83 protein-coding genes and 1 pseudogene are annotated in these 83,136 nt (G+C 61.9%); 50 read left to right on the forward strand and 34 right to left on the reverse strand.

What is annotated here, in order from left to right:
• From ACFX4T_RS21540 to ACFX4T_RS21565, 6 genes are all read right to left on the reverse strand, one after another.
• Positions 1-398: aldehyde dehydrogenase family protein (locus ACFX4T_RS21540; protein WP_377654030.1), on the reverse strand; the 398-nt coding region annotated here is incomplete at its 3' end.
• A gap of 45 nt (positions 399-443) precedes the next feature.
• Positions 444-1,427: a D-2-hydroxyacid dehydrogenase gene (locus tag ACFX4T_RS21545; protein WP_377654032.1), complete on the reverse strand. Its 984-nt coding sequence runs from the start codon at positions 1,425-1,427 to the stop codon at positions 444-446.
• Entirely contained in the window at positions 1,424-2,542 is a 1,119-nt protein-coding gene (locus ACFX4T_RS21550; RefSeq protein WP_223947647.1) for a tartrate dehydrogenase, read from the reverse strand. Before ACFX4T_RS21550 ends, ACFX4T_RS21545 begins: the two co-directional genes overlap by 4 nt.
• Positions 2,539-4,089: an aldehyde dehydrogenase family protein gene (locus ACFX4T_RS21555; RefSeq protein ID WP_377654034.1), complete on the reverse strand. Its 1,551-nt coding sequence runs from the start codon at positions 4,087-4,089 to the stop codon at positions 2,539-2,541. Before ACFX4T_RS21555 ends, ACFX4T_RS21550 begins: the two co-directional genes overlap by 4 nt.
• A 33-nt stretch (positions 4,090-4,122) precedes the next feature.
• Positions 4,123-5,400, reverse strand: a complete 1,278-nt coding sequence (locus ACFX4T_RS21560; protein ID WP_223947645.1) for an FAD-binding oxidoreductase — start codon at positions 5,398-5,400, stop codon at positions 4,123-4,125.
• A 27-nt stretch (positions 5,401-5,427) separates the two neighbouring features.
• Entirely contained in the window at positions 5,428-6,102 is a 675-nt protein-coding gene (locus ACFX4T_RS21565) for a haloacid dehalogenase type II (protein WP_377654036.1), read from the reverse strand.
• A 337-nt stretch (positions 6,103-6,439) separates the two neighbouring features.
• Here ACFX4T_RS21565 and ACFX4T_RS21570 point away from each other — a divergent pair, with 337 nt between their 5' ends.
• From ACFX4T_RS21570 to ACFX4T_RS21600, 7 genes are all read left to right on the forward strand, one after another.
• Positions 6,440-7,366 carry an ABC transporter substrate-binding protein gene (locus ACFX4T_RS21570; protein ID WP_223947643.1) on the forward strand — a complete coding sequence of 309 codons (927 nt, stop codon included), beginning with the start codon at positions 6,440-6,442 and terminating at the stop codon, positions 7,364-7,366.
• Between the two features lie 13 nt (positions 7,367-7,379).
• Positions 7,380-8,312: an amino acid ABC transporter permease gene (locus ACFX4T_RS21575; protein ID WP_377654039.1), complete on the forward strand. Its 933-nt coding sequence runs from the start codon at positions 7,380-7,382 to the stop codon at positions 8,310-8,312.
• Positions 8,309-9,076 (forward strand): amino acid ABC transporter ATP-binding protein, encoded by a 768-nt coding sequence (locus ACFX4T_RS21580; RefSeq protein WP_216922438.1) that lies wholly within the window; start codon positions 8,309-8,311, stop codon positions 9,074-9,076. Before ACFX4T_RS21575 ends, ACFX4T_RS21580 begins: the two co-directional genes overlap by 4 nt.
• Before the next feature lie 3 nt (positions 9,077-9,079).
• Positions 9,080-10,210: an FAD-dependent oxidoreductase gene (locus ACFX4T_RS21585; protein WP_377654041.1), complete on the forward strand. Its 1,131-nt coding sequence runs from the start codon at positions 9,080-9,082 to the stop codon at positions 10,208-10,210.
• A 79-nt stretch (positions 10,211-10,289) separates the two neighbouring features.
• On the forward strand, positions 10,290-11,543 hold the full coding sequence (locus ACFX4T_RS21590; protein ID WP_223947640.1) for an aspartate aminotransferase family protein: 1,254 nt from the start codon (positions 10,290-10,292) through the stop codon (positions 11,541-11,543).
• Between the two features lie 42 nt (positions 11,544-11,585).
• Entirely contained in the window at positions 11,586-13,040 is a 1,455-nt protein-coding gene (locus tag ACFX4T_RS21595) for an NAD-dependent succinate-semialdehyde dehydrogenase (RefSeq protein WP_377654043.1), read from the forward strand.
• Positions 13,041-13,079: 39 nt separating this feature from the next.
• Positions 13,080-13,772: a GntR family transcriptional regulator gene (locus tag ACFX4T_RS21600; protein WP_223947638.1), complete on the forward strand. Its 693-nt coding sequence runs from the start codon at positions 13,080-13,082 to the stop codon at positions 13,770-13,772.
• A gap of 88 nt (positions 13,773-13,860) precedes the next feature.
• Here ACFX4T_RS21600 and ACFX4T_RS21605 read toward each other — a convergent pair whose 3' ends face one another.
• Positions 13,861-14,217 carry a cupin domain-containing protein gene (locus ACFX4T_RS21605; protein ID WP_223947637.1) on the reverse strand — a complete coding sequence of 119 codons (357 nt, stop codon included), beginning with the start codon at positions 14,215-14,217 and terminating at the stop codon, positions 13,861-13,863.
• Positions 14,218-14,382: 165 nt separating this feature from the next.
• Between ACFX4T_RS21605 and ACFX4T_RS21610 the strand changes: the two genes are divergently transcribed.
• On the forward strand, positions 14,383-14,640 hold the full coding sequence (locus ACFX4T_RS21610) for a hypothetical protein (RefSeq protein ID WP_223947636.1): 258 nt from the start codon (positions 14,383-14,385) through the stop codon (positions 14,638-14,640).
• Between the two features lie 188 nt (positions 14,641-14,828).
• Positions 14,829-16,985 carry a glycogen debranching N-terminal domain-containing protein gene (locus ACFX4T_RS21615; protein WP_216922450.1) on the forward strand — a complete coding sequence of 719 codons (2,157 nt, stop codon included), beginning with the start codon at positions 14,829-14,831 and terminating at the stop codon, positions 16,983-16,985.
• 3 nt (positions 16,986-16,988) lie between these two features.
• Here ACFX4T_RS21615 and ACFX4T_RS21620 read toward each other — a convergent pair whose 3' ends face one another.
• Positions 16,989-17,234, reverse strand: a complete 246-nt coding sequence (locus tag ACFX4T_RS21620) for a hypothetical protein (protein ID WP_216922452.1) — start codon at positions 17,232-17,234, stop codon at positions 16,989-16,991.
• A 116-nt stretch (positions 17,235-17,350) separates the two neighbouring features.
• Between ACFX4T_RS21620 and ACFX4T_RS21625 the strand changes: the two genes are divergently transcribed.
• Positions 17,351-19,165 carry a thiamine pyrophosphate-requiring protein gene (locus ACFX4T_RS21625; RefSeq protein WP_223947635.1) on the forward strand — a complete coding sequence of 605 codons (1,815 nt, stop codon included), beginning with the start codon at positions 17,351-17,353 and terminating at the stop codon, positions 19,163-19,165.
• Between the two features lie 7 nt (positions 19,166-19,172).
• On the opposite strand, the gene ilvD is transcribed toward ACFX4T_RS21625, so the two are convergent.
• Entirely contained in the window at positions 19,173-21,035 is a 1,863-nt protein-coding gene (ilvD, locus tag ACFX4T_RS21630) for a dihydroxy-acid dehydratase (RefSeq protein WP_223947634.1), read from the reverse strand.
• An 86-nt stretch (positions 21,036-21,121) separates the two neighbouring features.
• Here ilvD and ACFX4T_RS21635 point away from each other — a divergent pair, with 86 nt between their 5' ends.
• On the forward strand, positions 21,122-21,952 hold the full coding sequence (locus ACFX4T_RS21635) for a helix-turn-helix transcriptional regulator (protein WP_216922457.1): 831 nt from the start codon (positions 21,122-21,124) through the stop codon (positions 21,950-21,952).
• Here ACFX4T_RS21635 and ACFX4T_RS21640 read toward each other — a convergent pair.
• On the reverse strand, positions 21,949-22,902 hold the full coding sequence (locus ACFX4T_RS21640) for a cation diffusion facilitator family transporter (protein WP_216922459.1): 954 nt from the start codon (positions 22,900-22,902) through the stop codon (positions 21,949-21,951). The genes ACFX4T_RS21635 and ACFX4T_RS21640 overlap by 4 nt on opposite strands.
• A gap of 116 nt (positions 22,903-23,018) precedes the next feature.
• Here ACFX4T_RS21640 and ACFX4T_RS21645 point away from each other — a divergent pair, with 116 nt between their 5' ends.
• Positions 23,019-23,726 (forward strand): FadR/GntR family transcriptional regulator, encoded by a 708-nt coding sequence (locus tag ACFX4T_RS21645; protein WP_216922849.1) that lies wholly within the window; start codon positions 23,019-23,021, stop codon positions 23,724-23,726.
• Positions 23,727-23,862: 136 nt separating this feature from the next.
• Positions 23,863-24,324, forward strand: a complete 462-nt coding sequence (locus tag ACFX4T_RS21650; protein WP_216922461.1) for a hypothetical protein — start codon at positions 23,863-23,865, stop codon at positions 24,322-24,324.
• Positions 24,325-24,420: 96 nt separating this feature from the next.
• Here ACFX4T_RS21650 and ACFX4T_RS21655 read toward each other — a convergent pair whose 3' ends face one another.
• A complete protein-coding gene (locus tag ACFX4T_RS21655) occupies positions 24,421-25,176 on the reverse strand; it encodes a ZIP family metal transporter (RefSeq protein WP_216922463.1) in 756 nt (251 codons plus the stop codon).
• A gap of 108 nt (positions 25,177-25,284) precedes the next feature.
• Between ACFX4T_RS21655 and ACFX4T_RS21660 the strand changes: the two genes are divergently transcribed.
• Positions 25,285-26,193 carry an SGNH/GDSL hydrolase family protein gene (locus ACFX4T_RS21660; protein ID WP_223947633.1) on the forward strand — a complete coding sequence of 303 codons (909 nt, stop codon included), beginning with the start codon at positions 25,285-25,287 and terminating at the stop codon, positions 26,191-26,193.
• A gap of 5 nt (positions 26,194-26,198) precedes the next feature.
• Here the strand turns inward: ACFX4T_RS21660 and ACFX4T_RS21665 are convergent, their stop codons facing one another.
• Positions 26,199-27,305 (reverse strand): EAL domain-containing protein, encoded by a 1,107-nt coding sequence (locus ACFX4T_RS21665; RefSeq protein WP_216922466.1) that lies wholly within the window; start codon positions 27,303-27,305, stop codon positions 26,199-26,201.
• A gap of 170 nt (positions 27,306-27,475) precedes the next feature.
• On the opposite strand from ACFX4T_RS21665, the gene ACFX4T_RS21670 reads away from it, so the two are divergent.
• The gene (locus ACFX4T_RS21670) at positions 27,476-28,291 is read left to right on the forward strand and encodes a CPBP family intramembrane glutamic endopeptidase (RefSeq protein WP_377654049.1); all 816 of its coding nucleotides are present in this window, start codon (positions 27,476-27,478) and stop codon (positions 28,289-28,291) included.
• A 185-nt stretch (positions 28,292-28,476) separates the two neighbouring features.
• On the opposite strand, the gene ACFX4T_RS21675 is transcribed toward ACFX4T_RS21670, so the two are convergent.
• A complete protein-coding gene (locus ACFX4T_RS21675; RefSeq protein WP_377654051.1) occupies positions 28,477-29,400 on the reverse strand; it encodes a LysR family transcriptional regulator in 924 nt (307 codons plus the stop codon).
• Positions 29,401-29,582: 182 nt separating this feature from the next.
• Between ACFX4T_RS21675 and ACFX4T_RS21680 the strand changes: the two genes are divergently transcribed.
• Entirely contained in the window at positions 29,583-29,924 is a 342-nt protein-coding gene (locus ACFX4T_RS21680; protein WP_216922472.1) for a YgjV family protein, read from the forward strand.
• A gap of 843 nt (positions 29,925-30,767) precedes the next feature.
• A complete protein-coding gene (locus ACFX4T_RS21685; protein ID WP_223947629.1) occupies positions 30,768-32,018 on the forward strand; it encodes an Nramp family divalent metal transporter in 1,251 nt (416 codons plus the stop codon).
• Between the two features lie 16 nt (positions 32,019-32,034).
• Here the strand turns inward: ACFX4T_RS21685 and ACFX4T_RS21690 are convergent, their stop codons facing one another.
• On the reverse strand, positions 32,035-32,583 hold the full coding sequence (locus ACFX4T_RS21690) for a MarR family winged helix-turn-helix transcriptional regulator (RefSeq protein ID WP_377654054.1): 549 nt from the start codon (positions 32,581-32,583) through the stop codon (positions 32,035-32,037).
• A gap of 105 nt (positions 32,584-32,688) precedes the next feature.
• On the opposite strand from ACFX4T_RS21690, the gene idi reads away from it, so the two are divergent.
• From idi to ACFX4T_RS21720, 6 genes are read left to right on the forward strand one after another with little or no spacing between them, the layout of a single operon-like run.
• Positions 32,689-33,237 carry an isopentenyl-diphosphate Delta-isomerase gene (gene idi, locus ACFX4T_RS21695; protein ID WP_216922476.1) on the forward strand — a complete coding sequence of 183 codons (549 nt, stop codon included), beginning with the start codon at positions 32,689-32,691 and terminating at the stop codon, positions 33,235-33,237.
• Positions 33,234-34,367, forward strand: coding sequence for a polyprenyl synthetase family protein (locus ACFX4T_RS21700; RefSeq protein WP_377654056.1), 1,134 nt, complete (start codon positions 33,234-33,236; stop codon positions 34,365-34,367). The genes idi and ACFX4T_RS21700 overlap by 4 nt, the downstream gene beginning before the upstream one ends.
• A complete protein-coding gene (locus tag ACFX4T_RS21705) occupies positions 34,364-35,266 on the forward strand; it encodes a phytoene/squalene synthase family protein (protein ID WP_377654058.1) in 903 nt (300 codons plus the stop codon). Before ACFX4T_RS21700 ends, ACFX4T_RS21705 begins: the two co-directional genes overlap by 4 nt.
• A gap of 14 nt (positions 35,267-35,280) precedes the next feature.
• Complete coding sequence (crtI, locus tag ACFX4T_RS21710) at positions 35,281-36,948, forward strand: phytoene desaturase family protein (protein WP_377654113.1); 1,668 nt, start codon at positions 35,281-35,283, stop codon at positions 36,946-36,948.
• Positions 36,948-37,355 (forward strand): lycopene cyclase domain-containing protein, encoded by a 408-nt coding sequence (locus tag ACFX4T_RS21715; RefSeq protein ID WP_377654060.1) that lies wholly within the window; start codon positions 36,948-36,950, stop codon positions 37,353-37,355. The genes crtI and ACFX4T_RS21715 overlap by 1 nt, the downstream gene beginning before the upstream one ends.
• Complete coding sequence (locus ACFX4T_RS21720) at positions 37,352-38,551, forward strand: prenyltransferase (protein ID WP_377654062.1); 1,200 nt, start codon at positions 37,352-37,354, stop codon at positions 38,549-38,551. The genes ACFX4T_RS21715 and ACFX4T_RS21720 overlap by 4 nt, the downstream gene beginning before the upstream one ends.
• Here ACFX4T_RS21720 and ACFX4T_RS21725 read toward each other — a convergent pair.
• The gene (locus ACFX4T_RS21725; RefSeq protein ID WP_377654064.1) at positions 38,546-39,088 is read right to left on the reverse strand and encodes a MarR family winged helix-turn-helix transcriptional regulator; all 543 of its coding nucleotides are present in this window, start codon (positions 39,086-39,088) and stop codon (positions 38,546-38,548) included. The two genes, ACFX4T_RS21720 and ACFX4T_RS21725, sit on opposite strands and share 6 nt — an antisense overlap.
• 148 nt (positions 39,089-39,236) lie before the next feature.
• Between ACFX4T_RS21725 and ACFX4T_RS21730 the strand changes: the two genes are divergently transcribed.
• From ACFX4T_RS21730 to ACFX4T_RS21740, 3 genes are all read left to right on the forward strand, one after another.
• Entirely contained in the window at positions 39,237-40,646 is a 1,410-nt protein-coding gene (locus ACFX4T_RS21730; RefSeq protein ID WP_377654066.1) for a DUF222 domain-containing protein, read from the forward strand.
• Between the two features lie 78 nt (positions 40,647-40,724).
• Positions 40,725-41,081, forward strand: a complete 357-nt coding sequence (locus ACFX4T_RS21735) for a hypothetical protein (RefSeq protein ID WP_377654068.1) — start codon at positions 40,725-40,727, stop codon at positions 41,079-41,081.
• The gene (locus tag ACFX4T_RS21740; protein ID WP_377654070.1) at positions 41,081-41,281 is read left to right on the forward strand and encodes a YegP family protein; all 201 of its coding nucleotides are present in this window, start codon (positions 41,081-41,083) and stop codon (positions 41,279-41,281) included. The genes ACFX4T_RS21735 and ACFX4T_RS21740 overlap by 1 nt, the downstream gene beginning before the upstream one ends.
• A 74-nt stretch (positions 41,282-41,355) precedes the next feature.
• On the opposite strand, the gene ACFX4T_RS21745 is transcribed toward ACFX4T_RS21740, so the two are convergent.
• The 4 genes from ACFX4T_RS21745 to ACFX4T_RS21760 all read right to left on the reverse strand — a co-directional run bounded on the left by ACFX4T_RS21745 (position 41,356) and on the right by ACFX4T_RS21760 (position 46,352).
• On the reverse strand, positions 41,356-43,716 hold the full coding sequence (locus tag ACFX4T_RS21745) for a glycoside hydrolase family 65 protein (protein WP_377654072.1): 2,361 nt from the start codon (positions 43,714-43,716) through the stop codon (positions 41,356-41,358).
• Between the two features lie 29 nt (positions 43,717-43,745).
• Positions 43,746-44,477: an HAD family hydrolase gene (locus tag ACFX4T_RS21750; protein ID WP_377654074.1), complete on the reverse strand. Its 732-nt coding sequence runs from the start codon at positions 44,475-44,477 to the stop codon at positions 43,746-43,748.
• An 8-nt stretch (positions 44,478-44,485) separates the two neighbouring features.
• Entirely contained in the window at positions 44,486-45,487 is a 1,002-nt protein-coding gene (locus ACFX4T_RS21755; protein WP_308169275.1) for a LacI family DNA-binding transcriptional regulator, read from the reverse strand.
• 241 nt (positions 45,488-45,728) lie between these two features.
• Positions 45,729-46,352: an alpha/beta hydrolase gene (locus tag ACFX4T_RS21760; protein WP_377654076.1), complete on the reverse strand. Its 624-nt coding sequence runs from the start codon at positions 46,350-46,352 to the stop codon at positions 45,729-45,731.
• A gap of 25 nt (positions 46,353-46,377) precedes the next feature.
• Between ACFX4T_RS21760 and ACFX4T_RS21765 the strand changes: the two genes are divergently transcribed.
• Entirely contained in the window at positions 46,378-46,827 is a 450-nt protein-coding gene (locus ACFX4T_RS21765; protein ID WP_216922496.1) for a helix-turn-helix transcriptional regulator, read from the forward strand.
• A 10-nt stretch (positions 46,828-46,837) separates the two neighbouring features.
• Positions 46,838-47,239: a VOC family protein gene (locus tag ACFX4T_RS21770; protein WP_216922497.1), complete on the forward strand. Its 402-nt coding sequence runs from the start codon at positions 46,838-46,840 to the stop codon at positions 47,237-47,239.
• A gap of 96 nt (positions 47,240-47,335) precedes the next feature.
• Here ACFX4T_RS21770 and ACFX4T_RS21775 read toward each other — a convergent pair whose 3' ends face one another.
• The 3 genes from ACFX4T_RS21775 to ACFX4T_RS21785 form a co-directional block, all read right to left on the reverse strand.
• On the reverse strand, positions 47,336-48,481 hold the full coding sequence (locus ACFX4T_RS21775; protein WP_223947615.1) for a glutamate--cysteine ligase: 1,146 nt from the start codon (positions 48,479-48,481) through the stop codon (positions 47,336-47,338).
• A 39-nt stretch (positions 48,482-48,520) separates the two neighbouring features.
• On the reverse strand, positions 48,521-48,979 hold the full coding sequence (locus tag ACFX4T_RS21780) for a hypothetical protein (protein WP_377654079.1): 459 nt from the start codon (positions 48,977-48,979) through the stop codon (positions 48,521-48,523).
• A 268-nt stretch (positions 48,980-49,247) separates the two neighbouring features.
• Entirely contained in the window at positions 49,248-50,042 is a 795-nt protein-coding gene (locus tag ACFX4T_RS21785; RefSeq protein WP_216922502.1) for a GAF and ANTAR domain-containing protein, read from the reverse strand.
• 270 nt (positions 50,043-50,312) lie between these two features.
• On the opposite strand from ACFX4T_RS21785, the gene ACFX4T_RS21790 reads away from it, so the two are divergent.
• From ACFX4T_RS21790 to ACFX4T_RS21825, 8 genes are all read left to right on the forward strand, one after another.
• Positions 50,313-50,645, forward strand: coding sequence for a hypothetical protein (locus tag ACFX4T_RS21790; protein WP_223947614.1), 333 nt, complete (start codon positions 50,313-50,315; stop codon positions 50,643-50,645).
• Between the two features lie 729 nt (positions 50,646-51,374).
• On the forward strand, positions 51,375-52,166 hold the full coding sequence (locus ACFX4T_RS21795) for a DeoR/GlpR family DNA-binding transcription regulator (protein ID WP_216922506.1): 792 nt from the start codon (positions 51,375-51,377) through the stop codon (positions 52,164-52,166).
• Positions 52,163-53,149, forward strand: coding sequence for a 1-phosphofructokinase family hexose kinase (locus ACFX4T_RS21800; protein ID WP_377654081.1), 987 nt, complete (start codon positions 52,163-52,165; stop codon positions 53,147-53,149). Before ACFX4T_RS21795 ends, ACFX4T_RS21800 begins: the two co-directional genes overlap by 4 nt.
• Before the next feature lie 2 nt (positions 53,150-53,151).
• Positions 53,152-55,206, forward strand: a complete 2,055-nt coding sequence (locus ACFX4T_RS21805; protein WP_377654083.1) for a fructose-specific PTS transporter subunit EIIC — start codon at positions 53,152-53,154, stop codon at positions 55,204-55,206.
• Positions 55,207-55,281: 75 nt separating this feature from the next.
• Positions 55,282-56,994, forward strand: coding sequence for a phosphoenolpyruvate--protein phosphotransferase (ptsP, locus tag ACFX4T_RS21810; protein WP_223947611.1), 1,713 nt, complete (start codon positions 55,282-55,284; stop codon positions 56,992-56,994).
• 35 nt (positions 56,995-57,029) lie between these two features.
• Positions 57,030-57,308 carry an HPr family phosphocarrier protein gene (locus ACFX4T_RS21815; protein WP_223935423.1) on the forward strand — a complete coding sequence of 93 codons (279 nt, stop codon included), beginning with the start codon at positions 57,030-57,032 and terminating at the stop codon, positions 57,306-57,308.
• 126 nt (positions 57,309-57,434) lie between these two features.
• Entirely contained in the window at positions 57,435-58,124 is a 690-nt protein-coding gene (locus ACFX4T_RS21820; RefSeq protein ID WP_377654085.1) for a helix-turn-helix domain-containing protein, read from the forward strand.
• Positions 58,117-58,932 (forward strand): hypothetical protein, encoded by an 816-nt coding sequence (locus ACFX4T_RS21825; protein ID WP_377654087.1) that lies wholly within the window; start codon positions 58,117-58,119, stop codon positions 58,930-58,932. The genes ACFX4T_RS21820 and ACFX4T_RS21825 overlap by 8 nt, the downstream gene beginning before the upstream one ends.
• A 163-nt stretch (positions 58,933-59,095) precedes the next feature.
• On the opposite strand, the gene ACFX4T_RS21830 is transcribed toward ACFX4T_RS21825, so the two are convergent.
• Both ACFX4T_RS21830 and ACFX4T_RS21835 read right to left on the reverse strand, forming a co-directional pair.
• Positions 59,096-60,052, reverse strand: coding sequence for a DNA topoisomerase IB (locus ACFX4T_RS21830; RefSeq protein ID WP_223947607.1), 957 nt, complete (start codon positions 60,050-60,052; stop codon positions 59,096-59,098).
• Between the two features lie 21 nt (positions 60,053-60,073).
• Positions 60,074-60,553: a Dps family protein gene (locus ACFX4T_RS21835; RefSeq protein ID WP_216922520.1), complete on the reverse strand. Its 480-nt coding sequence runs from the start codon at positions 60,551-60,553 to the stop codon at positions 60,074-60,076.
• A gap of 303 nt (positions 60,554-60,856) precedes the next feature.
• Between ACFX4T_RS21835 and ACFX4T_RS21840 the strand changes: the two genes are divergently transcribed.
• Positions 60,857-61,027 (forward strand): hypothetical protein, encoded by a 171-nt coding sequence (locus tag ACFX4T_RS21840; protein WP_018778938.1) that lies wholly within the window; start codon positions 60,857-60,859, stop codon positions 61,025-61,027.
• Between the two features lie 179 nt (positions 61,028-61,206).
• Here the strand turns inward: ACFX4T_RS21840 and ACFX4T_RS21845 are convergent, their stop codons facing one another.
• Positions 61,207-61,473, reverse strand: a complete 267-nt coding sequence (locus ACFX4T_RS21845; protein WP_377654090.1) for a hypothetical protein — start codon at positions 61,471-61,473, stop codon at positions 61,207-61,209.
• A gap of 115 nt (positions 61,474-61,588) precedes the next feature.
• Between ACFX4T_RS21845 and ACFX4T_RS21850 the strand changes: the two genes are divergently transcribed.
• Positions 61,589-62,107, forward strand: coding sequence for a DUF6328 family protein (locus ACFX4T_RS21850; RefSeq protein ID WP_223947605.1), 519 nt, complete (start codon positions 61,589-61,591; stop codon positions 62,105-62,107).
• A 36-nt stretch (positions 62,108-62,143) separates the two neighbouring features.
• Positions 62,144-62,410 carry a Rho termination factor N-terminal domain-containing protein gene (locus ACFX4T_RS21855; RefSeq protein ID WP_223947604.1) on the forward strand — a complete coding sequence of 89 codons (267 nt, stop codon included), beginning with the start codon at positions 62,144-62,146 and terminating at the stop codon, positions 62,408-62,410.
• A gap of 76 nt (positions 62,411-62,486) precedes the next feature.
• On the opposite strand, the gene ACFX4T_RS21860 is transcribed toward ACFX4T_RS21855, so the two are convergent.
• Positions 62,487-63,179: a FadR/GntR family transcriptional regulator gene (locus tag ACFX4T_RS21860; protein ID WP_223947603.1), complete on the reverse strand. Its 693-nt coding sequence runs from the start codon at positions 63,177-63,179 to the stop codon at positions 62,487-62,489.
• Positions 63,180-63,423: 244 nt separating this feature from the next.
• Between ACFX4T_RS21860 and ACFX4T_RS21865 the strand changes: the two genes are divergently transcribed.
• The 4 genes from ACFX4T_RS21865 (at position 63,424) to ACFX4T_RS21880 (ending at position 67,817) form a co-directional block, all read left to right on the forward strand.
• Complete coding sequence (locus ACFX4T_RS21865; RefSeq protein ID WP_377654093.1) at positions 63,424-64,641, forward strand: aminotransferase class V-fold PLP-dependent enzyme; 1,218 nt, start codon at positions 63,424-63,426, stop codon at positions 64,639-64,641.
• Between the two features lie 69 nt (positions 64,642-64,710).
• Positions 64,711-66,006 carry an ABC transporter substrate-binding protein gene (locus ACFX4T_RS21870; protein WP_377654095.1) on the forward strand — a complete coding sequence of 432 codons (1,296 nt, stop codon included), beginning with the start codon at positions 64,711-64,713 and terminating at the stop codon, positions 66,004-66,006.
• Between the two features lie 6 nt (positions 66,007-66,012).
• Positions 66,013-66,984, forward strand: a complete 972-nt coding sequence (locus ACFX4T_RS21875) for a carbohydrate ABC transporter permease (RefSeq protein ID WP_377654097.1) — start codon at positions 66,013-66,015, stop codon at positions 66,982-66,984.
• On the forward strand, positions 66,981-67,817 hold the full coding sequence (locus ACFX4T_RS21880; RefSeq protein WP_223947599.1) for a carbohydrate ABC transporter permease: 837 nt from the start codon (positions 66,981-66,983) through the stop codon (positions 67,815-67,817). The genes ACFX4T_RS21875 and ACFX4T_RS21880 overlap by 4 nt, the downstream gene beginning before the upstream one ends.
• A gap of 90 nt (positions 67,818-67,907) precedes the next feature.
• On the opposite strand, the gene ACFX4T_RS21885 is transcribed toward ACFX4T_RS21880, so the two are convergent.
• Positions 67,908-68,774: a Ku protein gene (locus ACFX4T_RS21885; protein WP_223947598.1), complete on the reverse strand. Its 867-nt coding sequence runs from the start codon at positions 68,772-68,774 to the stop codon at positions 67,908-67,910.
• 38 nt (positions 68,775-68,812) lie between these two features.
• Between ACFX4T_RS21885 and ACFX4T_RS21890 the strand changes: the two genes are divergently transcribed.
• Positions 68,813-71,365 (forward strand): ATP-dependent DNA ligase, encoded by a 2,553-nt coding sequence (locus ACFX4T_RS21890; RefSeq protein ID WP_377654100.1) that lies wholly within the window; start codon positions 68,813-68,815, stop codon positions 71,363-71,365.
• Between the two features lie 79 nt (positions 71,366-71,444).
• Here the strand turns inward: ACFX4T_RS21890 and ACFX4T_RS21895 are convergent, their stop codons facing one another.
• Positions 71,445-71,705, reverse strand: coding sequence for a hypothetical protein (locus ACFX4T_RS21895; protein ID WP_223947596.1), 261 nt, complete (start codon positions 71,703-71,705; stop codon positions 71,445-71,447).
• Between the two features lie 88 nt (positions 71,706-71,793).
• Entirely contained in the window at positions 71,794-72,021 is a 228-nt protein-coding gene (locus tag ACFX4T_RS21900; RefSeq protein ID WP_223947595.1) for a hypothetical protein, read from the reverse strand.
• A 240-nt stretch (positions 72,022-72,261) separates the two neighbouring features.
• Between ACFX4T_RS21900 and ACFX4T_RS21905 the strand changes: the two genes are divergently transcribed.
• From ACFX4T_RS21905 to ACFX4T_RS21915, 3 genes and pseudogenes are all read left to right on the forward strand, one after another.
• Positions 72,262-73,047, forward strand: coding sequence for a putative protein N(5)-glutamine methyltransferase (locus ACFX4T_RS21905; RefSeq protein ID WP_377654115.1), 786 nt, complete (start codon positions 72,262-72,264; stop codon positions 73,045-73,047).
• Positions 73,048-73,355: 308 nt separating this feature from the next.
• A pseudogene (locus ACFX4T_RS21910) lies at positions 73,356-73,511 on the forward strand (type I restriction enzyme endonuclease domain-containing protein); the annotation flags it as partial.
• 812 nt (positions 73,512-74,323) lie between these two features.
• On the forward strand, positions 74,324-75,943 hold the full coding sequence (locus ACFX4T_RS21915) for an MFS transporter (RefSeq protein WP_377654102.1): 1,620 nt from the start codon (positions 74,324-74,326) through the stop codon (positions 75,941-75,943).
• A 209-nt stretch (positions 75,944-76,152) separates the two neighbouring features.
• On the opposite strand, the gene ACFX4T_RS21920 is transcribed toward ACFX4T_RS21915, so the two are convergent.
• Positions 76,153-77,568 carry a PLP-dependent aminotransferase family protein gene (locus ACFX4T_RS21920; protein WP_377654104.1) on the reverse strand — a complete coding sequence of 472 codons (1,416 nt, stop codon included), beginning with the start codon at positions 77,566-77,568 and terminating at the stop codon, positions 76,153-76,155.
• Between ACFX4T_RS21920 and ACFX4T_RS21925 the strand changes: the two genes are divergently transcribed.
• Complete coding sequence (locus ACFX4T_RS21925; protein WP_377654106.1) at positions 77,567-78,499, forward strand: DMT family transporter; 933 nt, start codon at positions 77,567-77,569, stop codon at positions 78,497-78,499. The genes ACFX4T_RS21920 and ACFX4T_RS21925 overlap by 2 nt on opposite strands.
• Positions 78,500-78,538: 39 nt before the next feature.
• Entirely contained in the window at positions 78,539-78,940 is a 402-nt protein-coding gene (locus ACFX4T_RS21930; RefSeq protein ID WP_216922561.1) for a VOC family protein, read from the forward strand.
• 3 nt (positions 78,941-78,943) lie between these two features.
• Here ACFX4T_RS21930 and ACFX4T_RS21935 read toward each other — a convergent pair whose 3' ends face one another.
• Both ACFX4T_RS21935 and ACFX4T_RS21940 read right to left on the reverse strand, forming a co-directional pair.
• Positions 78,944-79,375 (reverse strand): GNAT family N-acetyltransferase, encoded by a 432-nt coding sequence (locus ACFX4T_RS21935; protein ID WP_377654108.1) that lies wholly within the window; start codon positions 79,373-79,375, stop codon positions 78,944-78,946.
• 80 nt (positions 79,376-79,455) lie between these two features.
• Positions 79,456-79,923 carry an SRPBCC family protein gene (locus ACFX4T_RS21940; protein WP_216922564.1) on the reverse strand — a complete coding sequence of 156 codons (468 nt, stop codon included), beginning with the start codon at positions 79,921-79,923 and terminating at the stop codon, positions 79,456-79,458.
• A gap of 200 nt (positions 79,924-80,123) precedes the next feature.
• Between ACFX4T_RS21940 and ACFX4T_RS21945 the strand changes: the two genes are divergently transcribed.
• On the forward strand, positions 80,124-81,200 hold the full coding sequence (locus tag ACFX4T_RS21945; RefSeq protein ID WP_377654117.1) for an FUSC family protein: 1,077 nt from the start codon (positions 80,124-80,126) through the stop codon (positions 81,198-81,200).
• On the opposite strand, the gene ACFX4T_RS21950 is transcribed toward ACFX4T_RS21945, so the two are convergent.
• Both ACFX4T_RS21950 and ACFX4T_RS21955 read right to left on the reverse strand, forming a co-directional pair.
• On the reverse strand, positions 81,163-81,942 hold the full coding sequence (locus ACFX4T_RS21950; RefSeq protein ID WP_377654110.1) for an SDR family NAD(P)-dependent oxidoreductase: 780 nt from the start codon (positions 81,940-81,942) through the stop codon (positions 81,163-81,165). The genes ACFX4T_RS21945 and ACFX4T_RS21950 overlap by 38 nt on opposite strands.
• A gap of 9 nt (positions 81,943-81,951) precedes the next feature.
• Positions 81,952-82,899 carry a class C sortase gene (locus ACFX4T_RS21955; protein ID WP_223947587.1) on the reverse strand — a complete coding sequence of 316 codons (948 nt, stop codon included), beginning with the start codon at positions 82,897-82,899 and terminating at the stop codon, positions 81,952-81,954.
• Positions 82,900-83,136: the final 237 nt, after the last annotated feature.

Below are 83,136 nucleotides of genomic sequence, written 5' to 3' on the forward strand. Positions count from 1 at the left end.
TGGTCCGAGTAGTCACCCTTGAGCAGGGACGGGATGCCGCAGGCGAACTCGATCACTTCCAGACCACGGCCGATCTCGCCCTTCGCGTCGGAGAGGACCTTGCCGTGCTCGGCCGTGATCAGCTCGGCCAGCTCGTCCACGTGCGCGGCGACCAGTTCACGGAACTTGAACAACACGCCCGTGCGCTTGGCCAGGGAAATATCACCCCAGGACTGCGCGGCCTTCTTCGCCGCAGCCACCGCCGTGTTCAGGTCAGCCTCGTTCGCCAGGCGCAACTCCGCCGTGACCTGCCCAGTAGCCGGGTTGTACACGGGCCGGGTCTGTTCCCCCACCCCCGTGGACTCGGCTCCATTGATGAAGTGGTTGATCCGGGTGAGCGTCGTCGTTGAGGTGCTCATGGCAAAGTTCCTTAGGTAAAGAAGGCTGGGAAACGCGAAACAGGATCAGGAGACCGGGACGAACCCAAGGTTCTTGTCCACGATGTTCTGCAGGGGTTTGCCCTGGCTGAAGCGTCGCAGGTTGTCAACGAACAATTGCCCAAGATCGTCGAGGTAGTCCTCGGTGTCCCCGCTCATGTGGGGTGTGATGATGACGTTGTCCATGCTCCATAAAGGATGCCCGGCGGGAAGCGGTTCGGGATGGACTACGTCCAGTGCTGCACCGGCAATGGATCCGGAGGACAGGGCTTCCACCAGCGCGTCCGTCCGAACCAGTTCCCCGCGGCCCACGTTGATGAGGTGTGCGGTGGATTTCATGGCGGAAAGGACGTCAGCATCCACGAGTCCCTTAGTGTCCTCGGTCAGTGGCGCTGCCAGGATGAGGTAGTCGACGTCGCCCACGATCCCGGCCAGGTCCCGGGAGGAATGGATATGATCAAACAGTTCATCTCCCGGACGGCTGCTTCGCCCGGCACCACTGACCTGCAGGCCTACCGCACGGAACAGGGACGCAATTTCCCGCCCGATGGAACCGGTGCCCACCACCAGGGCGCGTTGACCTTGGATCTTCCGGGTGACCCTATGCTGCCAGCGCTGCTGCTGCTGAAGCTTGAACGAGCCCTGCGAGTCTTTGGCGAAGTCCAGGACGAAGCCCAGCGTGAATTCGGCTATTGCACGGCTCAGGACTCCGCGGGAGTTCGTGTAGACCACATCGCTGTGGATGAGTTCGTCGAACAGGAGCTGGCTGACGCCCGCAGCTGTTACGTGGACCCACTTCAGCGATGACGCGGCGTCCCAGTTCTCGCGCAGGGCGGGGGAAAACGAATGCCACTGGTACAGGACATCTGCACCGTCCATCGCTTCAGCCAGTCCCTCCGCCTTGGTCAGCCGGACATCGGCCAGGGCTTCGATCTCCTCCAACCGGGGCGGCAAGGCCTCCCGGTACAACGCCGCGACAACAGGCCTCCTGCCTTCAGGGGTAACCGTCATGACGACGCCGGTGCTCCCGCAGGCTTGGTTGCCGTGCCGGCCTCGATCGAGCCAACCACGCCAATGACATCGATGGCGGCCAAAACAGCGGCTGTGAATTCCGACGTCGACGACGGGCCTCCCACATCGCGGGTTCCGAGGCCCTCGCGCAACACTGCCTCGAACGCCAGCTGGAGGTGTTCAGCAGCTTCCGGGTGGCCCAGGTGCTGCAGCATCATCGCGCCGGACCACATCTGGCCCACCGGGTTTGCCAGTCCCTTCCCTGCGATGTCCGGGGCAGATCCGTGCACCGGCTCAAAGAGGGATGGAAAATCACCGTCGGGATTCAGGTTCGCACTGGGAGCCACACCGATGGAACCGGTGACGGAACTGCCCAGGTCCGAGAGGATGTCGCCCAGAAGGTTCGAGGCGACAATTACGTCAAAAGTCCAGGGTTTGAGGACCAGGTGCGCAGCCAAGGCATCCACCAGTTCGCTGGTGAGCGTTACGTCAGGGTAGAGGCGGGTGGTTTCTTCCACCACTTCGTCCCAGAAGGGCATGGTGTGGATGATGCCGTTGCTCTTGGTGGCCGAGGTCAGGTGGCCCCTGCGGGAGGACGCGAGCGACGCGGCGTAGTGCGCGGCCCGCGACACTCCCAAGCGGGTGAAGATGGTTTCCTGGACAGCGGTTTCGTGCGGCAGTCCGCGGTACATGCGTCCACCGACCTCCGAGTATTCCCCTTCGTTGTTTTCACGCACGATGAGGATATCGATCGGTTCCTTGTTCGCCAGGGGCGACTTCACGCCGTCGAGCGTTTTTACCGGCCGCAGGTTGATGTACTGCTGGAATTCGCGGCGGATGGGGATCAACAACCCCCACAGCGATTCAGCATCGGAGACCTCCGGGGAGCCCACTGCACCCAGGAAAATGGCGTCATGCTGCGCCAACTGCTCCAGGCCGTCCACGGGCATCATGCGGCCGTGCTCCGCGTAGTAGTCAGATCCCCAGTCGAAGTGCGTGAACTTCAGATCGATGGAGTGGATCTCAGCGATCCGCTCAAGGGTCTGGATGGCCGCAGGGACCACTTCCTTGCCGATACCGTCGCCGGCGATGACCGCGATTTTGTGGGTAGTCATGATGCATTCCGTTCTGAGGTGCCCGTCAGCTGCTGCCAGCGGGTGGCGGGCTCCGCCAGTTTGATAATGGTGCTCTTGGGCTCGGTCATTTCGCGGACTGCGTGCTTGACGCCTTCACGGCCGACGCCGGACTTCTTGAACCCGCCAAACGGCATGGAATCGATCCGGACGTCGCTTGTCTCGTTGATGACCACCGCCCCCACGTGCAGCTTGTCGGCAATTGCCAGGGCCAGGTCGATGGACTCGGTGAAGACACCGGCCTGGAGCCCGTATTCGGAGGCGTTGGCCGCATGGATGGCGTCAGAGATCTGGATAAAGGGCATGATGCTGACCACCGGGCCAAACACTTCCTCGACGATGACGCGGGCGTCTGCCGGCACATCGGCGAGTACGGTTGGCTCGTAGAAAGCGCCGTGGCGCTGACCGCCCACACGGACAGTGGCGCCGGCCGCCTTGGCTTCCTCCACCCAGGCCTCCACCCGCCGGGCTTCCGCTTCGCTGATGAGCGGACCGATATCGGTGGTTCGGTCCATCTTCGCCCCGACGCGAAGTGCACGGGTCCCCGCGACGACCTTTTCAAGGACTTCCTCGAACAGCGAAATGTGAACGTAAACCCGCTGGACCGACAGGCAATTCTGGCCGGCCACACCGAATGCCCCGGCGACGATCGCCTCAGCAGCAGTTGCCGCTTCAGCGTCGGCGCAGACGATCGTAGCGTTGTTGCCGCCCAGTTCCGAAAGGATCTTCTTCGCTCCTGCGGCGGCAGCAATGCGATCGGCCGTCGCTGGCCCGCCGGTGAAGGAGATCAGGTCCACCTGGGGGTCGGTCACGATCGCTTCGGACACCCCGGGTCCCGACACGATCGCGGCAATGCGGCCTGTCGGAACGCCGGCCTCAAGCAACAGGTGAACGAAAGCCAGCCCGGTCAGCGGGGTGCGGCCTGAGGGTTTAAGTACGACGCCGTTGCCTCCGATAAGCGCCGGGCCCAGCTTGTGTGCCACGAGGTTCAGCGGATCGTTGAAAGGCGTAATAGCGGCGATAATGCCAACAGGCTTCCGGCTGTACCAGCCGATCTTGTTGGCTCCTGCCATGCTGTCCTCAAAGCCGAGAGTTTCCCCCACGAGTTCGCTCGACGCTGCCGCCGAAAGCCGCAACGTCTCGATGCACCGGCGTACTTCACGCTCAGCCTCGTTGATGGTCTTGCTGCTCTCGGCGGCAATGATCTCCGAAAACCGTACCGACTGCTCAGCCAGGAGCACTGCAGCCCGTTCCAAAGCCTCGCGGCGTTCCCGGAGAGGCCATTCATCGTCCAAGAGGTGGCGGTGAATGTGGGCAACCGCACGGCGGACATCCTGAGGGGTTGAAGAACACACAGTGCCCAACAGCACGCCGTCTTCAGGGTCACGTACTTCCAGGGTCCTGTCGGCGGTCTCCCAAAGGCCTTCGAGGAACGCGCCACCGGGAAGCGCCGCAACGCTTGCCCGTCTGTAGGCCGTTTCCCCAGCTGTTTTTAGGCGCGCTCCAGCGACGGTTGTTGATGAACTCATGGGAACCTTTACCTTGCCTGGCTAGCGGAATGTCTACTTGATACGGTCGATGATCTTCGCGGCTCCGCCAATGAACGGCAGGAACCATGGCGGGCCGAAGTGGCCGGGAACCGGCGGGTTCTTCAGGTCTTCCCACACGTTTGCCGACTTGTCGCCGGCCATGTAGTGGGCCATCCGCTTACCCATGTGGGCTGCCATTTGAACACCATGGCCGCTGTAGCACAGGGAGTAGAAGAGGCCGTCATGCTGGCCGGCATGGACCATCTGGTCCATGGAGAGGTCCACCAGACCGCCCCAGATGTAGTCCACCCTGGCTTTGGAGAGGTACGGGAAGAGTTCAGTCATGGCCTTGTGCAGGATTTCGGCGCTCTTGACGTCCGAATCCGGGCTGGACAAAGCGAATCGGGCCCGGCCACCAAACAGCAGCCTGTTGTCCGGCGTGATCCTGAAGTAGTACGTCAGCATCTTGCTGTCAGAGGCCTGGCGCCTGTTCGGCAGGATGCGGTTCACCACCTCTTCGGACAGAGGCTCCGTGCAGATGATGAAACTACCCACGGGGATCACGCGACGCTGCAGCCACGGGGTGACGTTGCCGGTGTAACCGCTGGTGGCTACCAGGACCTGCTTGGCCCGGGTAATTCCACGGGTGGTGTGCACATCGTGCACTGTCCCCGAGACCTTGTTCAGCTCGGTCACGGCGGCGTTCTCACAGATGGCTGCGCCGTTGTCGGCTGCCACCTTTGCCAGACCGTGCACGAACTTCCCTACGTGGAGACCCGCACCCAGCGGATCCATCATGGCACCCTGGTAGAAGTCCGTGCCGATTTCGCTGTGGATCTCTGACTTGGGGATGACCTTTACGTGGTGATCGACCAGGTTTGCGAGCAGCTCCTGGGACTTCAGGAAGCCGTCGTAGTGGGACTTGTGGAACGCGAGGGAGAGCTTGCCGAAACGCTTGAAGTCGCAGTCGATGCCGTTGTCGTGCACCAGCTTCTCGATGGTTTCGATGGCATCGTTGTATTCGCGGAACATCTCCACTGCACGGGGAGCCCCGTAGCGCTTGACTGCCGTGCTGAAGCCAATGGCCAAACCGGTCGTAGCCATTCCCCCGTTACGGCCCGAAGCACCCCAGCCAACAGTGTGGCGTTCGAAAACGGCTACAGTGGCGCCCTGCTTGGCGAATTCAAGGGCTGCTGACAGCCCGGTAAAACCGGCACCGATAATCGCAACATCAACGTTCTCCGGGACCGGAGTGCGGCGGTAATCGCCGGAAGGCTCTGCAGTATCGAGCCAGTAGGGAACAAGTTTCACGGTATGGCCTTTCGCCTTGAAGTCGGTTTAGAGACCGAGGTGCTTGTTGAGCTCGTCCAAGGACTTAACAGTATTGAGGTCGTAGCCCTCGCCAATAGGGTCATAGCCACGGTCCAGCATCCAGAGGTTACGGAAGCCCATGTCATGCATCGGGTGCATGTCGTACCGGGTGTGCGAGGAGACGTGCAGGAAGTCCTCCGGCTTGGCGTTCAGGGTATCGAGCATGTACTCAAAGGCCTGGTAGCGCGGCTTGTAAGCCTGTGCCTGTTCGGCCGTCAGCACGGCGTGGAAATCAGCACCCAGCTTCGGAATGCTGATATCCAGGAAACTGTCGTCCGCGTTGGACAACGCCACCAGCTGGTAGTTGTCGCCCATGAGCTTCAGCGGGGCCGGCACGTCCTCGTGGGCAACCCAACCGCGGACAGCGTCAGCGAACGCAGCGCCGGCACCTTCGATCGGTCCGATGCCCCAGCGCTTGCACACCCGGTCAAAGGAATCCTGCAGGATCGCCTCATACGGCTTGTAGTCGCCCAGGACTTCGTCGAAGCGGTAGCCACGGAACTGCTTTTTGAACGTAGGCCACTGCTCTTCGGAGATGCGTCCATCAAGCAGCCGCCGGGTGGTGGGATCGATGTCGAAGTTGATCAGTGTGCCGTAGACATCGAAGGAGATGTACTTCGGCCGGAAGTTGGTCTCTGCCATGGGGTTTCCGTTCTTTTCGGGAGATGGAAGGGGGCTGGCCCCGAGTATGTGGAGGTATCGAAAGAGGCGAACTGAACCGCGAAATCGTGCCTGGCGGGCTGGAAATTTCTAGCCCGATGATTCGACTCTAGGGCGCTAAATTGTAAATTGTCAACAGTTTCTGTAGGCGTAATTAGAACGGTTCTCATATAGGGAGTGCATGAAAAAAGTTTCTGTCAATTGTTGACAATCTACTGTTGAGGGGGTTGCATTGCATTAGATGACGGAGAGATCCGGATCACATTGCAACCTAGAACTTCTCCCTCCCCAGTGACCGACTCCCTCGAAGGGAAGCACCATGAAGATTCGTAACAAGGCCCAGACTGCAGCCGCAGGACTTGCCGTACTACTCGCCCTGAGCGCTTGCGGTGGAACCGCCAACAGCAGCGATTCGCCGGACAGCAGCAAGACCAACAACACCACGGACATCTCCGAGGGCGTGCAGCCTGACACAAAGGCTGTGAGCCTCCTGCCGGCATCCTATAAGGACAAGGGCGAACTGACAGTCGCGATGGACCTGCACTACCCGCCGACGACGTTCCTCGCCGAGGACAACTCGACCGCGATCGGCCTGAACCCGGACATCGCCCGCCTGGTAGCAAAGAAGCTCGGCCTGAAGCTGAAGTTCCAGGACACAAAGTTTGACACGATCGTCCCCGGCCTCGATGGCGGCCGCTACGACTTCACCGCCACCACCATGTCCAAGACCGATGAGCGGCTCAAGGTCCTGGACATGATCGACTACTTCAAGGCCGGCAACTCAGTGGCCGTGGCCGCGGGTAACCCCATGAAGCTCACCAACGAGACACTGTGCGGTAAGAACATTGCCGTTACCCAGGGCTCGACGGGCCAGCTCAAGCGCCTCCCGGCCCTTTCGGAGCAGACCTGCACCTCCAAGGGACAGCCCGCGATCAACGCCGTGACCCTGCCCAACGTCCAGGAGGCCCTGACACAGCTGGCATCCAAGCGCATCGATGGCATCCTCTATGACACAACCTCCCTCGCCTGGGCCGAGAAGCAGCAGCCCAAATCGTTCACCATCCTGACCCCTCAGATCAACGTTGGATCCAGCGACCTCACCGCTATCGGCGTCAAAAAGGGATCTGCACTGACTCCCGCCCTCCAGGCCGCCGTCCAGTCGGTCCTGAACAGCCCGGAATACAAGAAGTCCCTCTCCACCTGGGGCCTCGACTCCGGAGCCATCACGGATGCGAAACTCAACTAGGAGAGGTGCTCCCATGGTGCAAACCATCAGTAACGGAAGCAAACCGACAATGAACGGAATTGATCCGGCACTCAAGCCCCGCCTTCGCCGCAGAAGCACTTTTGAATACGTCGCCTGGGTGGTTTCCATCCTGTTTGGCGCAGGCATCCTCTTCTCGGTCTCCACCAACCCCAACTTCAAGTGGGACGTGGTGGCGAAGTACTTCACCCACGAATCCATCCTCCGCGGGCTGATGCTCACCATCTTCCTTACGGTGGCAAGCATGGTCCTGGGCACCCTCCTGGGCCTGGTCATTGCGATTATGAGGTCCTCGAGCATCAAGCCGATCGCGGCCACGGCAGGCGCGTTCATCACCCTGTTCCGCGGTACCCCGGTCCTGGTCCAGTTGATCTTCTGGTTCAACATCTCGGCCTTGTACCCGAACTTGACCATCGGGATCCCGTTTACCGACATCGGCACCGCAATCGACACGAATGCACTCATGGGTCCGATCACCGCAGCTTTGGTCGGCTTGACGTTGAATGAAGCCGCATACATGGCAGAAATCATCCGCGGAGGGTTCTCCTCGGTGGGCAAGGGCCAGATCGAAGCTGCGGACTCCCTGGGAATGAGCGCCGCTACGAAGATGCGCAAGATCATCATTCCCCAAGCCATGCCCTCCATCATTCCGGCCACCGGCAACCAGGTCATCGGGATGTTCAAGGAAACGTCCTTGGTCAGCGTCCTGGGTGTTGCGGAACTTCTCCAGAGCGCCCAGCTCATCTACGCACGTACCTACGAGACCATCCCGCTGCTGATCGTGGCGAGCCTGTGGTACCTCGTGATGACGCTGGTGCTCAGCTACCCGCAGTCCAAGCTCGAACAGAAATACTCCCATACCTCCGCGCGGGTCCCCCGCAAGTCCAGGAAGGTTGTATTGACCGCACCGGAAGGCATCGCACGATGAGCAACGACGGCACGATCCTCGCCCGCCGAATCCGTAAGTCCTTTGGGCACAAGACCGTTCTCCACGATATCGACCTCGACATCGCCAGCGGTGAAATCTGCTGCATCATTGGACCCAGCGGCTCCGGAAAGTCCACACTGCTGCGCTGCATCAACGGCCTGGAGACCGTGGACTCCGGAATCCTGAAAGTCAACGGTGACGATTTCGGGTACTACGAGACCGACAACGCCTACCACGCGCTGCCCCCCAAGAAGCTTGCCCAGCAACGTACACGGGTAGGCATGGTCTTCCAGCAGTTCAATCTGTTCCCGAACATGACCGCCCGCGAGAACGTCATGTCCGGCCCGGTGCTCGTCAAGGGTGCCGACAAGAAGGAATCCTCCAAGCGCGCCCAGGAACTGCTCACCAGCGTGGGCCTCGGCGCCTTCGGCGACCGCTACCCGGCCGAGCTTTCCGGCGGCCAGCAGCAGCGCGTTGCCATCGCCCGGTCTTTGGCCATGGATCCGGAAATCATCCTGTTCGACGAACCCACCAGCGCCCTCGACCCCGAAAAGGTAGGGGAAGTCCTCGGCGTCATGCAGGACCTCGCCAAGAAGGGCATGACCATGGTGGTAGTCACCCACGAAATGGGCTTCGCCCGCGAAGTGTCCGATTCCCTGATCTTCATGGATGAGGGCTACGTGGTGGAACGTGGAGATGCCCGGGAGATCCTGAAGAACCCCAAGGAAGCACGCACCCAGGCATTCCTGAAGCAGGTGCTGTAGTCGATGGATGGAAAACTGGCCGTCATCGGCCTGGGCAGCATTGGCAGCATGGCATTGTGGCAGGCCTCGCGACTGTCCGATTCCGTGGTCGGCTTCGAAGCACACGCCCCGGGCCATGGCAGAAGTGCCGTGGGTGGCGACACCCGGCTTTTCCGGATGCTTTACAGGGGAAGGCCGGACTACTACCCCATCCTGGAACGCTCACGGGATCTCTGGGCCGAGCTCGAAGCAGAAACGGGACAGGACATCCTCACCCGCTGTGGCGGACTCTCCATCGGCACTGCTGATGGACCGTACATTCCCAAACTGCTGGAAACTACCCGGATCAATGGGGCTGCCCACCAGATCCTCAGCCGCGAGGAGATGGCCGAACGCTACCCGCAGCACAATCTCCGGGCTGACGATGTCGCCGTTTACGATCCCTTCGGAGGCGCACTCCGCACGGACCGGGCAGTTACCGCGGCGGTTGCAGCGGCACAGGCCAACGGGGCAACGGTCCTTGGCAATACTCCGGTCAGCAGCATCACCGAAACCAACGACGGCGTTGTCGTCACCTCGGGCGAACAGTCCTGGACCTTCGAACGGGTAATCATCGCCTCCGGTGGATGGTCCCAACAGCTCATGCCCGATTACCTGAAGGCGCACTCGGAAACCCGCAGGATTTTCCTGAGCTGGTTCGTCGCCCGTGACGCAACCCAGTTCACCCCGGAAAAGTTCCCCATCTTCATCAGGATTTCCGGCGATCGCTCCATGTATGGGGCACCCGCGGTGGACAGCGTCACTGTGAAAGCCACCCTCGATGGCCGCGGGGCACCAACCCCCGCCGCAGACTCGGTGCCCAGGGAGCTGACCGAAGCGGAGATTGCGGAAACCACTGAGACGGTGACCGAATTCTTCCCCGGCCTGGTTCCCAGCATCGTCCGCTCAGATGCCTTCCCGGACCTGTTCACCTCGGACTCGCAGCCCCTCCTGGGTTTCTTTACTGAGTCAGGCAGGATCTACTCCGCCACCGGCTTCTCCGGCGCCGGCTTCAAGATGGCTTCCGGCTACGGCCAGATTGCTGCCAACGAAGCACTTGGCAAGGGTGGCTTTGACGGTCTGGACTTCGTCCGTCCACAGAGGTTCAAGAACTAGGCACAACACGATTCGCGGGCTAAAGGCCCGCGAATCGTGTATTGTTGACAATCTACACTTACTAAGAAAGTATGAAGCCATGGCAACACTTAGCCCCATCCTGAAGCAAGCCACTCCAGTGGTCGTGGACTATGCGTCCGGTAGTTGGATCCACGCCACAGACGGCAAGAAGTACCTGGATTTCACCACCGGAATCGGCGTCACCAGCACCGGACACTGCCACCCCGACGTGGTGGCCGCAGCCCGCGAGCAGGTGGGCAAGATTGTCCATGCCCAGTACACCACCGTGATGCACAAGCCCCTTTTGGAACTCACGGAACTCCTGGGCGGCGTCCTGCCCCAGGGCTTGGACAGCGTCTTCTACGCAACCTCCGGCTCCGAAGCAGTGGAGGCCTCCATCCGATTGGCCCGCATGGCAACGGGACGGCCCAACATCATCTCCTTCCAGGGTGGTTTCCACGGGCGCACCGTAGCGGCCGCCTCCTTGACCACCGCGGGAACCAAATTCCGCTCAGGGTTCTCCCCCATCATGGGCGGCGTGCATGTTGCCCCGTTCCCGCACTGGTACCGCTACGGCTGGGACGAAGCCACCGCCGTCGACTTTGCCTTGAAGGAACTCGACCACCTTCTGATGACCATCAGCGCCCCCAGCGATACCGCCGGCTTCATCATCGAACCGGTTCTGGGTGATGGCGGGTACATCCCCACCCCCGTCGCATTCCTCCAAGGCCTGCGTGAGCGCGCCGACAAGCACGGCATCGTCCTGATCCTGGACGAGGTCCAGGCTGGAGTCGGCCGCACCGGCAAGTTCTGGGGACACGATTGGGCCGGAATCAGCCCCGACGTCGTGATCACCGCCAAGGGACTAGCCAGTGGCTTCCCCATCTCCGCAATCGCCGCTTCCGCAGATTTGATGGGCAAGGCGTGGCCAGGTTCCCAGGGCGGAACCTATGGCGGAAACGCAGTCGCGGCAGCAGCCGGCGTCGCAACTTTGGGTGTGATCCGGCGGGAGAACCTCGTGGAGAACGCCTTGCTGCGCGGTGACGAACTGCGGGCAGGACTGGACAATCTGCAAACGGAATTCGCGGGAATCGGCAATGTGCGTGGCCGTGGCCTGATGCAGGGCGTCGAGTTCACCGCTGCCGACAACACCCCGGACGCGGCAACTGCCCTCGCCGTCCAACAGGCCGCCATCAAGGAAGAGCTCCTGCTCCTCACATGCGGTCCGCACGGCAACGTCATTCGCCTCATCCCCGCCCTGAATGTCAGCAGCGATGAAATTCAGCAAGGCCTGTCCAAGTTCACGCAAGCGCTCAAGACGGCCACCTCCTAGTCACCCCGATCATTACTCCCCCTGATCACCGAAAGAGCGACCATGACCACCTCCTTTGATCCCACCACCATCCCAACGGACCTGTTCATTGACGGAACATGGCAGAAGGCAGCCAGTGGTGCCACCTTCGCCGTTGAGAACCCTGCTACGAACGAAGTGATTGCCCACGTTGCCGACGGCGGTCCTGAAGACGCCGCCTTGGCCATCCAGGCAGCGGGTCGCGCTCAGGGGGAGTGGAGCAAATCCACCGCCCGCGAACGAAGTGACATTCTCCGACGCGCCTTTGATCTGGTGATCGCCAACACGGACAGGCTCGCAGCCATCATGACGGCGGAGATGGGCAAGCCACTGGCAGAGGCAAGGGGCGAGGTGGCCTACGGCGCCGAAATGCTCCGTTGGTTCTCGGAAGAAGCAGTCCGCATTGGCGGTGACAGTGCCTCCTCCGTTGATGGAAACACCCGTATCCTCATCACCAAGGAACCGGTGGGCCCTTCAGTCCTGGTCACTCCGTGGAACTTCCCGCTTGCCATGGGTGCCCGCAAGATCGCGCCCGCCGTCGCTGCAGGCTGCACCATGGTGTTCAAGCCTGCCGAGCTGACACCGTTGACGTCACTGGCCTTGGTGGCCCTGTTCAAGGAAGCCGGTCTTCCCGACGGCGTGCTGAACGTTGTGACAACCTCCACCGCCTCCACGGTGGTCCGGGCCTGGACTGACAGTGGCATCGCGCGCAAGATCAGCTTCACCGGTTCAACCGAAGTGGGCAAGGTCCTGCTGAAGCAGGCGGCCGACAACGTGATGCGCTCCTCCATGGAACTCGGCGGTAACGCCCCGTTCATCGTCCTGGCCGATGCAGACATCGAAAAGGCCGTGGACGGTGCCATGAAGGCCAAGATGCGGAACATGGGCGAGGCTTGCACGGCAGCAAACCGCTTCTTCGTCCACCGCTCGGTCGTAGAGGAATTTGGCGAGAAGTTCTCCAAAAAGATGTCAGAATTACAGGTAGGCGACGGCGCTGTTGCTGGCACCGACGTCGGGCCCCTCATTGAACAGAAGGGCCTGGAAAAGGTCGAAAGCCTCGTTGCGGATGCGGTCTCCAAGGGAGCACGTGTGCTCACCGGTGGAAGCCGTCCCGAAGGTCCCGGCTACTTCTACACCCCCACCGTCCTGGTGGACGTGCCCAAGGACGCCGCACTGATGAGCACGGAAATCTTCGGCCCGGTCGCAGCGATCACCGCGTTCGATAGTGAGGACGAAGTCCTCCGCCTGGCCAACGATACTGAGTGGGGCCTGGTGGGGTACGTGTTCACAGAGAGCATGGACAAGGCCCTGCGGTTCTCCGCGGAACTGGAAGTGGGAATGGTCGGCCTGAACACCGGCCTGGTTTCCAACCCCGCAGCACCGTTCGGCGGCGTCAAGCAATCCGGGCTCGGACGCGAGGGCGGAAAAATTGGAATCGACGAATTCCTGGAGTACAAGTACACAGCAATAGCGGTCTAACAGTTTCAAATTGCCGAAGCATGGAATGAGGGGATGTCAATGGCGGCACCAGAGGGAATGTTCGTATTGGAAGGCCGGCCCACGGCACAGCTGATCGCTGATCAGCTGCGTGAGCTTATTGTCCAAGGGGCCTTCAGCCCTGGACAGCAGGTCAACGAATCCGCCTTGGCCAGCCAGCTGAGCACTTCACGGGGTCCGCTCCGCGAGGCTCTCCAGCGGCTGTGCCAGGAGGGGATCCTGGTGAGCAAGCGCAACCGCGGCGTCTTCGTACTGGAACTTTCCACGCAGGATGTCAAGGAGATCTACGCCGTTCGTGAAGCCGTGGAACTGGCCGCGGCAAACACGCTATTGGACTCGGACTCGGAGCAGGTGGCAGACACCTGCCGCGAGCTCAAGGGCATCATTCGGAACATGGCCAAGCAGGTTGCGGCCTCGGACTGGCAGGCCATTGCCCGTCTCGACATGCAATTCCACACCGCCTTCGTTTCAGGCACTGGAAACACGCGGCTGATACGGATCTATGAGACTCTCGCAGCCGAATCCAGGATGTGTATTTTGAGCCTGGAGGTGGCATACCCCCGCATTGATGTTCTTGTGCAGGAGCACCAGCAGATCCTGGAGTTCCTTGAAGCCCGGGACCGCAGCGGACTTCAGCAGGCCATCAAACGCCATATGCAGAAGGCAGTGGAGGACCTCACCGCCAGCCCCGAAGCAACGGGAATTACTGCTTAGGAAAGTCTCCATACAGGAAGGGCCCGGTTCAATTGAACCGGGCCCTTCCTGCAGTTAGCTTGCCTGTGCAGCTACTTTGCTTGTGCAGTTAGTTCGTGGGAACGTCCGTGACAACCCACATCTTCCGCAGTGTCTCGTGGATGGTCCAGGTGCCCGTCCATCCTGCCGGAGTAACGAACAACGTTCCGGGACCGATGTCGAAGCTGGTTCCGTCTTCTTCAGTGATGGTCCCCTTGCCACTGAGGATCTGGCAGATCTCGTCGTAACCCGGGCGGGTGCTCTTGAAGACACCGGGCGTGACCTCCCAGATGCCTGTCTTGTGGTTGTCGCGGGCCCACAGACGGAACGAGACCTCAGTCTGGCCCGGCGTGCTGGTGGTTGCTTTGGGGATGTGCTCCCCCGGGTCCTGCGTTGTTGCGTCGCTCATGACAGTGGCCTTGATCATGGATTCTCCTTCTGGGACTGCGCCCTTTTGAACGTGCCTGCCGTCTTTGGAAAGCACAGTCTCCATCCTAGCAATTGTCAACAATCGACGATAGACTTGAGGAGAAAATATTCGCGGGACGCCTTGGCACCGATGCCAGCCCCGTCACCAAGGAGAACATTTCCCATGAAACTCATCTGGAAAAGCAGCCTGGAAAGTACCCCTGCCGCGTGCAGCGCGCAAAGCCGGAGGACATCGCTCTGGAACTCCCTGGAAGCTGGAGACGTAGTTTCGCTCAGCCTGCGCGGCTACGAATACCACAGGGGCACCGTGGACGACCGGACTGCGGACGGACAAACGATCTGGGTAATAGACCGCATCGGCGAACGGCGGCTTTTCCACATCGATGATGACTACGATCTGCTGGTCGCCTCCCAAGGCTGACAGCCCCCTCCGGACTCACAGCGCCCCGGACCCACAGCCCTCCGGACTGACAGCGCAAGGCAAGCAACAGCTACCAAGGCTCTAGCCCCGGCCGGCCGGCAAGAGTACGGTCGAGGTGACGATGTAGCAGGACAGCCGGGAGCCCGGGACAGGGACTGGCCGTCCTTGGTTCTTAGAGGAGCCTCACAGTGGCTGGATGGAATGCAGATACAGCAGCCGGACCTCTCGGCGCCGGGACTGTCACCTTGGTGGAAGGCACGTCCTTCTGCATCTCCCTGCCTAATGGGGACATTCACCCTGATCATCCCCACGGCATGTTTTTCCAGGACACACGGGTCCTGTCCTATTGGGTCCTCACCATCAACGGCCAGCCGCTTGAGCCACTGACCGCCCAGACAAAAGAGCCCTACAGGGCAGCCTTCGCCGGCCGCATCACACGGTCTGACGGATATGCGGATACGCCGCTCATCGTGGAGCGCTTACGGGAAGTAGGCGTGGGAATGGTGGAGCATGTCACCGTCAGCAACCATTCGATGGAACCCGTGGAATGTTTGGTCGAATTCGCAGTGGGCTCGGACTTCGCGGACGTTTTCGAAGTCAAGGAAGCACGGGTCCAGAGGCAGTGGGAGGAATCCCGCGAGTACCACCACAACACGCTGACCATCCGCTCCCGCTGGCAGGATGTCCGGAAGTCCGTCGTCGTAAGTTCCGATGTTGCCGAGGCGACCCGCGAGGGCCTCAGATACCGGACCACCATCCCTCCACGGGGGCATTGGAGCACCGTGGTCACCATTACTCCCGGAACCGAGGGAGGGGCGCCGGTGGCTCCTGTGGTGCGTCCCGCCGTCGGCGAGTTGTCCCGCAGCGATCTGCGTCGCCAGGAATGGGTGGCCAAAATTCCCGTGCTGCACATGGGCAACCACTCCATCGAGAGGACGCTGCGGCGCAGCTATGACGATCTTGGCGCCCTCCGCATTGAAGACCCCACACACCCGGACAGGGTGGTTGTGGCGGCCGGAGCGCCATGGTTCATGACGCTTTTCGGCCGCGACTCCCTCTGGGCTTCGGAGATGGCGATGCCCGTTGATCCGTCCCTCGCGCTGGGCACCCTGCAAACGCTTGCTGACCGGCAGGGCAAGGTGGTGGATCCCATCAGTGAGGAAGAGCCCGGGAAGATCCTGCATGAGGTCAGGCTGGATGTCTCCAGCGGCCTGTCGCTCGGCGGGAAATCCGTTTACTACGGCAGCATCGATGCCACTCCGCTGTTCGTGGTGTTACTGGGTTCGGTCAGCCGGTGGGGGTTCGCCAAAGACACCATTGCGGCCCTGCTGCCCAACGCGGACCGTGCCCTGGACTGGATCCGGGACTATGGCGACAGGGACGGCGATGGATTCGTCGAGTATCAGCGGCTCAATGACCGCGGACTGATCAACCAGGGCTGGAAGGACTCGTGGGACGGCATCAATTTTGCCGACGGGCGCCTCGCGGAGCCGCCTATCGCCCTCTGCGAAGTTCAGGCGTACGTGTATGACGCGTACATGGCACGGGCGTGGATAGCGTACGACGCCGGAGACGCACCTTTGGCGCGGGAACTCGCCGATCGGGCAGCGGAGCTAAAAGTCCGGTTCAACGAGCAATTCTGGATGCCGGACCGCGGCTATTACGCCATCGCCTTGGACGGCAGGAAACGGCAGGTTGACGCGTGCGCCTCCAACATGGGGCACTGCCTGTGGGTGGGGTTGGTGGACGAGGACAAGGCGCCGCTGGTGGCCGAACGGCTGATGTCTCCCGAAATGTTCAGCGGGTGGGGGGTGCGTACCCTCGGAACCGATATGGGCGCCTACAACCCGGCCAGTTACCACAACGGTTCGGTGTGGCCGCACGATAATGCCGTGATTGCCGCCGGCCTGATGCGCTACGGATTCGTGGAGGAGGCCCAGCGCATTTCGACAGCCCTGCTCGAGGCTGCCGATTACTCCGAGGGTCGCCTCCCGGAGCTGTTCTGTGGCTTCAGCAGGGAGCAATACAGCGAGCCCGTTCCGTATCCCACCGCGTGCTCACCACAAGCATGGGCAGCCACCTCGCCCATCCAACTGGTCACCAGCCTGATGAGATACGACACCCATGTGTCCCGTGGGGGGTTCTGGATGGATCCCCAGCTGCCGGCGTCCTACGGGGACCTGCATATCACCAATGCGCCCATGGGTGGAGGCCGGGTAACCATCGATATCGCGGATTCCGTTCCCACCGTGCAGGGGCTTCCGGAAGGGATGGTCTTCCATAAAGGACACCGGCCCTGGTTGACCGAACTTGTGCAGCAGGCCGGCCTCCGGAAGGAGGTCTGACAGTTATGAGGTTGTCAGCAAATCGGCTGCGGGACGGGCGGCTGTTTCGCCCACGATACCGGCGGCTTCGCGCATGATCCAGAGAGCTGGCGTGCCGTGCAGGGCGGGCATCACCTCACCCTTCGTGATGAGACGCGTGGCCCGTGGATCTCCCGCGACAGACCACCATCCGGTCTTGGGGCAGTGGTGCCCGGTGCGCGATGTTTCAACGAGCTCTGGAGTCGGGGTAGCGGGGCGTCGCTTCTTCATGGCAGGTCCTTCACGCAAGGGGCTTTTGGCGGATGCAAAGCCCGGTTTGAGGTAATGAATCCAGCGTAGCAATTGTCAACAATTGACGATAGTACCTAGCGAAGGGAATTTCGGGCGTGGCCCAGCGAACGGTTTCGGATCTCATCGTCGAACGCCTTCAAGCGTGGGGCGTGGACAGGGTGTTCGGATACAGCGGGGACGGCATCAACGGTTTCATGGGCGCGCTCCGTAGAGCTCAGGATGCGGTGGAATTCGTGCAGGCAAGGCACGAAGAAGCAGCCGCCTTCATGGCCGTAGGGCACGGAAAATACACTGGCGGCGTCGGGGTGGTGACTTCGACGCAAGGTCCGGGAGCTATCCACCTGCTCAACGGACTCTACGACGCCAAAATGGACGGCGTTCCAGTGGTGGCGATCATTGGCCAGCAAAGCACCACCGTCCTGGGCTCCGGGTACATGCAGGAAATCGACCTGTTGACAGTGTTCAAGGACGTTGCGGCACAATTTGCACAGCTCGCCAGTTCCCCGGAACAGGTCCCCATGCTCCTGGATCGCGCGTTCCGTACAGCGCTGGAGACGAAGTCCCCGTGCGTCGTGATCATCCCCCACGACATCCAGTCGGCCGAGGCACCCGAACTCGAACATGAGCACGGAATCGTTGTCACCGCCCCTGTATGGCACCCCGCACGGGTGATGCCGCGTGAGGAAGACCTGGATGCCGCCGTCGAGATCCTTTCCAAAGGTGAGCGAGTCGCGTTCCTGGTGGGTCAGGGAGCGCGGGGTGCCCGGACCGAGGCCCAAGCGCTGGCCGAAAAGCTGCGGGCCGGCATCACCACCAGCCTGCTGGGAAAGCCCTACGTCGACGAGACGCTGGCCTTCGCTTCCGGCACCATGGGCCACCTCGGCACTTCTGCCAGCACCTACGTCCTGAACAACTGCGACACACTGCTGATTATCGGCTCCAACGATCCCTGGACGGAGTTCTACCCGAAACCTGGAACTGCCAAAGCTGTCCAGATCGACATTGATGGCCGGAAGGTTGCCAACCGTTACCCCGTGGAGGTTGGAGTGGTGGGTGATGCGGCCGCGTCGCTGGCCGAACTCACCCGGCGGCTCGATCAGCAGCCCAACCAGCCGGAAAGCGCACGTTCCCAGTGGCGTTCCGACGTCGAAAGCCAGGTCCGCGCCTGGCGTCATCTTTCAGAGGAACGCGCCAACATCCCCGCAGATCCCGTGAACCCGGAACTCGTGGTCCGCGAACTCAACGGCAGGCTTCCGGACAACGCACAGTTGAGCATCGACGTCGGCAGTTGCGTTTACTGGTACGCCCGCCAACTGACCCTTCCGCCCGGCGTCCCGGCCCATCTGAGCGGCACGCTCGCCAGCATGGGCTGCGCGATTCCCTATGGCCTGGCTGCCAAGCTTGCTTACCCGGACCGGCCCCTGGTGGCTCTTGCAGGCGATGGCGGGATGCAGATGCTGGGCATTGCGGAGCTGATCACCGTGGCGCATCGGTGGCGCAACTGGGCCGATCCCCGGTTCGTGGTGTGCGTTTTCAACAACCGCGACCTTGCCGAGGTCTCCTGGGAGCAGCGCGAAAACGAGGCCGAACCGCGGTTCAATGCCAGCCAGGAGATCCCGGACTTTCCTTATGCCGCCTATGCGGAGCTGCTGGGCCTGGCCGGAATACGCGTGGAGGACCCGGCCAAGCTCGGCGACGCGTGGGATTACGCTTTCTCGCTGGACCGCCCTGCAGTCCTGGAGGTCCTGACAGACCCGGACATCCCACTGCTTCCGCCCTTCCCTGCCGGAGAAAGGAAGCTGGAAGACATGCGGTCCGCGCTGGCCGATGAAGGCGGCGACGGCGAGCGCGCCCGGAAGCTGCTGGATAGCTATGCGGAGGCCGAGTCCCGTCTCCGGGACCCGGCCTGAACGTAGCCTAGAGGTTCTCCACCAAAGAAACGTCGCGCACGGCTCCCTTGTCCGCCGAGAGCGCCATGGCGGCGTAGGCACGGAGCGCGGGAGACACGTGGCGTTCGCGGTCCTTCGGCTTGTACCCCCCGTTGACTTCCAGTTTTTCGCGGCGTTCGGCGAGGATCTCGTCGGAAACCTGCAACTGGAGGGAGCGCTGGGTGATATCGATGCTGATGATGTCGCCGTTCTCCACCAAGGCAATCGCGCCACCCGAGGCAGCTTCCGGGGAGATGTGCCCGATCGAGAGGCCTGAGGTACCGCCGGAGAAACGGCCGTCCGTGATAAGCGCGCACTTCTTGCCCAGGCCGCGGCCCTTGAGGAACGAGGTGGGGTAGAGCATTTCCTGCATGCCTGGTCCACCTCGGGGGCCTTCGTAGCGGATGACCACCACGTCGCCTTCCTTGATGGTCTTGTTCAGGATCTTCTCCACGGCTTCGTCCTGTGACTCGCACACAACAGCGGGTCCTTCGAAGATCCAGATGGACTCGTCCACGCCGGCCGTCTTCACAACCGCACCGTCCACGGCGACGTTGCCCCGCAGCACAGCCAGGCCGCCGTCCTTGGAGTAGGCGTGCTCCACGGAGCGGATGCAGCCACCCTCCGCGTCGGTGTCCAGGGAGGTCCACTCGTTCGACTGCGAGAACGCAGTGGAGGAGCGGACGCCACCGGGAGCCGCGTGCCACAGCGCCTCGGCTTCTTCGGTGGCCTTGCCGCCGCGGATGTCCCAGTCGTCCAGCCACCCGTCCAAATCGTTGGAGTGCACGGAGTGGACGTTCTTGTGCAGGAGGCCGCCGCGGTTCAGTTCACCCAGCAGGGCGGGGATGCCACCGGCGCGGTGCACGTCTTCCATGTAATAGGTCTTGTCTCCGGCCACGTTCGGGGCCACCTTGGCCAGGCAGGGCACCTGACGGGACTTGGCGTCCATTTCGGCCAGGCCGTAATCCACGCCCGCTTCCTGGGCCGCGGCGAGCAGGTGCAGGATCGTGTTGGTGGAGCCGCCCATGGAAATATCCAGGGCCATGGCGTTGTCAAAAGCCTCGGCAGTGGCGATGTTGCGAGGCAGGACCGAGTCGTCGTCGCCGTCGTAATAGCGCTTCACGAGTTCGACGATCGTGGCGCCCGCCTTCTCGTACAGCGCCTTGCGGGCGGTGTGGGTCGCAAGCACGGAGCCGTTGCCGGGCAGGGCCAGGCCAATGGCCTCGGCGAGGCAGTTCATGGAGTTGGCGGTGAACATGCCCGAGCAGGAACCGCATGTCGGGCAGGCGTTCTCTTCGATGAGGTTGATGTCTTCATCGGAGATGGACTCGTCCACGGCGTCGGCAATTGCGTTCACCAGGTCCAGGGAGCGCACGGACCCGTCTGTCAGGGTCACGCGGCCGGCCTCCATGGGACCGCCGGAAACGAATACAACAGGGATGTTCAGGCGCAGGGCCGCCATGAGCATACCGGGGGTGATCTTGTCGCAGTTGGAGATACAGACCAATGCGTCGGCGCAGTGGGCGTTGACCATGTACTCAACGGAGTCCGCGATCAGGTCGCGGGACGGCAAGGAGTAGAGCATGCCCGAGTGGCCCATGGCGATGCCGTCGTCCACTGCGATGGTGTTGAATTCGCGCGGCACTGCACCGGCGGCGAGGATCGCATCGGAGACGATCCGGCCCACGGGAGCAAGGTGGGTGTGGCCGGGTACGAACTCGGTGAAACTGTTGGCGACAGCGATGATCGGCTTACCGATGTCCGTGTTGGCGACGCCGGAGGCGCGCAGCAGTGCGCGGGCGCCGGCCATGTTGCGGCCGTGGGTGACTGTTCTAGAGCGAAGTGCAGGCATGTATACCATCCTGCTGGTGTTCCGCGTCGCGTGGAAGACGGCCCTGCTACTAGTAGTGAAAGTAACAGAGTAATAGTGTTGACTCCGTGAACGATGAGAGACGCAAAGAACTGGGACTATTCCTCAGGACCCGCCGTACCCAGGCCCTGCGTTCCGACTACGGTCTTCCTCCAGTAGGGCGCAGCCGGGAGCGGGGCCTCCGTCGGGAAGAGATCGCGTTCCTGTCCGGAGTCAGCGTCACCTGGTACACCTGGCTTGAGCAAGGCCGGGATATCAGCCCTTCCCGGCAGGTGCTCGAAGCCGTAGCCCGCACGCTGCATCTATCCGACACCGGGCTCAGCTACGTCCTGTCGTTAGGCGGATATTCGTCCGCCATGCCAAAGGGGCCCGTTGCAGCTGATGCTCCCCCACACGTGCAACGGCTGCTCGACGCCTTGGACCCCAACCCGGCCTACGCACTCTCGCCGGACTGGGGCGTCGCAGGCTGGAACCAGGCCTACCAAGCCCTGTACCCGAACATCGCGACCTTCGACGCCTCGGACAGGAACCTGTTATGGCTGGTGTTCACCGATCCTTATGTCCGTGACCTGCTCCCGGATTGGGACGTCACCAGCAAGCGGTTCCTTGCCGAGTTCAGGGCCGAAACGGGTCAGAGACTTGGCGATCCCGATGTTGAGTTCCAGGTTGAACGGCTCAAGCAAGCCAGCCCGGAGTTCCAGGAAAGCTGGGACCGCTACGACATCCTGGGCTTCGAGTCCCGGGAACGGCTTTTCCATCACCCCGCGGTGGGCGTGCTGCAGCTGGAGCACCACCAGGTCTCGCCGTCGGACAGGCCCGATCTCCACATTGTGGTCTACACACCGGCGCCCGGGAGCGACGCAGCCGAGCAGATGCAGCGGCTGATGGGCAGTAGCTAACGCCCTGGCCAGGCAGTTTCATCCGGAGTAGCCAGCGTGAGCACAGCCTCCTCCACGGTCTCATGGTCCTCAAGCTCACGCTCGATCCGGCGCAAGGCAACTGCTACTTGGTGTTCCGGGTGGTCACCCTGGAGGTCGACGGCGGCCACGACGTACAGTTTGCGCGGACCGACGAACTCCACATGGAGGTAGGTGAGCCGGGCAATGTCCCTATGTTCGAGCACACGGCGGGCGATGGAACGTTCAATGTCCGGCGTGACGCCCTGGCCTACCAGGAAGCGCCGGTTCCGGTCGATCAGCACCACGGCAACAACCGCCAGCAGAACACCGACGATGATCGAGCCGACGGCGTCCAGCACGGCCGAACCCGTGACTTGGTGCAGGAACACACCGGCAAACGCGACCACCAGGCCGATCAGTGCAGCAGCATCCTCTGCGAATACGGCCCGCAAGGTGGGATCCGAGCTGATAAGGACCTGCTTCAGGGTGTTCCGTTCCAGCTGTTGCGCCATCTTCCTGGTCTGGCGGAAGGCCTGGACAAACGAAACTCCTTCCAGGACAAAGGCCACGGCCAGGACCACGTACGCCACCAGGAAGTCCGAGGCGGGCTCCGGCGTGATGATCTGCTGGATGCCGTGCATTATGGACACCACTGCGCCCGCGGTGAACAGCCCGAAAGCGGCAAACATGGACCAGACGTATGCTTCCCTGCCATAACCCATGGGATGGCTGTCATCCCGAGGGCGCCGGGAGCGTCGTTCCGCCACGAAGAGGAATACCTGGTTACCGGTGTCCGCCCAGGAATGCGCGGCTTCGGCGGTCATGGAAGCAGATCCGGTGATGACGGCAGCCACCGATTTGGCCGCCGCAACGAGGGCGTTAGCCGCAAAGGCAATGGCAACGGTCAACAGCGTGGAGCTGGGCTTATCACGCTTCTCGGATGCCGCCATGGAGATACCGTACCCAACCGGAGGCCCGTCAAGCAGCAGTGGAGGTCGGGATAGCAGCGCAACTCCCTGCGTAACAAGTTGCCCCACTCTGTGAGCCATGCCATATTCATTCCATGATCAGCCTGTTGGACAGCTGGACTGCTGGACAAACCAAAGTCGTAAGGGTCGGTGCCGCCGAGGCAGTGCTTGCCACCCTGAGGGCTGCCATTGAAGACGGCAGCCTTCCAGTAGGTTCGCGCCTGGATTCGGAAGCCACGTTGGCGCAGCAGTTCGGCGTCAGCAGGACCATGGTGCGCGAGGCCCTGAAGTCTTCAAACGCCTTGGGCCTGACCGTAACCCGGACGGGCAAGGGCACTTTCGTCATCGCCGACAAAGTTGGCCAGGACCTGAAACTGGGCAAATACTCGGCGCGCGAACTCCTGCAGGCACGGCCTCACATTGAAGTGCCGGCCGCCAGCTTGGCCGCGGAACACCGCAGCCAGCAGGATGTGGAATCACTCCGGGAAATCCTGCGGGCCATGGATGAAGAAGATGATCTGGAACAGTGGGTCATCCTCAACTCCGAGTTCCACGCGATCATCGCCCGCAGCAGTGGCAATGGCGTCTTCGCGTCGATGCTTTCAGACATCGAGGAGGCCATGGCCAACCAGTCCAGCACCTTGAACCAGGTTGTGGACCGGAGGAAGGAATCCGGACTCGAGCACGCGGCCATTTTTGAAGCCATCGAAAATGGCTCGGCTCAAGATGCCGGGATCGCCATGATGCGGCACCTTCATGGCGTAGAAGGATCGCTTGGGGCTGTCCTACCGGTCTCGGCGCCCTAAAGCCCTGGATCGAACAACGCAGCCCACCACACCATTCGGACGGGTTCAACGACGAATCCGCCCCGTCTCATTGCGCCCCGCGGGGTGCCTGACCATAGGAAATGATGACAAAAAAGTCGACCGCTTGGACACGGCCATGACAACGACTTCCATCAAAGCCCCCACCCGAACCACGAGCCAGACCCGAACCCAACTCACCAGAAGCCAAATCCTCAACTACCTTGCTCGCAATGGCGCAAGCAAAGTATCAGATATCACCCACGGCGTCACAGCCTGCAAAGATACCGTCAAGGCCCGCCTCTCCGAACTGGAGGAAGAAGGATCCATCCGGGCAAACGTTCCCGCCGATATCCGCGGAAGAACCACGCCCTACTACTCGCTCACCACAGCTGACCTTCCGCCGGAGCCACCGAAAACAATCATCACTGTGCACATCAAGCACGCTGCTGACGGCCGGCTGACGTTGGCATTCGACGACTACCCGGGGCTCACAACTACAGCCCGGAGCTTCGTCGACATACCGGCGGCTGCCCGCAACGCCGCGTCCCGTTACACCGGCCACCCCGAGGCCAGCTTCGCAGTCCACATCCGCTTTTGAAACAACGACGGCGGTACGCGCCATAGGTGCGTACCGCCGTCGTTCTTCTGCACCCCGGATTTTTTGACCCAGGCCCGTCAACCCCCCGGCATTTCCTCAACCCCCAGTGCGATGGATCGTGAATGCGGTGAGGAAGCCTACGGCTGCAGTCAACCCGGTCAGGTTGTGGTGTTCTTCGAAGGCCTCAGGAATCATCGTGTCCGCGAGCATGGCCAGTATGCCGCCTGCGGCAATGGCGGTAATGAAGGCGATAAGGGCCTCGGGTGCATTTTCCAGGGCCGTGTATCCCAGCAGGGAGGCAAGCCCACTGAAGACGGCTATCCCGGTCCACGTTCCAAAAACGTAGGCCCGGCTGCGTCCCGCCTTCTTCATCCCCGCTGTGCTGGACAGCCCCTCAGGCACATTGGAAATGAAAACTGCAGCGAGCATGGCAGGACTGACGGTGCCTGAAGCGAGAAGCCCAAGCCCGAGGACCACCGATTCGGGCACGCCATCGATGAGTGCACCCACCGCGATGGCTGTGCCGCTGCCGGGCGACTCCTTCTCGGAGGGCTGCCGTCCGCCGGAACGCTTCCGGTGCTTGGCGCCTGCCCGGTTCAGGAGAACGTTCGAACCGACAAAGATCACAGCCCCCGCAAGGAATCCGCCGATCGTCGGCAACAGGCCACCGCCCTCCACCGCTTCGTCGACGAGCTCGAATGCGAGTGCCGAGATCAGCACGCCTGCGCCGAAGGCCATGATGGTTGATACGACTTTTGGCGGGACTTTCCATAGCCAGGCAATTCCGGATCCAAGGACCAACGCCCCCCCGGCAACGGTTCCCCACATCAGCGCCTGCAGCCACATCGGCATGATTCCTTGCCCTTCCACGCAACCGGCTCGAACCTGCATGGTAAGCACACTTACTACTAATCCGCACAACCCATGGCGTTGCTCCGCGGGAGAGCGCAATATGGGGGAATGAACGCGCCCAGCGCCGACGGTCGTGGCGGGAATGGAAGTCCGGCGCCGGGTCCCACCGGATCCGGGAACCGCCTGCACCCGTGGAGCCGCTATGTGGCGATGGGCGATTCCTTTACCGAGGGGGTGGGCGATCCGGAGCCCGGCAGCCCCGGCGGACTCAGGGGCTGGGCTGACAGGGTCGCGGAAGAACTGAGCGCCGGCCACGAGGACTTCGCGTACGCCAACCTTGCAGTGCGCGGACGGCTGCTCCACCAGATCCTGGAGGAGCAGGTGGCCCCGGCCCTAGAGCTGCAGCCGGATCTCATTACGCTCAACGCCGGTGGAAATGACCTGCTGTTCCATAGGAGCGATCCCGACAAACTCGCCCTCGAACTTGATTCAGGTGTGACAGTCCTGGCGGCCACCGGCGCAACAATCCTGCTGTTCGCCGGCCCCGACTGGGGTGCAACCCCGGTACTCGGACACACCCGTGGCAAGGTAGCCATCTTCAACGAAAACATGCGCATCATCGCGGCCCGCCACGACGCCGTGATCGCCGACCTCTGGGCGTTGCGTCAGCTCACCAACCCGCAAATGTGGGATCCGGATCGGCTGCATTTCTCCCCGCTAGGCCAGCACACCATCGCCTCGATGGTGCTGGATACGCTCAATGTCCCGCACACTTTGGAGCCGATGGTTCCCAAGGCCCTGCCTCCACGTACGTGGCGGGAGGCGAGGGCGGACGACATCGTCTGGGCACGGGAACACCTGGTTCCCTGGGTTCTTCAACGCCTCACGCAAAGGCTCGCCGACGACAACCGACACCCCAAGCGGCCGGATCCCGGGCCCGTTTTTGGCGCCGGGATGCCGCCGGGGACGTACGTGGGAACGGATCCGCACAACGTGCACAGTGAGCGGGAACCCTGAAGAAACTAGCCCGTCGGCTGGGCCTCAGCTTGCGCGCGAATGCTCCAGGCGGACCAATCCAGGGGGTGAACCGAGGGACGTCCGAGCAAATATCCTTGGGCGGCAGTCACCTTTAATGCCGTGACTTCCTTGAGTTCGGCCGGAGTTTCGATGCCCTCCGCGACCACCGCAGCTCCAACTTCCCGGGCGAGCTCCACCACTGCCCTGGCCCGGATCCGTTGTCCCTCGCTGCCTTCGATGCCTTCAATGAGATGGCGGTCGAGTTTAATGATGTCCGGGCTCAGCTCGCTCAACAGGTCCATGGAAACGAAACCGGCCCCGGAAGCGCTGACAGCAACACGCAAGCCGAGCGAGCGCAACTGGCCGAGTCCGTCGTCGCGCGTTTGGCCTTCCAAGGCTTCCAGGCTGCCGGTTAGTTCAACGATGATCCGGTCCGGGGCCAGCGAGGCAGCAGCAAGCAGGTTCCGCACCCTCGGGTCACGGGACGTCGCCGGAGTGAGGTTCAAGGCAACATACATGTCGTGGGGGACGTCCTTGGCCGCAGTCAGCGCGCAGTGAAGGGCTGCGATCTCCAATTCAGTCCCCAGGCCTGCTTCCGCAGCCTCGCGGAACCAGACATCCGCGCCCGCGCCGTCCGCACCGACGAACCGGGTCAACGCTTCGACGCCCACTACGTTTCCGTCAGGCAGCGCGTGGACCGGCTGGAAGGCCGTCAACAAAAGCTTGTCCGCAAGTATTGTCTGGATGTCTTCCCGAACCTCCTGGCTGACGGGAACGGTCACCGTGCGCGCTGCATCGGAGGACTCAAGGTGGACACTGGAAACTTCCTGCAGAACCGGAACCGCCGGCTCTGAGGCCGACGCCTTCCGGGTTTCCAGCAGGTGCTCCAGCAAGGCGCCCTCGGGATCGTCCGGACGAGCCTCAATGAGCTGGCGAAGTTTGTTCCTGGCCTCTTCACTCTTCGGATCAGAATCAGTGAGGATGGCATCGATGATGTCCAACACCTGTTCGCGCATGGTCATGTCCTGGGCAAAGGTGGACGCGTCGACGTCCTCCGCTGATGCGTGATCGGCACCGGCGCCCGGTGGAAAAGAGCCCGCTTCTTGAGCCATTGAATATTCCTTTATGAGTATCCCCCGCTGGCTAAGCCAGACATGACCTGACCCGGAAAAGCATGGGCCTTGCCACGAATCTTACAGAGAAGTGCCGCGTTCCAGCTATGGGCCTCGGCCAGTATGGGAAAACCGTGTCGTCCGGCAGCCAGCACTGGGATGCTGGAGGTGTGATGTCGACTTCCACGGAATCCCGGACCGCGCTCACCTGGAAGCTTTTGCCAGCGGGCCTGCTATCCCTGTCCGGGGTGCCGCTTTTCGCCCTGGGCAATGATTTTCTCGGCTACGCACTCGTGACGGCCAGCATTGTCACGGCTGTCTTTATCGACCCCCGCTTGATGCGGCACCTGGCATTGATAGCAGCCGGAATGGTCACCATCAGTCTTGTGCCCCTGAACGCAGATCTCAGCATCGAACACATGGCACTCATGGGTGGCGCCTTGGCTTTGGCCGTGCTGGTTCCGTGGCTTGTATCCCGCTACCTGTACGACGAAAGGATCATCAAATTTCCGGTCAATACTGGCCGTCCATGGCCGCTCGCCGCGAAGCTATACCTGGCGGGCGTCGTAGCGCTTGGATACTTCATCCTCCCGGCATACCTGATCCGGACAGGCGTCTACCACAATTGGCCGGACGCCTCCGATCCCAGCATCTTCTGGCGCCTTTTCCTCGGAGTGAACTCCGTGGGCATTTGGGACGAACTGTTCTTCATCTGCACCACTTTCACGCTGTTGCGCCAACACTTCCCCGACTGGTTGGCCAACCTCCTGCAAGCCGTGGTCTTCTCATCCTTCCTGTGGGAGATCGGCTACCAAGCCTGGGGTCCCCTGCTGACCTTCCCGTTCGCGCTGCTGCAGGGATATACGTTCAAGCTGACGAAGTCCTTTACCTACGTTGTGTCAGTTCATCTGCTCTTCGATTTCGTCCTGTTCCTGGCCTTGGTCCATGCGCACAACCGCGACTGGTTGCCCATCTTCCTGTACTGAGACCTCTTGTTACCGCGAGTTGAACCATGACGCGGAGCGAACTGAACGGAGCGCTATCGCCACGGAACTCCGGTGCAGTCCGCCGAACGTGAGCCGAGAGATCCGCCAGCTACGTGAGAAACCCCCGGACACCGCATTGAACAAGCAGTCCCCGGCGCCGTCCTGCAGGAACTTCCGTGGCCCGGTTAGGAGCCCGCGCGCGTGTCGAAAGCGGCGGCTGATTCCCGGAACAGGCGTGCCACCGTGTCCAAGGGCAGGCTCGTTGGTCTCCGACGCTCATACCGCCGGAGGGCAATGTGCCTGGTCCCCAGGCCAGGTACGTCCAGGACGTCCACATGATCCTGGAGCACGCCGGTGAGGGCCAGAGTGGGTACGATCGCAACCCCCTCGCCGGCGGCAACGAGTGCCAGGGCGGTGAGCGTGTCCTGGTACTGATGTACCGTGTCCACGCGGGCTCCGGTGGAGTGGCGGAGGCGCCCCAGAACAGCAATGTTGGCAGCCGTCGGTTCCACCCCCAACCAGGGAAGGTGCAAGCGGCTGAGGTCGATGTTGTCCGCGGCCAGCAGTGATCCGGCGGGCACCACCAACTTCCAAGGTTCATCCAGCAAGGGCTCCTCAACCATGCCGGCGGCAAGTGGATGCTGCACAGCAGCTGTCGAATCCTGTTCAACCACCACGGCATCGAGCTGTCGCTGGCGGAAGAGGCGCATCAGAGCCGGGAAGCTGTCCTCCACAATCTGGATCTGCAGCTCGGGGTACTGGCTGCGCCATTCGGGCAGCCGTGGAATCACCACTGTCCGCATGAAACTGGTGAATCCGCCAACCCGGACCACCCCGGCGATTTGGGCTTCGCCTTGCATCCGGGCACGTGCAACGTTGAGTGCTCGCTCTATCTCTTCCCCCGCCTCAGCCACCGCCAATCCAGCGGGCGTCAGGACAGAACCTTTGGGAGTCCGTATGACCAGAGCCTGGCCCGCCTCGCTCTCCAGTTTGTTGAGCTGTTGTGACACCGCCGAGGGAGTAATACGCAACTCGTCCGCCGCGGCCAGGACACCTCCTGTGCGTGCAACGGCAAGGAGAACCAGCAATCTCCGTGGGTCCATCTCCATGTTAAGAAATCCTAAATACGGGATTCAGAGGAATGCAATTGAACTAAATGAGAATCTGCACCAATATCTATCTCAGAGCTGCTGTTCGTGGATCCCGTAAAGGTCAGACCCAAGACAGCCCTACTCCTGAAAACACCTGTAACCGGCTGGCCTGCCGGGCGCTTCGTCCTGAAAGGAATCCAATGGAACTGCTGTGGGAAATGACCGGCTGGGCTGGCGCTGTGGCGATGCTCGGTTCTTACATGTCTGTCTCCATGGGTTGGTTGAAGCCGGGTGTCAGTTTCCAGACCGTGAACCTGTTTGGTTCTTGCGCCTTCATCGTCAACGGCACAATGCACGCTGCCTGGCCGTCGGTGGCCACCAACGTGGCGTGGTTCCTCATCTCCGCAGTAGCACTGATTCGCCTCCGCGCCACGCGACGGCCTGTCCATGTGGAAGTCCAGGAGCAAAGGCCCCAGAACAACCCAGGCACCGGCGCCCACCTGATCATCCCGGTTCCCCAAACGGTGGCCAACTGCCCCTAGGGCTGTTTTCTAAATCCCTGCTCCTTAGCCGCGATGCTCCTGCGACACAGGAGGGACGGGGTTCCACGCGCTGATCGTGCGTTCACTCAGCCCGGTTAGCCGGGCGTTCTCGCTTCGGTTTCGCAAGACAGCAGATGGCCGAGGACGACGTCGCCCCTTTTTGGGCAAGGTGCCGTCCCAGCTCGACGTTGTGTAAATCGGCGTTCATTTCGTGAACGACGGTGAATCATTCACGCTCACTAGCGGAAACTAAGGCACGGGAACCCGCCCCAAACGGCGTAACTGCGGGACCCGGTAACCGTTCGACGGCGTCGTTTGTCGTCGCCGCGGCATCGGAGCTACCACGAGGCATCACCAGCTGCGGTCGGCCGCCTGTTCCGGGGACGGCTTCCTAAATCGGCGGTACGATGCCCGATTACTTAGGCGTGCAATGGCGTATGGCCCACGGCAAGATCCAATGGGCGCCACCTGCGTCCTTCTGCTGCTGCGGATGTCTGGTGGTCCGACGAAGATCCGCGCCTTGCCCATTAGTTCGTCGTCCGCGAACAGGCCGACCTTTCCTCATTCCCGTCGACGCAAGAGAGGCCGACCAGTCGTAGCCTGGTCGGCCTCCGTTAAAGGGAGACAGTCGCGGTCCCCTTTATCCAGATAACTCCCATGAGCTTCAGGAAAACCGAGCATCAATGCCTGAGGCTCCATCGAGTCGGACATGTTCCCAAGGCGCGCTCCGAGTTGAACAATGACGCAGAGCGCACCAAAACGGAGCGCCTAAAAACTCGTTTTCGGTACGCCTAACTTTCGGCTATCCTCAAAAGAGAATTCCGCGATGATGAGGATGAACCGATGACCGCCCCCAGCCTGCTAAGACGACCTGCACCGGCGAAAGTCTGGTCGCGGCTGCTCCTGCTTGGCCCTGCTTTCGTGGCGGCGATCGCCTACGTCGATCCCGGCAATGTGGCCGCAAACCTGACGGCCGGAGCCAACTACGGATATTTGCTGGTATGGGTGCTGGTTGCAGCCAACGCCATGGCAGTCCTTGTACAGTACCAATCAGCGAAGCTCGGCCTGGCAACCGGCCTGAGCCTTCCGGAGATTCTCGGCAAGCGGCTTGGCACCAAGCGTCGGCGCCTTTACTGGGCGCAGGCCGAGATCGTTGCCGGTGCCACGGACATGGCCGAGGTGATTGGCGGTGCGGTTGCGCTCAATCTCTTGTTCGGGCTACCGCTGCTGGCCGGTGGTCTCATCGTGGGTGTCGCATCGATGATGCTGTTGGCGTTGCAGTCCCAGCGGGGCCAACGCTCCTTTGAGTACGCGATCCTGGTGTTGCTGGGAATCATTGCCGTCGGGTTTGTGTCCGGCTTGTTCGTCAACCCTCCGGACGCGGGAAGTGCACTGGGCGGCTTGCTGCCACGCTTTGAGGGCACGGATACGGTCCTGTTGGCAGCCAGCATGCTTGGTGCCACCGTGATGCCGCACGCGATTTACCTGCACTCGGCCTTGGCGCGGGACCGCCACGGCTTTTCTGAAGACCCGGCTGTACGGACGCGGCTGATCCGCGCAACCCGCGTTGATGTTGTGGGCGCTCTTTTGCTCGCCGGTGTGGTGAACATTTCGATGCTCCTACTGGCTGCCACCAGCCTCCGGGGAATCGAGGGAACGGATACGATTGCCGGCGCCCACGCGGCCGTGACGTCGGCACTTGGTCCGGCTATCGGCGTCGTCTTCGCAATTGGCTTGCTCGCCTCCGGCCTCGCGTCGACGTCGGTAGGCTGCTATGCGGGTGCAACCATCATGGGCGGCCTCTTGAAGGTGCGCATCCCGCTGCTGACCCGCCGCGTGATCACCCTCATTCCGGCATTGATCGTTCTGGGTGCCGGCGTTGAGCCCACCCTGGCGTTGGTGCTGAGCCAGGTCCTGCTGAGCTTTGGTATTCCCTTCGCGCTGATCCCGCTCATCAGGCTCACTGGTAAGCGCGAGGTCATGGGCATCCATACTGACAGCACGGCGTTGAAGATCGCGGGCTGGACGAGTGCCACCTTGATCGTGGGGCTGAACATAGTGCTCATTACGTTGACTGTTAGCGGCAATTCCTAAGGCACTAATCCGCCCCCTACCTCGCAGAAAGCTCCCTGGCCAAGTCATCCAGGAAGCGCCTCACCGTTTCACGCTCCTCAGGAGTCAGGCGGGCGGCGGCCAGAAAACGCCTGGCTTGCTGGCGCCCTACGGTCCGCATGGCCGTCTCGTGGGTTTCAGGGGTGATCGCGATCGCAAGGGCCCTCCTGTCCGTGGGGTGCGCTTGTCTTTCGATGTGCCCCGCGCGTTCCAGCCGGTCGAGAAGTTTGGTGGTGGACGCCGTCGAAATGCCCAGGTGCGCAGCAATGGCCCCGGGGGTGGCAATGACTCCGCTATTCGCGCTGACGATCAGATAGTGGAGGGCCCGCATGTCCGAGTGGTTGAGTTTCATGAATTTCAGCGATGTTTCAGAGAGCCACTGTTCGGAATCACGCAACCTTTCAAGCGAGGCCATCAGTTGACTGATCTGTTGGACGTCTTCCCGGGATAGGCCCTCACGGTCTACGAGGTCGTGCTGGGGGTCGTTCACGTCCATGTCGTACATGCCAGGGGAAACGGAGGCTTCGATTTCATCCGGGCTGTTCATTCTGAGTATGTTACACCTAACTGCATACATGGTAGCCTTCTAGCTAGCTTGTCTAGCAATATCTGAATGGATCTTCACGTTCCATGGGCCAGAGGAAGGCAAAGAATGAACGCGACAGAAATGGTCGTCCTTCTCGACGACGCCGGTAGGCCCATCGGCGAAACCCCCAAAGAAGCAGTCCACACCCAAGAGACGCCACTGCATCTTGCCTTTTCCTGCTACCTGCTCAATGACCTTGGCGAACTCCTCCTCACACGCCGCTCCCCTGAGAAGAAGACGTGGCCAGGTGTGTGGACCAACAGCTTTTGCGGCCATCCGGCTCCCGGCGAGGACGCCGAGGATGCTGTTCTCCGTCGCGCGCATTATGAACTGGGAGTGGACGTGCGGCGAGTCGAGCTGGTCCTCCCTGACTTCCGTTATCGCGCCGTCGACCCTTCGGGAATCGTCGAGAATGAGCTTTGCCCTGTCTACGTGGCCCGGGTGCTGGGATCGCTCAGGCCAAATCCACTCGAAGTGTCTGACTACGCATGGATGTCGCCAGGACTCCTTGCAGAAGCCCTGGAGAGGACTCCTGACGCGTTCAGCCCATGGCTGGCACTGCAATTTCCCCAGCTCGTCGAAGCTCAAGCGCTGGGCCTCGGAGCACGAGCATGACTCTCACGTCCAGTGCCACGCGCGTCAAGACTGATCGCCGTAGGACCGATCTCTGCTCCGCCATCGAGGACGAATTGGGTGGAATCATGTCCGGGAGAGCCCTTGCAGCGGCCCCGTACGGTCCCGGTTTTGCCCGGCTTTGGGCGCTTGCCGGTGAGAACGTGCTCGGCGGGAAATTTGTTCGTCCGCTACTCCTCATGGAAATGTACGACGCCCTGCAAGAGCCCGGCATGCGCACGGACCGTCATCATTCAAACCGGCAGACCGCCATCAGCATCGCGGCCGCCGTCGAGCTCCTTCACTACGCCTTCCTCCTGCATGATGACGTGATCGACGGCGACCTTGTCCGCCGCGGCAGGCCAAACCTGATCGGGTCCCTCCTGACGGAAGCCGGACTCCCCCGCGCCGGTAGCCAGCCCGGGCAACAGGCAATTCTGCATTGGGCCCGCACGGGCGGGATCCTGATGGGCGATATGTTGTTGGCCGCCACCCATCAGGCGTTCGCAAGGGCGGACCTACCCCACCCGCTGCGTCTCCGGCTCCTCGATCTCCTGGAACACACGATTATCGAGACAGTGGCCGGAGAGCAACTCGACGTGGGGCTGGGCGACGGCGTCATCGCCCCCGAACTTGAGACAATCCTCATGATGTGCGGATACAAGACCGCCACCTATACCTTCGAACTTCCGCTTCGCGCGGCCGCCGCCCTGGCCGGTGCTGAACCTTCCACGGAATCGGTCCTCGCCACGGCGGGCCGACATCTTGGGCTGGCTTTCCAACTCCAGGACGACTTCTTGTCCACGTTCGGGGATCCCCGCCAGCACGGCAAGGATCCCTTTTCCGATCTGCGTGAAGGCAAACAAACGGCCATCATCGCGTATGCGCGGATGACCAGCGCGTGGCCAGCGATTGAGCCCTGGTTCGGTAGGTCCGAACTCAGCGGCCTGCAGGCGGAGCACGTACGCCGACAGCTTAGCGACTGCGGGGCCGAGGCCTTCGTCCAAGGCTTGATCCGGGAGCAACTGGCAGACTTCCACGAAATCCTACGGAGCCACGCAGCAAACATTCCGGAAACCGCACGCAACGTCCTGATCGATCTCGCCGCGCAACTGAAAGGACGCCAATCATGAGCATCGATATCGATACGTCCTTTACGCATTTCACGCGGACGGCCGAACGCGCCGCAAACCAGGTCATTGCCGCCTATTCCACCTCCTTCGGGCTCGCAACCCGGATCCTCGGACCCCGCCACCGCCAGCACGTACGCAACATTTACGCTTTGGTGCGCGTGGCCGATGAACTCGTTGACGGCGTCACTGCCGAAGCCGGCCTGAGTCACCAACAGCAAAACGACGCCTTGGACCACTTCATCGACGAAACCCATCGAGCGCTCCGGATCGGCTACAGCAGCGATCTCATCATCCACGCCTTCGCCCAGACGGCACGTGTGGCGGGGATAGATGAGTCCCTGATCGACCCCTTTTTCGCCTCAATGCGCACGGACCTCGGCGAGCGCACGGCAACGCTCGCCGTTCCTCTCCGATTTGATGCCGCGGCTCATCAGGGGTACGTGTACGGTTCGGCCGAGGTAGTTGGGCTGATGTGCCTTCGCGTCTTCATGCGCGGGGAGAACGTCGACGACGGCGATGCCGCGGCTTTGCGGTATGGCGCCAGCAGGTTGGGCGCTGCTTTCCAAAACATCAACTTCCTGCGCGACCTCTCCGATGACACGGCCCGGCTGGGCCGCAACTATCTGGGTATGGCAGACCACCTCGAGGACCGGGATCGTTTGGAATGGGTGAAGACGATCCGTGCCCAGTTGGACGATGCCAACTCGGTCATTCCCCTCCTTCCGCGCGACGCCCGGGCCGCAGTCAGAAGTGCGCTGGCGTTGTTCGCCGCCCTGACGCGCCGCATAGAAAAAACCAACATTGACCAGCTCTACCGTTCCCGTGTGCGCGTCCCTGACGCTTTCAAGGCAGGGCTCGCCGCCCGGGCAGTCGCAGCAACCTGGCTGGAGCACCGCTGATGATGCGGCCGCGAATCACCCGGACAGTCGTGATTGGTGGTGGCATCGCTGGGCTTGCCACCGCCGCCCTCCTGGCGAAGGAAGGGCATGAGGTGCAACTTCTGGAGCGGCTCGAGCACGTGGGAGGCCGGGCCGGAACGTTGGAGCGGAGCGGTTTTCGCTTCGACACCGGACCGTCGTGGTACTTGATGCCTGGCGTCTTTGACCACTTTTTTGAACTGTTGGGAACCAGCACCGCGGAACAGCTCGATCTCCGCACACTCAATCCCGCCTACCGCGTTTTCAGTGAACCAAACCACGACGGCGGGCGGCCGGATCCCCTCACAGTCCCGCTGGGCAGAGAACAAGTCATGCGGACGTTCGAGCGGGTTGAACCTGGGAGCGCACAGCGCCTTGCAGCCTACCTGGCTTCGGCAAAGCAAACCTCGGACATGGCTGAACGCTTCTTCCTCTACAACCCCTTCACCCAACTGCAATCGCTACTGCAGCCCGAGATCCTGCGCGGTTTGCCGGAGCTGGCCCGCCTCCTGCTCACTCCGCTGGAGAAGTTTGTTTCCCAGCGTTTTCACCACCCTGTGCTGCGTCAGGTCCTGGGCTACCCAGCCGTCTTCCTGGGCACCAATCCGGCTGAGGCGCCCGCCATGTACCACTTGATGAGCGCATTGGATCTTGGCGATGGCGTCCAGTACCCCATGGGTGGCTTCACACACCTCGTGGAGCGCCTCGAAGCGTTGGCACGTGAAGCCGGTGTACGCATCCAAACCGGGGCCGAGGTCGTCCAGATCACCACCCGAGAAGCAGCCCGGGCTGGAGGCAAGGGGCATCTGGGCGGTTTGGACCGCCGTCGTCGATTGCCTGGAACCGCCAAACGCGAGGTGACCGGCGTCCGGTGGCGGGAGAAGCAGGGCAGCGAGCATTTCAGCGTTGCGGACATCGTGGTTTCCGGTGCGGATTTGCACCATACAGAAACCGCCCTGTTGGCCGCTGAGGACCAGAGTTATCCGGCCACATGGTGGCGGCGCCGAACCAGCGGTCCCGGTGCTGTACTGGTGATGCTCGGCGTGAAGGGGCGGTTGCCTGAACTCCCGCACCATTCGTTGTTCTTCACCAGGGACTGGCAGGCAAACTTCGAGTCGATCTTCGGCAATCAGCCCAGTATCCCGGACCCCGCTTCCATCTATGTTTGCAAACCCAGTACCACAGACCCAGGCGTTGCCCCACGGGAGCACGAGAACCTCTTTGTGCTGATTCCCATACCCGCGGACCCGGGAATCGGATCAGGCGGGCCGGACGGTGCAGGCGACTCCCTCATCGAGAGGACTGCCGACGCCGCCATCGACCAGATCTCGGAATGGGCCAACATTCCCGATCTCCGTGAACGCATCGTGGTCCGGCAGACTATTGGACCCGGAGATTTCTCCCGCGACTACAACTCCTGGCGTGGGGGCATGCTCGGCCCGGCGCACACCCTTGGACAGAGCGCGATGTTCCGTGCCCAGAATGCTTCCAAGCGCGTGGCGGGGCTGTTCTATGCCGGTGCCACCACCGCACCAGGCGTAGGCGTTCCCATGTGCCTCATCAGTGCGGAACTGGTGCTGAAAAGGATTCGCGGGGACCACAGCGCCGGGCCCACCGTTATCGACCCCAGCCGCGTGAAGCCTACCGCCAGCAGGATGCGCTGATGGGCATCGTCTATCTGGCCGCGCTGCTGACCGGCACTGTGTGCATGCTGATGCTGGATCACCGATTCCGGTTGTTCTTCTGGCGCGACGCCAGAGCGGCGGCGATCGTGACCGGCGTCGGGATTCTGTTCCTACTGGGCTGGGACCTGGCCGGTATCGGTCTGGGAATCTTCCTGCGTGGAGAGGGTGCAATCGCAACCGGGGTGATGCTCGGACCGCAATTGCCCCTTGAAGAGCCTGTCTTCCTGCTCTTCCTGGTGCTGTGCACGATGGTGCTTTACACAGGAGCGCGGCGGATTCTTGGGCGCAGTTCCAGGCTGCCGCGTGAGAGCGACCGGCGACGCGAGGATCGGCGACTGGAGGGTCGGCCACCCGACGATCAGCGACTTGAGAAGAAGAGCGTATGACGTACTTGTGGCTCTCACTCGTGTTCGTTGCGCTAGCGGCCGTGGTGGGCGTGGCTTGCGTCCGGAAGGGCGCCAGTTCCAGCGAAGCCAGGCAGCACTGGAAGGCGGCCGGCCTTGCCTTCGGGGCTCTGGCGGTGCTGACAGCGGCTTTCGACTCCGTGATGATCGGGATGGAACTCTTCCGCTACGACGCCTCACATATTCTGGGCCTGAAGATCGGGCTCGCACCCGTGGAGGACTTCGCCTACCCCTTGGCGGGCGTGCTGGTTCTTCCCGGGCTCTGGGTATGGTTGACGCGGGGGCGGCAGCCAATACAGCGCAGGAACCTCAAAGGCCTCATCCCCCAAGCCCTACTGGCGTCACGCCCCATTAGTTGGATCAACACGGCATATCCGTTCGCTGCGGCGATGTTTCTGACTACTCGAGAGGTCGACTGGGTGCTGGTGGTCGGCACGCTGTATTTCCTCATCCCCTACAACCTGGCGATGTACGGCATCAACGATGTGTTCGACTACGCCTCGGACCTGCAGAACCCGCGAAAAGGCGGCATTGAAGGCGCCCTGCTTCAACCGAGGCTGCACCGGCCAATGCTGTGGCTCGCCGCCATCACCAATGTGCCATTCCTTGTTGTGCTGGCGCTTGCGGGTGGCCCTGCTGCATGGCTGAGCATCGCCGTGAGCGCCTTCGCCGTGGTCGCCTATTCCGTGGCGGGACTGCGTTTCAAGGAACGTCCTGTCCTGGACTCGCTGACGTCCAGTACGCACTTCGTAAGTCCCGCCGTCGTAGCTTTGACGTTGGCGGGCGCCGAGATGACGCCGGGACTGCTGATCCTGCTCGCCGCATTCTTCTTGTGGGGCATGGCGGCGCACGCCTTTGGAGCCGTCCAGGACATCGAACCGGACCGGCAGGCAAATATCGCTTCCATAGCGACAGTCTTCGGTGCCCGGCGAACGGTGCGGCTCGCCGTCGTGCTCTGGCTTGTTGCGGGTCTCGCCATGCTGGCCACGCCGTGGCCCGGGCCGCTCGCAGCAGCCATCGCCGTCCCGTATATCGCCAATTGCGCTCCCTGGTGGAACGTCACGGATACGACGGCGGCACGCACCAACACTGCGTGGCGCCGTTTCATCTGGCTCAACTACGGATCGGGATTCCTGCTCACGCTGATACTGATCCTGCAATGGAACCTGACGTCATGAAGCGGTAGATCCCGGGTCCTGTGGTTGTTCATCGGTTGGGTCGTCGTCGATCGCGTCCACGGCCTCGCGCATGTGCTCAAGAAAGTCCATGACCACCCGCGCTTCTTCCGGACTCAGCGCGCTTGCAACGTCCAGAATCCGGCGATGCATGCCACCCAGCGTGTGCCGGACTTCCTGGTCCGAACCTGCAGTAGGCCGCAGGATCAAGGCCCGACGATCCGAAGGATGCGCTTCTCGCCGGATGTGTCCGGACTCCACCAAACGATCGATCAGCGTGGTCATTGACGCTGACGTTATGCCCAAGCGGTCGCCCAGGTCCTTGGGTTTCATCACCTTGCCCGCAGCTTCAGCTTCGAAAAGGTACCGCAAGGCCAAGAGGTCCTTTTCACCCATGCCCATGGCCGACCGGGTGCGTCGACGCATGGCCTGTTCCGAGACACGATAATCCCGGAGGGCATTGAGGACGTCAACGGCAAGGGCTTTCTGTCCAGGGTCCTTGCCGTACCAATAGCCCTTAGCGTGGCCGTTTGCGTCCATCCCATGATCCTTCGATAAGCGTGAAGCTTGTTTCCCTAGCATCTGATCCTAATTCACGGTGCTGGGTGAACACAGGGAGGCATGATTTGGATGGTTTTCCACATAGGCGCTTTGGCCCGTCCCTAACGCAGATGGCTGCTGGAAGAGTATGGAGCAAAACCGAGAGGGCCAAGCAGCTAAGGCGGCTTCCGCTGTGCCTGGTTCTGTACCTGTGGCTACTGGCTCTCGGGGCTCTGATGTTGCGGATTTGCTTGCGACGCTGGGCTCATTCCAGGTCGGCGCAGCTAGCAATGAGCTAATCGACCAGATACGTGGCCTGGAAGACGTGAAGTCAGCGATCGCGGCTTTGCAGGCGCGAACGTCGGTCGCGTTCGACCGTGCCCAACGCCGCGAACAAGCCGCCACTGGCGTCCCCTCCGCTGAGCAGGGTCAGGGTGTGGGTGCGCAGATCGCCCTTGCACGGCGTGAATCACCCAACAAGGGCTCCCGGCTCCTCGGACTGGCCAAGGCCTTGGTCTCGGAAATGCCCCGCACCATGACCGCCCTGGAAACCGGGCAACTGAACGAATGGCGGGCCACCCTGCTGGTGAAGGAAACAGCCTGCCTCTCCGTCGAAGACCGGGCAGCCGTTGACGAGGAACTCGCCCCGGATACCGGAACGTTCGACGGCGCCGGGGACAAAACCATCATCGCCGTCGCACGAGCCGCAGCCTACCGGCGTGACCCACGCTCCGTCACCCAACGCGCAGAGGACGCCGCATCCGAACGGCACGTCAGCCTCCGCCCCGCCCCGGACACCATGACGATCCTTACCGCGCTGCTCCCCGCCGCCCAAGGCGTCGCCGCCTACGCCGCGCTCAGCCGCCATGCCGGCTCCGCCCGCTCCGGCGGGGACACCCGGACCCGGGCACAGGTCATGGCCGACACCCTCGTCGAACGCCTCACTGGCACCCCAAGCGGCATCAGCGGCATCAATGTGCAGCTCGTCATGACCGACCGCGCCCTCTTCCAAAGCGACAGCGAACCAGCACGGCTCCAAGGCTACGGAATCGTCCCCGCCGGATGGGCAAGAAACCTCGTCACCGGAGGGCAGGCCGCTGGGAGCCCGGAGTCCAAGGAAAGTAAGGATTTCAAAGTCTTGCTCCGCCGGCTCTACACCTCACCTGCCAGCGGTGAACTGCTGGCCATGGACTCCAAAGCCAGGCTCTTTCCACCCGGGATGCGCCGCTTCATCCAAACCCGCGACGACACTTGCCGCACACCCTACTGTGACGCGCCCATCCGCCACATCGACCACATCGTCCCCTGGCACAATGGCGGCGCCACCAACCTGGGCAACGGCGCTGGACTCTGCGAAGCCTGCAACCACACCAAAGAAAACCCCGGCTGGACCGCCAAAACAATCCCCGGTGGGCGGCATCAACTGGAAATCAGCACCCCCACCGGACACAAATACCAGTCCAAAGCCCCACCCCTCGGATCCCGATACGAGGAGGATTACCCCCGTTCGAGGACTAGGCCGACATCATGTGACCGTTGCAGATCACGTAATGATTGACATGACATAACTCACATTCTGTAAGCTGGATTGAAAGTCACGCAGCCGGCTTCCCTCGTTCTATTCCGGGAGGTCCGCATGGCCCCCAATTCCCTTAAATCCGAGATCCTCCTCGCACATGGAGTCGCGTCTTCCGCGGCTGCTGTTGCTCGAAGAAGAGCAGCAGGACACCATGTCGCGCCCAACAAACCCGACGCCCTCCTCGGGGCGATAGCCGTACGGCAACTGTTTCACCGGTGGCCTTTGGTTCCATCGCGCGAGCTTGAACGCATCCGCCACGTCCTCATCCACTGCGATCAGCTGGGCTCGGCTGATACCCATCATTTGTCCGAGCCGGCCCAAGCGCTTCTGGAGCTCATCAACACCGAGTTGGATCGGCGTCGTTCATCGGACAATTCGCACGCGGCCGACGCAATGCAGCGGGGTGCCGCTTAATGGCGGGGCATTTCGAAGTCGTTGACGCCACTGACGGTGACTGCAGGGTACGCCTGGTCGATGATGACGGGATCGAACTCGCGCTCACCGTCACTTATAGGGACAAAGGCGCAGCAGCCAGGGCTATTTACACGCTGAGGGAAATCGCAGCAAGTGGCCTCATTGAGGACCACACGTCTTCGTTTCCCTCCCCCAACTGAGGCGCATTAGCGGTTGTTCCCACGGCGGGGAACAACCGCTAATGCTGCGACCTAGCCCAAAGAGCCGTGCCGGTCTATGCCCGAACGATCGGCAGTCCTGCGGTCGGGAAGACGCTGGGAAAGATCGACGGCGGCGGCACGGGTACCGTGTCCAGCGGCACCGTGATGGTGTCCGCGCTGACGGTGACGTCGTGATCCCGAACCCGAATCAGCAGCGGCTCATCGCTGTAACCGGAACCGGTAACGAGCGCGAGCGCGATGGATCCCTGAACGAGTTCCACAGACAGCAAACGGCCACGGACCTTGAGCCTGAAGGAGAGGCCTTCCCACTCCACGGGCAGCCGCGGATCGAAGCGCAGTACCTCGCCCTGATCACGCATTCCGGCGAAACCGCAGACCAACGAGCTCCAAATTCCGCCGGTGGAGGCGATGTGGACGCCATCGATCGTGTTGCCATGTGAGTTGTCCAGGTCAATGAACAACGCTTCGGTGAAGTGCTTCAGCGCGACGTCGCCATACCCAACTTCGGCAGCCATGATGCCCTGCACGCAGGCGGAGAGGGTGGAGTCGCCGGTGGTGATGGGGTCATAGAAGTCGAAGGCGCGCTGCTTTTCCTCGGCTGAGAAGTCTTGCCACTGGAGGAACATGGCCAGCACTGTATCGGCCTGCTTAAGGACCTGGTGCCGGTAGATCACCAAGGGGTGGAAGTTCAGGAGGAGGGGGTACTTGGACTTGGGCGTATTCCAATCCCACGGCTCCAAGGTCATGAAGTCGTTGTCCTGGCTGAAGACCTCCAGGTGGGGATCGTAGGGCAGGGACATGCGCTCGGCAGCTTGGCGCCACACCAAACGTTCCGTGTCAGCGATGCCTTCGTGTTCCAAGGCAGCCGCGGCACGGAGGTTAAACCGCGCCATAACGTTGGTGTAGAGGTTGTCGTTGACCACGGCCGTGTATTCATCCGGCCCGGTGACGCCGTGAATGTGGAAAAGGCCATCCTTGCCGAAGAAACCCAGGGAGACCCACATGCGTGCCGTCTCAATCAGCAGGTCGGCACCGATGTCGGCGCGGAAGCTGGCGTCGCCGCTGGCCCACTCGTACCGGTTGGCGGCAAAAGCGATGGCCGCTGCGATGTGGAATTGGGCTGTTCCGGCCGCGTAGTAGGCACTCGCTTCCAGCCCGTTGATGGTGCGCCATGGGAACAGAGCTCCGTCCACGCTGAGTTCCTTGGCGCGGACACGCGCGTCCGGAAGCATAGCGTGCCGTGATTCGAGCACCTTCCGGGCACCGTCAGGATTGGTGTACGTCAGATAAGGGAGCAGGTAGACCTCTTGGTCCCAGAAGTAGTGGCCTTCATACCCGGAGCCACTGACGCCCTTCGCAGGAATGCCGGCGACCCCGGCGCGGGCTGTTGCCTGCGCAAGCTGGAAGAGGGCCCACCGCACGGCTTGCTGGAGTTCGGGCTGGCCGCCGATGGCCACATCCGCGGTGGTCCAGTACTGGCTGTAGTGGGCCTGGCTCTGCGCGAGGATTTCGGAGAACGGCACCAGGTTGGCCTCGGCGTCCGCCGCCAGGCTCTCGCCGCCGTCGTCGTCCGCCAGTGTGCGCCCGGCCACGACGTAGCTGACGGTTTTCTCCAGACGGAACGCTTCGCCGCTGTTGATGGCCAGGACGTAGCGAACGGATGATTCGTCCTCTGCGACGACAGTCTCGAAGGGCTGGCCTTCCGCGGAGATCCAGTGATCCACGGCCATGGCGATGCGCTGGCGGGATTCCGAGGTCTCCCACGCCAGGCGCAATGAGCCATCGGCGCCCTGGAGGTGCAGCGGCAACAGAACACGGCCGGCGTGCCGGCCGGATCTCCTGGGGTCATGGACCGAGTGGTCCTCCACAGGCTGGTCCTGGCGGTTTACGACGCCGGAAACGATGTCCGCGGACACGTCGCGGTCAGCGCTCACGGACAGTTCCAGGCCAAGACATCCGCGCGAGTCGAACCCGACGGCGCGGCGCTCCACCGTGGTGACGGTAGCGCCGGAGCGGCAAGCCCACGTGGTGGTTTCCTCATAGACGCCTGTGGAGAAGTCCACACTTCGGTGGTAGTCCAGCACCGTGGATTCGGCCAGACTCAGGGGCTCACCATCGATTGATACCGTGAAATTATTGGCGTCCGGGACGTACACAATCCGCTGGCCGGTACGCGCAAAACCGTATGCGTTCTCGGCGTGCTTGATGTCCCAAATCTCGTGGAAGCCGTTGATGAACGTTCCGGGAAGCTCCCCGTCGCCCCGCGTGGAATGGGCCCCACGGACGCCAAGGTGGCCGTTGCCAAGGGCGAACAGCGTTTCCAGGGTTCCCTCGTCCCCGGGGACGTGGATACTTTCCACGAGCTTCCAAGGCTCGCAGGGAAAGCGCAGCCGATCAGAGCTGATGAGTGCCATGGGCTAAAGAGGTCCTTCGAAAAGTAGGGTCAGAGAAGATCGTTGAGGTCATCGACCACAAGGGTGGCGCCGGCGTCGAGCAGTGTTTGGCGGCCGGCGCCGCGGTCCACACCGATGACGGCCTGGAAGTTGCCGGCGCTGCCCGCCTGGACGCCGGAAACGGCGTCTTCCACCACGATGCATTCCTGGGTGGGCACGTCCAGCAGGGAAGCTGCGTAGGTGAACGTGGCCGGATCCGGCTTGCCCGGAAGCCCGACGGCGGCGGCTACCTGACCATCGACGACCACCGTGAAGTGGTGGTCAAGTCCGGCTGCCTTCAGTACGGCGGGGGCGTTCCGTGACGAGGACACGACGGCGACCTTGAGTCCCAGCTCGAGCGCGGCGTTGATGAACTTTACCGAGCCCGGGAAGGGCTCGACGCCGCGCGTGTCCACGATCTCGTTGAAGATTGCGTTCTTGCGGTTTCCCAGGCCCTGCACCGTTTCATTCGTGGTGGCGTCATCCAGCGGCCCTTCCGGCAGCGTGATGCCGCGCGAGGTCAGGAAGTCCCGGACGCCGTCGAAGCGTGGCTTGCCGTCGATGTGATCGAAGTAGTCGCTTTCCTGGTATCGCTGCGGGTGGCCTGCCTCGGCAAGGTAGCCATCGAAGAGTTCCTGCCATGCTTGCTCGTGCACCACGGCAGTGGGCGTCAGCACGCCGTCGAGGTCGAACAAGAGCGCCGAAGCGCCAGTCCAGGCATTACGAAGATCAGTCATGTGCATAGTTCCGTTCAGCGCTTGTGGCGCGTGGTTTTGCGTTCGATGAGCTTGGTATCGAGCAAGTGATTGGAGGGTTGGTTGGGGGGATCTGTGTTCAGGAGTCGTTCACACAGCAGGTTCGCGGCGAAAGCACCTTGGTCGGCAACGGGTTGTGCCACGGTGCTGAGCCCAAGAAACCAGCTCATGGGATGGTCATCGATTCCGATCACGGACACATTTTTGGGGACGGAGAGGCCATGCTCACGCAACGCCATCAGCGCTCCGAACGCTGCTTCGTCGCAATGGGCGAACACCGCCGTGGGCCGTGCCCCGCGGGTGATGAGTTCGGTCATTGCCCGGCGGCCGTCGTCGATGCTTGGCCCAGCAGCCACCACAAGGTCCGGGTGGACGGTGAGGTGGTGTTCATCCAGTGCACGCCTGAAGCCGCGGAACCGCGGGGTCTCAGTCACAACGGAGTGTTCATTGCTCGAGAGAACGGCCAAGTCCCAATGGCCCAGTCCCAGCAGGTGTTGGGTGGCCTGCCAAGCTGCGTGCTCGTCATCGATACCAACATTGTCCCACGGAACATTCCGCATGCCCACGCTGGCAACTGCCAGCCCGGAAGCCTCCAAGGCTTCCACTTCCTGCGGGTCGAGGTCAACGTTGAGCAGCAGCAACCCGTCCACCCTTTGCGCCAGCCGCTCAAGGTCGCCGAAGACTTGCTTACGGACGCTGGCCTTGTTGCGAAGGCTGATCAGGACGGTGTCGTAGCCGCTGTCGCCGAAAACCTCCTCTGCCGCTTCCACGGCCTGCGCAAAGAACCACGCTGTGGCGGTGGGGGCGATGATGGCCACGGAACCCGTGCTGCCACCGGCCAGTCTTGATGCTGCTGCCGAGGCTTTGTAGCCCAGCTTGTTTGCGGCTTCCGCCACTTGCCGTTGGGCCTTTTCGGAAACGTTGGGGAGATTCCTCAGAGCCCTGGACACCGTACAAATGGACAATCCGGAGAGGACTGCAACGTCCTGGATTGTCACCCTGTGAGTCCTAACCATGCAACACGGCCTCAACCCTTTCCATACTCGAAGACACGTTATGAGAACGGCGCGGCACGCATGGGAAAGTCCTGTTGGGGCGGGCCGCAAGCCAAAAGTGTAAGCGCTTACAATTTTGTCATTCAATAGTGTGTGGCCGAATGCGAATTTGTGACGCGAATCTCACGGAAAGGTTGATTCTGGCGGGCGGATGCCGTCTAATCCAGAGGCCTGCTTCAGGGCCCTACGGCCCGCTTAGCACGTAGTACCGGAGGAACGCACTGACATCCACCAGCTCCGCAGGCTCAATCCTGTGCCCCATCCCCGGGTAGGTACGCGCCGTCAGGGCTACATTCGCGTGCAACCACTCTTCGGTGTGGGCGATGGCGTCTTCGTTGATCACGGGGTCTGCCTTGTCACGGCCCCAAAAGAACGGCGGAGGTGAATCAAAGGATTCGCTGAGTGCCAAGAGGTCGTTGTCCAGGACGAAACCAGACAAGCCCACCGTTGCCTTGAAAGCGTGCGGCCTCAGCCGCAGCAGCGTGCTGGCCATAGCCATTCCCTGCGAGTAGCCGAGCAGGCTGACGCTGCTGTGGTTCTCTTTCACGGTGTTGATCCAGTTGAAAACAGAGTTGGTGGAAGTGATGACATCGGCGAAGTCGTTTGTCAGGAAGTAGTCCAGGAGGAACCAACCGTAGTGGTCGCCAATTTCCTTCGGGCCGCGAAGGGCCGCGCAGGTGAATTCCGCGGGAAGTGCTGGAAACAGATCCACCATGCGCTGCTCGCTGGTGCCGTAGCCATGCATCATCACCAGCAACGGCGTGCCCCCACGCTGGTTTTCGGGCTTCGACCAGACCACTGAATCCATGGGACGAGCCTAGTAGACTGGCCCCATGACACCGCAGGAACTGGCCAACCTGGCCCATCTGCGGCGCGCCCGCGATTTCATCGATCGGGAGTACGCGCGGCCTTTGGATGTGCCCACCATGGCGGCCGGGGCTCTCATGTCTCCAGCGCATTTCTCCCGCCAGTTCAAGGCCGCATACGGTGAATCGCCTTACAACTACCTCATGACCCGGCGCATCGAACGGGCCATGGCCCTGCTGCGGGCCGGAACCAGCGTTACCGACGCTTGCATGGAGGTGGGCTGTACCTCCTTGGGCTCCTTCAGTTCACGCTTCACTGAGATCGTCGGCGTGACGCCCAGCGAATATCGCTCACGCGAGCACCATGCGGTGAAGGCGATGCCCACCTGCATCGCGAAGCAGCAAACGCGCCCTGAAAGAAACGGCACTAAGAACCTGAGCAGGATTGAAGAAGCGCCCGCCTCGCAGCTGCAATAGCGTGTGAGACATGAACATTTCATTGAAGTACGCACACGTTACTGTCAACGATGTCGATGAGTCGCTCGCCTTCTACCGCGACGCACTCGGCTTGGAAGTCCGGAACGACGTCGGCTCGGACGGCCAGCGCTGGGTTACCCTCGGCAGCGATGCCCAGCCGGACCTCGAACTCGTTCTGTCCCCTCCGCACGCCGGCCGCTCGCAGGCTGATGGCGACGCCATCCAGGAGCTGCTCACCAAGGGCGTCATGCCCATGCTCGTCTTCAACACGGACGATCTCGACGCCACGTTTGAAAAGCTGCGCGCGTCGGGCGCCGAAGTGCTCCAGGAGCCGATTGTTCAGCCGTGGGGTCCCCGCGACTGCGCCTTCCGCGATCCGTCCGGGAACATGATCCGCATCAATCAGGGCTAACACCCAAGTATCAGTACGACGACGGCAGGTGACTGGCGCACTTACCGGCCTGCCGCCGTCGTGCTTTCCAGGGAATGTGAGTACCTCAGCCACCAATTAGTGGCTCAACAGGCCAGCGCTTGAGCGTTCGCCGTACTCATGGGTCGAGGCGATGGCAGCAGAAACGACATCGGAGAGCCTAAGCCGCCGGCTGTAAGCCTGACGTTGGAGACGTTCACCCGTGCCACGACGCAGGATCTTCGCCACGCCGGACCGTGCGAGTGCCAGGTCCCCGGACTTAGTCAGCGCCCCGCGAACGTGCCTCAACAAGGCCCCCGCCACATCCGCAGCAGGATATGGCCGGTGGTCCATTGGGTGAATCAGTTGATCGTTGATGCCAAAGCGGCTGGACCGCCAGTTGGCCATGCGCAACAGGCTCGTCAAAGCGTCCGACGGCGGCTCCCCCTGCCGCCATTGTGTCGCCGCAGTCTCCACCAAAGCCCGGGCGATCACGGCGATGGTGAGTGCATCTTCGGCGTACAGGCAGACGTCGGCGATGCGGAGTTCAACGGTGGGATGGCCTCTTGAAAGGCGGGCATCGAAGTAAATCATGCCCTCGTCCAAGGGGACGCCAGTGCCTAGAAGATGCCCCAGCACCTCACGATAGCCCTCCGCCGAGCCGAAGACATCCATAGGCCCGGCCGTGGGCCACCTGTTCCAAATTTGGGTCCGGTAACTGGCAAAGCCTGTGTCGGAGCCCATCCAAAATGGAGAATTGGCACTCAAGGCAAGGAGCACAGGCAGCCATTGGCGCATCCTGTCCAGGACGCCCGCGCCTTCATCCGGCGATTCGATGGCCACGTGCACGTGGAATCCGCACGTGAGCTGCTCGCGCGAAATAAGGCCAAACTCGGTTCCCATGGTTGCATAGCGTTGATTGCCCAGGGTGGGCGTCGCGTGGAATTCCGGGGGCGTGGCCAAGGCTGCCACCCTGGCTCCCAAGGTCCGCGCAGCCGAGTCGGCCAATGCCCGTCCAAGGCGGATCTCGTCGCGAAGCTCCGCTGCCGTCCGGCAAGGCCGGGAATTCACCTCAATCTGTTCCTGTTTAAACTCGGACTTGAGGGAATCCCCGGCTTCCGGATAACTTGCCGTGTTCATGTGGGGTTGGGCAGCCAGGTCCAGAATGCCGGCCGCAAGCGGAAGCGGCATCCCGTCAACGGGATCTGCGATCAGCAACTCTTCTTCGACGCCAAACGTGCGCATAGCTACCCTCCCCCGCAGTAATGAAATTAGAGGCCGTGGTTACCCCACGTGGCGCGGAACCTCCATCTGGAAACCGCAGCGGCAATGAAGCACCTGCGTTTGCAGGTAGACCTCGAACAGGCTCGGGCCGCCCAAGTCGTCGGTGCTCCGGGGTGGCTCGATGATGCTCTCCGAGGGGCGTCCCAACGTCATGGGCTCGCCACAGTGCGTGCAGCTGAACCACAGTCCGGCTGCGGACGTAGACAGGAATTCGGTTTGGATCTCCGGTACTAGTTCGACCAGGGGCACGGGGTGGGCGTAAAACGTATCGCACTCACTGCAGGTGTAGCTGACTTCAACGATTTCGGACTGGTTCGGCTCTGCTTCTACAACGGTCTCAACGAAAATGTACGAGTCAGTATCGCAAACTGTGCACCAAGGCCGTGTGGCGGTGTCAAAAGTTGCGGGTTTCGCCCCAACCATGGGTTTAGGGGCGGGAATAGGGGATCCAAGCGTCATTGCCATTCTCCTTTATGCACGTATCCACCGCGAGGTGGGTTCCGACAACATATTGAATCGCGTCGGGAGAAGCTGATTGCTCCTCGAGGAGGCCTGCATGGATGCACGCGGCGAGCCGGCCGATTGTGGCCACAGCTTGAGGTGCAGTTCTTGTACCATCTTGGATGGTTTCAGGTCATGAGTCTCCAAGGGCTATCTGCTTAACCCACCTATGAATGTAGTTCATTAGTGGCGGGCGTCACAAGTGCGCAAGGTCCGCCGCAGCCTCCTACGGCTCAAAGTGGGCCACCGGAGCTTGCTCCGCCACAGCCTTGATGAGCTGCTCAGCCACATCCCTAAGTTTTTGGTTGCGGCCATTGGAAGCCTTGGTAAGGATCTTGAAGGCCTCATCCTGGCTACAGCGGTTTTGGCCCATAATGATGCCGCAGGCCAAGTCAATCACTGTCCTCGACTGCATTGCCGTCTGGAGGTCGTCAGCATGCTGCTGCTTAACGCCAATCCTCACGGCCAGCCTCAGCGAACGCTCGGCCTGGCTGGCGTACAGCTCACAATTCCGGATTGTCTCTTCGTCGTAGACATGGGCCTTCGGGGCAAAGAAGTTCAGGGCTGCAGTTGCCCCCTCATCCAACTCCAGCGGGACGCAAAGGGCTGAAAGGTGCCCGCGTTCCGCGATGACGGTGCAGTACTCGGACCATCTTTCCTCGGTGGAAGTATCGGGTACATGCACTGTGGTATGGCTGCGCATGGCCTCCAGGCACGGGCCATCACCGTAAGCTTGCTGAACTTCATCGATCAGCCTCGCTTCATGGGTACTTCCGGCCACAGTGGCAGAGCGGCGTCGCCTGCTCAAAGTGATGCCGCACAGGACGTCCAGGCCTACAGTTTCGGAAACGGAGGCCGCGGAGAAGACGGCAAGATCGTGCAGGAATCCCGCTACATCATCGCTGTCGATCACCAAGTCCTGAAGTTGTTCAGGCACCGAAACGTCGTCAGGCGATGGGGCAATATCCGGCGCCGTTGGGACATCGTCCGGCACCGCAAAATCAACGCGCATTTCGTCCATGATTCAGTTTACGATCGTCCGGAGCCAACTCGTCACCCCCTGAAGAACAAGCACCGAAAACCTTGCATCTGCGGTGCTCCTATGTGCACAATCTAGCTAGAGTCCGCATCGTCGGACAGGCTTTACAGCTCATGCAGACGGGCACCCCGCATTAACAATGCAGAGGTAAATCCCATGTCGGCCCAGCCCGAGTCCAGAGTTCCCGACGAAGCCCACCAACCAGACGAACCCCTATGGTGTACACGCTGCAATACCGACCAACATTTGGTGGTGGATTCGATCCAATCGCATTACCCTCCCACCCCGAACACGGTAGATGTGGCCTACGAATGCCACGCCTGCAACTACTCCTACGACCAGACCGCCACGGTACAAAGGGTGGCCGTCGTCCTGAACCGCCCCGGGGTTTCCCAGGGAATACTGCAGTTCGGGGGCCAGTACTTGCACTGCGGGGAACCCATGAGGACCAGTAGCTGCGAGCTACGGCGGATCCAGGCCCCGCTTGTCCTGAAGCCTGGGGGCCAACTACGCATGTACGAGGTCATCATCAATACCCGCATCCTCCGCTGCCCGTGCGGCTTCCGCATGGAAATCCCGGACTAGATGCGGTAATCACGCGCCATCAGCAACGAAGCAAGTTTTAACAGAGGTAGAGGAACAGGAAGGGAAAACATGCAGACCGATTCAAAGAAGGACGAGTCTCCAGTTACCGGGACTGATCACAGGCCGGTTAGAAAGCACAAGCTTCCGGATCCGCCGGACCCAGACAATCTTCCGATCGACTACCCCGCCTCCGGGTGGGATATCAACAGGTACTCCCCGAGTGTTGCGCGCGAGCTTCATCGGCGTGCCACCCACCTACGGGGCGTTTGACCTTGAGTGACTTCCCGCCGGACCCTTCACATCCCGATCCCACCAGGGAACCGGGACCCACACCGGAGCCCGTTCCCCTTCCGGAACCAGGGCCTCCCCCGGTCCCAGACCCAACGCCGGGGCCAACTGTGCCGTCACCCCCGGCGCCGCCGGGTCCTGGACAACCGTCTGGACAACCGCCTCTTTAGGAGGTTTCCCCCCATAGACCGGATCCCGGCAAATCCCCCAGTCAGGATCCGACGCAAGGGCATGTCGCACTACAGGGAGTGCGGCATGCCCTTTGGCGCGCCCCGAAGGCACCCGCGAGCCGAGCATCCCACCACATGCAATCTTTGTTTATGTTGATTTCTATTGACTTACCAACATAAACAAAGATAGAGTCAAGCAATTCCACATCGTTGTGACAGCAGTCACTGATGCGGCTGCACTAACAAATGGCTTTACCGCAATGGAGGGTAAGTGTTCGCTGAAGAGCGCCAACAACTGATCTCCGCACTCGTCGCCGAGCGCGGACGGGTGAGCGTCACCGACCTCGCCGACCGTTTCAGCATCACCACGGAGACCATCCGCCGTGATCTCGCAGCTCTCGAAGTTTCGGGGAGCCTGCGCCGCGTTCATGGTGGGGCCGTCCCTTCGGACCGCTTGAGCACCCGCGAGGAAAGCATCCTTGAGCGCGCAATCCAGCGCCAATCCGAGAAACACCGCATCGCAACTGCCGCACTCGCCCTGATTCCGGAACTCACCACGGGGAGCATCCTGCTGGACGCCGGCTCCACAACGGAAACCCTGGCAGACCTGCTCGCCCAGCGCACACCCGCAGCCAACGGCAACGAAGAGCTCGTGGTCATCACCCACGCCATTCCCATCGCGGGCAAACTCTCCTCCACAGCCGGCATCGCCCTCCAAATCCTGGGCGGCCGCGTCCGCGGTCTGACCCAGGCCGCGGTGGGACAGTCCACGGTGGAGGCCGCCTTCAAGCTTCGTCCGGACATCGCCTTCGTCGGCGCAAACGGCATCCACCCCACCTTCGGGCTAAGCACGCCCGATCCTGAAGAAGCCGCGGTAAAAGCCGCCTTCGTCAAGTCAGCCCGCCGCGTTGTGGCATTGGCCGATTCCTCCAAGCTGGACGCCGAGACATTGGTCCAGTTCGCCACCCTGAAGGATGTTGACACTTTGATTACAGACAGTGAACCCTCCGCTGAACTCAGCGCAGCCTTGGCCGACGCCGGCGTTGACGTGGTGATCGCATGATCGTCACACTGACGGCCAATCCAAGCCTGGACCGCACAGTCGAACTTCCGGCACCTCTCGCCCGCGGCGGGGTACAGCGCGCTGTCGCCGTCCACCAGGAGTCGGGCGGAAAAGGCGTCAACGTTTCCCGCGCCCTGGTGGCCTCGGGCCTGGAAACACTAGCCGTCCTTCCGGGCGCTGACTCGGATCCGGTACTTTCCGGACTGCACGACGCCGGTGTGCCGTTCGCTGCCCTACCCATCGGTCAGGCGCTACGCAGCAACGTCACCCTCACCGAACCGGATGGCGTCACGACCAAGATCAACGAACCCGGCCCGGAGCTGAGCGACGAACAGCAGGAAGCCCTGATCGGGCTGTTGCTGGAGCGCTCCCGTGGCGCCAGCTGGGTGGTTCTCGCCGGTTCGCTCCCACCAGGAGTGCCTGCGGATTTCTACGCCACAATCGCTCGTCGCCTCCGGTCGAACACTGATGGGTCGGCCATCCCCGGCATCGCCATCGACTCTTCCGGGGCTCCGCTTGCGGCAGCTTTGAAAGGCGATGCTGCAGGAAAACCCGATCTCCTCAAGCCCAACGCGGAAGAGCTCGCAGAGCTCGCTGCCGCTGCCGGTTTCACCATCGTCTCAACCGCTGACGAACTGGAAGCAGACCCGGCGAGAGCCGCCCAAGCTGCTGCCGCCGTCGTCGAAAGCGGTGTGGGCGCCGTTCTGGCAACACTCGGATCCAAGGGCGCAATCCTGGTGACGGCTGATGGGGCGTGGCTTGCCACGCATCCTCCCATCCAGGCCGTCAGCACGGTGGGTGCCGGGGATTCTGCACTGGCCGGCTACTTGCTGGCTGCTATCCAAGGCGGTTCCGCCCAGGACTGCCTTCGTCAGGCCGTGGCACATGGTGCCGCTGCTGCTTCGCTGCCGGGCTCCACTGTCCCTGCAGTCCACCAGACAACCCCCAACGCCGTAACCATCACGGCCCTCCAGAAGGACTAACAGTGACTCAGCTGATAACACCCCAATTGGTCACCCTCGACCAGAACCTGGGCGACTCCCCTGCCGACATCATCCGCGTTCTGGCCGGCAAAGTCGCCGCTGCTGGCCGTGCTTCCGAGGTTGAAGGGCTCTTCACGGATGCCTTCGCCCGCGAGCAGAAGACCGCTACCGGCGTCCCCGGCGGCATAGCGATTCCGCACTGCCGCTCGGCCGCAGTCACCGAGCCCGCCCTTGCCATGGCCCGTCTGTCCCACAAGGTGGACTTCGGCGCCAAGGACGGCCCGGCTGACCTCATCTTCTTCATCGCAGCCCCGGACGGCGCTGATCAGGAGCACCTGAAGCTGCTCTCCAAGCTGGCCCGCTCCCTCATCAAGAAGGACTTCACGGCAGCGCTGCGCGCCGCAGCCACTGAGCAGGACATCGTGGACCTCGTGGATGGAGCCTTGGCTGACAAGCCGGCCGCCGCGGCCGCCGAACCTGCAGCGGCACCCGCTGCCGCTGGAGCTACTGCCGCATCGACCACGACGGCGGCTGCCGGACCCAAGCGCATCGTCGCTGTGACCGCGTGCCCCACTGGCATCGCCCATACCTACATGGCGGCTGACTCGCTGGTTGCCGCAGCCCAGGAAATGGGCGTCGACCTCCAGGTTGAGACCCAGGGTTCCTCCGGCGCCAAGCCGCTGGATCCGGCCATCATCGCCGCTGCCGACGCAGTGATTTTCGCTGTCGACGTGGACGTCCGTGGCAAGGAGCGCTTCGCCGGAAAGCCGGTCATCAACGCTCCGGTCAAGCGAGGCATTGATGAACCCACCAAGATGGTCCAGGAAGCGTTGGCTGCTGCGGATGACCCGCACGCACGCCGCGTCCCGCACTTTGGTGCCGAAGAGCAGGCCGAGCGTGCTGCTGAGGAAAAGGGTGAGCACATCGGCCAGAAGCTGAAGCGCGCACTCCTCACGGGTGTTTCGTACATGATCCCGTTCGTAGCCGGTGGCGGCCTGTTGATTGCCATTGGCTTCCTGCTTGGCGGTTACGAGATCACGGGCTTCGCCGACAAGATGCTGGTTGAGAACAACATCTTCAACCTGCCCACCGAGTTCCCGAACAACGCTTGGGGTCCGCTGGGCGCCTACATCGGTGCCGTGCTGTTCAAGATCGGCGCACTGTCCCTCGGATTCCTGGTTCCCGCCCTGGCCGGCTACATCGCCTACGCCATCGCTGACCGTCCCGGCATTGCCCCCGGTTTTGTTGCCGGCGCTGTATCCGGGTTCATGGGTGCAGGCTTCCTGGGAGCCATTGTTGGTGGTCTGCTGGCCGGCTACATCGCCTTCCAGATCGGCAAGCTCGATGTTCCCCGCTGGCTGCGTGGCCTGATGCCTGTGGTCATTATTCCGTTGCTCGCCTCCCTGGTGGCCTCCGGCCTGATGTTCCTGATCCTCGGCGCACCGATCGTGGCACTGACCAAGGCACTCAACACCGGCCTTTCGGGCCTGACCGGCGCTGGCGCAATCGTCCTCGGCGTCATCCTTGGCCTGATGATGTGCTTCGACCTCGGTGGCCCTGTCAACAAGGTTGCCTACTCCTTCGCAGTTGCCGGTCTCGGTACCGCCACCGTGGCAAACCAGGCACCGTGGCAGATCATGGCCGCAGTGATGGCAGCGGGCATGGTTCCGCCGCTCGCCATGGCCTTGGCTACGGTGCTGGACAAGAAGCTGTTCTCCTTGGCTGAACGTGAAAACGGAAAGGCCGCATGGCTTCTGGGTGCATCGTTCATCTCCGAGGGCGCCATCCCGTTCGCCGCTGCTGACCCGCTCCGCGTCATCCCTGCCAGCATGGTGGGCGGTGCCGTAACCGGTGCCCTGTCCATGGCATTTGCGGTCACGTCCAAGGCTCCACATGGTGGCATCTTCGTGTTCTTCGCAATCGACAATTTCCTGTTGTTCTTCCTGTCGATCGCTGTCGGTGTGGTCATCACCGCCCTCCTGGTGATTGCCCTCAAGCGCTGGGCTGTCCGCAAGCCTGTTGAGGCCGAGGCAGTTCCCGTCCCAGCAGGCGTGTAAGTCCCAGCAGGCGTGTCAGCGCCGGCAGATACCCCGTCAGCCCAACAGCACCCAAGCAATCAGAGGACCAGATACATGCAGACCTTCTCAGGCGTAGGCGTAGCTCCCGGGCGCGTCCTGGCACCGGTAAAGCAGATGCCGAAACCGGTCCAGGAACCGCACGCGAACGTCAACATTCCTGCCGACGTCACGGTTGAATCGCAGGGGCAGCGCATCAAGGACGCTGCCAAAGCGGTCCAGGCGGAACTGAGGGCCCGTGCGGCTACGGCCAACGGAGAAGGCAAGGAAGTCCTGGAAGCAACGGCTTTGATGGCCGCCGACCCCATGCTGGTGAAATCGGCCATCAAGCTGTTGTCTCCCGAGGCTCCAGGCGGTGCACGGACTGCTGAACGTGCAATCTGGGAGGCTGGCGGAACGGTAGCTGAGACCCTCAAGGGCCTGGGCGGGTACATGGCCGAGCGCGTGGCGGACGTCCTCGATGTCCGGGCACGCATCGTGTCTGAGCTTCGGGGCCTGCCAGCACCTGGGATTCCCGCCTCTGATGTCCCCTTCATCCTGGCGGCTGAGGACCTGGCGCCTGCTGATACTGCAACGCTGGACCCCTCCAAGGTAGTCGCGCTGATTACCTCCAGCGGCGGACCTCAGTCGCACACAGCCATCCTTGCCCGCGCTCTTGGCCTGCCCGCCGTAGTCGCTGCTCCAGGCGTAGACGAGATTGCGGACGGCACTGAGGTTTATGTGGATGGCGCCGCAGGCACCATCACCGTTGAGCCCGGTGAAGACCTGCGGTTGGCTGCCAAAGCGTGGGCCACACAGGCTTCCACGCTGACGGCCTTCAGCGGGAACAACACCATGGCAGACGGTTTCCGGGTGCCGTTGTTGGCAAACGTTGGCACTGGCGCGGATGCGGTCAAAGCGGCCGACGCCGGCGCCGAGGGCGTTGGACTTCTGCGCACGGAATTCTGCTTCCTGGATCGCGACGACGAACCCTCTGTGGAGGAACAGATCGCGGCCTACGGGGCGGTCTTTGCAGCCTTCCCGGGTAAGAAAGTTGTGGTCAGGACCCTGGACGCGGGCGCGGACAAGCCCCTGCCGTTCCTCACCAATGCCGACGAACCGAACCCTGCTCTCGGTGTCCGCGGATACCGCACGGACCTCACGTCCCCCGGTGTCCTCGAACGGCAGCTCGAGGCCATCGCCGCCGCCGAAGCAGCCAACAACGCCGAGGTCTGGGTCATGGCACCCATGATCTCGACGGCGGACGAGGCCGCGCGGTTCGCCACACTTTGCGCCGCCGCCGGACTCAAAACACCGGGCGTCATGGTGGAAGTTCCTTCGGCAGCGCTCACCGCCGCCACAGTTTTGCGCGAAGTGAGTTTCGCTTCCCTGGGCACAAATGACCTCACCCAGTACGCCATGGCAGCGGACCGCCAGCTTGGTCCGCTCGCCACCCTGAACGATCCGTGGCAGCCGGCAGTCCTGCAGCTGGTCAAGCTAACGGCCGACGGCGCCGCCCAGGTCAGCGGCGAAACCGGCACCGCAAAGCCGGTTGGCGTCTGCGGTGAGGCAGCAGCAGACCCGGCCCTCGCCGTCGTACTCGTTGGACTTGGCGTGGCGACGCTGTCAATGAGCGCCCGGGCGCTTGCCGCCGTCGCCACCGTACTTGCCACTGTGACTGTTGCCCAGGCGCAACAGCTGGCAGCGACCGCCCTGGCGGCTCCCAACGCAGCCGCGGCACGCAGCGCGGTCCGGGCCCAGCTTCCCATCCTGAACGAGCTCGGCCTCTAGAATTCCCCACAACCACCCACATCAAAGGAGCACCAATGCCTGAACGTACCGCCACCATCGCAAGCCGCGTCGGCCTCCACGCCCGTCCGGCAGCCATCTTCGCTGAAGCCGCAGGCGACCTTGACCTCGAGGTCACGATCGCCCGTGAAGGCGAGCCGGCCGATGACGCCATGGACGCAGCGAGCATCCTGTCCCTCATGAGCCTGGGCGCCTCCCACGGCGACGTCGTAGTGCTGCGCGCCGAAGGCGAAGGCGCAGAAGCAGCCCTGGACAGCCTGGTGAAGATCCTCGAAACGGACCACGACGCCGAGTAAGACCATTTGAAGGGAGCGCTCTTAGCCGCTCTCGCGGGGCTAGCTGTAGACGAGACGTGCAGATACCGTTACATGTGTAACTATTAGCGTATTGACACTATTAGTTACACATGTAACGGTTAGTCCATGAGGAAGAGGCGTGAGCTGACGGTTGCTGAGGCTGCCGAACGCCTGGGTCGAAGCAAGATGTCCATCCACCGACTGATTGATTCGGGCCAGCTGATGCCTGCGGGAACGGCAGGCAAGACCATCCTGATCGAGCCCTCATCGGTCGAACGTCTGGCTATCACGGGTACCCGCAGGGGTAGGCCCTGGACAGCGAAAACAGCATGGGCGGCGTTAGCACTGCTCTCCGGCCAAGACCCCAACTGGGTATCCACGTCCGAGAAGTCCCGCCTCAAGAGCCGTCTCCGTACACTGGACGCAAACGCCGTCTGTTCCCTCGCGCGGCACAAAGACCACACCATCCGGTACCGCGCCACGCGGGAGGCCGTTGACCGGCTGAACGATCACCTTATTGCCAGCGGCGCCTCTGCCATGCGGGACAGATCCACCGCGGAAACCTTCGGCCTGTCAGGAGGTAGCGGGATCGCGGAAGGCTATGTCATGAGTGGGGATGCCCGGTCCCTCGCCAATGCCTTCGGACTGGTTGAAGACGCAGACGGCAACGCCATAATCCACGAAGTCGGGTTGGAGGAACCGTTCACTGAAGGACGCGTACCCGTGGCCGCCATCGCTGTGGACCTCATGGGCTCCCTGGCCACCCGGGAACGCACCGCTGGCCAGCGCGTCATCGACAAGCTGCTCCATGGCTGAACCTGACCTGACGGAAGTGGTCATGGCCTCTGGCCGGCCAGTCTGGGACATCCCCGTTCCACCGGGTGGCTGGGGCACGCCGTGCCCGCAGTGTGTTGAACTGGCCAGGGCACTACCCTCCACTCAATGGACGCTCGTAGGTGGTCTCATGGTCCAGCTTCACTCCGCCGCAGCTGGGCTGGCCGCCTCCCGACCCACCGCGGACGTTGACATTGTGCTGCACGTTGAAACCGGGGCGGCAACGACGGCGTCGGTAATCGCCGTCCTGTCGACACTCGGCTATACGCTACAGAAATCCATCGACCATGACGCCCCGGCCCACCGCTTTGTCCGCGACAAGGAGCAGATCGACGTCATGATTGCCGACCAAATGCCTACAGAAAGAGTGCCGACGATCGGCGGCCGCAAACCGTTCCAGGTATCCGGCGGCACGCAGGCGCTGCAGCGCACGGTCAACTGTCGGCTGACCGTCGACGACGACGATCCCGTTCTCATCAGCATCCCCAACGTGCTGGGCGCCCTGGTCATGAAAGGCGCGGCTTACCGGGAGGACTCCCGCGACAAGGACCGGCATTTGGATGACGCCGTCGTCCTGTGCGCCAGCATCAACAACCCGTTGGCCACCGCCAAGGAAATGAAGGGCAGCGACAAGTCCCGGGTTCTGGCGCTGCATAAAGTCCTGGAAGACCCGGGCCACCGGTCCTGGCAATTGCTGGAGCCCCCAGTCCAAACCCTGGCGCAAGACGCACTGCGTATCCTGTCCGCAAACCTTCAAGTGCCGCCGGCAAACCGACTCAGCAGACGTTGATCAACACGCGCCAGGGAGGCAAAAACCACTCAAGGCGGGCCGCCTTCAGTGGCCGACCCCGGCTTCCAGTTCTCCCAGGTAGGCTCTGAACGTACCACCACCATCGCAGGCCGCGTCGGCTCCGCGCCCGCCCGGCAGCCATCTTCATGAGCCTGGTGAAGATCTAGCTCTGCTTCCCAATGAGGAAGGCTGCAATCGAGGCCTCGGTGGGACTTACGGCCTGCAATTCCCCGGACAGGTAGGCCTCCACGATCCTGGGGTCCACATAGGAGGTACGCGCCACGGTGGGGGTGTTGCCCAGCAGTTGGGCGGCGTCCTTCATGGCCTTCACCAAAGCCTGGGGCCGCGTCATGGAGCCTTCGGACTTCAACAAGGACAGGGCCGCCGCCGAGGTCCCCTTCCACGTACGGAAATCCTTGGAGGTGTAGGCGGCTCCGGCGATTCCGCGCAGAAACTCGTTGATCATGGCAGCATCTATCGAAACCCATGAACCATCGGATTGGTAGGCCAGCAGCCGTTCCTTGCCTGGCCGGCGCGCCAGCGGCCCCAGGAAAGCTGCCAGCGCGGGATCCTGGATGGAGATGTCCCACCACTGCCCGCTCTTGCCAGGGAACTTCAGGCCGACGCCGTTGTCCTTGATTCGCGCGTGCCGGCACCTGAGCGTGGTGAGTCCATAGGAGCCGTTCTGACGCATATAGCTTTCAGAGCCCACGCGGAGAGCGCCAAGATCCATGAGACGCACGGCTGCGGCCAGGGTCTGCTGCCGGGGAGACGAGGTGTCTTTCAAGTGCAGCGTGACAGCCCGGCGAACGGCAGGGAGCACCGAGCCCAATTCCGCGGCCCGCTGGAACTTCTCGGTGTCTTTACGTTCGCGCCATCGGGGGTGGTACATGTATTGGCTTCGACCCGCAGCGTCCACCCCCGTGGCCTGAATGTGCCCATTGCTGTCGGGACTGATCCACACCTCGGTCCACGCAGGCGGGATCGCCAGCGCATTAATGCGCTGGCGATCCTCTTGGCCTACCAGGCTCCCGTCGGGATACCTGTAGCTGAAGCCTTTACCTGACCTGCGCCGTTCAATGCCGGGCTTGGAAAGGTCGCTTCGCCGAAGCCTTGGCATTTTCAGTAATCGAGTCCAGGGCTAGGCTTCGTCGGGATCCGTGACCGCGGCTCCCGCGCCCATGATTTCGGCGTTGATCATCCATACGAGCTGCTCCAGGCGGGCGATGAATTCGTGCAGAAGATCCGCTGTTGTGGGGTCTTCTTCATCCACCTCGTCATGGACATCCCGCATCGTCTGGACGGCCCTCTCCACACGCTCGGTCACCAGCTTGACGGCGTTCTTGGTGTTGACCAGACCGCCCGGGAATTCTTCAAGGCGCGTGCCAGCCGAGATGGTCCCGCTCCGGCCATCGGGGAGCGCGTGAAGGGCTCTCATCCGCTCCGCGGTGTCGTCCGCGAATTTACGGGTGGCGGCAACGAGTTCGTCCAACTGGAGGTGAAGGTCACGGAAATTCGGACCGACGATGTTCCAGTGCGCCTGCTTGCCCTGGAGCTGTAGCTCGATCAGGTCAGTCAGGACGATTTGAAGGTTGTCTGCAAGCTGTTGTGACGCTTTCATGTTTTCCTCTCCTTGGACGGTCGGTGCAAGCGAAAAACCCTGATGTCGAATTCCTTCGATGTGGGTCAATCATCAAGTGGCGACTTCAATAACTCTTTCATAAGGATGCTTAGTAGTACAATGAAGAGTGTTGCTGTTCACATCTGGCGAACTCCACCCCATGGTGGGGACCGGAAGTGGTAGCGATAAAAGGTACTCGGAGGCGGTGGAACGCTCCCAAGTACCCGTAGAAGTAAATAGGAATGCATAGTCAGGAATCCAAAAGATTCTTTGCGGATTCCCCCAGAAAGGAATGTGCTGACCATGAACACGCTTCTGATCATTGCTGGTGTAGTTGCAATTGTCCTTCTGTTGGTGGGCGGCTTCTCGCAGGCCCTGAACTGGCTGCTGTGGGTAGGCGTGGTCCTCCTCGTTATCGCAGCTATTGGCTGGTTGCTCAGCTTCATGTCCGGCCGCAGGGGACATACGGTATAGGGCACGCACCGCGACAATGACCCGCACCGGCCAAGTACTATGGTCGGCCTGCCGATGAATACCGCGGAACGTGAGGACTGTCCCACCGCAGTGGAACTGTAGGCAGGGGCAGTCCTCCGGCGCATCCGGCACCCGGACAGCCACCTCCGGCACCGGATACCCCCACCCAAACAGGCGCTTTAGCCGCCCGTCGTGGGAGGAGGTGCCGCGTCAGGATCCCGTGGAGTAGGGAATTCGTCCGGCGATTCCGGAACGGGAGAAGTATCCGGGTCCTCCGGAGTGGGGCTGCCCTCAGGTGGTTCCCCCGGTCCGGGAGGCGTTCCCGGCGATGGCCGTTCGGGTGTTTCTCGCTCCGATCCCTGTCCGGGCAGTTCCTGCTCCGGGGTTGGTGTGCCATAACCGCCGGCAGCGTCTTCCGGGTCAACGCGGTGTTCGTCCTGACTCACTTCTTCCTCCTTGGAAATCCTTTGAGGCCCCGAAAATTGTTCGAGGAATGCTGACAGTTCGACCGTAGTCCGGTGTAGTGTCAGCGTCCACCAATAGCTATCTGGAGGTGTACGGATGATAGAGCCGGAGCAGGTTCCCAGGACCGGCAGGAACGAATCCGTTGAAGAACGGATGGACCGTAACTGGATGGAGCTGATCCAGGAACTGCGGGTGCTCCAGACCGGCGTGCAGATCCTGGGCGGCTTCCTGCTGACCCTGCCCTTCCAGGCGCGCTTTGACCACTTGGACGATTGGCAGCGCGGCCTCTACCTCTTCAATGTCATGGCAGCAGCCCTGACAACTGCTTTGATCCTTCTTCCGGTCAGCGTGCATCGCCGCCTTTTCCGTCGGGGGCTCAAAGCCACGCTCGTCTCCAGCGCGGACGCCATCACCAAATGGGCATTGGGAGGCGTAGCCATCCTGATTGTGGGTTCGGCCACCCTGGTCTTCGATGTGACCGCCGGCCGAACAGCAGCCGTGGTTGCCGGTAGTTTCATCATCCTGGTCCTGCTGCTCCTCGTTGTGGGCATGCCCATCTGGCTGCAACGGCGGGCCCTGCAAAACGGGAACGGCAAGAGTGGAAATGCACCGTGAGCAAAACTGACATCAATACGAGAAAGGAAGCGCGCCATGCCTGGAAAGAAGAATTCGAGTCTGAAGGACCCGAAGCTATATGAAGAACTCCGCGACGAAGGGGCCTCCAAGGAGAAAGCGGCCCGCATTTCAAATGCTGCGGCCAAGCAGGGGCGCCAGGAAGTAGGCCGCAAGGGAGGCAAGTCCGGAGACTACGACGACTGGACTGTGGACAAACTGAAGTCCCGCGCCAAGGAACTCGGAATCAAGGGCTACTCCGGCAAGAAGAAGTCCGAGATCATTTCAATGTTGCGGAACCACTGATATTCATAAAGAAAACCGCGTCGGCCGTTCATCATCACCGGCCGACGCCGCTTCGCTAATTAGCCGCTGAGCCGCATTAGTCGGTGAGCCGCGGGACGGGCCTTAACCTTTTGAGCCAGGTTTCAGTCTGCGCAATGTGTGCCGCCATCGCAGTCGCAGCCAAAGTGGGGTTTCGCTGGGCAATCGCCTCCACAATCGCAGCGTGGCCGGCCGTGCTCCCTTCACGCACAGTGGTGCCCTCGTCGCCGTCGAAAATATGGAAGTGGCCACCACGCGAACGGAAAAGGCGCACCAAGCCGGCCAGAGTGGCGTTACCGCTTGCCCTGCAGATTTCCTCGTGGAACTGCGAATCCAGTTCAGAATATTCGGAAGGGTCGTCTGTGCCTTCCATGCCGGCCACCAGCGCCGTCAGGGTAGCCAAGGCGGCAGGTGTTGCATTTGCGGCAGCTGCGGACGCGGCGTGCGACTCCATCAATCGTCGGATTTCGAAGAGCTCCAAAAGGCCATCCAAGGGAAGCAAGTCCACCAGCAGCGCGAAGTTCTGAAGGATGACGGTGGGTTCTAAAGAGGAGATATAGGTCCCCGAACCGTGCCGCGACTCCATGATTCCAAGTGCTGACATGGCGCGGACAGCCTCCCGCAGAGAGCTCCTTGAGACTCCAAGCTGGGCGCACAGCTCCGCTTCGGGAGGGCATTTCTGCCCGGGCAGCAGTTCGCCGGAGGCGATCTTGTTTCGCAGGCCCTGCATGGCCGTTTCAACTGCACTCAATTAGCCGCCTCCTCCAGACTCGGTACACGCTACAGCACCTTTGCAAGTGAGTAGTGGTATGACATCTTGTCAGACTTCGTATCGCAAGACATCTTATCTCTTGCGAGGTATAGCGGCTAATTTGCTCGGATTCTCGCCAATCTTGGGAAAGTCATCTTATGACTTTGGAAAGTTGTCTGTTGTCTTGGCGCCACGTGTGAGGTAACTTACAGACAGTCCCGCCTCTCCGAGCAAGAAGGCCCCTGTGTACACAGCCAGCAACCTCACCGCTCCCCGTCCCATGATGACCCCGGACGGCGAGCCTTCCTCCTCCGACTGGAGCCTCACTCCCACCAAGGTCCACCTGAATCACGGCTCATACGGCTCCGTTCCCCGTGCGGCGCAGGAATTCCAACTGGAGCTCAAGGTCCGCATGGAAGCAAACCCTTGTACGTGGTTCATGGGGCAGTACAACGCGGTGGCGGCAGCGCGTACGGAAGTTGCCGCGTTCCTCGGAGTCGACGCCGTGCATGTGGCACTCGTCCAAAACGCCAGCGCCGGGGTCAGTGCCGTGTACAACTCACTGGAGTTTGCACCTGGCTCGGAAATCGTGATGACGAACCACGCCTACGGAGCCGTACTGCACGGGGCTTACCGGGTGGCCGGAAGATACGGCGGTCGGGTCCGAATCGCGGAAGTGCCGCTGGATGCGGATGCAGTGACCGCAATCGCCCTTGTCATGGCAGAAGTCAGCAACAAGACGGCCCTCATCGTGGTGGACCAAATCACCTCGGCAACGGCTCGGGCTTTTCCCGTAGAGGCCATCGCCGAGGCAGCATCGGCCAAGGGCATTCCCGTGCTCGTGGACGGAGCGCATGCGCCAGGGATCCTGGAATCGCCCGTTCCCGACTTTGACGGGTTCTGGGTTGGCAATCTCCACAAGTTTGCTTGCGCTCCGAGGGGTACGGCCGCCCTCGTCGCCCGGGGTCCACACGCCAACAAGCTAACCCCGCTCATTGACTCGTGGGGCTTTCCCCACAGCTTCCCGGAGAACTTCGATCACGTCGGAACCCAGGACGTTACCTCCTGGATGGCCGCCGGCACGTCGTTCAACACCATCGCGCAACGGTACAGCTGGGGAACTTTCCGCAGCTATGCCAACGCACTCTGCGACTATGGCGAGTCCCTCATTGGCAGCGCCTTTGCGGACTTCACAGGGCAGGACCACACAGTAGACGTCGGCATGCCCGTGGGGCCGCTGCGCTTGGTCCGCTTGCCGCAGGGCCTTGCCACGACGCACGAGGATTCGCATAACGTTCGGGCTTTCATCTCGGACGAGCTGGACATCGAAACAGCGGTGACCACCCATAACGGTGAGGGTTTCCTGCGACTCTCCGCCCACCTCTATAACTCGCCCACGGACTTCGAGATTTTCGCCGCGAAAGCCGTACCTGAACTTGTGCGGCTCGCCCGAGCCCTCTAGACACCACCACCTGCGCCGCGCTACCGACGCAGGGATTGCCCACCTCAACCAAATCAACGGAGGACCCACGTGAAATCCAGAATAATGGCGTCTGCGGCAGCAGGCCTGGCGGCTGTTCTTGCACTTGCCGGATGCGGCGGCGGCCAGAATGCTGCCGATGGCAAAGTCACCTTGAAGATGGTGGAAAGCCTGACCAACCCAACCAGGACAGAAACCCTGAAGAAGCTGATTTCGGGCTTCGAGCACGAAAACCCGGGCATCAAAGTCGATCTCATTTCGCCTCCCACAGATCAGGCTGATCAGAAGATCCAACAGATGCTCCAGTCCGGCAAGGGGATCGACGTCGTGGAAGCGCGTGACATCACGGTGGGATCCTTCGGCGCCAACAATTGGCTCTATGACATGACCAAGGATCTGGACGGCTGGGATGGCTGGAACAACCTGACGGAAAACGCGGTCACGTACTCAAAGCAGAACGGCAAGACCTACTACATCCCTTACGGTTTCTACGGCCTTTCCCTGTTCTACCGCTCCGACCTCGTCAAGAACGCCGGGTTCGACGGTCCGCCCAACAGCTGGTCAGAGATGGCGGAACAGGCCGAAGCCCTGAACAAGCCATCGGAGAACAAGTTCGGATATGCGTTCCGCGGGGGAACCAATGCAAACTCCAACGCCGTGGCCATCATTGAGGCCTACGTAGCTGACGAGATCGACCGTGAGAACGCCTTCAAGCTCACCAGTGGCAAAACTATCTTCTCCTCCCCCAAAGCTCAGGAGGCGATGGACCTTTACATCGACCTCTTCAAGAAGGGATCGCCACCGTCCTCCGTGGCATGGGGCTACCCGGAGATGGTCCAAGGCTTCAGCAACGGCTCCACGGCCTTCCTGCTGCAGGACCCGGAGGTCATCGCCACGGTCAAGGAATCGCAGTCCATCAGGGAAGACCAGTGGAACGTTGCTCCCCTGCTGGTGGGCCCGGGCGGCAAAGCAGTGCAGCCGGTAGCCTCCGCTGGCTGGGGTATCGCGGAGTCGTCAAAATCCAAGCCGGAGGCAGTCAAGCTCATCAAATACTTGGCGCAGGGAGACGCCGCCACCACCTTCAGCAAGGACAACAGTCTGGTCCCCATCCTCAAGTCCGCAGCACAGGACAGCTTCTACAGCACCGGTCCCTGGGCGGCCTACGTCAAGATGACCGAGAACCCGGATACGTACGTTTCCGCAATCCAGCCCCGCAGTGTCTCTTGGTGGACGGAGTGGATCAAGAAGTCCGACGGCGAACTGCAGCGGGTGCTCACGGGGCAGATGTCCACGGCCGAGCTGCTGGCAAGCTGGGACACGTATTGGACCGAAAAGATGAAGGGATAGCTTCCGGTGAGTCTCGACGTCAAGCGGGCCGCACCCCCACTATCGGGCCGGAAGACCGTACAGCCGGATCCCGGCAGTGGCACCCTGTCCAAACGACGGTTCAGCGCCCGGACAGCTTTTACCCTGCTGGCCTTCCTGGCACCGGCCGCCTTGTTCGTAGGGGTATTCACCTACTACCCCATGATCTCCGGCAGCCAGATGGCATTCCGGAACTGGAACCTGAACGACCTTTCGGACACATCCTGGATTGGTTTTGCCAATTTCCAGAGCCTGTTCGATGCCCCTGAGTTCGGGACAATCGTCCGCAACACGGTGGTGTGGGTGGTTGGCTCGCTGGTTCCGCAAGTGGTGATCGGTTTCGCGGTGGCGCTGTTCCTGAAGCGGCGGTTCAGGATGCGTGGAGCCTACCAGGCCATGATCTTCTTCCCATGGGCTGTATCCGGCTTCCTCATCGGCATGCTTTTCCGGTGGATGTTCAATGCCGAATTTGGCGTGGTCAATGACCTGTTGATGAAGGCGGGGCTCATCAGCTCGCCCATTCCGTGGCTGTCCGATCCCGGCTTCGCCATGACGGCCATCATCATTGCCAACATCTGGTACGGCGTAACGTTCTTTGCCATCATGATCCTCGCCGCCCTGCAGTCGGTGTCCGACGAAATGTACGAGGCCGCTGCCTTGGACGGTGCCGGAAAGGTACGGACGTTCATCAGTATCACGCTGCCGAGCATCGCCACTACTTTGGCACTTACCATCCTTTTGCGAGTGATCTGGATCTTCAACTTTCCGGACATCATCTTTGCCATGACCGGCGGTGGACCGGCCGATCAAACCCACATAATCACGACGTACATGATCAAGATTACGCAGGAGGGTGACTACGGAAAGGCGTCCGCGCTTGGCTTGATCGTTGTGCTCACCCTGATGCTGTTCGCTGCCTTCTATCTCATGGCTGTCCGCTTTCGAAAGGGAGCCCAATGATCAACAGTCCGACGCTCGCAGGCAGGATTTCCAAGGTTATTTTCCTGGCGTTGTGCCTGGTCGCCACCGTGTTCCCGTTGTACTGGATCGTGGTGACGTCCCTAAAGGAGCCGGGGGCGATCTATTCGCTGCCACTGGATTACTGGCCGCGGCAATTGTCCCTGGACAACTACATCGGGCTCTTCACGAAGTCCGACTTCGGCCAGTACATGCTCAACAGCCTGGTGGTGGCGCTGGTGGCCGCCTCGGTGGCAACACTGATTTCGCTGCTCTCCGCCTACGTTCTGGCGCGGTTCCATTTCTCCGGACGCGGTGCCGTGCTGGGGGCATTCCTTGTGACGCAGATGATTCCCGGATTTATTGCCCTGGGTCCCCTCTACCTCATGATGACCGACTTCGGACTGGTGGATTCCAAGACAGGGCTGATCCTGATCTATATCGCGATCTGCATTCCCTTCTGCACCATCATGCTCCGTGGCTTTTTCGAGAATGTTCCTGACGCGTTGGAGGAAGCCGCCATGATTGACGGCTGCTCCAGGCTGAGTGCACTCTTCAAGGTCATTGTTCCCGTGATGCTGCCCGGCATTGCAGCGAGTTTCGTCTTCAACTTCGTCAATTGCTGGAACGAGCTGTTCTTGTCCGTGACCCTGATGAACAGCGACAGCAACAAGACCATTCCGACGGCGTTGGCCGGCTTTATCTCGAGCTTCAACATTGACTGGGGTTCCATGTCTGCTGCTGCGGTTCTGACGGTGGTTCCAACACTGGTGATCTTCGCCTTCGCCAGCAAGTTCATCGTCCAGGGACTCACCGCGGGTTCAGTCAAAGGCTGAGGAAAACGCACACAACTGGGTCGCATTTGTGCGCGTTTAGAGCGCCCAAAACGCGCACAAATGCGACCAAGTTGGGAGCCCGACGCCGGGTCACGCCTTTTTCTTGGCCCGCGCCTTTGGCTTGCTGGTAGTTTTGCTGGCGGCAGCGTCGTCGTCGGCCGCTTTTTCCTTGCCGCGTTTCTTGTCCAGGCTTCGCTTCAAAGCCTCCATGAGGTCGATGACGTCGCCGCCTTCCCCTTCGCCTTCCACGGCACCGAACGTCGCTTCCGTGTCCAGCGCCTCCCCCTTTTCCAGCTTGGCCTCGATCAACGTGCGGAGCTGCACCTGGTAATCGTCGGTGTATTCGTCGGGGTCGAAATCGTGGGCCATGGAGTCCACCAGCGCGGAGGACATTTCGAGTTCCTTATCGGAGATCTTGATGTCCGTCTCAAGCGAGGGGAACTTGGCCTCCCGGACTTCATCGCCCCAGAGAAGTGCCTGCAAAAGGAGTACGTCCCCACGTACGCGCAGGGCTCCGAGCCGCGTCTTCTGCCGCAGCGCGTACTGGACAATAGCAATCCTGTCCGTATCCTCAAGTGTCTGCCGCAGCAGCATATAGGCTTTGGGGGATTTGGAATCCGGCTCCAGGAAATAGCTGCGCTCGTACATGATCGGGTCCAGTTGCTCGGCAGGGATGAATTCCACTACCTCTATTTCGCGGCTGTTCTCTTCCGGCAAGGACTTCAATTCGGCCGCCGTGAGGACCACTGTGCGGCCTTCCTCTTCGTAGGCCTTGTCGATATCTTCGTAGGCAACAACATCTCCGCAAATTTCACATTTCCGCTGGTACCGGATGCGTCCGCCGTCCTTATTGTGGACTTGGTGAAGGCCAATATCGTGGTCCTCCGTGGCGCTGTAAAGCTTCACTGGTACGTTGACCAGACCGAACGCGATAGATCCCTTCCATATGGCCCTCATGCACCCAGTCAACAGCACAAGACAGCAGAGGAGAAGAGGTGGCAGGCAAGCAACAGGAGCGGGTGAACGTGGAAGGCCACGAGCTGACCCTGACCAACCTGGGCAAGATCATCTACCCCGAGACCGGGACAACCAAGGCCGAAGTCCTGGAATACTACGCCGCGGTAGCGCCTTTCCTCATTCCTGCCGCCGCCAACAGGCCCGTCACACGCAAGCGCTGGGTCAACGGAGTGGGCACTGCCGAGCACCCGGGACAGGTGTTCTTCCAGAAGAACCTCGAAGACTCCGCACCCAAGTGGATCCCCCGCACAGCCATCCAGCACTCGGACCACACCAACGTCTACCCCATGGTCAACAACCTCGCCACGCTCACATGGATGGCACAGATAGCTTCCCTGGAGATCCACGTCCCCCAATGGCAGGTTGACGCTGAGGGTAATCCGCTCCGGCCGGACCGCTTCGTCCTGGATCTTGACCCCGGTCCGGGTGCAGGCCTGCCTGAATGCGTTGAAGTGGCCAAACTTGCCCGCTCCATCCTGCAGGACATGGGCATGGAACCGGTCCCGGTGACCAGCGGCAGCAAGGGCATACACCTCTACACCGGACTGGAGGGGACGCTGAAGTCCGAGCAAGTATCGAGCTTCGCCCATGAGCTGGCGCGCGCACTTGAGTCCGACCATCCCGAGCTGGTAGTCAGCGACATGAAGAAGTCCCTCCGCCACGGCAAAGTGTTGGTGGACTGGAGCCAGAACAGCGGCAACAAGACCACCATCGTCCCTTACTCACTCCGGGGCAAAGCCCACCCCACGGTCGCGGCGCCCCGCACGTGGCGCGAACTCTCCTCGAGCACCCTGGACCATCTTGATTACACAGCGGTGATGAAGCGGGTCAAGACCGGCAAAGACCACTTCGCCCCTATCTCGTCACGGCACCTCCCGCCGCACGGGGAGTATACGGATGACGACGACGGCGCTGGAGCCCGAAGCGGTTCGGCCACCCGCGAGCGCGTGGTGACTGTAGAGAACCGTCTCGCGAAATATGTGGGGATGCGCGATCCGGAGAAGACCCCGGAGCCGTTCCCGGCGTCGTCGGCTGCTTTTGCCTCGCCGACGTCCAAGGGCTCCTCCTCAGACCAGCCGAAGCCGGGCGACCCCGCGCAGCCGGGGGGAATTTTCGTCATCCAGGAGCATCACGCCCGGCGCTACCACCTGGACCTGCGTTTGGAGCGCAACGGCGTCCTTGCGTCCTGGGCTTTGCCGCGTGGTATCCCGGAGACGCCGGACCGGAACAACCTTGCTGTTCACACGGAAGACCATCCGATGGAATACGCGGACTTCGCTGGCGTCATTCCCAAAGGTGAGTACGGAGCAGGGACCATGACCATTTGGGACCGTGGCGAGTACACGTGCGAGAAATGGCGGGACGGCAAGGAAGTGATCGCAACGCTAACCGGCCAGCCAGGTGGTGGACTGCACGGGACCAAGCGTTTAGCACTGATCAATACCGGTGACCGTTGGCTGATCCACTTGATGAAGGAACAGCCAGGTGGACGGCTTCGCAAGGGCACGGCCAGCCCTTCGAACAAGGTCGCGCCTGTCGCGGCATCAGAGCCAACCGCTGCCGAGCCGATGCCGAACTACACTCCGATGCTTGCCACGTCCGGCACCGTCGCCGACCTTCGCGGCGACGACTGGCTGTACGAACTGAAATGGGACGGAATCCGGGCCATCATCACCGGCACCGACGGCAGGATCCGCCTGATGAGTCGCAACGGCAACGATCTCACCGCCACCTACCCCGAACTAACGGACCGATCATGCTGGCCCGACGGCGCTTTCGTGGCCGACGGTGAAATCGTGGCGCTTGGCAAGGGTTCACGGCCTGATTTTGGCCGCCTGCAGCTGCGGATGAACCTGGTGAAGACCGCAGACATTGAACGAGCCCGTGCGTCCGTTCCGGTGCAGCTCATGCTGTTCGACCTCCTGTACGACGGCGGCAGGGACCTCGGCGGGCTGCCTTTCCGTGAGCGTCGGGAACGGCTTTCGGCGTTTGCCGGACGCCTTCGCGCGGGCTGCCCGCTTCACGTTTCAGCCGTGTTGGACCACGACGTCGAAGACCTCATGACAAGCGCGGCTGAGCTCGGCTTGGAAGGAGTGATGGCGAAGAAAGCAGATAGCCGCTACGTGATCGGCCGGCGTAGCCGCTCGTGGATCAAACTCAAGCTGGAGCAGAGCCAGGAAGTGGTTGTGGGCGGCTGGCGTCCGGGGGCTGGTGCCCGGAACGGGACCTTTGGCTCGTTGCTGTTGGGCATTCCGGAGGGCGGGAAGTTGCACTACGTGGGTCGGGTGGGCACCGGGTTCAAGGAGTGGCAGCTGAGGGATGTCATGGAGAAACTGGAGCCCCGCCTGACTGCTGACTCCCCCTTCGCCGATATCCCCCGCGAGGACGCCGCAGGTGCCCGCTGGGTGGATCCGGAGCTGGTAGCAGAAGTGACCTTCGGAGAATGGACGGGCCCTGGCAGGCTACGGCATCCGGTGTGGCGTGGGTGGCGTCCTGACAAGTCCCCGGAAGACGTCAGCCAGCCCAACTAGGTCGCACTTGAGCGCGTTTTGAGAGCTCTAAACGCGCTGTGCTGCTACCTAGTTGGGCTGGCTACGGTAGGTGACGCGCTCAGGAGGAGTGCGGCATCTGCGGGCGGCTTGTCCGGTGGACCGCCGTCACGGCTGCGCCCTGGCCCATTCGCCCGTGGGCTTGATCGCGGTCCTTCGGGTGTCGGCGCTTACCGCTGCCGTCGGGCCAGTGCTGCTCCTGGTCCAAACCCAGAGATACGTCAATGCTTGCCGGTTCAGGCATGGGAGCCATGTCCATGGCCTCCACCAAGTGGCTGGCCACCTCGGGATCGATATTTTCGGCTTGATTGTTTGCAGTCATGGTTCTTCCTTTCCCTATGGAACGAAGGAATTTCAATACTAGGTGGGCCGAAGATGGTTGTCTGCAGGAACTTAGCTGCGTCCAGGAATCACCAACGTACCTTCTTCTCCGTCTTGGCCTGCTTGCCGCTGGCGGACGTAGGTTTGTGGCCCTTGCCCGTGCTTTGCCAGCCAGCGGGGGCGCCGCCGCCGGACTTGCTGGCGAGCATCGCTTTCTGGGCATCAGTCAGTTTGGACTTGATGCCGCCGGAGGCGGACTTTGGACTTCCCGACGCAGCGGGCTCCGGGGTGTTGTTTTCGGAAGGATTGGCAGTCATAAATTGGACTCCTCAGAGGTGTGAGTCCTGAAGAAGCACCAAAACCATGGCGTTTGCGGTTCGAGAAAAATGGCGTCGACAACGGGAACGGCATGGAGGCAGGGCCTCAACAGGCGTGGATTTTTGTCAGGTTAAACTCGGCTGTTCCGCTAAAGCAGAGGCCGGTCTACTCAAAAATCAGTGTTCCCATGCGTCATACCCTAACCAAGAATCGCCGCTTTTGTGAACCCCTCGACTAGCATGGCACCCGTGACCTGGAGAATGTCCGTCGCCACCACCCTCCGCGATGCCGGATGCGTTTTCGCGGAGGACGAGGCACAACTCCTCATCGAGGCTGCCACGAGTCCAGACCATTTGGACTTCATGGTGGATCAGCGCGTCAACGGGCTGCCCTTGGAACACATCCTCGGTTGGGTGGATTTCTGCGGGAGCCGCATGGTTGTTGAACCCGGCGTATTCGTTCCACGGCGTCGCACGGAGTTCCTGGTGCGTCAGGCAGCGAAAATCGCATGGCCGGGCGGCGTCGTCGTCGATCTTTGCTGTGGCTCGGGGGCGATCGGTGCGGCACTCAGCGATCTTCTGGGGAGCTGCGAGCTGTACGCCGCTGACATCGATCCGGTCGCGGTGAGCTGCGCGCGCAAGAACGTCGAGCCCCGTGGAGGGCGCGTCTTCGAGGGCGATCTATACGCCGCGCTCCCCCTTGAGCTTCGTGGACGGGTGGACGTGGTGCTCGCCAATGCCCCGTACGTACCTACGGGTTCCATCGGCATGATGCCGCCTGAGGCGCGCCTGCATGAACCGATGGTGGCGCTCGACGGCGGTACTGACGGTTTGGATGTCCAACGCCGGGTTGCAGTTGGGGCCGGTGAGTGGCTGGCGCCCGGTGGGTGGGTTTTGGTCGAGACCTCCCGGCAGCAGGCTCCGGAGACGGCGGCGCTCCTGACTGGGGCGGGGCTGATGGCCCGCGTGCTGACCGATGAGGATCACGATGCCACCTTGGTGGTGGGGGCCGCAAGGAGCCACTGAACCGCGGCTTCGGGGCTGAACACCCGCTCGTCAGTCCGATGCTCCTACCCTAAACACACATCTGCGCGGGTTCTTTTGGCCGTAGAGGTCAGATTTCGCGGACACACAGAGACAGTGAAGGCGGCACCTTTTCGGGTGCAGGGCTTCACTATTTCAGGGAGTGTCGGCCACTCTTTTGCTGCTAATGGCAGCTTCCAGGATCTGTGGTGGAAGCAGTACATTCAGCCGCTCCCCGCAAAGCCGCGTCACTTAACGTCCCACCCTGCAGTCTTCGCCGCCTCCAACTCGGCAAATTCGGCAGTCATTGTTCGGTGCGCGATGACGTCAGGGCAAAACTCCGTTCCTCGATCAAGAGGCTCCTGGTTCGTTTCGGATACCCGCCGGACAAGCAGCCGGAAGCGATCAAGCTGGTGATGGAGCAGATGGAGTCTATGGCACCCCGGTTTGCGGAGGCTCGGCTTTAGCTCGAAGCCGAGTCCTAAGACTGCACAATAAAACGGCTGCCCGGCTTGACGGGGGCGTTGTCCATGCCTCCCTCAGCCGCTCTGGTGATTTCCTCGTCCGAAACCACGCCAGCGTGTGCGTTGCGATGTCTCCTGGCCGATACGCTGGAATCATCAGGTAAGAGCCTGCTGTGCCGTTAATGAACAAAAGACCCGAGTGCAATCGGGTCTTTGTTCAGCGCGGTGCGGCTCATTGGTGCGGTCAGAGGGTCATATCCTCAAATCCGAACACTTTGAGTGTATGGCCCTATACACGTAGGGCGCAACGTTGTTGTGCCCATAGACACGTGCAGGCCGTGCCCTTTTCCTCTGGGAGGAGGTGCCGGCGTGGAATCCAAACGGAAACGTGAAGAACCATGGGGCGCCTGGAATCTGGCGGTCAACATCATCCGACTAGTCGTTGATGTCGTTCGCCTGTTCTGGCACAACATCCCCTAACCGGGAGCGGTGGCCATCGGCGCAATGCTGGTGGCCGCCGTCAATGCTCTTCGCGGCAGCTCCCAAACCATCAGCTTTTAGGCCTCAATCAGCCTCGTTAAGTGGCGTTAGCTAAACAATTTGGTAACAACGCGCTCCACGGGGCAAGATTCCGCGCCATTGCAGGGCAAGACCGGGCAAAAAGATGTAAGACAACTAGGCAAATTGCGCCCCCAAACACCCCATAAATCGGATCTCAACTGGGGTTTGAGGGGCAAACCGCGTAAAATTGAACACCTGCCCGGAGCGGGGCAGCCAGAAGTCGCAAGCAAATGACCTCCCTAGGAGAAGCCCAAATGCCCATAGACCAAAGCAACACCGTCTCTCCGCCAGGCGCAAGGAACGCCAATGGAAACCTGGTGCCGGCCGCTACAACGGCCGCTGCCAACACTGTAAAGAACCCCAAGAAAACGAAGCTCCGCACCAAGCGCCGGTTGAAAGAATCCGACGTCAATGTTGTGGACCAGCCGATGCTGAAGAAAGCGCTCGGCGGCACGATCGTCGGCAACACCATGGAATGGTACGACGTCGGCGTGTTCGGCTACCTCATCACCACCATGGGCCCCGTCTTCCTCCCGGAAGCGGACAAGTCCGTCCAGACACTCTTCCTTCTCGGCACCTTCGCCGCAACGTTTATCGCCCGCCCGCTTGGCGGCGTGGTCTTCGGTTGGCTCGGCGACAAAGTGGGCCGCCAGAAGGTGCTCGCAGCAACACTGATGCTGATGGCGGCAAGCACGTTCGCCGTCGGGCTTTTGCCCGGTTACGCGCAGATCGGCATCTGGGCCGCCGCCCTGCTGGTGATCCTCAAGCTCGTGCAAGGCTTCTCCACCGGTGGTGAGTACGCCGGTGCTACGACCTTCGTGAGTGAATATGCCCCGGACAAGCGCCGCGGCTTCTTCGCCAGCTTCCTGGACATGGGCAGCTACATCGGTTTCGCCCTCGGCGCTGCACTGGTTTCGGTCCTGCAGCTCACGCTCGGCCAGGCAGCCATGGAGGAATGGGGCTGGAGGCTTCCGTTCCTGATCGCCGGTCCCCTGGGCCTCATCGCCGTGTACTTCCGTAGCAAAATCGAGGAATCCCCGCAGTTCCAGGCCACCCTGGACGCCCAGGAAGCCATCGCCAAGGACGCCGCGGCACAAGATGCCAACGTCGCCAAGGGCCCGGTTGGCATTATCAAGGCCTACTGGCGCCAGATCGTGCTGGCCATGATTCTCGCCGCCGCAGCCAACACTGTGGGCTACGCGTTGACCTCCTACATGCCTACGTACCTCACGGATTCCAAGGGTTACGACCCCGTTCACGGCACCCTGCTGACCATTCCGGTCCTGGTGATCATGGCCGTGTGTATTCCGCTCACAGGTAAGCTGTCCGACCGCATCGGCCGCCGCCCCGTGCTGTGGATCGGCGCGGGCAGCACCATCGTGTTCTCCGTTCCTGCCTTCATGCTGATCGGCATCGGCGATATCTGGTCCACCCTGGCCGGCCTTGCCTTGATCGCTTTCCCGGTGACGTTCTACATTGCCAACCTGGCCTCGGCCCTCCCGGCACTGTTCCCGACGTCCAGCCGCTACGGCGGAATGGGCATCGCCTACAACTTCTCGGTGGCCATCTTCGGCGGAACCACGCCTTTCATCGTGCAGGGTCTCATTGAGGGCACCGGCGATGACATGATGCCTGCGTACTACCTGATGGCTACATCCATCGTGGGTGCGATCGCCATCTACTTCCTGCGTGAATCCGCCCAGCGTCCCCTGCCCGGCTCCATGCCCAGCGTGGACACTGCCGCCGAGGCCCGCGAACTCGTTGCCACCCAGGACACCAACCCGCTCATCAACCTGGACGAGATGCCTTTCGACGGCCAGCCCATTGACGATGACGTGTTCGGTCGGCGTGACAAGGACCTGACCCCGGCCTAGGGATCGCGTGCCTGCAACTTCTGCGCAGCGCTTTTCGATAGTTCGCGGCTACCCGCCGCCCACTGTAGCCACCAATGCCAAGGCGCTCTCCTTGGCATTGGTGGCTACGGCTGTTAAGACGCGTTGCTGCCGCTAACCCCGTTCCCAGACCGCACCCGCGTTGTTGCCCAACAACTTAATAGCGGCCTGGCAACGGGAATCCGAATCGGTCAGGATCCCAGCAAACCCTTGACCGCCTCGCCAATAATCCGCGCGCCCTCGGGAAATCCTCCGGGATTGGGCCCGGCGTAGTTGAGCCTTATGTACGGGCCTTCAGGTTCCGCGGGGAACCACTCCGTACCTGCGGCAATGAGCACCCCGGCCGCTTCGCAATCCTTGGTGAGCTGATCGACGTCGAACCCGTCCGGCATCCGCAGCCACAGGTTCAAGCCGCCTTTGGGCAGGTGGCTGAGGTGCGCCTCTGGAACGTGCTCGCGGATGCTGGTGACCAACAAGTCACGGCGCGACTGCAGCTGATGGCCCAGCCCTCGAAGATGCGTCTGCCAGCCAGGCTGAGTGACGACGTCGAGCGCTGCAGCCTGGAGCAGTCCGCTGACATACATCGATTCCGCAGCCTGCGCACCCATGATCCGTTCCCGCGCAGGACCACGGGCGATAATCGCTGCCACACGGATGGACGGCGAGACGCTCTTGGTCAACGAGCGGATGTACACCACGTGGCCGGAATCGTCCTTCGCGGCTAGCGGGACGGACTGCGCGGTGATACCAAAATCATGGGCCCAGTCGTCCTCCACAAGGAACGCTCCGTGCTGGCGGACAATCCGGAGGACCTCCTCGGCCCGTTCGGGTGACCATTGGGCACCCGTGGGGTTGGCAAAGTTGGGCTGGGCGTAGAACATCCGGGCCCCGGATTCCTCAAAAGCCCTCGCCAACTCGTCAGGATCCGGCCCGTCGGGGCCGGACGGCACCGGAATGACGCGAACGCCGGCCTGGCCAGCGGCCAGCAGCGCACCCCAGTAGCTGGGCGACTCCACCAGCAGTGGCCGCCCATGCCCCACCAAGCCGCTAAAAATCGAGCTAAGTCCGCTCTGGCTGCCGGGAAGTACGACGACGTCGCTCGGCTGGGGCGGCGTGACGCCAACCGGCGTCGAGGTGCTGAGCTCGTGCGCGAACCATGATTGCAGCTCGGGAAGGCCTTGGGCCGGTGGCCGCGACAGCGCAGCGTCTCCGCGGGCAGCCCTGGTTAGCGCGGCCCGAACGAGCCGCTCGGGCAGGAGTTCCCGGTCCGGATAGCCGGAGTGGAATGCGATGACGTCGTTCGAAGCGCTGCGCATGGCGCCAGAGTTCAGCAGGCGTGGCGTTTGGGCCGCTCGGAGTGCAGCCGTCTGCCAGCCGTAATCGGAGGGCCTGGCGGTGCGGTAGGCCCGGACGAAGGTGCCAACGCCGGGGCGGCTTTCTATCAGGCCTTGGGCAGTAAGGGTTCGCAAGGCCTTCTGCACCGTGACAGGACTCGCCCGGTATTCGGCCACGAGTTGGCGGGTTGATGGCAGCTTGGCTCCCGGCGCGGCCGCTGCGATCCACTCTTTTAGTCGCGAGACAATCCGGGAACTGCTATCGTTATTCATGAGTCACAATAGTAGCGCTACTACACTTTCACGGCCAGTGGTATCCAAGCGGACGTCGACAGGCGTTTGGTGGGGCCTTCTTGGCGTTGTCGCATTCTCGTTCACGGTGCCCTTCACCCGCGTGGCCGTTGAAGGCTTATCCCCCCTGTTCATCGGCGCAGGCAGGGCCGTTGTTGCGGCCGTTCTCGCAGCACTGGCTTTGGGCCTGACCCGACAACGCTCTCCGCAAGGCTTTCAATGGGTTCGATTGACTGTGGTAGCCAGTGGCATCGTTGCGGGCTTCCCCTTGCTGACAACGTTCGCGCTGACGTCCACCACCGCAAGCCATGGAGCCATCGTCATCGCGCTACTGCCTGCGGCCACTGCAACGGTAGCGGTGATGCGGGGCCGTGAGCGTCCGCGGCTCCTGTTCTGGGTCCTGACTGCCGTAGGCGTTATTGCCGCGCTGGTCTTCGCGTTGGTTCAGTCCGGCGGTTTCGGTCAGCTTCATTGGGCTGATCTTCTGCTTCTCGGCGCCGTGATTGCGGCAGCCATAGGCTACGCGGAAGGAGGTCTGCTGGCGCGGGAACTCGGCCCCTGGCAGACAATCTCGTGGGCGCTGGTGGTTGCCTCCCCGGCCATGCTGCTCTTGACGTTACTTTCACTGGGTTCGGGAGCGCCCTCGGCTACTCCGGTTCAGTGGTTGTCCTTCGCTTACCTGGGCATTGTGAGCATGTTCCTCGGATTCTTCGCCTGGTACCACGGCCTGGCAATCGGGCCCATGGCACAAGTCAGCCAGATCCAACTGGTCCAACCGGTCATGACCATCGCGTGGGCAAGCCTGCTGTTGGGAGAGTCGATGACGTGGACCACCGCAATTGGCGGGCTTGCCGTGATCCTCTGCGCAGGGGCCGCTGTCCGCGTAAGGCTCAACCCGCCGTCGAATCCCTGACTCTCCCACGCCACCGCCCTGATCTCGTAGACTCGGCCCATGCCTGACGCAACTGTGGGTTCGATCCATCACCTTGAGATCTGGGTGCCGCACCTTGAACGGGCGCGGGAGGAGTGGGGCTGGTTACTTGGCGAGCTTGGTTACAAGCCCTTCCAGGACTGGCCCACGGGCTGCAGTTGGAAGCTCAATGGCACGTACGTGGTGGTGGAAGGCACCGATGCCATCACCGGAACGGCCCACCGGCGCACGGATCCCGGGCTCAATCATGTCGCCTTCCATGCCGGCACCCGGGAAAATGTGGACCGGATTCGCGCGCTCGGGGCCGACGCCGGGTGGTACGAGATGTTCGAGTCGAAGTACCCGCATGCGGGCGGTCCGGATCACTACGCTGCTTATTTGATCAACACCGACAGTTACGAAGTTGAACTGGTGGCTGAGTAGTAGCTACGTCGGCGGAACCACCGGACGCCACATGACCACTCGAGGCCAACGCGTCAGCCCCAACTCAGCTTCGTGCTCCATGACCCTGGCCAGCTCCGGACCCCAGCTGCCGGCGTCGAGCGTTTGGAACCCCAGCCGCCGGTAGTACGGCGCGTTCCACGGCACGTCGCGGAAGGTGCTCAGCGTCTGGCGCTGCATGCCATGCCCCCTGGCCCACACCCGCGCAGCATGCAGCAGTTCGCGGCCGAGTCCTTGATGCGCTTGATCCGGGTGCACGGTTACTTGCTCCACGTGCGCGTTGCCATCAACAATGTCTGTCAATAGATACGCCACGGGGTAGTCCAGTCCATCCGCCCACACCCAGGCACGCCCGGCCGCCACGTAGGTATTCATCTCGTCCAGGGAGAAGGGTTCGTCGTCCGCGATCTGATCCATGCCCAGATCCCGGAAAGCTTCCCCTCCTGCCCGCTCAATGTCCTGCAAACGCGGCAGATCGTCTGTTCGAGCTAGCCGGATCACCGTTTATCCAGTGCGGGAGGTGCCTGTCCGACGAGGAATCCATTGCGCGTTTCGATCAAGTCCTGCAGGTATCTGGCCAGAACCAGCTTCTCGAGCAGGCGGCCCAGCGGCCCGAACGGGGCAGCGAATTCCACGGTGTCCACCATCAGCGTCCCGCTGCCGTCCTGCCGGAACTCGTGCGTGTGGCGGAGGTACTTGAAAGGGCCGCGCACTTGCTCATCAGTGAACGACGCCGGTGCCTCCATGCGCGTGATGCGGCTGGTCATGCGGAAACGGACTCCGAGGTGCCACGCCTGCCATGTGACCTGCTCGCCTTCGGAAATCAGACCCGTGGTGACGCCGTCTATGGCCTTTTCCCTGCTTTTAGTCATTGACCCCACGTGGGCATCGATGTTTCGGGAAAGGTCGAACAGCTCCTGTGGCGACATGGCGGAGCGGGTTCGGCAGACAAAAGCTACGGGCATACCTTGATCTTCCCAGACTCTGCCGGGCAGCGCTCTCCTCGACCTCATGTGGGAGGTACTAATGGAAGGGGTACTGCCAGGGCCTTGCTACGGGTTGTGACCCGGCTTATGGCGGCCACCCCTGCGCTCCTGATAATTTCCGATATTGAACCCTTCGCACGCGGCCTGAATGATTGGTGGTGTTTTCCCTGTCCCCCTTCATGGCGCATGCCCGGAAGCTCCACAAATTGGGGCCGGCTAACAACGACCGTCTCTCGGCAGTTCGGGTGGCCCTCAGTGTCGCAGTTCCGGGGCTGGTCCTGATTCTCCTAGGCCGTCCGGACCTGATGATGTATGCGGTGTTCGGCGCCCTCACTGGAATGTACGGACGCAACGAAACCCACCAACTGCGGCTCAAACACCAAGCCCAAGCTGCGCTTGTCCTGGTTGGCGGACTGAGCATTGGCACGTTTCTTTCCGTTAACCACATCCACTCCTGGTGGCTGGTGTTGGTGGCGACTCTCTTTGCCGGTGCGGGTTCCTTATATGCAGACGCGGTGCGTCTTAAGCCGATAGGGCCGTTCTTCGGCATCCTCGCACTGGGGGCCTGTGCGTCGGTCCACACCAGCGTTCCGTTCCTGACGGCGGTGCTGATCGGTACTGCTTCAGCGGCCTTTTCGATTCTGGTCGGATTCGCTGGCTGGCTGCGGCACCGAAAGTGGGAGCCGGGCGCTGCGCGCGATGTCCCCGTCCTCCGCGGACCCTTACGGCAATCCGCCCTCGTTCATGCGGCCCGCTACACTCTCGCTGTCGGCGCTGCCGGCGTGTGTGGAGTTCTGAGTGGTAGCGGCCATCCGCATTGGGCCATGGCCGCAGCCGCCGTGCCGTTGGCAGGCGCGGACCTCCCGAGCCGCGTCCACCGAGGCATCCACCGCATCGTGGGGACGTTCCTGGGGTTGGCGGTAGTCGCCGTCGTACTTTTCCCAAGTCCGTTGTCACCGCTGCAGTATTTCCCCGGCCATGCTGCAATCGTCCTGGCCATTGTGGTGGTCCTTTGCCAGTTCCCTACTGAGCTGTTCATGGCGCGGCACTACGGCTGGGCCATGGTGTTCTTCACGCCCGTGGTCCTGCTGATCGCCCAACTGGCGTCGCCCATGGATCCGGGTGTGCTGGTGATGGAGCGGGCGGTTGAGACGTTCGTTGGTGCGGTGATTGGAATCGCAGTAGCGGTGCTGGTCAGGGCACCTGTCATTGCGGTTCCTAGGGCTGCAGGGGCCGGCGCGGCGGGCCGGAAGTAAGCTTCGCCGGCAGGATACGCGCAAAGAAGCCAACCACTTTGTATCGACGCGTCGGGATGGAAACAGACTTGCCCTCGGCGTTGTCCTCCAGCCCCTCCCGCACCACGCGCTCGGCGGTGAGCCACAGGAATCGCGGCGCCACGGACTTATCCATGCCCATGCGGTCGTGGAATTCGGTGTGTGTGAACCCCGGGCACACCGCTGTGACCTGCACGCCCAACTTCCCATACGCAATATTCGCCCAACGGCTGAACGTCACCTGCCAGGCTTTGGCCGCCGAGTAGGTGCCCCTGTTGGCGAAGGCTGCGACGCTGGCAACGTTGACGATCCGGCCTTTCCCGCGAGGCAGCATGACTTCCAGCGCCGCGTGGCACAGCTCCATCGGTGTCTGAACGTGTAGGCGTAGATGCCGCTTTTCTTCCTCCAAATCGTTCTGCTCGAACGACTTCAAGAGTCCGATTCCGGCGTTGTTGACCAGGACGTCCACAGGTCGCGCAGCGTCCCGCAAGCGGTTGGCAACCAAGGAAACCCCGACGTCGGTGGTCAGGTCGGCGGACAGAACCTCCGCCGAGATACTAAAGTCGCGTTCGAATTCCTCAGCCTTTTCCTTGAGGCGTTCTTCATCGCGGGCTACCAGGACGAGGTGGTGCCCGGCTTCGGCGAGCTGGCGCGCGAATTCTGCACCGAGCCCAGCCGTGGCACCGGTGACCAGGGCGGTGAGTTCATTGGCTCGAGTCGTCATGCGCCTAGACTATGCGCTGAATGCTTCTGGCGCCCCTGTCTGTTCGTCAGAGGTCGCGTGCTCTTCGTCAGAGGGTCGCGTGCGTGGCTTGGTGGCAATGACGGCCAGCACTATCGATCCGGTGATGCCCAGGATCCACCAGGGGAATCCGGGATCTGTTGTAGTTGACGGCAGCGTGCGGGGTCCGTCAGCGCTGGTAGGTGCAGTGGTCCGTTCACCGCGGACCAGGAGTCGGTGGCTGTTGATGCCTTTGGGTGTGCAGGTAATGAGGGTGAGGTAATCCTTGCCCTCAACTTTGCGCAAAGCCTCAGTTTGGTCTGGCAGGACCGTAAGGATTTGGTCCACCTTGTAATAGAGAGTTTCGTCAAGCACGTTGATGCTGAAGACGTCGCCTTCATGGACTTTGTCCAGGTCGTCGAAAAGAGTGGCGTTGACGAATCCTGAGTGGGCACTCAAGACACTGTGAGTGCCTTTGCCGCCCACCGGAAGCGCCGACCCGAAGAGGTGGCCCGCGCCTTTGGAGAGGGTGTCCTCGTCCGTGCCATGGAAAATGGGCAAATCCGCATGGATGGAGGGAATGCTGATACGGCCCATCATTCCTCCAGGCCCGACAGCCAGCATCTTCTTGTAAGCCTCGGAGCCGGCACCGATGGTTGTTTGTTCGCCTGCTTCGTTCAAGGAGTAAGGGTCCCGGAGGGGGCCTGAGGGCAGTTCTTCATTGAACTCCCGTGCCTGGTCCAGTAGGGACTTCTTCGCGGAGGGGTTCATGGTCTGGACAGAATCCACGTAGCCGCTGATCTCGGTGGCATGGACCCGATCCGAGAACCAGGCTGCGGCCGTGGGATAAAGCAGGATTCCGACGCCGATGACCGCCACCAACACGATCAGGAGCCGTTGCCGGCTCCAGGGTCCGGTCAGATGCCGGAGGCGACGGGTGCGGGTTGGTGCCTGTGTCATCAAAATCCTGTGGCTGGGGTGAGTCGGTTGCGACGTCTGCAAAGGGGAATGCAAGTGGGGAAGAGCGCGTGGTTGGCGTTCTTCCCCACTTGGGGTTGCTGCGGGGGCCGCGGGTAGCGGCGCCCGTAGTGTTGTGTACCGGTTGGTGTTGTGTACCGGTTGGTGGTGCTGGTTGGTGTTGGTGTTAGTTGTTGGTGGTGCGGCGGTTGCGGAGGAACATCAGGGCTGCGCCGGCGA

Origin of the sequence: Paenarthrobacter sp. YIM B13468 (genome assembly GCF_042788025.1) — a bacterium.
GTDB lineage: Bacteria > Actinomycetota > Actinomycetes > Actinomycetales > Micrococcaceae > Arthrobacter > Arthrobacter aromaticivorans.

Coding starts and splice junctions, on each gene's coding strand:
- ACFX4T_RS21545 (WP_377654032.1), bottom strand. CDS start 1,427: ATGACGGTTACCCCTGAAGGCAGGAGGCCTGTTGTCGCGGCGTTGTAC.
- ACFX4T_RS21550 (WP_223947647.1), bottom strand. CDS start 2,542: ATGACTACCCACAAAATCGCGGTCATCGCCGGCGACGGTATCGGCAAG.
- ACFX4T_RS21555 (WP_377654034.1), bottom strand. CDS start 4,089: ATGAGTTCATCAACAACCGTCGCTGGAGCGCGCCTAAAAACAGCTGGG.
- ACFX4T_RS21565 (WP_377654036.1), bottom strand. CDS start 6,102: ATGGCAGAGACCAACTTCCGGCCGAAGTACATCTCCTTCGATGTCTAC.
- ACFX4T_RS21570 (WP_223947643.1), top strand. CDS start 6,440: ATGAAGATTCGTAACAAGGCCCAGACTGCAGCCGCAGGACTTGCCGTA.
- ACFX4T_RS21575 (WP_377654039.1), top strand. CDS start 7,380: ATGGTGCAAACCATCAGTAACGGAAGCAAACCGACAATGAACGGAATT.
- ACFX4T_RS21580 (WP_216922438.1), top strand. CDS start 8,309: ATGAGCAACGACGGCACGATCCTCGCCCGCCGAATCCGTAAGTCCTTT.
- ACFX4T_RS21585 (WP_377654041.1), top strand. CDS start 9,080: ATGGATGGAAAACTGGCCGTCATCGGCCTGGGCAGCATTGGCAGCATG.
- ACFX4T_RS21590 (WP_223947640.1), top strand. CDS start 10,290: ATGGCAACACTTAGCCCCATCCTGAAGCAAGCCACTCCAGTGGTCGTG.
- ACFX4T_RS21595 (WP_377654043.1), top strand. CDS start 11,586: ATGACCACCTCCTTTGATCCCACCACCATCCCAACGGACCTGTTCATT.
- ACFX4T_RS21600 (WP_223947638.1), top strand. CDS start 13,080: ATGGCGGCACCAGAGGGAATGTTCGTATTGGAAGGCCGGCCCACGGCA.
- ACFX4T_RS21605 (WP_223947637.1), bottom strand. CDS start 14,217: ATGATCAAGGCCACTGTCATGAGCGACGCAACAACGCAGGACCCGGGG.
- ACFX4T_RS21610 (WP_223947636.1), top strand. CDS start 14,383: ATGAAACTCATCTGGAAAAGCAGCCTGGAAAGTACCCCTGCCGCGTGC.
- ACFX4T_RS21620 (WP_216922452.1), bottom strand. CDS start 17,234: ATGAAGAAGCGACGCCCCGCTACCCCGACTCCAGAGCTCGTTGAAACA.
- ilvD (WP_223947634.1), bottom strand. CDS start 21,035: ATGCCTGCACTTCGCTCTAGAACAGTCACCCACGGCCGCAACATGGCC.
- ACFX4T_RS21640 (WP_216922459.1), bottom strand. CDS start 22,902: ATGGCGGCATCCGAGAAGCGTGATAAGCCCAGCTCCACGCTGTTGACC.
- ACFX4T_RS21650 (WP_216922461.1), top strand. CDS start 23,863: ATGACAACGACTTCCATCAAAGCCCCCACCCGAACCACGAGCCAGACC.
- ACFX4T_RS21655 (WP_216922463.1), bottom strand. CDS start 25,176: ATGCCGATGTGGCTGCAGGCGCTGATGTGGGGAACCGTTGCCGGGGGG.
- ACFX4T_RS21660 (WP_223947633.1), top strand. CDS start 25,285: ATGAACGCGCCCAGCGCCGACGGTCGTGGCGGGAATGGAAGTCCGGCG.
- ACFX4T_RS21665 (WP_216922466.1), bottom strand. CDS start 27,305: ATGGCTCAAGAAGCGGGCTCTTTTCCACCGGGCGCCGGTGCCGATCAC.
- ACFX4T_RS21675 (WP_377654051.1), bottom strand. CDS start 29,400: ATGGAGATGGACCCACGGAGATTGCTGGTTCTCCTTGCCGTTGCACGC.
- ACFX4T_RS21680 (WP_216922472.1), top strand. CDS start 29,583: ATGGAACTGCTGTGGGAAATGACCGGCTGGGCTGGCGCTGTGGCGATG.
- ACFX4T_RS21685 (WP_223947629.1), top strand. CDS start 30,768: ATGACCGCCCCCAGCCTGCTAAGACGACCTGCACCGGCGAAAGTCTGG.
- ACFX4T_RS21690 (WP_377654054.1), bottom strand. CDS start 32,583: ATGAACAGCCCGGATGAAATCGAAGCCTCCGTTTCCCCTGGCATGTAC.
- idi (WP_216922476.1), top strand. CDS start 32,689: ATGAACGCGACAGAAATGGTCGTCCTTCTCGACGACGCCGGTAGGCCC.
- ACFX4T_RS21700 (WP_377654056.1), top strand. CDS start 33,234: ATGACTCTCACGTCCAGTGCCACGCGCGTCAAGACTGATCGCCGTAGG.
- ACFX4T_RS21705 (WP_377654058.1), top strand. CDS start 34,364: ATGAGCATCGATATCGATACGTCCTTTACGCATTTCACGCGGACGGCC.
- ACFX4T_RS21715 (WP_377654060.1), top strand. CDS start 36,948: ATGGGCATCGTCTATCTGGCCGCGCTGCTGACCGGCACTGTGTGCATG.
- ACFX4T_RS21720 (WP_377654062.1), top strand. CDS start 37,352: ATGACGTACTTGTGGCTCTCACTCGTGTTCGTTGCGCTAGCGGCCGTG.
- ACFX4T_RS21725 (WP_377654064.1), bottom strand. CDS start 39,088: ATGGACGCAAACGGCCACGCTAAGGGCTATTGGTACGGCAAGGACCCT.
- ACFX4T_RS21730 (WP_377654066.1), top strand. CDS start 39,237: ATGGAGCAAAACCGAGAGGGCCAAGCAGCTAAGGCGGCTTCCGCTGTG.
- ACFX4T_RS21735 (WP_377654068.1), top strand. CDS start 40,725: ATGGCCCCCAATTCCCTTAAATCCGAGATCCTCCTCGCACATGGAGTC.
- ACFX4T_RS21740 (WP_377654070.1), top strand. CDS start 41,081: ATGGCGGGGCATTTCGAAGTCGTTGACGCCACTGACGGTGACTGCAGG.
- ACFX4T_RS21745 (WP_377654072.1), bottom strand. CDS start 43,716: ATGGCACTCATCAGCTCTGATCGGCTGCGCTTTCCCTGCGAGCCTTGG.
- ACFX4T_RS21750 (WP_377654074.1), bottom strand. CDS start 44,477: ATGCACATGACTGATCTTCGTAATGCCTGGACTGGCGCTTCGGCGCTC.
- ACFX4T_RS21760 (WP_377654076.1), bottom strand. CDS start 46,352: ATGGATTCAGTGGTCTGGTCGAAGCCCGAAAACCAGCGTGGGGGCACG.
- ACFX4T_RS21765 (WP_216922496.1), top strand. CDS start 46,378: ATGACACCGCAGGAACTGGCCAACCTGGCCCATCTGCGGCGCGCCCGC.
- ACFX4T_RS21770 (WP_216922497.1), top strand. CDS start 46,838: ATGAACATTTCATTGAAGTACGCACACGTTACTGTCAACGATGTCGAT.
- ACFX4T_RS21775 (WP_223947615.1), bottom strand. CDS start 48,481: ATGCGCACGTTTGGCGTCGAAGAAGAGTTGCTGATCGCAGATCCCGTT.
- ACFX4T_RS21780 (WP_377654079.1), bottom strand. CDS start 48,979: ATGACGCTTGGATCCCCTATTCCCGCCCCTAAACCCATGGTTGGGGCG.
- ACFX4T_RS21785 (WP_216922502.1), bottom strand. CDS start 50,042: ATGGACGAAATGCGCGTTGATTTTGCGGTGCCGGACGATGTCCCAACG.
- ACFX4T_RS21800 (WP_377654081.1), top strand. CDS start 52,163: ATGATCGTCACACTGACGGCCAATCCAAGCCTGGACCGCACAGTCGAA.
- ptsP (WP_223947611.1), top strand. CDS start 55,282: ATGCAGACCTTCTCAGGCGTAGGCGTAGCTCCCGGGCGCGTCCTGGCA.
- ACFX4T_RS21815 (WP_223935423.1), top strand. CDS start 57,030: ATGCCTGAACGTACCGCCACCATCGCAAGCCGCGTCGGCCTCCACGCC.
- ACFX4T_RS21820 (WP_377654085.1), top strand. CDS start 57,435: ATGAGGAAGAGGCGTGAGCTGACGGTTGCTGAGGCTGCCGAACGCCTG.
- ACFX4T_RS21825 (WP_377654087.1), top strand. CDS start 58,117: ATGGCTGAACCTGACCTGACGGAAGTGGTCATGGCCTCTGGCCGGCCA.
- ACFX4T_RS21830 (WP_223947607.1), bottom strand. CDS start 60,052: ATGCCAAGGCTTCGGCGAAGCGACCTTTCCAAGCCCGGCATTGAACGG.
- ACFX4T_RS21835 (WP_216922520.1), bottom strand. CDS start 60,553: ATGAAAGCGTCACAACAGCTTGCAGACAACCTTCAAATCGTCCTGACT.
- ACFX4T_RS21840 (WP_018778938.1), top strand. CDS start 60,857: ATGAACACGCTTCTGATCATTGCTGGTGTAGTTGCAATTGTCCTTCTG.
- ACFX4T_RS21850 (WP_223947605.1), top strand. CDS start 61,589: ATGATAGAGCCGGAGCAGGTTCCCAGGACCGGCAGGAACGAATCCGTT.
- ACFX4T_RS21855 (WP_223947604.1), top strand. CDS start 62,144: ATGCCTGGAAAGAAGAATTCGAGTCTGAAGGACCCGAAGCTATATGAA.
- ACFX4T_RS21880 (WP_223947599.1), top strand. CDS start 66,981: ATGATCAACAGTCCGACGCTCGCAGGCAGGATTTCCAAGGTTATTTTC.
- ACFX4T_RS21885 (WP_223947598.1), bottom strand. CDS start 68,774: ATGAGGGCCATATGGAAGGGATCTATCGCGTTCGGTCTGGTCAACGTA.
- ACFX4T_RS21895 (WP_223947596.1), bottom strand. CDS start 71,705: ATGACTGCAAACAATCAAGCCGAAAATATCGATCCCGAGGTGGCCAGC.
- ACFX4T_RS21900 (WP_223947595.1), bottom strand. CDS start 72,021: ATGACTGCCAATCCTTCCGAAAACAACACCCCGGAGCCCGCTGCGTCG.
- ACFX4T_RS21905 (WP_377654115.1), top strand. CDS start 72,262: ATGGCACCCGTGACCTGGAGAATGTCCGTCGCCACCACCCTCCGCGAT.
- ACFX4T_RS21915 (WP_377654102.1), top strand. CDS start 74,324: ATGCCCATAGACCAAAGCAACACCGTCTCTCCGCCAGGCGCAAGGAAC.
- ACFX4T_RS21925 (WP_377654106.1), top strand. CDS start 77,567: ATGAGTCACAATAGTAGCGCTACTACACTTTCACGGCCAGTGGTATCC.
- ACFX4T_RS21920 (WP_377654104.1), bottom strand. CDS start 77,568: ATGAATAACGATAGCAGTTCCCGGATTGTCTCGCGACTAAAAGAGTGG.
- ACFX4T_RS21930 (WP_216922561.1), top strand. CDS start 78,539: ATGCCTGACGCAACTGTGGGTTCGATCCATCACCTTGAGATCTGGGTG.
- ACFX4T_RS21935 (WP_377654108.1), bottom strand. CDS start 79,375: ATGGATCAGATCGCGGACGACGAACCCTTCTCCCTGGACGAGATGAAT.
- ACFX4T_RS21940 (WP_216922564.1), bottom strand. CDS start 79,923: ATGCCCGTAGCTTTTGTCTGCCGAACCCGCTCCGCCATGTCGCCACAG.
- ACFX4T_RS21945 (WP_377654117.1), top strand. CDS start 80,124: ATGGCGCATGCCCGGAAGCTCCACAAATTGGGGCCGGCTAACAACGAC.
- ACFX4T_RS21950 (WP_377654110.1), bottom strand. CDS start 81,942: ATGACGACTCGAGCCAATGAACTCACCGCCCTGGTCACCGGTGCCACG.
- ACFX4T_RS21955 (WP_223947587.1), bottom strand. CDS start 82,899: ATGACACAGGCACCAACCCGCACCCGTCGCCTCCGGCATCTGACCGGA.